108 protein-coding genes and 4 tRNA genes are annotated in these 115343 nt (G+C 31.1%); 64 read left to right on the top strand and 48 right to left on the bottom strand.

Features of this window, described 5'->3' with window-relative positions; all coding sequences use genetic code 11:
* Positions 1 to 16 precede the first annotated feature (16 nt).
* Positions 17 to 1321 (bottom strand): TolC family protein, encoded by a 1305-nt coding sequence (locus Q4586_RS06945; RefSeq protein ID WP_303527729.1) that lies wholly within the window; start codon positions 1319 to 1321, stop codon positions 17 to 19.
* Between the two features lie 210 nt (positions 1322 to 1531).
* Between Q4586_RS06945 and Q4586_RS06940 the strand changes: the two genes are divergently transcribed.
* Complete coding sequence (locus Q4586_RS06940; RefSeq protein ID WP_303527726.1) at positions 1532 to 2530, top strand: metal-dependent hydrolase; 999 nt, start codon at positions 1532 to 1534, stop codon at positions 2528 to 2530.
* A gap of 20 nt (positions 2531 to 2550) precedes the next feature.
* Here the strand turns inward: Q4586_RS06940 and Q4586_RS06935 are convergent, their stop codons facing one another.
* From Q4586_RS06935 to Q4586_RS06925, 3 genes are all read right to left on the bottom strand, one after another.
* Entirely contained in the window at positions 2551 to 3138 is a 588-nt protein-coding gene (locus Q4586_RS06935; protein WP_303527723.1) for a methyltransferase domain-containing protein, read from the bottom strand.
* A gap of 78 nt (positions 3139 to 3216) precedes the next feature.
* Complete coding sequence (odhB, locus tag Q4586_RS06930) at positions 3217 to 4431, bottom strand: 2-oxoglutarate dehydrogenase complex dihydrolipoyllysine-residue succinyltransferase (RefSeq protein WP_303527721.1); 1215 nt, start codon at positions 4429 to 4431, stop codon at positions 3217 to 3219.
* 184 nt (positions 4432 to 4615) lie between these two features.
* Positions 4616 to 7342 (bottom strand): 2-oxoglutarate dehydrogenase E1 component, encoded by a 2727-nt coding sequence (locus tag Q4586_RS06925; protein WP_303527719.1) that lies wholly within the window; start codon positions 7340 to 7342, stop codon positions 4616 to 4618.
* Positions 7343 to 7611: 269 nt separating this feature from the next.
* On the opposite strand from Q4586_RS06925, the gene Q4586_RS06920 reads away from it, so the two are divergent.
* From Q4586_RS06920 to bioA, 6 genes are all read left to right on the top strand, one after another.
* A tRNA-Asn gene (locus tag Q4586_RS06920) sits at positions 7612 to 7685 on the top strand.
* 68 nt (positions 7686 to 7753) lie between these two features.
* Positions 7754 to 7827 (top strand) — tRNA-Asn (locus tag Q4586_RS06915).
* Positions 7828 to 7872: 45 nt separating this feature from the next.
* Complete coding sequence (locus tag Q4586_RS06910; RefSeq protein WP_303527716.1) at positions 7873 to 9003, top strand: aminotransferase class I/II-fold pyridoxal phosphate-dependent enzyme; 1131 nt, start codon at positions 7873 to 7875, stop codon at positions 9001 to 9003.
* 7 nt (positions 9004 to 9010) lie between these two features.
* Complete coding sequence (locus Q4586_RS06905; RefSeq protein WP_303527713.1) at positions 9011 to 9388, top strand: putative signal transducing protein; 378 nt, start codon at positions 9011 to 9013, stop codon at positions 9386 to 9388.
* Positions 9389 to 10006 carry a dethiobiotin synthase gene (gene bioD, locus Q4586_RS06900; RefSeq protein ID WP_303527710.1) on the top strand — a complete coding sequence of 206 codons (618 nt, stop codon included), beginning with the start codon at positions 9389 to 9391 and terminating at the stop codon, positions 10004 to 10006. It abuts the gene before it with no gap.
* A 45-nt stretch (positions 10007 to 10051) separates the two neighbouring features.
* Complete coding sequence (bioA, locus tag Q4586_RS06895) at positions 10052 to 11317, top strand: adenosylmethionine--8-amino-7-oxononanoate transaminase (RefSeq protein WP_303527707.1); 1266 nt, start codon at positions 10052 to 10054, stop codon at positions 11315 to 11317.
* Here the strand turns inward: bioA and Q4586_RS06890 are convergent.
* A complete protein-coding gene (locus Q4586_RS06890; protein WP_068702556.1) occupies positions 11303 to 11755 on the bottom strand; it encodes a cytochrome c oxidase assembly factor Coa1 family protein in 453 nt (150 codons plus the stop codon). The genes bioA and Q4586_RS06890 overlap by 15 nt on opposite strands.
* A gap of 131 nt (positions 11756 to 11886) precedes the next feature.
* Between Q4586_RS06890 and Q4586_RS06885 the strand changes: the two genes are divergently transcribed.
* The 5 genes from Q4586_RS06885 to Q4586_RS06865 all read left to right on the top strand — a co-directional run bounded on the left by Q4586_RS06885 (position 11887) and on the right by Q4586_RS06865 (position 17692).
* Positions 11887 to 13029, top strand: coding sequence for a beta-ketoacyl synthase N-terminal-like domain-containing protein (locus Q4586_RS06885; protein WP_068702554.1), 1143 nt, complete (start codon positions 11887 to 11889; stop codon positions 13027 to 13029).
* Between the two features lie 54 nt (positions 13030 to 13083).
* Positions 13084 to 13656, top strand: coding sequence for a hypothetical protein (locus tag Q4586_RS06880; protein WP_068702552.1), 573 nt, complete (start codon positions 13084 to 13086; stop codon positions 13654 to 13656).
* A gap of 9 nt (positions 13657 to 13665) precedes the next feature.
* Positions 13666 to 15075 (top strand): flotillin family protein, encoded by a 1410-nt coding sequence (locus tag Q4586_RS06875; protein ID WP_303527704.1) that lies wholly within the window; start codon positions 13666 to 13668, stop codon positions 15073 to 15075.
* A gap of 528 nt (positions 15076 to 15603) precedes the next feature.
* A complete protein-coding gene (gene bioB, locus Q4586_RS06870; RefSeq protein WP_303527701.1) occupies positions 15604 to 16704 on the top strand; it encodes a biotin synthase BioB in 1101 nt (366 codons plus the stop codon).
* 118 nt (positions 16705 to 16822) lie between these two features.
* Positions 16823 to 17692 (top strand): cupin-like domain-containing protein, encoded by an 870-nt coding sequence (locus tag Q4586_RS06865; protein WP_068702549.1) that lies wholly within the window; start codon positions 16823 to 16825, stop codon positions 17690 to 17692.
* A 49-nt stretch (positions 17693 to 17741) separates the two neighbouring features.
* Here Q4586_RS06865 and Q4586_RS06860 read toward each other — a convergent pair whose 3' ends face one another.
* From Q4586_RS06860 to panB, 5 genes are read right to left on the bottom strand one after another with little or no spacing between them, the layout of a single operon-like run.
* Positions 17742 to 18023: a TM2 domain-containing protein gene (locus Q4586_RS06860; RefSeq protein ID WP_068702548.1), complete on the bottom strand. Its 282-nt coding sequence runs from the start codon at positions 18021 to 18023 to the stop codon at positions 17742 to 17744.
* Positions 18024 to 18056: 33 nt separating this feature from the next.
* On the bottom strand, positions 18057 to 18446 hold the full coding sequence (locus tag Q4586_RS06855; protein ID WP_303527694.1) for a VOC family protein: 390 nt from the start codon (positions 18444 to 18446) through the stop codon (positions 18057 to 18059).
* Entirely contained in the window at positions 18446 to 18904 is a 459-nt protein-coding gene (locus Q4586_RS06850) for a DUF1801 domain-containing protein (RefSeq protein WP_303527692.1), read from the bottom strand. Before Q4586_RS06850 ends, Q4586_RS06855 begins: the two co-directional genes overlap by 1 nt.
* A 36-nt stretch (positions 18905 to 18940) precedes the next feature.
* Positions 18941 to 19879 (bottom strand): 2-hydroxyacid dehydrogenase, encoded by a 939-nt coding sequence (locus Q4586_RS06845; protein WP_303527690.1) that lies wholly within the window; start codon positions 19877 to 19879, stop codon positions 18941 to 18943.
* A 45-nt stretch (positions 19880 to 19924) separates the two neighbouring features.
* Complete coding sequence (panB, locus tag Q4586_RS06840) at positions 19925 to 20743, bottom strand: 3-methyl-2-oxobutanoate hydroxymethyltransferase (RefSeq protein ID WP_068702542.1); 819 nt, start codon at positions 20741 to 20743, stop codon at positions 19925 to 19927.
* Positions 20744 to 20911: 168 nt separating this feature from the next.
* Here panB and Q4586_RS06835 point away from each other — a divergent pair, with 168 nt between their 5' ends.
* The 5 genes from Q4586_RS06835 to Q4586_RS06815 all read left to right on the top strand — a co-directional run bounded on the left by Q4586_RS06835 (position 20912) and on the right by Q4586_RS06815 (position 23914).
* A complete protein-coding gene (locus tag Q4586_RS06835) occupies positions 20912 to 21385 on the top strand; it encodes a nuclear transport factor 2 family protein (RefSeq protein WP_303527688.1) in 474 nt (157 codons plus the stop codon).
* A 4-nt stretch (positions 21386 to 21389) separates the two neighbouring features.
* Positions 21390 to 22307, top strand: coding sequence for a TolB family protein (locus Q4586_RS06830; RefSeq protein ID WP_303527686.1), 918 nt, complete (start codon positions 21390 to 21392; stop codon positions 22305 to 22307).
* Positions 22308 to 22329: 22 nt separating this feature from the next.
* A complete protein-coding gene (locus tag Q4586_RS06825; protein ID WP_303527684.1) occupies positions 22330 to 22902 on the top strand; it encodes a sigma-70 family RNA polymerase sigma factor in 573 nt (190 codons plus the stop codon).
* A gap of 4 nt (positions 22903 to 22906) precedes the next feature.
* A complete protein-coding gene (locus tag Q4586_RS06820) occupies positions 22907 to 23167 on the top strand; it encodes a hypothetical protein (RefSeq protein WP_068702534.1) in 261 nt (86 codons plus the stop codon).
* A gap of 105 nt (positions 23168 to 23272) precedes the next feature.
* The gene (locus tag Q4586_RS06815) at positions 23273 to 23914 is read left to right on the top strand and encodes an O-methyltransferase (protein WP_303527682.1); all 642 of its coding nucleotides are present in this window, start codon (positions 23273 to 23275) and stop codon (positions 23912 to 23914) included.
* A 3-nt stretch (positions 23915 to 23917) separates the two neighbouring features.
* Here Q4586_RS06815 and Q4586_RS06810 read toward each other — a convergent pair whose 3' ends face one another.
* The 6 genes from Q4586_RS06810 to Q4586_RS06785 all read right to left on the bottom strand — a co-directional run bounded on the left by Q4586_RS06810 (position 23918) and on the right by Q4586_RS06785 (position 32171).
* On the bottom strand, positions 23918 to 24199 hold the full coding sequence (locus Q4586_RS06810; protein ID WP_068702530.1) for a Sec-independent protein translocase subunit TatA/TatB: 282 nt from the start codon (positions 24197 to 24199) through the stop codon (positions 23918 to 23920).
* Positions 24200 to 24297: 98 nt separating this feature from the next.
* Entirely contained in the window at positions 24298 to 24591 is a 294-nt protein-coding gene (locus Q4586_RS06805; RefSeq protein WP_068702528.1) for a FoF1 ATP synthase subunit delta/epsilon, read from the bottom strand.
* Positions 24592 to 24630: 39 nt separating this feature from the next.
* A complete protein-coding gene (gene atpD / locus Q4586_RS06800) occupies positions 24631 to 26142 on the bottom strand; it encodes a F0F1 ATP synthase subunit beta (RefSeq protein ID WP_303527677.1) in 1512 nt (503 codons plus the stop codon).
* A gap of 184 nt (positions 26143 to 26326) precedes the next feature.
* Complete coding sequence (locus Q4586_RS06795; RefSeq protein WP_303527674.1) at positions 26327 to 27685, bottom strand: OmpA family protein; 1359 nt, start codon at positions 27683 to 27685, stop codon at positions 26327 to 26329.
* A gap of 119 nt (positions 27686 to 27804) precedes the next feature.
* Complete coding sequence (kbl, locus tag Q4586_RS06790) at positions 27805 to 28998, bottom strand: glycine C-acetyltransferase (RefSeq protein WP_303527672.1); 1194 nt, start codon at positions 28996 to 28998, stop codon at positions 27805 to 27807.
* 47 nt (positions 28999 to 29045) lie between these two features.
* A complete protein-coding gene (locus Q4586_RS06785; protein WP_303527670.1) occupies positions 29046 to 32171 on the bottom strand; it encodes a UvrD-helicase domain-containing protein in 3126 nt (1041 codons plus the stop codon).
* Positions 32172 to 32493: 322 nt separating this feature from the next.
* Between Q4586_RS06785 and Q4586_RS06780 the strand changes: the two genes are divergently transcribed.
* Genes Q4586_RS06780 through Q4586_RS06765 form a run of 4 tightly spaced genes read left to right on the top strand, consistent with a single transcriptional unit; the run spans position 32494 to position 39864 of the window.
* Positions 32494 to 35643, top strand: coding sequence for a SusC/RagA family TonB-linked outer membrane protein (locus Q4586_RS06780; protein ID WP_303527667.1), 3150 nt, complete (start codon positions 32494 to 32496; stop codon positions 35641 to 35643).
* A gap of 16 nt (positions 35644 to 35659) precedes the next feature.
* Complete coding sequence (locus tag Q4586_RS06775; RefSeq protein ID WP_303527663.1) at positions 35660 to 37141, top strand: SusD/RagB family nutrient-binding outer membrane lipoprotein; 1482 nt, start codon at positions 35660 to 35662, stop codon at positions 37139 to 37141.
* A 60-nt stretch (positions 37142 to 37201) separates the two neighbouring features.
* Complete coding sequence (locus tag Q4586_RS06770) at positions 37202 to 38770, top strand: purple acid phosphatase family protein (RefSeq protein WP_303527660.1); 1569 nt, start codon at positions 37202 to 37204, stop codon at positions 38768 to 38770.
* Positions 38771 to 38772: 2 nt separating this feature from the next.
* Positions 38773 to 39864: an alkaline phosphatase family protein gene (locus Q4586_RS06765; protein ID WP_303527657.1), complete on the top strand. Its 1092-nt coding sequence runs from the start codon at positions 38773 to 38775 to the stop codon at positions 39862 to 39864.
* A 68-nt stretch (positions 39865 to 39932) separates the two neighbouring features.
* On the opposite strand, the gene Q4586_RS06760 is transcribed toward Q4586_RS06765, so the two are convergent.
* The 6 genes from Q4586_RS06760 to Q4586_RS06735 are packed head-to-tail and all read right to left on the bottom strand — an operon-like array spanning position 39933 to position 44961.
* Positions 39933 to 41093 carry a metal ABC transporter permease gene (locus Q4586_RS06760; protein WP_303527654.1) on the bottom strand — a complete coding sequence of 387 codons (1161 nt, stop codon included), beginning with the start codon at positions 41091 to 41093 and terminating at the stop codon, positions 39933 to 39935.
* Entirely contained in the window at positions 41086 to 42210 is a 1125-nt protein-coding gene (locus tag Q4586_RS06755) for a metal ABC transporter permease (RefSeq protein ID WP_303528207.1), read from the bottom strand. The genes Q4586_RS06760 and Q4586_RS06755 overlap by 8 nt, the downstream gene beginning before the upstream one ends.
* Before the next feature lie 12 nt (positions 42211 to 42222).
* The gene (locus tag Q4586_RS06750; RefSeq protein ID WP_303527651.1) at positions 42223 to 42600 is read right to left on the bottom strand and encodes a four helix bundle protein; all 378 of its coding nucleotides are present in this window, start codon (positions 42598 to 42600) and stop codon (positions 42223 to 42225) included.
* Positions 42601 to 42652: 52 nt separating this feature from the next.
* On the bottom strand, positions 42653 to 43390 hold the full coding sequence (locus Q4586_RS06745; protein ID WP_303527648.1) for a metal ABC transporter ATP-binding protein: 738 nt from the start codon (positions 43388 to 43390) through the stop codon (positions 42653 to 42655).
* Between the two features lies 1 nt (position 43391).
* Positions 43392 to 44303: a metal ABC transporter solute-binding protein, Zn/Mn family gene (locus Q4586_RS06740; protein WP_303527645.1), complete on the bottom strand. Its 912-nt coding sequence runs from the start codon at positions 44301 to 44303 to the stop codon at positions 43392 to 43394.
* Position 44304: 1 nt separating this feature from the next.
* Positions 44305 to 44961, bottom strand: coding sequence for a metal-dependent transcriptional regulator (locus Q4586_RS06735; protein WP_303527642.1), 657 nt, complete (start codon positions 44959 to 44961; stop codon positions 44305 to 44307).
* 107 nt (positions 44962 to 45068) lie between these two features.
* Between Q4586_RS06735 and Q4586_RS06730 the strand changes: the two genes are divergently transcribed.
* The 7 genes from Q4586_RS06730 to Q4586_RS06700 all read left to right on the top strand — a co-directional run bounded on the left by Q4586_RS06730 (position 45069) and on the right by Q4586_RS06700 (position 56022).
* Positions 45069 to 47393 carry a TonB-dependent receptor gene (locus tag Q4586_RS06730; RefSeq protein WP_303527640.1) on the top strand — a complete coding sequence of 775 codons (2325 nt, stop codon included), beginning with the start codon at positions 45069 to 45071 and terminating at the stop codon, positions 47391 to 47393.
* A gap of 142 nt (positions 47394 to 47535) precedes the next feature.
* Positions 47536 to 50283, top strand: a complete 2748-nt coding sequence (locus tag Q4586_RS06725) for a TonB-dependent receptor (RefSeq protein ID WP_303527638.1) — start codon at positions 47536 to 47538, stop codon at positions 50281 to 50283.
* 122 nt (positions 50284 to 50405) lie between these two features.
* On the top strand, positions 50406 to 52358 hold the full coding sequence (locus Q4586_RS06720; RefSeq protein ID WP_303527635.1) for a beta-helix domain-containing protein: 1953 nt from the start codon (positions 50406 to 50408) through the stop codon (positions 52356 to 52358).
* A 112-nt stretch (positions 52359 to 52470) separates the two neighbouring features.
* Entirely contained in the window at positions 52471 to 53592 is a 1122-nt protein-coding gene (gene chrA, locus Q4586_RS06715) for a chromate efflux transporter (protein ID WP_303527631.1), read from the top strand.
* An 80-nt stretch (positions 53593 to 53672) separates the two neighbouring features.
* Positions 53673 to 54905 carry a DEAD/DEAH box helicase gene (locus Q4586_RS06710; protein ID WP_303527628.1) on the top strand — a complete coding sequence of 411 codons (1233 nt, stop codon included), beginning with the start codon at positions 53673 to 53675 and terminating at the stop codon, positions 54903 to 54905.
* A gap of 270 nt (positions 54906 to 55175) precedes the next feature.
* Entirely contained in the window at positions 55176 to 55505 is a 330-nt protein-coding gene (locus tag Q4586_RS06705; RefSeq protein ID WP_068702495.1) for an ArsR/SmtB family transcription factor, read from the top strand.
* A gap of 49 nt (positions 55506 to 55554) precedes the next feature.
* Positions 55555 to 56022 carry a DUF6428 family protein gene (locus tag Q4586_RS06700; protein ID WP_303527624.1) on the top strand — a complete coding sequence of 156 codons (468 nt, stop codon included), beginning with the start codon at positions 55555 to 55557 and terminating at the stop codon, positions 56020 to 56022.
* 86 nt (positions 56023 to 56108) lie between these two features.
* On the opposite strand, the gene rsmG is transcribed toward Q4586_RS06700, so the two are convergent.
* Entirely contained in the window at positions 56109 to 56738 is a 630-nt protein-coding gene (rsmG, locus tag Q4586_RS06695) for a 16S rRNA (guanine(527)-N(7))-methyltransferase RsmG (protein WP_271406386.1), read from the bottom strand.
* 146 nt (positions 56739 to 56884) lie between these two features.
* Here rsmG and Q4586_RS06690 point away from each other — a divergent pair, with 146 nt between their 5' ends.
* From Q4586_RS06690 to Q4586_RS06680, 3 genes are all read left to right on the top strand, one after another.
* A complete protein-coding gene (locus Q4586_RS06690; RefSeq protein WP_303527619.1) occupies positions 56885 to 57976 on the top strand; it encodes a fatty acid desaturase family protein in 1092 nt (363 codons plus the stop codon).
* A 23-nt stretch (positions 57977 to 57999) separates the two neighbouring features.
* Positions 58000 to 59187, top strand: a complete 1188-nt coding sequence (locus Q4586_RS06685) for a pyridoxal phosphate-dependent aminotransferase (RefSeq protein WP_176714948.1) — start codon at positions 58000 to 58002, stop codon at positions 59185 to 59187.
* Between the two features lie 132 nt (positions 59188 to 59319).
* A complete protein-coding gene (locus Q4586_RS06680) occupies positions 59320 to 60171 on the top strand; it encodes a hypothetical protein (protein ID WP_068702488.1) in 852 nt (283 codons plus the stop codon).
* 16 nt (positions 60172 to 60187) lie between these two features.
* On the opposite strand, the gene Q4586_RS06675 is transcribed toward Q4586_RS06680, so the two are convergent.
* Entirely contained in the window at positions 60188 to 60670 is a 483-nt protein-coding gene (locus tag Q4586_RS06675) for a retropepsin-like aspartic protease (RefSeq protein WP_303527616.1), read from the bottom strand.
* 36 nt (positions 60671 to 60706) lie between these two features.
* Between Q4586_RS06675 and Q4586_RS06670 the strand changes: the two genes are divergently transcribed.
* Genes Q4586_RS06670 through Q4586_RS06660 form a run of 3 tightly spaced genes read left to right on the top strand, consistent with a single transcriptional unit; the run spans position 60707 to position 62381 of the window.
* Positions 60707 to 61471 (top strand): TatD family hydrolase, encoded by a 765-nt coding sequence (locus tag Q4586_RS06670; protein WP_303527614.1) that lies wholly within the window; start codon positions 60707 to 60709, stop codon positions 61469 to 61471.
* Between the two features lie 4 nt (positions 61472 to 61475).
* The gene (locus Q4586_RS06665) at positions 61476 to 61874 is read left to right on the top strand and encodes an NUDIX hydrolase (RefSeq protein ID WP_068702481.1); all 399 of its coding nucleotides are present in this window, start codon (positions 61476 to 61478) and stop codon (positions 61872 to 61874) included.
* 9 nt (positions 61875 to 61883) lie between these two features.
* Positions 61884 to 62381, top strand: coding sequence for a methylated-DNA--[protein]-cysteine S-methyltransferase (locus tag Q4586_RS06660; protein ID WP_068702479.1), 498 nt, complete (start codon positions 61884 to 61886; stop codon positions 62379 to 62381).
* A gap of 138 nt (positions 62382 to 62519) precedes the next feature.
* Here the strand turns inward: Q4586_RS06660 and Q4586_RS06655 are convergent, their stop codons facing one another.
* On the bottom strand, positions 62520 to 62972 hold the full coding sequence (locus tag Q4586_RS06655) for a nucleoside deaminase (protein WP_068702477.1): 453 nt from the start codon (positions 62970 to 62972) through the stop codon (positions 62520 to 62522).
* Between the two features lie 62 nt (positions 62973 to 63034).
* On the opposite strand from Q4586_RS06655, the gene Q4586_RS06650 reads away from it, so the two are divergent.
* Positions 63035 to 63802 (top strand): UDP-2,3-diacylglucosamine diphosphatase, encoded by a 768-nt coding sequence (locus tag Q4586_RS06650; protein ID WP_068702475.1) that lies wholly within the window; start codon positions 63035 to 63037, stop codon positions 63800 to 63802.
* Between the two features lie 47 nt (positions 63803 to 63849).
* Here the strand turns inward: Q4586_RS06650 and Q4586_RS06645 are convergent, their stop codons facing one another.
* A complete protein-coding gene (locus Q4586_RS06645; RefSeq protein WP_303527606.1) occupies positions 63850 to 66480 on the bottom strand; it encodes a TonB-dependent receptor in 2631 nt (876 codons plus the stop codon).
* Between the two features lie 194 nt (positions 66481 to 66674).
* Between Q4586_RS06645 and Q4586_RS06640 the strand changes: the two genes are divergently transcribed.
* From Q4586_RS06640 to Q4586_RS06575, 14 genes are all read left to right on the top strand, one after another.
* Positions 66675 to 67664, top strand: a complete 990-nt coding sequence (locus Q4586_RS06640; RefSeq protein WP_068702470.1) for an AAA family ATPase — start codon at positions 66675 to 66677, stop codon at positions 67662 to 67664.
* A 76-nt stretch (positions 67665 to 67740) separates the two neighbouring features.
* Positions 67741 to 68604, top strand: coding sequence for a DUF58 domain-containing protein (locus Q4586_RS06635; protein ID WP_068702468.1), 864 nt, complete (start codon positions 67741 to 67743; stop codon positions 68602 to 68604).
* A 31-nt stretch (positions 68605 to 68635) separates the two neighbouring features.
* Positions 68636 to 69553: a hypothetical protein gene (locus Q4586_RS06630; RefSeq protein ID WP_068702464.1), complete on the top strand. Its 918-nt coding sequence runs from the start codon at positions 68636 to 68638 to the stop codon at positions 69551 to 69553.
* A complete protein-coding gene (locus Q4586_RS06625) occupies positions 69540 to 70547 on the top strand; it encodes a vWA domain-containing protein (protein WP_068702462.1) in 1008 nt (335 codons plus the stop codon). The genes Q4586_RS06630 and Q4586_RS06625 overlap by 14 nt, the downstream gene beginning before the upstream one ends.
* Before the next feature lie 3 nt (positions 70548 to 70550).
* On the top strand, positions 70551 to 71591 hold the full coding sequence (locus Q4586_RS06620) for a VWA domain-containing protein (protein WP_303527600.1): 1041 nt from the start codon (positions 70551 to 70553) through the stop codon (positions 71589 to 71591).
* 17 nt (positions 71592 to 71608) lie between these two features.
* Positions 71609 to 72418: a tetratricopeptide repeat protein gene (locus Q4586_RS06615; protein WP_303527598.1), complete on the top strand. Its 810-nt coding sequence runs from the start codon at positions 71609 to 71611 to the stop codon at positions 72416 to 72418.
* A 51-nt stretch (positions 72419 to 72469) separates the two neighbouring features.
* Positions 72470 to 74233, top strand: coding sequence for a BatD family protein (locus tag Q4586_RS06610; protein WP_303527595.1), 1764 nt, complete (start codon positions 72470 to 72472; stop codon positions 74231 to 74233).
* Complete coding sequence (locus tag Q4586_RS06605) at positions 74233 to 74985, top strand: SH3 domain-containing protein (protein WP_068702454.1); 753 nt, start codon at positions 74233 to 74235, stop codon at positions 74983 to 74985. Before Q4586_RS06610 ends, Q4586_RS06605 begins: the two co-directional genes overlap by 1 nt.
* A 56-nt stretch (positions 74986 to 75041) precedes the next feature.
* Positions 75042 to 75341: a hypothetical protein gene (locus Q4586_RS06600; protein WP_068702452.1), complete on the top strand. Its 300-nt coding sequence runs from the start codon at positions 75042 to 75044 to the stop codon at positions 75339 to 75341.
* A gap of 106 nt (positions 75342 to 75447) precedes the next feature.
* Positions 75448 to 77310: a SulP family inorganic anion transporter gene (locus Q4586_RS06595; protein ID WP_303527587.1), complete on the top strand. Its 1863-nt coding sequence runs from the start codon at positions 75448 to 75450 to the stop codon at positions 77308 to 77310.
* A 4-nt stretch (positions 77311 to 77314) separates the two neighbouring features.
* The gene (locus tag Q4586_RS06590; protein WP_303527584.1) at positions 77315 to 77944 is read left to right on the top strand and encodes a carbonic anhydrase family protein; all 630 of its coding nucleotides are present in this window, start codon (positions 77315 to 77317) and stop codon (positions 77942 to 77944) included.
* A gap of 412 nt (positions 77945 to 78356) precedes the next feature.
* On the top strand, positions 78357 to 78659 hold the full coding sequence (locus tag Q4586_RS06585; protein WP_303527581.1) for a hypothetical protein: 303 nt from the start codon (positions 78357 to 78359) through the stop codon (positions 78657 to 78659).
* Between the two features lie 76 nt (positions 78660 to 78735).
* The gene (locus tag Q4586_RS06580) at positions 78736 to 79497 is read left to right on the top strand and encodes a GLPGLI family protein (RefSeq protein ID WP_303527578.1); all 762 of its coding nucleotides are present in this window, start codon (positions 78736 to 78738) and stop codon (positions 79495 to 79497) included.
* On the top strand, positions 79476 to 82160 hold the full coding sequence (locus Q4586_RS06575; RefSeq protein WP_303527575.1) for a carboxypeptidase-like regulatory domain-containing protein: 2685 nt from the start codon (positions 79476 to 79478) through the stop codon (positions 82158 to 82160). The genes Q4586_RS06580 and Q4586_RS06575 overlap by 22 nt, the downstream gene beginning before the upstream one ends.
* Positions 82161 to 82194: 34 nt before the next feature.
* Here the strand turns inward: Q4586_RS06575 and Q4586_RS06570 are convergent, their stop codons facing one another.
* On the bottom strand, positions 82195 to 82728 hold the full coding sequence (locus Q4586_RS06570) for a CvpA family protein (protein ID WP_068702446.1): 534 nt from the start codon (positions 82726 to 82728) through the stop codon (positions 82195 to 82197).
* A 114-nt stretch (positions 82729 to 82842) separates the two neighbouring features.
* On the opposite strand from Q4586_RS06570, the gene Q4586_RS06565 reads away from it, so the two are divergent.
* Positions 82843 to 83199, top strand: coding sequence for a hypothetical protein (locus Q4586_RS06565; RefSeq protein ID WP_271406412.1), 357 nt, complete (start codon positions 82843 to 82845; stop codon positions 83197 to 83199).
* Positions 83200 to 83291: 92 nt separating this feature from the next.
* Here Q4586_RS06565 and Q4586_RS06560 read toward each other — a convergent pair whose 3' ends face one another.
* Entirely contained in the window at positions 83292 to 84086 is a 795-nt protein-coding gene (locus Q4586_RS06560) for an SDR family oxidoreductase (protein ID WP_303527567.1), read from the bottom strand.
* Positions 84087 to 84208: 122 nt separating this feature from the next.
* Here Q4586_RS06560 and Q4586_RS06555 point away from each other — a divergent pair, with 122 nt between their 5' ends.
* Positions 84209 to 85585 carry a TlpA family protein disulfide reductase gene (locus Q4586_RS06555; RefSeq protein WP_303527565.1) on the top strand — a complete coding sequence of 459 codons (1377 nt, stop codon included), beginning with the start codon at positions 84209 to 84211 and terminating at the stop codon, positions 85583 to 85585.
* Between the two features lie 53 nt (positions 85586 to 85638).
* Here the strand turns inward: Q4586_RS06555 and Q4586_RS06550 are convergent, their stop codons facing one another.
* Both Q4586_RS06550 and Q4586_RS06545 read right to left on the bottom strand, forming a co-directional pair.
* Positions 85639 to 85998, bottom strand: a complete 360-nt coding sequence (locus Q4586_RS06550; protein WP_303527563.1) for a YraN family protein — start codon at positions 85996 to 85998, stop codon at positions 85639 to 85641.
* On the bottom strand, positions 85998 to 86909 hold the full coding sequence (locus tag Q4586_RS06545; RefSeq protein ID WP_303527560.1) for a S66 peptidase family protein: 912 nt from the start codon (positions 86907 to 86909) through the stop codon (positions 85998 to 86000). Before Q4586_RS06545 ends, Q4586_RS06550 begins: the two co-directional genes overlap by 1 nt.
* 185 nt (positions 86910 to 87094) lie before the next feature.
* Between Q4586_RS06545 and metG the strand changes: the two genes are divergently transcribed.
* From metG to Q4586_RS06525, 4 genes are all read left to right on the top strand, one after another.
* Positions 87095 to 89149 (top strand): methionine--tRNA ligase, encoded by a 2055-nt coding sequence (metG, locus tag Q4586_RS06540; RefSeq protein WP_303527557.1) that lies wholly within the window; start codon positions 87095 to 87097, stop codon positions 89147 to 89149.
* A 220-nt stretch (positions 89150 to 89369) separates the two neighbouring features.
* Positions 89370 to 92105 (top strand): TonB-dependent receptor, encoded by a 2736-nt coding sequence (locus tag Q4586_RS06535; protein WP_303527554.1) that lies wholly within the window; start codon positions 89370 to 89372, stop codon positions 92103 to 92105.
* 3 nt (positions 92106 to 92108) lie between these two features.
* Entirely contained in the window at positions 92109 to 93173 is a 1065-nt protein-coding gene (locus Q4586_RS06530; protein ID WP_068702433.1) for a phytase, read from the top strand.
* A 67-nt stretch (positions 93174 to 93240) separates the two neighbouring features.
* Positions 93241 to 95367, top strand: a complete 2127-nt coding sequence (locus tag Q4586_RS06525) for a Tex family protein (protein WP_303527549.1) — start codon at positions 93241 to 93243, stop codon at positions 95365 to 95367.
* Here the strand turns inward: Q4586_RS06525 and Q4586_RS06520 are convergent.
* Together Q4586_RS06520 and Q4586_RS06515 are read right to left on the bottom strand one after the other, a co-directional pair.
* Positions 95364 to 96224, bottom strand: coding sequence for a YitT family protein (locus Q4586_RS06520; RefSeq protein WP_303527546.1), 861 nt, complete (start codon positions 96222 to 96224; stop codon positions 95364 to 95366). The two genes, Q4586_RS06525 and Q4586_RS06520, sit on opposite strands and share 4 nt — an antisense overlap.
* 140 nt (positions 96225 to 96364) lie before the next feature.
* The gene (locus Q4586_RS06515) at positions 96365 to 96700 is read right to left on the bottom strand and encodes a single-stranded DNA-binding protein (RefSeq protein WP_068702427.1); all 336 of its coding nucleotides are present in this window, start codon (positions 96698 to 96700) and stop codon (positions 96365 to 96367) included.
* Between the two features lie 160 nt (positions 96701 to 96860).
* Here Q4586_RS06515 and Q4586_RS06510 point away from each other — a divergent pair, with 160 nt between their 5' ends.
* From Q4586_RS06510 to Q4586_RS06500, 3 genes are read left to right on the top strand one after another with little or no spacing between them, the layout of a single operon-like run.
* Complete coding sequence (locus Q4586_RS06510) at positions 96861 to 97403, top strand: GNAT family N-acetyltransferase (RefSeq protein ID WP_068702425.1); 543 nt, start codon at positions 96861 to 96863, stop codon at positions 97401 to 97403.
* Positions 97393 to 97743, top strand: a complete 351-nt coding sequence (locus Q4586_RS06505) for a hypothetical protein (protein WP_068702423.1) — start codon at positions 97393 to 97395, stop codon at positions 97741 to 97743. Before Q4586_RS06510 ends, Q4586_RS06505 begins: the two co-directional genes overlap by 11 nt.
* A 33-nt stretch (positions 97744 to 97776) precedes the next feature.
* Positions 97777 to 100077 (top strand): M20/M25/M40 family metallo-hydrolase, encoded by a 2301-nt coding sequence (locus tag Q4586_RS06500; RefSeq protein WP_068702421.1) that lies wholly within the window; start codon positions 97777 to 97779, stop codon positions 100075 to 100077.
* A 57-nt stretch (positions 100078 to 100134) separates the two neighbouring features.
* Here the strand turns inward: Q4586_RS06500 and pyk are convergent, their stop codons facing one another.
* The 5 genes from pyk to Q4586_RS06475 all read right to left on the bottom strand — a co-directional run bounded on the left by pyk (position 100135) and on the right by Q4586_RS06475 (position 104359).
* Positions 100135 to 101562 carry a pyruvate kinase gene (pyk, locus tag Q4586_RS06495; RefSeq protein WP_068702419.1) on the bottom strand — a complete coding sequence of 476 codons (1428 nt, stop codon included), beginning with the start codon at positions 101560 to 101562 and terminating at the stop codon, positions 100135 to 100137.
* 3 nt (positions 101563 to 101565) lie between these two features.
* On the bottom strand, positions 101566 to 102036 hold the full coding sequence (locus tag Q4586_RS06490; protein ID WP_068702412.1) for an IPExxxVDY family protein: 471 nt from the start codon (positions 102034 to 102036) through the stop codon (positions 101566 to 101568).
* 84 nt (positions 102037 to 102120) lie between these two features.
* Positions 102121 to 102858, bottom strand: a complete 738-nt coding sequence (gene rnc, locus Q4586_RS06485) for a ribonuclease III (RefSeq protein WP_068702410.1) — start codon at positions 102856 to 102858, stop codon at positions 102121 to 102123.
* Positions 102859 to 102864: 6 nt separating this feature from the next.
* On the bottom strand, positions 102865 to 104115 hold the full coding sequence (gene fabF, locus Q4586_RS06480) for a beta-ketoacyl-ACP synthase II (protein WP_068702408.1): 1251 nt from the start codon (positions 104113 to 104115) through the stop codon (positions 102865 to 102867).
* Positions 104116 to 104122: 7 nt separating this feature from the next.
* The gene (locus Q4586_RS06475) at positions 104123 to 104359 is read right to left on the bottom strand and encodes an acyl carrier protein (RefSeq protein WP_068702406.1); all 237 of its coding nucleotides are present in this window, start codon (positions 104357 to 104359) and stop codon (positions 104123 to 104125) included.
* Between the two features lie 180 nt (positions 104360 to 104539).
* On the opposite strand from Q4586_RS06475, the gene purN reads away from it, so the two are divergent.
* Both purN and Q4586_RS06465 read left to right on the top strand, forming a co-directional pair.
* Positions 104540 to 105109 (top strand): phosphoribosylglycinamide formyltransferase, encoded by a 570-nt coding sequence (gene purN / locus Q4586_RS06470; RefSeq protein ID WP_068703900.1) that lies wholly within the window; start codon positions 104540 to 104542, stop codon positions 105107 to 105109.
* Positions 105102 to 105740 (top strand): ribonuclease H1 domain-containing protein, encoded by a 639-nt coding sequence (locus Q4586_RS06465; protein ID WP_068702404.1) that lies wholly within the window; start codon positions 105102 to 105104, stop codon positions 105738 to 105740. The genes purN and Q4586_RS06465 overlap by 8 nt, the downstream gene beginning before the upstream one ends.
* A 53-nt stretch (positions 105741 to 105793) precedes the next feature.
* On the opposite strand, the gene Q4586_RS06460 is transcribed toward Q4586_RS06465, so the two are convergent.
* Complete coding sequence (locus Q4586_RS06460; protein ID WP_068702402.1) at positions 105794 to 106141, bottom strand: toxin-antitoxin system YwqK family antitoxin; 348 nt, start codon at positions 106139 to 106141, stop codon at positions 105794 to 105796.
* A gap of 154 nt (positions 106142 to 106295) precedes the next feature.
* On the opposite strand from Q4586_RS06460, the gene Q4586_RS06455 reads away from it, so the two are divergent.
* Together Q4586_RS06455 and Q4586_RS06450 are read left to right on the top strand one after the other, a co-directional pair.
* A complete protein-coding gene (locus Q4586_RS06455; RefSeq protein ID WP_068702400.1) occupies positions 106296 to 106667 on the top strand; it encodes a DUF1304 domain-containing protein in 372 nt (123 codons plus the stop codon).
* A gap of 2 nt (positions 106668 to 106669) precedes the next feature.
* Entirely contained in the window at positions 106670 to 107482 is an 813-nt protein-coding gene (locus Q4586_RS06450) for a mechanosensitive ion channel family protein (protein ID WP_068702398.1), read from the top strand.
* Here the strand turns inward: Q4586_RS06450 and tsaB are convergent.
* From tsaB to cyoE, 10 genes are all read right to left on the bottom strand, one after another.
* The gene (tsaB, locus tag Q4586_RS06445; RefSeq protein WP_068702396.1) at positions 107479 to 108156 is read right to left on the bottom strand and encodes a tRNA (adenosine(37)-N6)-threonylcarbamoyltransferase complex dimerization subunit type 1 TsaB; all 678 of its coding nucleotides are present in this window, start codon (positions 108154 to 108156) and stop codon (positions 107479 to 107481) included. The genes Q4586_RS06450 and tsaB overlap by 4 nt on opposite strands.
* A gap of 95 nt (positions 108157 to 108251) precedes the next feature.
* A complete protein-coding gene (locus Q4586_RS06440) occupies positions 108252 to 109583 on the bottom strand; it encodes a TolC family protein (protein ID WP_303527503.1) in 1332 nt (443 codons plus the stop codon).
* 218 nt (positions 109584 to 109801) lie between these two features.
* Positions 109802 to 110014: a hypothetical protein gene (locus tag Q4586_RS06435; protein WP_068702390.1), complete on the bottom strand. Its 213-nt coding sequence runs from the start codon at positions 110012 to 110014 to the stop codon at positions 109802 to 109804.
* Complete coding sequence (locus tag Q4586_RS06430) at positions 110007 to 110528, bottom strand: DUF420 domain-containing protein (RefSeq protein WP_068702388.1); 522 nt, start codon at positions 110526 to 110528, stop codon at positions 110007 to 110009. The genes Q4586_RS06435 and Q4586_RS06430 overlap by 8 nt, the downstream gene beginning before the upstream one ends.
* Before the next feature lies 1 nt (position 110529).
* Positions 110530 to 111177 carry an SCO family protein gene (locus Q4586_RS06425; RefSeq protein WP_068702386.1) on the bottom strand — a complete coding sequence of 216 codons (648 nt, stop codon included), beginning with the start codon at positions 111175 to 111177 and terminating at the stop codon, positions 110530 to 110532.
* On the bottom strand, positions 111164 to 111844 hold the full coding sequence (locus tag Q4586_RS06420) for a hypothetical protein (protein ID WP_068702384.1): 681 nt from the start codon (positions 111842 to 111844) through the stop codon (positions 111164 to 111166). The genes Q4586_RS06425 and Q4586_RS06420 overlap by 14 nt, the downstream gene beginning before the upstream one ends.
* Positions 111845 to 111905: 61 nt before the next feature.
* Positions 111906 to 112244 carry a cytochrome C oxidase subunit IV family protein gene (locus Q4586_RS06415; protein ID WP_068702382.1) on the bottom strand — a complete coding sequence of 113 codons (339 nt, stop codon included), beginning with the start codon at positions 112242 to 112244 and terminating at the stop codon, positions 111906 to 111908.
* 19 nt (positions 112245 to 112263) lie between these two features.
* Positions 112264 to 113277: a cytochrome c oxidase subunit 3 gene (locus tag Q4586_RS06410; RefSeq protein ID WP_068702380.1), complete on the bottom strand. Its 1014-nt coding sequence runs from the start codon at positions 113275 to 113277 to the stop codon at positions 112264 to 112266.
* A gap of 56 nt (positions 113278 to 113333) precedes the next feature.
* Positions 113334 to 113918, bottom strand: coding sequence for a cytochrome c oxidase subunit 3 (locus Q4586_RS06405; RefSeq protein WP_068702377.1), 585 nt, complete (start codon positions 113916 to 113918; stop codon positions 113334 to 113336).
* Positions 113918 to 114775 carry a heme o synthase gene (cyoE, locus tag Q4586_RS06400; protein ID WP_068703898.1) on the bottom strand — a complete coding sequence of 286 codons (858 nt, stop codon included), beginning with the start codon at positions 114773 to 114775 and terminating at the stop codon, positions 113918 to 113920. The genes Q4586_RS06405 and cyoE overlap by 1 nt, the downstream gene beginning before the upstream one ends.
* A 217-nt stretch (positions 114776 to 114992) precedes the next feature.
* Between cyoE and Q4586_RS06395 the strand changes: the two genes are divergently transcribed.
* Positions 114993 to 115064, top strand: a tRNA-Gly gene (locus tag Q4586_RS06395).
* A gap of 50 nt (positions 115065 to 115114) precedes the next feature.
* Positions 115115 to 115200, top strand: a tRNA-Leu gene (locus tag Q4586_RS06390).
* Positions 115201 to 115343: the final 143 nt, after the last annotated feature.

The following is a 115343-nucleotide window of genomic DNA, read 5'->3' as shown; positions in this document are numbered from 1 at the left end:
TTACTGTCAACTATTTTCATTCTTTAGTTAAAAATTCTAAATACACTTGTGTAAAATTGTATTCGAAAACAGTTTGATTATACGCTAATTCTTTTTGCAAAAACTGAGTTTCTGCTAGTAACAAATCAGCTGTTTTTTCTAAACCTTCTTTAAACCTGTTTTTTCTAATTCTTAAAGACTCTTTAGACTGCTCAACTGCTAAAGCTGTTAATGTTAATTTATTTTTAGCATCTACTAATTGACGTTTTACTTTATTTAGTTCTAAGTTACTTTTAGACACATATTGATTGTACGCTAACTTAGATTTCTCTAATTCAGCTTTACTCTTTTGTATTTTTCCAAAACGTTTTGCCCCTTTAAAAATATCCCAGCTTAATTGTGCTCCAACCAGATAACCATTTGCACTACCTTTAAACACCTTATCATCGTACATTTCATAACTTCCAAAAGCATTTAAGCGTGGTAAAAAAGCCATTTTATCAGCCTTATTCATTTCCTCGTATCCTTTTAAAGCTAGCTGCATCGCTTTTATGTCTGCCCTATTTTCTGAAATGACTCTTTCATCAATATTAAAACTAGCAACTAATAAATTCTCAGTAGGTTTATATACAACATAACTCTTATCGTTCATTAAAAACGAGATGTAGTTTGATGCATTTTGCACATTACTTTTTGCCACTTGCAACTGGTTTTTAACCTCTGTAACTCGTACTTCTATATTTAAAACATCTGTACGTTGTAAAAAACCTTGTTCATAACGATTATCAGCCATTTTTTTATTAGTCATTGTAGTTTTTAAAGCTTTCTCTAACACACTAACTGCTTTATATGCGAGTTGTAATTGCATGTAAGATTTCTCTACCTCTAATAACAAATAATCTTTCGTGCGCTCAGTTTTTAAAGACATTGCTTCCATTTTAGATTTTGCAGCTTTTCTTTGATAAAGACCATCTAAATTTATTAATGGTTGTTGAATTTCTAATTTTGTTGCAAAATTTTGAGTTCTTTCAGGATCATTTAACAAAGCTGGATTAAAATCATTTTGTGTTAAAATTTCTTGATTCAATTTAGAGCCAAATGCCATTAATGGGTTTGTAGTTGAAATACCTGTATGACTTGCTGTAATATTTGGTAAAAAAACCGCATTTGTTTGGTTAAAATCTGCTTTTGCTGCTAAAAAATCTTGTTGGGACATTTTTATAGCGTCGTTATTTTCTTTTACTTTAGATATAACATCTTCTTTAGTAATAACTATTACCTCTTGTGCTTTTGCAAAAAGAGTAAATAATATAAAAAACAGTATTAATACTTTATTATTCATGCTACAGTTCAATTAAGTTACTGCAAACTTAGCTGCATAATAAATAATTGTTAGTAACATTTGTTACCATCTGATTTGCTTTCTATAAAGATTATTTGAGTAAAATTTTATAATTAAAAAGTAAAAATCTCTATTTTCATAAAGTTTAACAAAAAACTTAGCTGAACTTCTATACACTATTTAACCTGCTTCGTTTATTTTTGTGAACCTATGGATTCATTAACTCAAATTGTATTAGGAGCTGCCGTTGGCGAAGCTGTTTTAGGTAAAAAAATTGGAAACAAAGCAATGTTATATGGGGCTATTGCTGGTACTATTCCCGATTTAGATGTCTTTGCTTCATTTTTCACAGACAAAGTAACGGCACTTTATATACATAGAGGATTTACTCATTCTATTGTGTTTTCAGTACTTTTTGCACCCATTTTAGCTTGGATTGTTTCACGTTACGAAAAGTATAAAGATTTTAAAAATTGGACATTACTATTTTTCTTATCATTTGTAACACATCCTATTTTAGATGCCCATACCACTTGGGGAACGCAATTATTTTGGCCTTTTGATATCCGATTGGCTTTTAAAAACATATTTGTAATTGACCCTCTTTATACATTGCCTTTTTTAGTGTTTTTAATTTTTGCAATGACACAAAAACGCACTTCTGAAAAACGTCGTTTTTATAATAAAATGGGATTAATAGTTAGTTCTTCTTACTTAGTGCTTACATTACTATTAAAATGGATAGCCTTTAATCAATTTGAAACAGCTTTAAAAAATCAAAATATTGCTTACTCAGAAATTGATACGAGACCTTCACCTTTAAATACTATACTTTGGAGTGCTAACGTGCAGACTGAAGATTCTTTTTTATTGGGTAATTATTCATTTTTTGATACGCAGCCTATTACTTTTACAAAATATCCAAAGAATCATAATTTATTAGAAAGTCTTACTGAAGACAAAAATGTTAAGCGTATGATCTCAATTTCCGAAGGTTGGTTTACCATCAATAAAAAGGACGATCAACTTTATTTTAACGATTTACGATTTGGTCTTTTAAGTCTTAAACCAAAAGCCGAAAATTTCGTTTTTAAATATAAAATAACAGTTGATGATTCAGGAGATGTACTATTCACTGAAGAACCAAAAGATAGACGTGATGGTAAAAAATTAATATCTGACTTATGGGTACGCTTAAAAGGTAATTAAACATTCTCCCTAATAAATAATTAAACTTTACATTTTATAAACTTTATAAATAGTTCCATTTCTTGCCTGTTATGGCATGAATTATAACATTTTTCAAAAACATTAAAAGTAAAATACGGTTTAAAATATGTTATATACGCTGCTTTATCCCCACCAAAAGGAGGATGATCTTCATTTAATTTAGCATTAAAAAGAAGTCCCACTAATTTTCCGTTTTCTTTTAATATCGCATTCATTTTTTCAGCATACTTACTTCTCAAATTGGGATTTAATGCACAAAAAAAAGTTTGCTCAACTACCAAGTCAAACGTCATATCTAAATCAAAAAAATCTCCAAGAATTAATTGGTTATCAGGGAAATAAGGAACTCTATTTTGTATATTCCCTAAAGCTGTCTCAGATAAATCTACAATAAAAACATTCTTAAATCCCTTATTAAAAAGATACTCTGCTTCATAAGAATTACCGCCTCCTGGAATTAATATTTTTAATTCCTTATCTTCTAACTGATCAAAATAAGCTTTTAAAGGCGGTGAAACTTCTCCTAAGTCCCAACCCGTTTTATTAGCCTTATACTTATTCTCCCAAAAATCTTTAGACAGATTCATTTTTCTTTATTTTTTTTAATAAAAAAGCCTACACAAAAAATGCGTAGGCTTTCCAATTTATACTTTATTAATAGAAAACTACATTTCTAATGCTTTTTTAGGATTGTTGTCCATTAACAATTCCATCGGGTTCTCTAAAGCTTCTTTTACAGCCACTAAAAATCCAACAGACTCACGACCATCAATAATACGATGATCATAAGATAAGGCAACATACATAATTGGCTGAATAACGACTTCTCCATTTACTGCCATCGGACGATTAACAATATTATGCATTCCTAAAATTCCACTTTGTGGAGGGTTAATAATCGGTGTAGATAACATTGATCCAAATACACCACCGTTCGTAATAGTAAACGTACCTCCAGTCATTTCATCAACTGTAATTTGACCATCACGAGCACGTAAAGCCAAACGTTTTACTTCACTTTCAACACCTCTAAACGATAAATTTTCGGCATTTCTAATTACAGGTACCATTAATCCTTTAGGACCAGAAACTGCGATAGATATATCTTGAAAATCGTGTTTTATTTGAAAATCTCCATCAATCATAGAGTTTACATCAGGATACATTTTTAACGCTCTAACAACAGCTAAAGTAAAGAAAGACATAAATCCTAACCCAACACCGTGCTTCGCTTTAAAATCTTCTTTATACTCCTTACGTAAATCAAAAATTGGCTGCATGTTTACTTCGTTAAACGTAGTTAACATAGCTGTTTCGCTTTTTACAGCAACTAAACGTTGTGCTACCTTACGACGTAACATTGACATTTTTTTACGCTCCGTACCACGCGAACCATTTGCAGGTTGCGTTCCCATAGAAGGTATCGCTTTTACAGCATCTTCTTTAGTAACACGCCCATCTTTTCCTGTTCCTTTCACGCTTGCAGCATCCATTCCTTTTTCAGCTAAAACTTTCTTAGCTGCAGGTGATGCTGTTCCGGTTGCATACGTTGCAGGTTTAGCTTCTTCTTTTTTAGGAGCTTCAGCTTTTGGAGCTTCTGCTTTTTTTGTTTCAGCTGATGCGCCACCTTCAGGTTTTGCTGCGCTCATATCAATCAAACAAACTACAGCGCCCACCTCAACAGCATCGCCTTCCTCAGCCTTTAAAGTGATAATTCCGCTTTCTTCCGCAGGCAATTCTAACGTTGCTTTGTCAGAATCTACTTCGGCAATTGGCTGATCTTTTTCAACATAATCACCATCTTCCACTAACCAAGTTGCTATTTCTACTTCTGTAATCGATTCTCCCGGAGAAGGAACTTTCATTTCTAAAACACTCATGTTTCTTTTTTTTTATTCTGAAATATTTTATTTCTTTTATTTGGGCGTTCGGGCGGGCTTTTCACTATATCTTTTTTGCTGCATTCTCGATACAAATTTGTTCATTCTTCACAAATTCACTCGAATTGGCTGCAAAAAAGGATGCCGTTTCAATCCCTAACGCATGCACTTACTTTTTATCGTATTAATCAAAGACCTTGTCTAATACTTGCTGATGTCTTTGCTTATATCTTGTACTTGAACCAGCTGCTGGTGCCGATTTATAATCTCTCGACGCACATTCTAACTTTGCCAATTCAAAACGCTCTAACATATAACTCCAAGACCCCATATTTTTAGGCTCTTCTTGTGCCCAAACATAGCGTGCTACATTTGGATATAGATCCATTACTTCCTTAATTTTATCTAAATGTAATGGAAATAATTGTTCTATTCTAATTAAAGCAACATCTTCTCTTCCTAGTTTTTCACGTTCTTCTAACATATCGTAGTAAAACTTACCAGTACAAAAAACCATTTTTTTAACTTTAGAAGCATCAACAGTATCGTTTATAACTTCTTGGAAAGATCCGTTTGCTAAATCTTCAATCGGATTTACCGCTTTTGGTAAACGCAATAAACTTTTTGGTGTAAAAACCACTAAAGGTTTTCTAAAATCACGTTTCATCTGACGACGTAATATGTGATACATATTTGCAGGTGTAGAACAATTTGCTATCGTCCAGTTATCAACTGCTGACGACTGTAAAAAACGCTCTATCCTTCCTGATGAATGCTCAGGCCCTTGCCCTTCATATCCATGAGGCAATAACATTACCAATCCATTTTGCAATTTCCATTTAGCTTCTGCCGATGAAATGTATTGATCAAATACAATTTGTGCTCCGTTGGCAAAATCACCAAACTGTGCTTCCCAAATAGTTAACGTATTTGGTGCAGCCATGGCATACCCATAATCAAATCCTAAAACTCCATATTCAGATAAGTGTGAATTGAAAATAGTCATTTCACCTTTATTTTTCGGGTTGGTGTTTAATAAATTTACACGCTCTAAGGTTTCCTCATCCCGCATAATTGCATGACGGTGCGAGAAAGTTCCTCTTTCTACATCTTCACCTGAAATACGTACATTAAAACCTTCTTCTAACAAGGTACCGTATGCTAAATTTTCGGCAGTTCCCCAATCTAAAGAGTTCTGATCAAAAACCATTTTTTTACGTCCTTGTAAAATACGTTCTGCTTTACGTACAAATTTGTATCCTTCAGGGGTTGTTGAAATTACTTTTGCTATATCTTTTAACGCTTCAACCGAGTATGTTGTATCTACTGGTTGCAGCATGTCTTGTAATTGCTTTCTTATAAACCCATCCCAAACTTCTGGCATGAATTCTTGAATTTTAGAAGTCGTTTTCTTTTTAGATTCTGTAAATTCAGCTTCTAAATGCGCTTTAAACTCTGCGGTAATTTCCGTTACATAATCTGCTGAAATGCTTCCCTCTTCAATTAATTTAGCAGCATATAATTCTTTCGCATTTTTATGCTTAGAAATTGCTTTATATAATTTAGGTTGCGTAAAACGAGGCTCATCACCTTCGTTATGCCCGTATTTACGATATCCTAATAAATCAATATAAATGTCTTTTTTAAATTTCATTCGATACTCAACAGCCATTTCCATTGCATGACAAACCGCTTCTGCATCATCTGCATTTACGTGTAATACTGGCGACAATGTTACTTTAGCTACATCAGTACAATAAGTACTTGAACGTGCATCTAAGTAATTGGTTGTAAAACCAACTTGGTTATTTACTACCACATGAATGGTTCCTCCTGTTTTATATCCGTTTAAGGTCATCATTTGTGCCATTTCATACACAATTCCCTGACCAGCAATAGCCGCATCACCATGCACTAAAATAGGCATTATTTTTGCGTTATCGCCCTTATAATCTAAATCTACCTTTGCACGAACAATACCTTCAGCAACTGCATCTACAGTTTCTAAATGTGATGGATTTGGCACCAAATTCATCTTCATTTTTTGTCCGCCTTTATAGGCTTTACTTAATGTTAACCCTAAGTGATATTTTACATCTCCATCAATATCTTGATCTTCAAAATCTTTTCCTTCAAACTCGCTAAATAAATCGCGAACAGGTTTTTTAAAGATATTTACCAAAGTGTTTAAACGACCACGGTGTGCCATTCCTAACACACATTCTTCCACGCCATATTTTTCGGCAGCATCACGAAGTGCAACACTCATTCCTGGAATTAGCGTTTCTCCTCCTTCAACTGAAAATCGTTTTTGACCTACGTATTTTGTTTGTAAAAAACTTTCGAAAGTTGATGCTTGGTTTAACTTGGTAAGAATATATTTTTTAGCTTCAACATCATATTTTGGTTGATTTCCATTTTTATTCAAACGGTTTTGCCACCATTTTAATTCTTCTGGGCTACGCAAATACATATATTCAACACCAATACTATCACAAAAAATAGCTTTTAAGTGCTTAATTATTTCGGCTAATGTTTTTGCACCGATTCCTAAAACTTCACCTGCGTTAAAAACGGTTGTTAAATCTGATTTTGTTAACCCAAAATTTTCAACCTCTAATGAAGGCGTATATTTTCTACGCTCACGAACTGGATTTGTTTCTGTAAAAAGGTGTCCTCTTGTACGGTAACCATTTATTAAATCAATTACTAAAAATTCTTTACGTACTTCTTCAGGTATTTCAACAGAAGTTTCTTCATCAGTCAACGAATAATTTTCGTTTGCTAAATCATATCCCTGAAAAAAACTTCTCCAACTTGGTTCTACTGCATCAGGATTTTTTTGATACTGTTCGTATAAATCACCTATAAAACTGGTATGTACTGCGTTTAAGAACGAAAACTTGTCCATATATCTTGTTATGCTTTTCTATCAATAAGAATAATAGATACAAAAATACAACTTTTACCAAAAATAAAACTTTTTTTCATGCTTATTTTAAAGCATCAAGTTAGGATATTAATAGGTATAACTTTTTTTATTTTTATTTTTTCATCACAATAAAGCTTTATAAATCAGCAGAAAACGTTTTTAATTTAATTTTTTATCAAAAAAAATTTGCAGATACAAAAAAAGCCCTTAAATTTGCACTCGCATTTTAAAACAATTACGTTTTAAATTCCTCCTTAGCTCAGTTGGTTAGAGCATCTGACTGTTAATCAGAGGGTCCTTGGTTCGAGTCCAAGAGGAGGAGCTAAAATGCTAAAGGCAACGTAGCAGCCGATAATTGCTACATTTTACATATTTGTTCTATATGAACATTCCTCTTTAGCTCAGTTGGTTAGAGCATCTGACTGTTAATCAGAGGGTCCAAGGTTCGAGTCCTTGAAGAGGAGCAAAAAAGACTTACATTCATGTAGGTCTTTTTGTATTTTTACACTATGCAATTTCCCAAAAAACTTACTCAAAAAATAATAGCGCGTAAAAAAAATCAAGCACTGCGTTTACTTGGTAAAGAAAACAATGTAATTGATTTTTCTTCGAATGATTATTTAGGGTTTTCAAAAAGTAAAATACTATTTAACAAAACACATCAACTTTTAATTGACAATAACTTAACAATTAATGGAGCAACTGGATCAAGATTACTTTCCGGGAATAGTCAATTATATAATACTCTTGAGGTAGATATAGCAACTTTTCATCAAACAGAAAAAGCATTAATTTTTAATTCTGGTTACGATGCTAATATTGGTTTTTTTTCAGCTGTACCACAACGTGGCGATATCATTTTGTATGATGAATTTATTCATGCCTCTATTCGCGACGGTATAAAATTATCAAATGCAAAAGCCTATAAATTTAAACATAATGATTTAACTCATTTAAAGGAAATTCTAAAAAGAGTTCAACAAAATGATGCGCATATTTACGTAGTTACAGAATCGGTTTTTTCAATGGATGGTGATTCTCCTGACTTAATTAATTTAGTAGCGATTTGTAAAAAAAACAATGCCTATTTAATTGTTGATGAAGCACATGCTTTAGGAGTTTTTAACTTCGGATTGATTCAAGAATTAAATTTACAAACGGATGTTTTTGCAAGAATAGTAACCTTTGGTAAAGCCTTTGGATGCCATGGTGCTGCAATTTTAGGAAGCAAAGAACTACAACAGTATTTAATAAATTTTGCCCGTAGTTTTATATATACCACAGGATTATCTCCACACGCATTAGCCACTATAAAGTGTGTTTATACAGAATTTAGAGGTTCAACGGGTATTGAAAAATTTAAAAAACTACAACAAAACATACTGCATTTTACATCAGAAGTAAAAAGACTAAACCTAAATTTTATTATCAGTAATTCTGCTATTCATTGCTGCATTATTTCTGGTAATAAAAACGTAAAATTAATCGCAAAGCAGCTTTCAGAAAAAGGATTTAATGTAAAACCAATTTTATCGCCAACCGTTAAAAAAGGAGAAGAACGATTACGTTTTTGTTTACACTCATACAATTCTAGACAAGAAATTACCAATATTTTAGAACATCTTGCTATTTTTGTTTAAAAATACAATGCGCGATAATTACACTATTTTAACCGTTTTTGAATATTCTACCGAAGCTCATCTTGTTAAGTCTAGACTAGATTCTGATGATATCAGAACTTTATTGATGGATGAAAAAACAATTGATTCTGACCCTTTAATAAGTCAAGCAATTGGAGGTGTAAAACTATTAGTACATAATGATGATTTAGAAAAAGCGTTGACTATTTACAATGAAATTAGAACTTATGAAAAAAATGAAAACGGAGAAGCTATTCACTGTAAAAACTGCAATTCTTCTAAAACGTTAGTTGCCCCAACACAACGAAAAAGTTTTTTTTACATCTTGTTTCCTTTTTTTGAAAGCAGAAAATTAATTTGTAACGATTGCAAAACAATCTTTTAAATGAAAAAATATTTTATTACTGGAATTTCTACTGAGGTAGGAAAAACTGTCGCTTCAGCAATTGTAACCGAAGCTTTACAAGCCGATTACTGGAAACCTATACAGGCTGGTGAATTAGAGGATTCCGATTCTCATAAAATTAAAAAGTTTATTTCTAATAAAAAAACAGTAATTCATCCAAACTCCTATGCTTTAAAAACACCTATGAGTCCGCATGCTGCTGCAGAAATAGATGGAGTTACAGTTGAATTATCAAAAATTAACGAACCAAAAACTAACAACAATTTAGTTATAGAAGGCGCCGGCGGATTACTGGTTCCGTTAAATAATTCCGATACAATTTTAGACATTATCAAACTCAACTATAAAGTAATTGTTGTTTCTCGTCATTATTTAGGCAGCATTAATCATACTTTGTTAACCGTAAAATTATTACAAGAAAAAGGCTTTGATGTTGCTATTATTTTCTCTGGAGATGAACATAAAACCACAGAAGAAATCATCAAAAAAATGACTAACGTTACTGTAATTGGTCGTATTGATGAAGAACCTTACTTTGATAAAAATGTAGTAAAAGAATATGCTGAACTTTTTAAAGAAAAGCTACTAAATTTATAAACGCCTAACTGAACTTTTTATCAGTAAAACGAAAAAAATAAAAGTATGACACTTCAAGAAAGAGATAAAAAACATTTATGGCATCCGTTAAAACAACACCAAACGCATCCTGATAGTTTAGGAATTGTAAAAGCTAAAGGATGTATTTTAACCGATGAAAATGGCAATGAGTATATCGATGCTATTTCATCTTGGTACACCTGTATGTTTGGGCACTGCAATGATTTTATTACCAATCGTGTTTACCAACAAATGCAAACATTAGATCAAATAATGTTTAGCGATTTTACACACGAACCAGCTGTAAAATTATCCGAAGAATTAATTAAAATTCTTCCAGAAAATCAAAACCGAATCTTTTTTAACGATAATGGTTCAACTGCTGTTGAAGCAGCTATTAAAATGGCTTTGCAATACTATTTTAATAAAGGCGAAAAACGAACTACTTTTATAGCTTTTGAAGATGGTTTTCATGGTGATACTTTCGGCGCGATGTCGGTTTCTGGCTTATCAGCTTACAACGGGCCTTTTGAAGATTTTTTAATGAAAATTGAGCGTATTCCTGTCCCGAACGGGAAAAATAATCAACAAATTTTAAATCAGTTAGAAAAAATCGTTGCAGAAAATGATATTGCAGGTTTTATTTACGAACCGTTAGTGCAAGGAGCAGCCGGAATGAAAATTCATGAAGCAGCAGATTTAAACGAGATTTTAAAGTTTTGCAAAGAGAATAATATTTTAATGATTGCTGATGAAGTAATGACAGGTTTCGGTAAAACAGGTAATCATTTTGCATCAGATGAAGTTACTACAAAACCAGATATTATCTGCTTAAGTAAAGCTTTAACTGCTGGTTTAGTTCCGATGGCAATTACTTCTTGTACCGAAGAAATTTACAATACTTTTTTAAGCAATGATATTGCAAAAGGTTTTTTTCATTGCCATACCTACTCTGCTAATCCTATTGCCTGTAGCGCTGCTTTGGCAAGTATCGAATTACTACAAACTACAGAAATTCAAGAAAGTATTAAAACTATTATAACTTCTCATAAAACATTTGAAAAGCGTATTAAAAAACATCCAAAAGTAACCACAACAAGGAGTAAAGGTGTAATTTTAGCAATCGATTTAAAAAGTAACTCTGGTCGTTACGGTACTTTACGCGATCAATTATTAAAACATTTTATGAATGATGGTGTGTTTTTAAGACCATTAGGAAATACCATTTATATTCAACCACCTTATGTAATTACAAAAGAGCAGTTACAAAAAGTATACACAACAATCGAAAAGGTTTTAGATATCTTCTAAAACCTTTTCTTGTGCTAATAAATTAATTTCTTCGTGTGTTTCTTTAATTCGCACGTATAAATCTTCATAAATCCACTCGCCATTAGTTCTTATACCACGAACAATTAATGTTCCTTTTCCGTTTGGTCCCGAAATCGGAATGGAAAAATCAACATCTCCATCATTATTATTTATTGATATATTTCCTGATGGGATTCCATATTTTTCAATTGGCTCCCCTAAAAAACTACGTACTTTCTTGTTTTTTTCAGCTTGTTTAATAGCATGCTCTACCGGTGTGGCATTTGTAATTATTTCAGATATACCAAAAAACGCAGCACCAATACCAAAAACAAATAATAAAATAAGCCCAATACATCCGCAGCCACAACCACCAACAGGCACTACCCATCCCCAATTTCTACCAAACCAACTTTTTTGTTTTTGTTCACGCATCATTTAAAAATTTTAATGACAATATAATTATTTTATTTTCTTCGTAATCGTTGATTTAACTATTATTTTTGCTGAGATATTATCAATCATTTTAAGATGATGCTAAAATAAGTTTAGCATAACATAGCTCAATTATGAAAGAACCAATTTCTATAACCTCTTTTGCTTCGGTTTCAGCCTTAGGGAGTTCTCCTGAGCAAATTTGGGAAAACTATTTAAACTCAAAACATTTTTTAACACTAAAAGATAATGTTTGGATTGGGCAATTAACCAATGAAGATAAACTTATTATTGAGAAAATAAGAAGTTCGGATAACAAGTATAAAAACTTAGATGATTCGGTAATATACACTTTGTTTGCTGCAAGAAAAGCTATTGAAAAAACTAATTGGAAACAGGAAGATAACTTCGGTATTAATATTGGTTCATCAAGAGGAGCGACTTCTTTGTTTGAAAAATATCACAAAGAATTTTTAGAAACTGGAAAATCATCAACCTTAAGTTCTCCAACCACTACTTTAGGTAATATATCATCATGGATTGCCCACGATTTACAAAGTAACGGGCCTGAAATTTCGCATTCTATTACTTGTTCAACAGGATTACATTCTTTGTTAAACGGCGTTGCTTGGTTACAATCTGGTATGGCTGATAAGTTTATGATTGGCGCTAGTGAAGCCTCTTTAACTGATTTTACGATTGCCCAAATGCAAGCGTTAAAAGTATACTCGAAAGAAACCGATGAATATCCGTGTAAAGCTTTTGATTTAGAAAAAAACAAAAATACCATGGTTTTAGGAGAAGCTGCCTCAGTTTTTTGTTTAGAAAAAGGAGTTCAAGAAAATGCTATTGCCACTATTAATGGGGTTGGATATGCTACTGAAGTTTTAAAACACAATACTTCAGTAAGTACCAATGCCGATTGTTTTCAAAAATCTATGAAAATGGCTTTGGGTGGTATTTCTCCTGATGAGATTGATGTTATAGTAATGCATGCTCCTGGAACTATTAAAGGAGACCAATCTGAAATTAATGCAATACAAAAGATTTTTTGTAACAAAACTCCTTTTTTAACTACTAATAAGTGGAAAGTCGGGCATACTTTCGGAACTTCAGGGTTGCTTAGTTTAGAATTAGGCGTATTTATATTACAACATCAAAAAGCAATCGAAGTTCCGTTTGCTACGCAACAAAATCATCCAAAAAAAATAAATAAAATACTTATAAATGCCGTTGGTTTTGGTGGAAATGCCGTTTCTGTTTTATTGACGAAATAATATTGCTATTTCAGTCAATTTAGCTATTTTTAGTAACTAAAAAACAATTGCTTTATGATGGAATGGTTTAATGAATTATCTTCTTTTCAAAAAATGTATTGGGTTGTTACAATTGCTGCAACCTTACTATTTATTTTTGTTCTTATAACAACTTTTATTGGCGCTGACACTGATGATGTAGGTGATGTTGATGCAGAAATAGATGCCGATACTGGTGCTGGATTTCAGTTTTTCACCTTTAAAAACATGGTGGCTTTTTTTACCATTTTTGGATGGAGTGGAATTGCAAGCATCGATGCTGGAAATTCAAAAATTGTTACCTTATTTATTTCTATCTTCTGTGGATTATTAATGATGACAGTAATGGCAGCATTATTTTACTACATCAGTAAATTAACTGATAGCGGAACTTTAAAGATGGAAAATGCACTTAATGCCATTGGCGAAGTATATTTAACCGTAGGAGCCAACAAATCTAAAATAGGAAAAGTACACGTTAAAGTACAAAACTCACTACGAGAATTAGAAGCACTAACAAATTACGATACCGATTTACCGCAAGGAACGGTAATAAAAGTAATTGAAGTAACACCAAACGGATTATTAATTATTGAACCTCAAAAATAAAAATTGACTATGTTAAAATTAACACTATTACAAATTGAAGGCTTTGCCGGGCCTATCGGAATGATTATTGCTATTCTATTTATTTTCATCTTATTTATCACCTTAATTAAACGCTATAAAAGATGTCCTTCAGACAGAATTTTAGTAGTTTATGGTAAAGTTGGCGGCGGACAATCAGCAAAATGTATTCATGGTGGAGCCGCATTTATTTTTCCGGTAATTCAAGATTATGAGTTTTTAGATTTAACACCTATTTCGATAGAAGTAAATTTAGTAAACGCACTTTCTAAACAAAATATTCGTGTAAACGTACCAAGTAGATTTACTATTGGAGTTTCTACTGAGCCAGGAATTATGCAAAATGCTGCTGAAAGATTGTTAGGATTAAATCAAGACAATATTCAAGAATTAGCACAAGAAATTATTTTTGGTCAGTTACGTTTAGTAGTTGCCTCTATGGATATAGAAGAAATAAATAATGATAGAGATAAGTTTTTAACTAATATTTCACAAAGTGTAGAATCTGAATTAAAAAAAGTAGGTTTAAAGTTAATCAACGTAAATATTACCGATATTGTTGATGAATCAGGCTATATAGAAGCTTTAGGTAAAGAAGCTGCTGCACATGCAATTAACGCTGCTCGTAAATCGGTTGCCGAAAAAACTAGAGATGGTTCTATTGGTGAAGCAAATGCTGTACAAGATGAAAGAACACAAGTTGCTGCTGCAAACGCACAAGCCGTAGAAGGAGAAAATACCGCAAAAATTGCTGTTGCAAATTCAGATTCTTTAAGAAGACAACGTGAGGCAGAAGCAGAACGTACTGCAATTGCATCAGAAAAAGTACAAAGTGCAAACGCTTTAAAAGAATCGTATGCAGCCGAACAAGAAGCCGAACTTGCCAGAGCTGAAAGAGAGCGTTCATCTCAATTAGCAGATATTATTGTACCTGCTGAAATTGATAAAAGAAAAGTTGAAATTGATGCCGAAGCAAAGGCCGAAAATATTAGACGAATTGCAAAAGGTGAAGCAGATGCAATTTTCTTAAAAGCGCAAGCCGAAGCTAAAGGTTTATATGAAGTATTAACAAAACAAGCGGCTGGTTTAGACGAAATTGTAAAAGCTGCAGGTAACGACTCACAAAATGCGGCATTATTATTAATTGCTGATAAATTACCAGAATTGGTAAAAACGCAAGCCGAAGCTATTAAGAATATTAAAATTGATAAAGTTACTGTTTGGGAAAATGGTGGCGGAAAAGATGGAAAGTCATCGACCTCTAACTTTATTTCGGGCATGTACAAATCGGTACCGCCATTACAAGAAATGTTTAATATGGCTGGTATGCAATTGCCTGAATATTTGAAAGGTAAAGATATTCCGGCTGAAATTATGGAAGAAACCAAAGAAGATAATTAACCTTCTTTAAATTAATAATTCTAAAATTCCGCTTTCATAGCGGAATTTTTGTTTTCAGTTATTCTTTACTTTCTACTGATAAAAACAATCAATAAATAAACTGTGCCGATATCAAACACTATACAAGTGCGGCATTCTGAATTTATTTCAGAATCACATTTTTATACCAATAAGTGTTCGCTCTTGATGAGAACCTGAAAAAAAATCAGGTTGACGGAACGCTTAGTATTTATTTGACTAAAATTGAGTAATTTAAAATATTACAACAATATCGATGCTTCTTTATTTGATAAAGAAAAATAAAACGCTGCTGTTAAACGGTATTTTTGCAAATAGGTTTAGCCCTGATTGAACGGCTTGTTTGAGCTCTTTTTTTCTGTCTGATCGAGTGAATTTTGAAGGATGAAAAATTTGTATCGAGAACAGTTGAAAAAAAAGCGAGTAGTGAAAGCAGGAAATAGCTTCAAAAAAAGAAATAAAAACTCAATTAGTTTTTTTATTTTTGACAGCTACAAACAACTTGAATTTATGAGTGAAGTAAGACATAACTGGACGAAAGAAGAAATTCTTGAAATATATAATAAGCCGTTAATGGAGCTTTTATACGAGGCTGCAACGATTCATAGAAAAAGTCACGACCCGAATGTAGTACAGGTTTCGACCTTATTATCTATAAAAACTGGTGGATGCTCGGAAGATTGTGGATATTGCCCACAAGCGGCTCGTTACCACACCAATGTTGATGGAAATGATTTAATGAGTGTACAACAAGTAAAAGCACAGGCTTTACGAGCAAAATCGGGCGGAAGTTCGCGTGTTTGTATGGGTGCTGCTTGGCGTAATGTAAAAGACGGGCCAGAATTTGACCAAGTATTAGAAATGGTGAGAACTATTAACAAACTTGATATGGAGGTTTGCTGTACTTTAGGAATGGTTACCGAAAACCAAGCGCAACGTTTGGCTGAAGCTGGTTTGTATGCCTATAATCATAATTTAGATTCGTCGGAAGAATATTATAAAGAAGTAATTTCTACACGTGGCTATCAAGATCGTTTAGATACGATTGATAATGTGCGTAAAACAAACGTTACAGTATGTTCGGGTGGAATTATTGGAATGGGTGAAAATGCTGAAGATAGAGCTGGAATGTTAGTGGCTTTATCTACTTTAGATCCGCAACCAGAATCAACACCAATTAACGCTTTGGTTGCTGTTGAAGGTACACCTTTAGAAGATGAAAAACCTGTTGAAATTTGGGATATGATTCGTATGGTTGCTACTACTCGTATTGTATTACCTGAAACTCAGGTTCGTTTATCGGCTGGTAGAACTCAGATGAGTCGAGAAGGACAAGCAATGTGTTTCTTTGCCGGAGCAAACTCTATTTTTGCTGGAGACAAGCTACTTACAACCCCGAACCCTGATGTTAATGAAGACATGAAAATGTTTGAAATGCTAGGAATGAATCCTCAAAAACCATTTACTAAAAAAGTACAACCACAATCGGTTGAAGCTGCTGATTCTAAGTTTGAAAACTTAGGAGAAAAGCCAAAATGGTCTCGTCCTGAGCACAAAATTGAGCGTAATGAAGAGAAAAAGCAAGAGGCTTTAGCTTTTAGAAAAAAATAATTTTTTTTTAAAAACAGTAAAAAGCACTCATTATTTAATGTGAGTGCTTTTTTGTTGCCGTTATATAAACAAATAGACCTAACAATTTATTAACTTTGCTATTAGAAAAATTCAATGCATGGGATTACAGTTACAACAAATAGACCGAGTTAAAACCATAACCAAGGAAGATTTTATTAAAAACTACTTCAAACCTCAAAAACCTGTGGTTATTGAGCGTTTTATTGAAGATTGGCCTGCGTACTCTAAATGGTCTTTAGACTATATGAAAGAAGTTGCTGGTGATAAAACGGTACCTTTGTATGATGATAGACCGGTAGATTATAAAGATGGTTTTAACGAGCCGCATGCTACTATGAAAATGAGCGAATATGTAGATTTATTAAAACGAGAACCTACTAAGTTTCGAATTTTTTTATGGAATATCTTAAAAGAGGTTCCTATGCTTCAAAAAGATTTTAAATTTCCTGATTTTGGTTTGCGTTTAATGAAAGGAATGCCAATGTTATTTTTTGGTGGTACAAATTCGTATACTTTTATGCATTATGATATTGATTTGGCAAATATTTTTCATTTTCATTTTGAAGGAAAAAAAGAAGTGATTTTATTTGACCAACAGCAAAACAAGTATTTATATAAAATTCCGCACTCATTAATTACTCGTGAAGATATTAATTTTGCAGACCCTGATTTTGAAAAATGGCCTGCTTTAAAAAATGCTAAAGGACATATTACAAATTTAGAACACGGAAATGTATTATATATGCCTGAAGGATATTGGCATTATATGCGTTATTTAACGCCTGGTTTTTCGATGAGCTTACGTGCAATTGCTCGTAATCCTGCTCGTTTAGGAAAAGCATTATTTAATGTTTTTGTAATGCGTAACTACGATAATTTAATGCGTAGAATTAAAGGTCAAAAATGGATTGATTGGAAAAATAAACAAGCTATCATTAGAACTAACAAAGCAAATAATATTATATAAAAAAAGCGCCAATTATGGCGCTTTATATTTTTTAAAAAAGTTGTTTTATTTAAAACCAACCTTTTTGGTTTACTTGATATGTTTGCACAAATTCTTCATCTGATTTTGTTAAATACATAATTCCTTCAATTAAACCTATAATGCTAAAAATAGGAGCTGCAAACCCACAAGTAAGAATACTACCTAATAACATTATTAATCCTTCTTTTGTATAACCTAACACGAATTTATGCACACCTAAGGGACCTAGAATTATACCTAGTATACCTGCTAATACTCTTTTACTTTCTTGATTTGGAACTGCTTTTCCATTTTCATCAATTACATCCATTTTTTTGTTTTTAATAATTAGTTGGTGCTAAATTTATAAAAAAGCTGCGTCATTTGGCTCCCAAAGTTCAATTTTATTTCCATCTAAATCAATAATCCATCCAAATTTACCATAATCATACTCTTCTACTTTGTCTAAAACAGTAACTCCTTTTTGTTTTAGCTCTTCTAATAGTTCTTTTAAATTTTCTACACGGTAGTTAAACATAAAGTCTTTCTTTGAAGGTTCAAAATATTTAGTATCGTTTGCAAAAGGACTCCATTGTGTTGATGCTTTTTTTCCATCATTATCTTTCCACCAAAAAGTAGTTCCCCAATCGTCTGTAGTAAAACCTAAGTTTTCTTTATACCAGTCTTTTGTTTTAGCGGTGTCTTCAGTTTTAAAAAAAACACCTCCTATACCTAATACTTTTCCCTTTTTCATTATTTTGTTTTTATCGCAGATTCATAAATAGTTATCCATTCTTCAACTGTCATTTTTGTACAAAGTTCCGCTATTAAGTCGTACGGAATATCATCCATTTTTTTAAGTCGAATACAGCTTTTTCCCATGTCTAACTTTCGTTTACAATGTTTTGGATATTCAGCTACAAACCAATCTAACAATTCTTTTTTAGCATAAATTCCGCTATGGTATAAATTAATCGAGTTTTTTTGTGAAGCTATATTCATAAAAGGTAATGGTAAACTTGTATCGCAATGATAACCATCTGGATAAATTGAATGAGGCACATAATATCCTATCATCTTATAATTAATCCCTTCTTCAAATCCTGTGGGTAAATTATCTTTTATAATTACACGTAAATTTTGCATGATTTCCTGACGTTCTTCAGGAATTTGTGCTAGGTATTCTTCAGGTGAATTTGCTTCGTATTGCATGTTATTATTTTTTAACACTGTTTTAAAGCATACAAGTTAGCAAAATTTTGCTTTGATTTTATCTACAATTGTTTGCGCTAACTTTTCTTTACTTTCTACTGTCCAACCTGCAACATGCGGCGATAATAATACATTTTCTGATTTAATTAAATATTGAAATGCTGCTGGCATTTCTTTATTTACAAATAAATTTTCGAATGATTTTTTTTCATATTCTAGCACATCTAATCCTGCTCCTAAAATTTTATCTATTTTTAAAGCATTTACTAAATCAGAGGTTACAACCGATGTTCCTCTTGCTGTGTTTAACAACCAAAAAGGCTTTGTAAAAGCATTGATAAAATTCGTATTTATCATTTGTTTTGTTTCTGCAGTTTGTGGTGTATGTAAACTTAAAACATCCGTTTTTTCTTGTAGTTCTTTTAAAGAAACTTGAGTACAGTTTTTATCACCAACATTAGGTTTAATATCATAACAGATAACTTTTACATCAAAACCGCGTAGTTTTTTCGCAAAGGCTTTCCCCATGTTTCCGTAACCTATCAAACCAATCGTTTTACCGTCGAGTTCAATTCCTCGGTTATCTTCACGTAACCATTTTCCGTTTCTAACTTCTTTATCAGCCTTATTTAATTTATTAAACAGTGATAATAACATTCCTAAAGTATGCTCACCAACTGCATTCCTATTTCCTTCGGGGGCTGAGATTAGATGAACTCCGTTTTCTTTAGCATAATCAACATCTATATTTTCTACTCCTGCACCTACTCTCCCTATAAATTTAAGATTAATTGCTTTATCTAAAAACTGTTTATCGATGGTAAATCGGCTTCTAATAATTAATCCATCATATGCATCAATTTTTGTTTCTATTTCATCTTTTGACGAATTAAAATCCGTTTCGTTTATAAACCCCACTTTATTTAATTGTTTTAAAAGTAATGGGTGATTTGAATCTAAGTGTAATATTTTCATAATACTTAAAATAAAAAAATCTTCTTTTCAGAAGATTTTTTGGGTTTAATATTGTTCTTTTTCGTTAGGAAAATCTTTCGATTTTACGTCTGCAATATAATTTTCAAAAGCGTTGGTCATTTCTGAATATAAATCTAAATATCTACGTAAAAAACGTGGGTTAAATTCATGTGTCATTCCAATCATATCGTGTGTTACCAATACTTGTCCATCAACTCCAGCTCCTGCTCCGATACCTATTACTGGAATGGTTAGACTTTCGGCTACTTTTTTAGCTAAAGCTGCTGGCACTTTTTCTAACACCAAAGCAAAACATCCTAATTGCTCTAATAATTTAGCGTCCTCTATTAATTTATCGGCTTCTTCTTCTTCTTTAGCTCTAACCGTATATGTACCAAATTTATAGATTGATTGTGGCGTTAGCCCTAAATGCCCCATTACAGGAATCCCAGCGGTTAATATTCTCGATACAGATTCTCCTATTTCACTTCCGCCTTCTAGCTTTACAGCATGTCCACCCGACTCCTTCATTACTTTTATTGCAGAGTCTAAAGCACTTTTAGAATTACCTTGATAAGCTCCAAATGGTAAATCAACTACCACCAAGCAACGCTCTACCGCTCTAACAACTGAACTTGCATGGTATATCATTTGATCAAGAGTAATTGGTAAAGTAGTTTCATGACCCGCCATTACGTTTGACGCTGAATCACCAACTAAAATGACATCTATTCCTGCTCCATCTACAATTTTTGCCATTGTATAATCATAAGCAGTAAGCATTGAAATTTTTTCTCCATTAGCTTTCATTTCAACTAATGATTTCGTGGTAATTCTTTTATATTGTTTTTTAGCTACAGACATTATTTTAAGTTTTCTATTTTGTAAAAATACACAATTATTCTGTTGATTTATCCCTTATAAAAAAGTTCCAAATTCATTTTTACTTTTTATTATAGTTGTTAATTTTATCTTAATTATAAGATGATCATCTACTTTTTTTATAGCTTCACACTTTTAAAACAAACTATTATGCCTAAAGTAATTACGATTCTTATTCTTTTTATTTTTTCAAGTGTAGTAAATGCACAAAAAAATACAGCAGAAATAGCCATCAAAAAAACTATTGAAACTTTTTTTGATGGATTACATAAGGGAGACAGTACAGTTGTTAGTAAAACATTACATACAACGGTTAAAATACAAACTACTTTCACCAATAAACACAGTGTTAAAACTTTAATTACTGATGATAAAAATAAACTACTTGTTGCTATTAATAGTAAGAGACCAGAACACACGTATTTAGAGAAATTATTATCCTGGACTATTAATGTTGATGGTAATTTAGCTTCTGTTTGGACGCCTTATGAATTTTATTTGAATGGAAATTTAAGTCATTGTGGAGCCAATTCATTTCAATTATTTAACAACAATGGAAAATGGGAAATCATTTATTTAATTGATATGAGACGTAAAAATAACTGTAAAACTTTAAAAATTTAATTCGATGAAAAAATACTGTCTTCTTTTTATGTTTATAACCAGTACTTCATTTAGTCAGGGTTCTAAAATGTTTAATCCGAATTTATTTAAAGGATTACCAAACGTAAGAGATTTTTCACTAAACAAGAAAGGTGATGAATTTTATTTCACTGTAGAAAGCTTTGCTAAAGAATATTCATTTATTGCTTTTTCAAAAAAAATAAATGGCACTTGGACTAATCCTGAAACTGTAAGTTTTTCTGGACAACATAAGGATTTAGAACCTTTTTTATCTCCAGATGGTTTAAAATTATTTTTTGTTTCAAATAGAATAGATAACGCTTCATCTGAAATTAAAAATGATATGGATATATGGTATGTTACAAGAAAATCATTGACCGATATCTGGTCTGCACCAAAAAACATTGGTAATATTATAAATTCATCTGCTGATGAGTTTTACCCCTCTGTAACAAGTAAAGGTGATTTGTATTTTACAGCTTCTTATGATAATTCGAAAGGTAAAGAGGATATATATGTAAGTCGATTTATTAATAACACTTATACAAAACCAACTTCTTTAAGTAGTAATATAAATTCAGAAAAATATGAATTTAATGCCTTTGTTGCTCCTGATGAAAGTTTTATAATATTTACTTCTTACGGAAGAAAAGATGGTTTAGGTGGAGGTGATTTGTATATCAGTAAAAAGGATAAAGATAATAATTGGCTACCAGCTAAGCTTCTAAAAAATGGTATTAACTCTAAAAAGTTAGATTATTGCCCATTTGTAGATATAGAAAATGAAACAATGTATTTTACCACAAATAAAAGTAGTATACCAAGAGGTTTTAAAAAGAAAAAAAAATTAACTGAAATTATCAATTATATAAATATTACCCCTAATGGGCTAAGTCGAATATATCAGGCAGATTTTAAATAAAAAATAGTTTATATTTGAAGCGATGAACCAAACTGATAAATCCAACGCTTTATCTCCAAATAAATGGGTTGATAATTATGCTGATTATTTATTTAATTATGCTGTAGCTCGTGTAAATGATTCTAACATTGCTAAAGACTTGGTACAAGAAACTTTTTTTGCTGGTCTTAAATCTGCTAAAAATTTTCAAGGAAAGTCTACTGAAAGAACTTGGCTAGTATCAATATTAAAACGAAAAGTTATAGATCATTATCGAAAAATAAACTCAAACAAAGGTCAGGCAGAGGTTCGAATGAGTTTTTATGATAAAGGAGATAATGAAGGTAATTGGATTGAAGAACGAGTGCCTCAATCATGGGAGAATGAATCTGAAAAAAATATTGAAAATGAGGAGTTGAAATCTCAATTAGACATTTGCATTGATAATCTTCCTGAAAAATACGCCATGGTGTTTAGAATGAAAACAATTCAGGAATTTGAAACAGAAGAAATTTGTAAGGAATTAAATATCACTCCGTCAAACTTATGGGTAATTATTCACAGAGCAAGAACCCAGCTAAGAAATTGTATGGAAAAGAACTGGTTTAATAAGTAAGAAGATGTTTAAAAGATTTAAAATAACATGTGATGAAGCAACTTCAATTTGTGACAAAGCACAATACAATGAAGCTTCATTTTACGAAAAAATAAAACTTAATTGGCACTTATTAACTTGTAAAATATGTGCTTTGTACTCAAAGCAAAATCGAAAAATGTCTGATATTTTTAAGATGAAAGCTAATAATTGCAAAAATGAAACGAAGTGTTTATCAAACAAAGAAAAAGAAGCTTTAAAGGAACAATTAAGTCAATTTAATTAATCGTTTAGTTTATATATATCAATTTTTATTTTTTGTTAGATTGAAACGGAACTTATTATAAAATAAGTTCCGTTTTTTTATACCTTTGAGCTAAAATTGAAAAGTATGTATTTTCTTCCTGAAAAAATAGATGATTACGCTGTTAATCACTCACAACAAGAGCCTAAAATATTACAAGAACTAACTAAAGAAACTTGGCAAAAAGTGTTAAACCCAAGAATGTTAAGTGGTGCTTTTCAAGGAAGGGTTTTATCAATGATTTCTAAGCTAGTACAACCTAAATCAATTTTAGAAATTGGCACGTATACCGGTTATTCTGCCCTATGTTTAGCCGAAGGTTTATCTGAAGATGGAAAACTTTATACTATTGATAAAAATGAAGAATTAGAGGAGTTACAGGCTACTTATTTTCAAAAATCAGCTTATAAAAATCAAATTAAGCAATACATTGGAAATGCAATTGATATTATTCCGACAATAGACACCAAATTTGACTTAGTTTTTATAGATGCCGATAAATCCAATTATCTAAACTATTTTGATTTAATTATAGAGAAAATGAACACTGGTGGAGTAATATTATCTGACAACGTGCTTTGGAGTGGTAAAGTGGTAGAAGAGTTAAATCCTAAAGATATAGACACAAAAATTCTTTTAGAATATAATCAGAAGCTTAACGAAGATGATCGCCTAGAAACTGTTTTACTACCAATAAGAGATGGATTAACAATTAGTCGTGTAATATAATATTTAAAACTGTCGTTTTATTGGTCCTGTAAAGTCATCAATATCATCTTTAACTTTATTTACTTCTTTATTAATATCTTTTACAAAATTAGTATCGATACCTTGATTTTTAGCACTATCATTAATTTCTTTCTTTATATCATTGGTTGCATCTTTGATTTGACGCATTCCTTTTCCTAATCCCCTTGCTATTTCAGGAATTTTATCTGCACCAAATAACATAACAACAATTAATATGATTACAAAAATCTCTGGCCCTCCTATAAATAAAAATACTACATTCATTACTACAAAGATACTTAAAATCAATAGTAAAATCTTTATAAAATAAAAAAAGCCAAACTTTACGTTTGACTTTTTTTTATTTATTAGTTATAAGGGAATTAATCTGCTAGAATAATAACCTTATTATCTTTCATTTCAATGGTTCCTGATTTAATATTTAAAGTTAAAACTTTATCATCTGCAGGTAATCTTTCAATGCTTCCATTTAAATCTTCAAAAACTAAATGAGTTTGAGTATGCACATGTATTTTAACTCTTCCTTTTTTTAAGATAGACACTATTGGTGCGTGATTATTTAAAATCTGAAACTCACCATTAATACCAGGTACATTTACAGAATCTACTTCTGATGAAAATAGAATAGCTTCTGGCGTTACAATTTCTAAAAACATAATTTCAATAGAATTAATTATTGTTAATTGTTAATTGAATTATGCTTCAGCTAACATTTTTTCACCTGCATCAATAGCCTCTTGAATAGAACCTCTTAAGTTAAATGCTGCTTCAGGGTATTTATCTAACTCTCCGTCCATAATCATATTAAATCCTTTAATAGTATCTTTAATATCAACTAAACATCCTGGAATACCAGTAAACTGCTCAGCTACGTGGAATGGTTGAGATAAGAAACGCTGTACACGACGTGCTCTGTGAACTACTAATTTATCTTCTTCAGATAATTCTTCCATACCTAAAATTGCGATAATATCTTGTAATTCTTTATAACGTTGTAAAATTTCTTTTACTCTTTGTGCTGTATTATAATGCTCATCACCTAATACTTCAGCAGATAAAATTCTTGAAGTAGAATCTAAAGGATCTACCGCTGGATAAATACCTAATTCTGCAATTTTACGAGACAATACTGTTGTTGCATCTAAATGGGCAAACGTTGTTGCTGGTGCTGGATCTGTTAAATCATCTGCAGGTACATAAACCGCTTGTACAGATGTAATAGAACCTTTTTTAGTAGAAGTAATACGCTCTTGCATTGCTCCCATCTCTGTTGCTAATGTTGGCTGGTAACCTACTGCCGATGGCATACGACCTAATAATGCTGACACCTCAGAACCTGCTTGTGTAAAACGGAAGATATTATCAACGAAGAAAAGAACGTCTTTTCCTTGTGCTTCTCCTGCTCCATCACGGAAATACTCTGCAATTGTTAAACCAGATAATGCAACACGTGCTCTTGCTCCAGGTGGTTCGTTCATTTGTCCGAATACGAAAGTAGCTTTAGAGTCTCTCATTCCAGGCTTATCTACTTTAGATAAATCCCATCCTCCTTCTTCCATAGAGTGCATAAAATCATCACCATATTTGATAATTCCAGACTCTAACATCTCTCTTAATAAATCGTTTCCTTCACGAGTTCTTTCTCCTACACCAGCAAATACAGATAAACCTCCGTGTCCTTTTGCGATGTTGTTAATTAACTCTTGAATTAATACGGTTTTACCAACTCCTGCTCCACCAAATAATCCAATTTTACCTCCTTTTGCATACGGCTCAATTAAATCGATTACTTTAATTCCTGTAAATAAAACTTCTGTTGATACAGATAAGTCTTCGAATTTAGGTGCTTGACGGTGAATAGATAAACCTGCATCTCCTGTTTTAGGTAAATCCCCTAAACCATCGATAGCCTCACCTGTTACGTTAAATAAACGACCATAAATATCATTCCCTATTGGCATTTGAATTGGACTACCAGTAGCGATCACTTCTGTACCTCTACTTAATCCATCAGTTGCATCCATAGATATTGTACGCACTGTATCTTCACCAACATGTTGTTGAACTTCTAATACTAAAACTGAACCATCAGCTTTTTTAATTTCTAATGAATCGTAAATTTTTGGTAGTTCAGCACTTTTTGTATCAAACTCAACATCGATAACTGGACCAATAATTTGAGAAACTTTACCTGTTATTGTAGACATTACTATATATGTAATTAAAGTTATTTAATTTGCTATGTGAGCTTTAGCTCTTTTTTTCAAAGTGCAAAGGTAATTTTTTTAGTGGAATTTAAAAAGGGTTTCGTAGTATTTTTGCTAAAAAAATAAGCAAAAAAAAAAGGCTTCACATATGTGAAGCCTTTAATATTATTTATGTTTAGTTAAATTATTTAGCTAATTTAATTTCAACACGTCTGTTTTGAGCTCTACCAGCTCTTGTTTTGTTATCAGCGATTGGATAGTCTTCTCCAAATCCTGCAGATGATAATCTTGAAGCAGCAACACCAGCTTTAGAAACTAAATAGTCTAAAACAGCTTTTGCTCTTTTTTCAGATAATCTTTTGTTAGTAGAAGCTCTACCTTGACTATCTGTATGACCTTGAATACTAAAGTTTGCTTTAGAGTATTCTTTCATAATCGCAGCAATTAAATCTAATTTACCAGAAACTCCAGGTCTGAAAGAAGTTCTTCCTGAGTTAAAGTAAATAGCTCTAGCAAAATCATTTAATTTCTTTTCTGCCTCTTTAGTAATTAATACTTCAGGACATCCGTTGTTAGAAACAACACCTGCAACAGTAGGACATTTATCGTCTTTATCTAAAACGCTATCTCCATCAGTATCTGGCCAAGGACAACCTGCGTTTGCAACAGGACCTGCCACAGAAGGACATTTATCTTTACCATCAACTACACCATCTCCGTCAGTATCAGGACATCCGTTGTTAGCTTTAGTTCCTTTTTCAGTAGGACATGCATCATCTTTATCAGCAATACCATCTTCATCAGTATCAGGACATCCATTTAAAGCAGCTAAACCAGCAACTTCTGGACATGCATCATCAGCATCTTTTATCCCGTCACCATCAGTATCAGGACAACCATTAAACTCTTCTAAACCTGCAACCTCTGGACATGCATCGTGCTTATCAAAAACACCATCACCATCTGTATCAGTTCCTCCGAATTTAAATACTAAACCAACAGAATGTTGAAAATGATCTTGTACTTTATCTCCAAATTCTTTCTTTCCTCCTGACTGGAAGTTTAAACCTAAATTATCATTAAACCAAGTGTTGAATCCTAAACCTGCGTTTAACATTCCTTCTCCTTGATCAGCTAATGAAGTATAACCACCACCTAAATATACATAAGGATCAAACCAAGAAGTTTCTCCAAATAAATTATTTAAATCATATTTTACATTTGCATCAATAGCCCAATATAGTTCATCCATATCGTTTTCAGTAGCAAAAGTTTTAATCTTATTTAAAGACCCTGCTAATTGTAATGTAAAACCATCGTTTAAATACTTCTCTACAGATATTCTTGAAATTGATGGCAAAACATTCCAGTCACTAGTACCGATATAATCTTTTGCATAATCTCCAAATTCAGTTGGAATTCTAACGTCTACAGCGTTAACTCCAAACCCAACCACCCACGGGTTGTCTGAATCCTGTGCGTTTGCCGTTCCTACAGTTGCGAACGTAAACAAAGCTATCACAGCTAATTTGATTTGTTTCATTATAAAAAATTTAAATTAAAAGTTCGTTTATATATTAAGCAAATGTAAGTTGTTAAAACTTATTTACAAAAATAATTCTACAAAAAATTACAAGAAAGTAAGTTTTTGTATAGTTATTTTTAAAGCACTGCTAGCTCTTTACCCACTTTTACAAAGGCATTAATTGCTTTATCTAGATGCTCTTTTTCATGTGCTGCTGACAACTGCACACGTATCCTAGCCTGATCTTTTGGCACTACTGGAAAGAAAAATCCAATAACATAAATACCTTCCTCCAATAACTTATCTGCCATATCTTGAGAAAGTTTTGCATCGTACAACATTACCGGCACAATTGCAGCATCGGCTCCTACTAGGTCAAAACCTGCCTTTTCCATTTCTGTTCTAAAGTAATTGGTGTTCCATTCTAACTTATCTCTTAAAGATGTATCATTAGAAATAATATCAAAAACTTTTAACGCACCTCCTACTAAAGATGGCGCTAATGAATTTGAAAATAAATATGGACGTGAACGTTGACGCAGTATTTCAATTACTTCTTTTTTACCTGTTGTATAACCTCCCATTGCTCCACCGAGTGCTTTACCTAAAGTACCTGTTACAATATCAACACGATCCATTACATTTTTAAGTTCAACTGTACCACGACCTGTTTTACCAATAAACCCGGTTGCGTGACATTCATCAACCATTACCATGGCATCATATTTATCAGCTAAATCACAAATTTCATCAAGCTTTGCAACAATTCCATCCATGGAGAAAACCCCATCAGTAACAATAATTTTAAAACGATGACCTTGTTTATTCGCTTCTATTAATTGTTCTTCTAGAGAACTCATGTCATTATTATTATAACGATAACGAGCTGCCTTACATAAACGAACACCATCTATAATAGACGCATGATTTAAACTATCTGAAATAATAGCGTCTTCTTTTGTTAATAGTGGTTCAAAAACACCTCCATTGGCATCAAAAGCTGCTGCGTATAATATTGTATCTTCTGTTGTGTAGAAATCAGCAATTTTTTGTTCTAACTTCTTATGAATATCTTGTGTTCCACAAATAAAACGTACAGATGACATTCCAAAACCATGTGTATCCATAGTGTCTTTTGCTGCTTGAATTACTTCTGGATTATTTGACAACCCTAAATAATTATTTGCACAAAAATTAACTACCTCTTCACCTGTTGATACTTTAATTACTGCATCTTGTGATGATGTAATGATACGTTCTGACTTGTATAGTCCAGCATCTTTAATATCCTGAATTTCTTTTTGTAATTGTTCTTTTATTTTTCCGTACATAATTTTATGTTTGAAAGTGTTTGTTTTTAAAAAGTCAAAGTTAGTTGTTAAACTTCTTCAACCAAAATTTCTTCATTAATATATATGAGTAGTTTTTTTGCTACCTTAAAATTCATCGATTTTAAAACTCGTTCATAGCGCAATAATTGTTGATGATAACTTTTAGATGGCTTACCTGTTTTATAATCAATTATTGTTACATTATTATCTGCATCAAAAACCAATCTATCTGGAATTAAAATTTGATTATCAACATCTACAATTTCACGCTCATTATATATAGTTACATCGTTAACATAATATTTTTTTAATGTTGGATGATTTACAATCTTATCAATATCAATTTGAATCGATTTTGCTTGTTGTGCATCAACAACTCCTTGCTGCTTGTATTGACCTACAACTTTTATAACATCATTACCAGTTATAATCTTTGCCATCATTTCATGAATTAAATTTCCGAACTCAATAGCTTCTCCTTGCAAAGTATCCCAAAGTTTTGAAGCACTTGCTAACATATGAATATTTTGTGCTTGCCAAGAAGTGGATATAAATTCTTGTTGATTTTCTGCCAATGAAACTTGTTTTTCTTTTTTACTAACTCGATTAGCATCACCAAAAAAATACGTTAATTCACCATCATTCCAAATATTATTCTCTTTTAAATAATTGATGAAAATTCCCGAATAAAAATTGGTATTTTCTTCACCTTTTGCTGTTATTTTATATTCGGTAATTATATGCAACTGCTCTACAGCTCTTGTTAACGCAACATATAAAAGATTAAAATTATCTAATTCTAATTCTTCACGTTGTTGATTAAATATTTCTAAACCACGATCATTAACTAACTTTAAATCTTTATTAAATGGCACTAATAATTCTTTAAAGTTCTCAAAATCTTCTGGCAATTTATCTAACCATACTTTTGGATTTATTTGTCGGTAAACATCTAAATCGTACGGAAAAACAACCACAGGAAACTCTAACCCTTTCGATTTATGAATTGTCATTACCTGAACTGCATTGCCGCTTTCGGGAGCCACAATACTTAAATTACCTTTTTTTTCTTCCCAAAAATCTAAAAACTCTTGAATACTTGTTCCTTTTCGTTGTTGTTCTAAAACCACATCTAAAAAAAACTGCACATACGCATCTGAAGAATTTATCAATTTAAAACTTCTTATTATTTCTTCTATCTTTTCATAAAATGGCATTTGATGAAAAGCCTTTAAATTAAAAGGCACCTGATAGTTTGTTAGCTGATTAAAAATAACCTCATTCGATTCATGAATTAGTGCTGATATAAACGAATGTTTTTCGGTTATTATTTGTAAATGATCATGTAAAAAATATAAAAATTCTAATGCCGTTTCTTTATCATTAGGGTGTTGAATTAACTGCAATACATCAATAATAAAATTAACTTTTGAGCTATTTTGCAGCAACAATGTTTCAGATGATATAATATCAATTCCGTTTTCAGATAAATAATTTGCAACGGCAATTCCGTCTTTTTTCTTGCGGACTAATACACAAATTTCATTTAAAGAAAAGGTAGTTTCTAAGCTTTTTATTTTTCCTAAAATTTTCTTCGGATATTTTAAAACCTCATCTTCTTTTTCTTCTTCCTTTTCTAAAAAGGATAAAGATACAAACCCTCCTTTTTTAGCAGTTGTTAATTGCTTATTTCCTTCAATAAATAATTTTTTATACTCTTCTTTTTGAAAAAAATTAGCCGTATGTTGAAAAAACTGATTGTTAAAATCAATTACCTCGGTAAAACTTCTATAATTGGTTTCTAATGTTTTTATTTCTTTCGGAACATGAAACGGGTTTTCAATGTCAGACCCTAATGCAATAAATTGCTCTGCTTTTCCACCTCGCCAACGATAAATGGCTTGCTTACCATCGCCAACCAACAATAAATTACTGTTTTCTTGCGCCAATGCATTATCTATTAACGGAATTATATTTTGCCATTGTAATACCGATGTATCTTGCATTTCATCAATAAAATAATGCATAAATCGTTGTCCAATACGCTCGTAAATAAATGGTGCTGGCTGGTCTTTTATATTATCAGAAATTAATTGATTAAACTCTGCATTTAATCGAATATTATTTTCTTCCTTTATATGTGTTAGTTCAAAATTAACGTAATTTAAAACAGCTAATGGAATGATACTTTTTAGTGCCAATTTGTTCATTAAAAATTGCTGATACAATTCTTCTGATTGACTGTATAAGTTCAACAATTCTGGCAAAACACCTTCAATGGCATTTTTTACATCGTCTGATTTTGATTTTGCATAAAAATTATTTTCTTCAACGCGTTCACGAAGTTTAGATTCTTCAAAAAACTTTGCTTTTTCTGGATTTTGAAACAAAGCCAAAAAATGATTTGGTAACATCGATCTATAAAAATCTTTATGTGCTATTTCAGCAGATGCTATAATTTGTAACCCTTTGTTTCCAAGTTTTACAAACTTGTTTTTAATTTCCTTTTGATGTTTAGCTAATTTGTTTTTAAGATTGGTAAAATCTGCCAATTTCTTATCAGTTAGTTTTCTAAAATGTTTGGTATCATCTTCATTTAATAAAATTCTTGAAAACTCATTTAGCTCCAACGAAATATCCCATGATTTATCATCATCAGCCTTATCTAAAGAAAAATCTATCAGTAACTTTGTTAAATCTTTATCAGTTCCTATTTTAGATATCAATACATCCACCGCTTCATTTAATAAAGAAACTGCATCCATTTCTACCTCAAAATTTAAAGGCAACCCTAAATCATAGGCAAAACTTTTAATTATTTTATGCGTAAAACTATCAATTGTAGTGATTGAAAAAGCAGAGTAATTTTGTAAAACAGCATCTAGAACTCGCTGACTTCTTTCTTTTATTATTGCTTTGTCAATAGTTATTTCACTTGCAATAATTTTAAATAAATCATTCTCCTTTCCATCAGAAAATTCTTGTAAATTTTCTAACACTCGTTCCTTCATTTCACCGGCAGCTTTATTAGTAAACGTAATTGCCAAAATTTTTTGAAACTTAAAAATATCATCAGAATTCAGTAATACTTTTAGATACTCCTTTACTAAGGTAAACGTTTTTCCACTTCCAGCAGATGCGTTATAAACTTGAAAACTAGATGAATTTTGCACAGAATTATTTTATTGCAAAATAATCATAATTATCCCAATTAACTTTGAATAATTTCATCTGTTTTATTTTTTAATTGTTACATCTAACTTAAGTAATATTTAAATTAACAAACTTATTAAGAAGTTATGGTTTTGATAAAATTTAGCGAAGACAAAACAAACTGTAAGTGTAAAAAAGCATTAACACCAAAATAAATTCATACTAAGTTAACATTGATGAATTAAAATAACATTTTATTTCGTTTTTGTTAACAAGAAGAAATCGTCTTAATAACATTCAAAGTCAATTTTTGCTTATCAAAAAAACTAATTAAATATTAAGATGAAAAAAAGTTACAAAACAAGACTATTACTAATTTACTCATTGTTATTTTGCTCATTAATTTTTTCACAAACTCATATTAAAGGAAAAATTGTTGATCAAAATAACATACCATTACCAAACGCTTCAATTATAGAAAAAGGTACTACAAATGGCACATTAACAAATTTTGATGGTGATTTTTCTTTTAAGGTAAAAAATAACGCTACAATAGTGGTTTCTTATCTAGGTTTCAACACCCAAGAGATAAAAGTATCTGAAAAAAAAAATATCACAATTGTTTTAAAAGAAGATGAAACCACATTAAACGAAGTTGTCATCACTGCATTAGGTATTAAACAACAACAAAAAAAATTGGGGTACGCTACACAAAAAATGAAAACAAATACAATTGAAGACGTTCCTGTTCCTAACACAGCAAATTTATTTACAGGACAAGTAGCTGGGTTAACAGTTAGTAATCCAACAGGATTGTTTCAAAAGGCTAATATTAAATTAAGAGGAGGTAGCCCAATAATAGTAATTGATGGAATTATTGTAGATACCGACTTTTATGATTTATCTCCTAATAATATTGCAGGTATTAATGTTCTAAAAGGACAAACAGCTGCTGCTTTATATGGGTCTAAAGGTAAGGATGGTGCTATTTTAATTACTACTAAAAATGTAAAAAAAGAAGGCATAGAAATTAGTTTTAGTCATAATAATATGATCTCAGCAGGTTTTACCATTTTTCCAGAAACCCAAACCGAATACGGTAATGGATCTAATGGAAAATATGAATTTTGGGATGGTAAAGATGGTGGTATCTCAGATGGAGATATGATTTGGGGACCTAAATTTGAACCAGGAGTATTAATAAAACAATGGAATAGCCCTATTTTAGATAACGTAACAGGAAAAGAAATACCTTGGTGGGGTGATGTTACTGGTACAGAATATGATGATAAATCTAGATACTCAAGAGTTGCCACTCCTTGGAAATACCATAATAACTTAAAAGATTTTATGGGTACTGCTTTTATTTCAAACACTAATTTTTCAATATCTCAAAAAGGAGAAAATGGATCGCTAAAGTTAACAGCAAATTATAAGAGTCATGATGATAGAGTTCCAAACGCAAGTCTTAAAACTGGTGGTTTAACATTTAAATCATCAACTATTTTATCAAAAAAATTAGCCTTAGATACAAAGCTAGCTTACAACAAAGTATATTCTCCTAATTACCCAAGACATGGTTATGGCCCAAAAAATCATATGTATACCATACTCATATGGATGGGAGACGACGTTAATGGAAAAGACTTAAAAAATCACATGTATATTACAGGCCAAGAGGGCTATAGACAGGCAAATTATAATTATGCTTGGTATAATAATCCATATTTCGCGGCGCAAGAATTAAAGCAACAATATGATGCCAATTTGATTAATGCTCAAATGAGTTTAAAATATACCCCAACAGATAATTTTGATATTCAGTTTAGAGGATCTGGCGTTATAAAAGATGTTTTTGAAGACAGAAAAAGCCCTAAAACATATTTAAATTATGGAGATCCAAGAGCTGGAGATTATAAAACATGGAATAAAAGAACACAAACATACAATTTTGATCTATTAGCACATTACAAAAAAGATTTATCTAAAAATCTCACACTTGATTTAAATATCGGTGCATCAAGTTTTTATAAAAAACACCAACAAGAGTACAATGCAACAGATGGGCTAATTATACCTTTTAATTATAATTTAAATAACACAAAAGGAAATGTTAAAGCTAATACCTACCTCAGTAAAGAAGCTTCAAACAGTGTGTACGCTACTTTAGGTATCGATTTGTACAATACTGTTTTTTTTAATGTTACCGGAAGAAATGACTGGTCATCTACACTACCAAAAGAAAATAGCTCTTACTTTTATCCCTCAGCTTCAATAAGCACATTAGTTTCTAATTTATTTACAATGCCTGAAGCTGTTGACTATTTAAAAGTTAAAGCTTCTTGGGCTAAAGTTTCTGGAGCCTTAGACCCTTATCAGATTTCTTCTTACTATGATAAAAATGGAGATTTTGATGGTAAAACAAAACTTAATTACCCTAATTTATTAGTTAACCCAAATATTAAACCCGAATCTAAATCGACTTTTGAAGTAGGACTAACAACAAGTCTCTTATCTAACAAGTTAGGTTTAGACTTTACATATTATAAAGAATTATCTACAAATCAAATTATTGAACTTCCTGTTTCTTTAGCTTCAGGCTTTGAAAACAGGTTTGTTAATGGCAATGAATATACAAGAAAAGGGTACGAAGTTGTAGTAAATGTATCTCCCATTAAAACAGATAAACTTTCTTGGGACATGCTAGTCAATTGGAGTACTAGTGAAAAAAGAATAACTTCTATTTACGATAACAAACCAAATTTTGGATATTTAAAACTAAACGACAGGGTAGATAGTCATATTACAAAAACCTGGCAAAAATCAGCAAACAATGAATTAATTATCAATTCAAAAGGTCTTCCAGTTAGAAACAGCTTTGAAAGCAACATTGGTCATAAAGATCCTAAATGGAGACTTGGGTTTCAAAATAATTTCAAAATCAATAAATTCACTATTGGTGTAGGTATTGATGGAGCATGGGGGGGCTTAATTAGATCTAGAACTGTAGAGAAAATGTGGTGGGGAGGTAAACACCCAAATTCAACAGAGTATAGAGATAAAGAATATGCTGCAGGAAAGGCAGTATATGTACCAAACGGAGTAAATGTAATCAATGGTTCTGTGACACATGATGTATTTGGAAATATAACTTCTGACACTAGGGTATATCAAAAAAATACAACTGCTGTAAATTGGCAAAGTTGGTCACAAACATACCCATATAGAGCAGCAATTTTAGATACCGATAACAAAAAATTCGCTAATGTATTTGATCGTAGTTTTTTCAAATTAAGATCCCTTTCTATTAAATATGATTTTACAGAAATGTTTGATATAAAAAAAGTAAAAAATATTAGTGCTACACTTAGTGGTTATAATTTATTAGCATGGAAAAAAGCAGATATCATTGATCCTGATTTTGGAAATGATGAAAACCTTCAAGACCCTTCAACAAGATATATTGGTTTTGGAATAAACGTTAAATTTTAATCAAAAACAAAATAACATGAAAAACCTTAAATTAATATTTACAACGTTAATAACTATAATAATTTCTTCTTGTAGTGAATTTGAAGAAATAAATACAAACCCTAATAATGTAAAAGAAACACATCCTCAATTATTGTTGACTAACATTGAGGTTGAGGCATTTCAGGTAAATGGTACATCTTCTTTATATGCATCAAGAATGTTAGTTTCATCAGACAGCGAAAATAATGAACAATATTACAATTGGGACAGCGCTAGTTTTGATAAATATAGTGCTTTAGGAGAAATTACTAAAATGATTCAAGAAGCAACTAGAATTAAAGCTCCTGAATATATCGCATTAGGTAAATTTTTTAGAGCTTATTATTTTTATAACTTGGCATTAACTTTTGGAGACATCCCTTATAGCGAAGCACTACAAGGAGAATTCAATAAAGTTTATTTCCCAACTTATAGTACACAAAAAGAAGTTTTTAAAGGTATTTTAATCGAATTAGCTGAGGCCAACAATATATTAAAAACAAATAATAATATTATCGATGGAGATATTATTTTTAAAGGAAATACTTATAAGTGGAGAAAGTTAATTAATTCTTTTAGGTTAAAGATATTACTTTCTTTATCCAAACAAGAAGAAACTTCTGAGCTAAACATAAAATCCTCTTTTGCAAATATATTTGCAAACGAACCTATTATTTCCTCAAGTGATGAAAATGCACAAATAGTTTTTATAGACACTGACGGAGCAAGGTATACTGAATTTAACTCTAGTGGTTACGGGTCAGGTATGTACATGGCAAAAACCTTTGTAAATTTATTAAAAGAAAGAAATGATCCAAGATTATTTATTTTTTGCACACAAACAAAAAATGCAAAAGAAAATGGTTTAGCTATAAATGATTTTAATGCATATAATGGGGCTGATGCATTAAAACCATATGGAGAAATAAACACTCTTGCTGCAGCAGGAGAATTATCTAAGGTAAATTTAAGATATAGTACAGATCCAACAACCGAGGCTCATAATATACTTGGTTATTGGGAGATGGAATTTATTTTAGCAGAGGCCGCTATTAGACGCTGGATTATAACTGATGCAAAAGAACATTACAACAATGGTATTAGAGCTTCTTTTAATTTTTATAACAAACAAGCTAAAGGGTTAGAAAACTACGTAAACGCTAATGCCGCAAACAATTACATACAAGGAATAAAAGTTAATTTCGATTCAGCTACTACAGTAGAACAACAGTTAGAATTTATTTTAACTCAAAAATATTTTACTTCTTTTTTACAAACTGGATGGAGAATGTATTTTGATTTTTTAAGAACAGGCTACCCAAAATTACCTTTTGATGCATCAGCAACTCCTCCTACAAGATGGATGTATCCAAACTCTGAATACACCGAAAATTCAAAAAACACTAAAGCTGCTGTTATAAACCAATTTGGTGAAGGGAATGACAAAACAAGAGAGTTAACTTGGTGGTTAAAATAATTTTAATTTTTAAGGTCATAGGCAACTTATCTATGACCTTACCTTAAAAAATATACTCATATGAAAAATTCGATAATTATATGTTTTCTTTTTCAATTACAAGTCTTTAGTCAAAAAACAATAATTGAAGTACAACCCTTTTTACAGGATGCAACTCCAAATTCGATTATCATAAAATGGCAAACAAACTCTAACAAAAAAAGTTTTGTAGAATGGGGACTTTCTAGAAAATTAGGAAATAAAAATAGAGCAAAATCAGAGGACATTAACTTTACTGCCAAACGAATTCACAAGGTTAAATTATCTGACTTAAAAAGATTCACAACTTACTATTACAGGGTTAAAACAGGAAAAACAATTTCAGATATTTTTCAATTTAAAACACCCCCATTTGCAAGAGATGAAAAAAGCTTTAAGATAGTTGCAATGAGCGATATGCAATATGACCACAATCAACCAGATAAATATAAAGAAATAGTAAATGAAGGGGTAATTTCATATCTAAAAAACGAACTTAAAGGCAAATTATCTGATAACCTTGCCTTAGTAATGATCCCTGGAGATTTAGTAGAAAATGGAACAAAACTTAAACAATGGGAAAATCATTTTTTTAAACCTTCAAAAAAAATATTTTCAAGAGTTCCTGTATATCCTGTATTAGGAAATCATGAAAAAAATTCACAATATTATTTTAAATATTTTAGCTTACCTAAAAATGGAAGCCCAGAATACGCAGAACATTGGTGGTACAAAGATTATGGAAATACTCGAATTTTGGGATTAGATTCTAATAATGGTTATAGAGATAGTAAAAACCAATATCTATGGTTAAAAACTACTTTAGAAAAAACAGCAAAAGATGACAATATTGATTTCGTTTTTGCACAATTACATCACCCACACAAATCAGAATTATGGATTCCAGGAGAAGAAGATTTTAGCCGAAAAGTTGTTAAATTACTAGAATCATTTACAACAAAAACAGGAAAACCAAGTGTACATTTTTTTGGTCACACACATGGATACTCAAGGGGACAATCAAAAAACCATAAACACTTATGGGTAAATGTAGCTTCTGCAGGGGGTGCAATAGATAATTGGGGTGAATTTAAAGGAAGAGATTATGAGGAATTTACTGTAACTCAAGATGAATATGGTTTTGTTGTTGTAGAGGTTGATGGAAATAGAAAAAACCCAAAATTTACTCTTAAAAGAATAAGTAGGGGTAACAAGGATAATTTCAGAAACAATGAACTTAGAGATAGTATTGTTATTTATAAAAAAAGACGAAAACCACATTTTCCAAAGGGACTTATTACAAAAAACACTACAATTAAAGGAGCCATTTTAAAAGCAGGAGCTTTTAAAAGCGACTTTAATAATGCATTTCACGCTGCTTCAAATTGGCAGGTTTCAACTAAAAAAGATTTTTCAGAGTTAATTTTAGATAGTTGGAAACAACACGAGAATTGGTATTATAAAGAAAATAGGCAAAAAAATGACGACTTAACTGATGAAAAAACAAATCGTCTAAAAGCTAACACAACATACTATTGGAGAGTCAGATACAGAGATCAAAGCTTAAACTGGAGCGACTGGTCTAACACTACATCTTTTAAAACAAAATAAAAATGAAAACAAATTTTAATATATTATTAATATTATTATTACTTAGCAGCACAATTAATTCTCAACAAAAAAAGGTAACACAAAAAGTTATTCTAATAACACTAGATGGTCTTCGATGGCAGGAACTTTTTTCAGGAGCTGATGAAAAATTAATTACTAACAAAAAATATGTTTCTAACATTAAAGAATTAAAAAATAAATTTTGGAAAGAAACTGAAAAGGAACGAAGAGAAAAACTATTTCCTTTTCTATGGAGTACTATTAGTCAAATAGGTCAAATTCATGGAAATAGAACTCTAGGAAGTAAAATGAACTTAACTAATAAACATTGGTTTTCTTACCCTGGATATAATGAAATATTAACAGGATCCTCTGATGATGCTAAAATTAAAAGTAACGATAAAATACCAAACCCTAACATTACTATTTTAGAAAAAGCTAACAAAAACAAAGCTTATAAAAATAAAGTTTTGGCAGTTGGTAGCTGGGATGTTTTTCCTTTTATAATTAACGAAAATAGAAGTGGTATTTCTGTTAATGCAGGATATAGACCTGCCAAGGGAGGTAATTTGACAGAAAGAGAAAAACTATTAAATAGTATGCAGAAATCTATTCCTAAAGAATGGAAAAATGTTCGCTTTGATGCTTTTACTCATTATTATGCTTTAGAAAAAATAAAAAAGGATCACCCTAATTTCATATTCATATCTTATGGTGAAACAGATGATTATGCGCACGATGGGGATTATGAAAAATATTTAAAATCTGCAAATAATACTGATACCATGATAAAAGAATTATGGACTCTCATTAATAACGATAACTTTTACAAAGGAAATACAACTTTTATTATTACAACAGATCATGGGCGAGGTACATTTCCTCTAGACAATTGGAAAAGTCACGGAAAAAATATTGAAGGATCAGATGAAGTTTGGTTAATCGCTTTTGGAAATAAAATTACTCCAACAGGTGAATTTTCTAAAAAAGAACAACTTTACACGAATCAAATTGCTGCAACAATTGCTAAGATATTAAAGTTACCTATTGACAATAAAAGAATTGGCAAACCATTATTACTTACAAAAAATTAGAAAGCGTCCTCCTATATTAATTATAGGAGGCTCTTTTTATTATTAATAAATATAATATTTAAATTATTTTACCCTCTAAATAAGAAAAAATCTTTTTTCATCGATTCAATTTTAGAATCATCGTTTGTTATTATGTAATCTATTGCTTTTTCTGTAAAAGCTTTTCCTTTTTGGGTAAGTGATATAATTTGGTTTTCAATAAGAATCATATTATTTTTCTCTGCTAAATCTACTACCGATTTTGCTTTAATTTTATGCCAATTTATATGTTCATTTAAATGATTAATATGTCTTTCTCTTTTTTCGGTATGATTATTTAAATGCAACAAAAAAGTAAGCAATTGTACTTCTTTTTGTTGTTGCCTATTTCGGTAAATCACAGAAATCAACCCTCTTTTTGGTGCTAATAAATACACAAAAAAGAAAATCAAACCAAGCATACTTATCATCGATCCTGATATAGAAGCATCTAACCAATGCGCTACCCAATAACCCAAAATGGCCGAAAACACACCAAATAGGCCTGAAAAAACTAACATTTTCTTTAAATCATTCGTTAATAAATAAGCGGTGGCCGCTGGCGCAATCATTAGAGCGACAACTAATATTGCTCCGACTGCATCAAAAGCTCCAACAGTTGTTACCGAAGCCACACTCATTAACCCGTAGTGAATTACAATTGGCGAAAAACCTAAAGCGGTTGCTAAACCTGCATCGAATGTACTTACTTTTAACTCTTTAAAAAAAGTAATTAAAAGACTTAAGGTAATTGCTAATATTGTTCCTATAACCCATAATGATTTAGGCCCAATATCTGTTCCGTTAATCATCAATCTATCAAACGGCGCGAAAGCTAATTCACCCAATAAAACAGCATCAACATCCAAATGAACGTCGTTTGCATTTTTAGATATCAAAAGTACACCAATACTAAACAATGCCGGAAATACTAAACCAATGGCTGTATCTTCTTTTACTAATTTTGTTTTTTGAATATATTCTACCAAAACAACGGTTAAAATTCCTGATAAAGCTCCCATTAAAATTAATAAAGGAGAATTTAAATCATGTGTAATAAAAAAACCTATTACCAATCCTGGCAAAATCGAATGGCTAATAGCATCACTAATTAAGGCCATTTTTCGCAATACCAAAAAAACACCAGGTATTGCACAAGCAATTGCAACTAAACTTGCTATTAATTGTATTTCTATCTGAGCACTACTCATTTTTTATATGTTGATTATATAAATTACCTGCAAACTGATATCCTTCTTCCGTCATCGACCACATTTTACCTTGCACTTTTATATATTTTTTTTCTTCTAATTCTTTTAAAGTTCCTCTGGTATACCCTTGAAAGTTGTTTAATATTTTCACCGCATGCGGATGCGATTTATCTTCGTGTGTTTTTACCAAATCAAACATAAAAGACAGGGTTTTATGCAATTGTAAATCACGTCTGTTCTTTAAAAAACGAATCTGACGAAAAAGCAATCCTCTAGAGGGTGAAAACACAAACGAAAACACTACAAATACTGCGGCAACTAACACAATTACAGGTCCTGTAGATAAATTAGATTCACTTGCACTAATTCCCGTACCAATAACTCCAGCAAGCAAACCAAAAATAGCCGCTAAAACAACCATAGTACTTAAACTATTTGTCCATTGACGTGCTGCTGCTGCTGGTGCTAACAACATGGCACTCATTAAAACAACCCCTACAGTTTGCAACCCTAAAACAATTGCTAATACAATAAAACTTGTAATTAATGTATCAATAAATTTTGTATTAAAACCTAAGGTTTTTGCATAATCTGCATCAAATAACAAGAGTTTAAATTCTTTCCAGAAAAGCAATAACACCAATAAACAAACAGCTGTAACTATTGCCATAAACCACACGTCTTTAATCAAAAGTGTTGCTGCCTGACCAAATAAAAACTTATCTAAACCTGATTGATTTGCATTTGGTAATTTTTGAATAAATGTTAACAACAACATTCCAAATCCGAAGAAAACAGAAAGAATCAATCCTAAAGCAGTATCTGTTTTTAAATGTGTGTTTTTTACAATTCCGCGTATCCAAAAAGCGCCGATTAATCCACTTATCAATGCGCCCAATAATAAAACATTGGTGTCTTTTGTACCTGTAATCAGAAACGCAATGGCAATTCCCGGAAGTGATGCGTGTGAAATTGCATCCCCTAATAAACTTTGTTTTCTTAACACTGCAAAACTACCTAGCATACCACAAATTGCACCTAAAATTGCAGTACCAATAGTAATTGTTCGAAGTGTATAATCTGTAAAAACGAGTTTAAAATATTCAGTAAAGTCGATAGTCGTTAGTTTTTAAAGGTTAGTATTTTTGTTACGTAAATCTTTTTGCAAACCTATAATCATCTTTGAAAGTTCTTCTAGTTTTTCACGAATCTCATTTTCAGACTTTTCAGAAATAAATTTTTGCCTTTTTGCAACCGAAATACAAACTACACATTCATTTGTAGAACCTAGTGCTATTTGTAAAAATCTATTAAACTGTTTGTCTGTATCTGCAGAACCTTCAGCAATGTTTAATGCAATAGAAACAGCAGCTCTATTGAATTGAGACTTCAATCCAAAACGCTCTATATCTGGAAAATTATTTGATATTTCATAAGAAAAGTCGACAAATTCAAGTGCCTTTTGATACACTTTCAAATCTTCAAACTTGAATTTTATTTTTCCCATTTTTATTGATTTTTTTCTTTTCTAACCACTACTCACTAAAATCTAAAAAAACTTACTGCTGTACACTTACTTTATAGTTAATTCCGTAAGTTTTGGTTAAATTATCATCATTAAAAATTTCTTTCACAGGACCCGTTGCAATCTTTTTTACATTTAAAAAAGTTACCCAATCGAAATATTCAGGAACTGTTTGCAAATCGTGATGTACTACAACTACTGTTTTTCCTGCTTTTCGTAATTCTTTTAAAATATTGATGATAGTAATTTCTGTAGTTGCATCAACTCCCTGAAACGGTTCGTCCATAAAATAAATAGCCGCATCTTGTGCTAATGCTCTGGCTAAAAAAACACGTTGTTGTTGCCCACCTGAAAGCTGCGATATTTGTCGATTTTTAAAAGCCAACATCCCTACTTTTTCAAGCGCTTCTAAAGCTATTTTTTTTTGTGATTTCCCTGGACGTTTTATCCAACCCAAACGACCGTATGTTCCCATCATAACAACATCTAAGGCTGTGGTAGGAAAATCCCAATCTACACTTCCTTTTTGAGGAACATAAGCAACTAATTTTCGCTGTTTATCGTATTGTTTTCCATAGATAGAAACACTTCCTGCAATGGGTTTTATAATTCCTAAAATAGATTTTATTAAAGTCGATTTACCAGCTCCATTTGGACCAACAATAGCCATTAAAACCCCTTCAGGAATGGCTAAGTCAATATCCCAAAGTACAGGTTTATAGTTATAAGCAACTGTTAAATCATCAACCGTTACTGCGTATTTTGTTTCCATATTATTTTAATGCGTTAACAATCGTATTCACATTTGCTTTGTACATACCTATATAAGTTCCTTCTTCTGTTCCTGCATTTCCTAAAGCATCAGAATATAATGTTCCACCAATTACCACTTCTTGGTTTTTAGATTTTACAGCTTCTTGTAAAGCTTCAATAGTTCGTTTTGGGACTGAACTTTCTACAAAAATTGCTTTTACGTTATTACCTATAATAAACTTGGCTAACTTTTGAACATCTTGAACACCAGCTTCTGTTGCTGTTGACAATCCTTGCAAACCGACCACCTTAAATTGATGTTGGTTTCCAAAATAATTAAACGCATCGTGTGCGGTTACCAAAATTCTTTTCTCTATTGGCAATTCGTTTATTTTGCTTTCAACCTCTTTATTTAAAGCTACTAGTTTTTCTAAATATTCTTTCGCGTTTTGCTGATAAAAAGCAGCATTTTTAGTATCTATTTCTGCTAATTTTTCTGCGACGTATAATGTTATCTTCCTCCAGTTATTAATATCAAACCAAATATGAGGATCGTAATTTGACGCAAATAATTCAGAACTTATTAAATCATTTTTATTAATTACATCAGAAACAATAATCGTTTTTTTATTTTGATGTTGCATCTTTTCAAAAACTTCTTCTAATTTTCCTTCTAAATGTAATCCGTTATAGATAACAACATCAGCATTAAATAATTTTGAAACATCACCTTCGCTAGCTTTATACAAATGCGGATCTACTCCTGCACCCATTAAACCTTTAACCTCTAATTTGTCACCTCCAATATTTTTCACTAAATCGGTAATCATCGTAGTGGTTGTAACTACTTTTAATTTACCGTTTTTGTTTTTTGCTTTTTTACCACAACTTACTACTAATAAGATTACCAATACTAATGCTACTTTCTTCATCTTAATTTTTTTGTATATAAATATTGTTTGCCACTTTATTTGAAATCGTCATTTCTTTTCCATTGATTTTCACTAGAAAAGAATCATCAAAAGGTTCTTTGTATATAATTGTTATTTGCTGCCCTAAAGCAATACCTTGTTTGTCTAAAAAACGTAAAAACTCAGAGGAAGAATCATTTACCCCAACTAAAACTCCTGTTTCATCTTTTATTAAAACTGATAGTAAACTTTTTTCAATAATTTGTAGATTTCCTTCTTTATCAGGAATTGGATCACCATGTGGATCATGTGTAGGAAAATCTAATAAAGCATCTAATTCATCTATTAATTTAGGTGATTTTATATGTTCTAATTGTTCAGCAACTTCATGCACTTCATCCCAAGAAAAATTAAGTTTTTCTACTAAAAAAACTTCCCACAAACGATGTTTTCGAATAATATTCGCTGCCGTTTTTTTTCCGAGATCAGTTAACGTAACTCCTTGATATTTCTTATAAACAACAACTTCTTTGTCAGATAATTTTTTAATCATATCTGTTACCGAAGATGCCTTTGTTTTTAAACTTTTAGCAATAGCGTTTGTACTAATTCCTTTATCAGACATTACTGCTAAATGATAAATGGTTTTTATATAATTTTCTTCTGACTGGCTAAACATTGTATTTTTTTGACTTTACAAATATATAATTTTTCATTTACATAAAATAATTTTTAGCCTTGTCTAAAAATTTATTTACATTTGCGTAAAAATTAAAACAATCAGCAATGAAAAATTCTATTCTTCTAATCATTTTATTTACAACAACCTTTGTAAAAGCACAAATAATCACAGGAAAAACAACCAACGCCAAAGGAGAAACAATTCCTTTTGCTAATATTCTTATAAGAGGAACAAACATTGGCACAACTACTGATAAAAATGGAAATTACACACTTGAAACATCAAAAAATAAATTTGTTTTAGTTGCTTCTTCTTTAGGGTATTTATCAGAACGAAAAAACATCAATTTAAAATCATCCGAAGAAAAAAAAGTTAATTTTATACTAAAAGAAACTGCTGAAATTTTAGACCAAGTAACTATAACAGGAACAAGAACTGATAAACGACAAACCAACAGTCCGGTAATTGTAAATGTAATTAATAGCGAAACTTTAGCTGACGTTCAAGCATGTAATTTATCTGAAGGGTTAAAATTCCAAACAGGTTTACGAGTAGAAACCGATTGCCAAACATGTAACTATACACAACTTCGTATGAACGGATTAACCGGGGGATATTCGCAAATATTAATTAATGGACGCCCAATTTTTAGTCCACTAACAGGCTTGTATGGTTTAGAACAAATTCCTACAAATATGATAAATCGTATCGAAGTGGTTCGCGGTGGAGGCTCTGCACTTTATGGTTCTAGCGCTATTGGTGGTACTGTAAACGTTATCACCAATATTCCTAAAAAAAATGAGTACAGCATTGGTTACACATACCAAAATATTAAAGGAACTTCTGATCATATTATTACGGGTAACGCTACTGTTGTAAATGATGAAAAAAACGCAGGGATTTCATTTTTTATAAACAATAGAGCTCGAGAAATTTATGATCATAATGGTGATAATTATTCTGAGCTTCCACAATTAAAAAACAACTCATTTGGTACTAATTTATTTTTTTTACCTACCGAAAATCAGAAGATAGAAATTAACTTTAGTAAAATGAACGAATATCGTTATGGTGGCGAAATGATTAAAACAGCTCCGCATTTTGCATTGCAATCTGAAGAAAGAACACATGATGTGTATGCTGGTAATATTGATTATCAAATTAATTTTAACGATGATAATAGTTCAATTATCACCTATTTTTCTTCTCAGTATACCGATAGAGATCATTATACTGGAGTGCGCCCAGAAGCAGGAACAACTGAAGACACTGCACATTTAGCAAATCCACCTTATGGTAATTCTGAAACTACTACTTTTCAAGGAGGATTACAGTTTAACCATAAATTAGATGATTTTTTAAAAGGGAATAATATATTAACTATCGGAACGGAGTTTGTACAAGATGATGTGTTTGATGAAATTGATGCGTATCAATATAAAGTAGATCAGGTTACCCAAAATTACGGGTTCTTTTTTCAGAGTGATTGGGAAATAAACGAAAAGTGGAATTTACTTGTAGGGGTTCGTTATGATCACCATAAATTAAATGCCTTGAAAAAAGATGGCACAAAAAAAACACTTATTAACAATGTAGCAAGCCCACGAGTTTCTTTATTATTTAAACCTTTTGAAAAAGGGCAGTTAAGAGCAACTTGGGGTACAGGTTTTAGAGCACCACAAGCTTTTGACACCGATTTACACATTGCTTTTGCCGGCGGAGGAATATCAAGAGTGCAACTTGCTGATGATTTAAAAAGAGAACGTTCAAATAGCTACACTGTTTCTTTTAATTACGATCAACCAACCGAACATTATATTTACGGATTTACTGTTGAAAGTTTTTATACCAATTTACAAGATGCTTTCTTTTTAGAAGCTATAGGAGAGGATGCTTTTGGAGAGGTTTTTGAAAAAAGGAATGGTGATGGCGCTGTTGTAAAAGGAATTACACTAGAAACACGTTTAAACTACGATGGTATCTTTCAGTTTGATGCTGGTTTTACTTATCAGTCGAGCAAATACAATACGGCAGTAACCAATTCTAATGTATTAGAAACAAAAAGAGAATTTTTACGTACACCAAATACTTATGGTTACGCAACTGCAACCTATACCCCTAATCAAAAGTTTAAAACAGCTTTAAATTTAGTATATACCGGCAAGATGAATGTTTTGCATTTAGCATCTAATCAAAACTTAATACAGGATGAATATTTTACTTCTCCATCATTTTTTAATGTAGGTATTAATTCAAGCTATAAATTCGAATTAGAAAAACTACAAACAAATATTGAGTTTACAGTAGGGGTTAAAAACATTTTTGATAGTTATCAATCAAAATTTGATATAGGAAACGAGCGAGACAGCAACTTTATATACGGGCCTGCAACTCCTAGAACCTACACTTTAGGAATTAAAATATTTTAACCGTTAACAATATGGTAACAATTACCCTTACCTCATAACACTAAACAAACATTCTGATAATGCAACATTAATTTCTAGTTAACATTACTTTTACTTCTTAGATTGAATTTTGCCCTTAAATAATATAGAATTCAATTTAGTAATGAAAAAAATACTATTCGTAGCTTTTTTAAGCTTATGTAATTTAGCCTTTTCTCAAAGCAAAGGTACTGTTTCTGGTGTGGTTACAGACAAAGAAATGAACAATGAAGCACTACCTTTTGCAAATGTTTTTATCAAAGGAACCTCAATAGGAGCAACTACAGATATAGATGGTAAATATAGCCTTAGCGCACCTGAAGGAAATCAAACGATTGTTTTCAGTTTTGTTGGTTATCAGACCATAGAAAAAAATATTGTTATTAAGGCAAACCAAGGAGTAATTGTTAATCAAGCAATTGGCGCAAACGAAGGTGTTGCATTAGATGAAGTTCAAATTAACGCAACAGTTAGTAAAGAAAAATCAAGTGCTTTATTATTAGAGCAAAAGAAAGCTGTTATAATTAAAGAAAGTATTGGTGCTCAAGAATTAGCTAAAAAAGGTGTTTCAGATGCAGCAACAGCAACTACAAAAATTGCTGGAGTTAATAAAAGTGAAGGTTCAGGTAATATATATATTCGTGGTTTAGGCGATAGATATTTATCTACAACAATGAACGGACTCCCTATTCCTTCTGATGATGTAAGTAACAAAAATGTTGATTTAGGTTTATTTAACACCAATGTTATACAAAATGTTGGTATTAGTAAAACGTATGCTACTTCTAGTTATTCAGACCAAGCATCAGGTAATGTAGATGTTTCATCAAAAGAATATACTAAAGATATTTTCTCGATTAGCATTAGCGGTGGAGGAAACTCAAACGCTTTAGATGTTGACAATTTTAAACAAAGTACTATTAGTGATGATGTAACTTTTGGATTTCATAAAAAAAAGTATGCTTTACAAAACTTAATGACATTACAAGGATGGGACACTAAAAACGTAGCAACTCCTATCAATTATGGAATTTCATTATCAGGCGCTAAGAAATTCAACTTTCTTAACAAACAATGGAAAGTTTTAACATCTATTTCACACTCAAAATCTGCTGAATACAGAAGTGGATTATTTAAATCATACAGATCAAATGTATTAAACAACTCATTTACTGATGTTGAAAATTTTATCTCAAAAACAAATAGTACGGGGTACATAAGAGCAGATGTTAAGTTAAATGACAACAATAAAATAAAGTACAACACCTTATTTGTAAACAAAGGAGAAGATGGTTTGTATGAACAAGGTAGAAACGGCGAAGGCTATGTGTTTGACCAAGACCCGCAAGAAGATGGAGCTTTTGTAAGAGATCAAAACTTTAAACAAACCACCATGTTTATAAACCAATTAATGGGGGAACATAAGTGGAATAAAAACAACCAATTAAATTGGGCTACTGGTTATAATTACGTTTTAGCCGAAGAACCTAATCGTATCAGAAATGAAGTAAATATTTTAAACCCAACCACAAGCCCATTAATTCAATTTGCTCACGTAGGAGATTATCAGCAAAGAAAATCTTCTCAAAAAATTGAAGATATTGAATACAACGCTTACATTGAAAACCAATGGTCTTTAGGGCAAGTAGCTGACGAATATGATGCCAAACCTTATAAATTAAACTACGGTTTAAATTTTCGTAAAAAAGAAAGAAGTTTTAACTCATTGTTTTTAGGTTTTAGAGCAAAAGGCTTTACCGCCCCTTCTATCGATCAAATCTCAGAAGTTTTACAATTAGGAACAAATTCAGGATTAACTTTAAGAGAACAGCAACCTGACTTTTACCAAGGTGAATTATTAGTTTTAGCTGCATATACTAATTTTGATTTTAAATTTGACAACAAACTATCTGGTAACATTGGTTTACGTTTTGAAAGAGATGAAATAGATATGTCTTGGGATGTATCAAATCGTCCTGGGAGATACGGAACAACTAACAAAGTATACGAAAGTTTATACCCAAGTGTTAACTTAAAATACGAATTAAACGACAGAAACTTTATTCGTTTTGCTTCAAGTGTAACACAAACATTACCAGAATTTAAAGAATTATCTCCTTTCGAATATGTATCTCCAACAGGTCGTGTTATTGGAGGTAATGAAAACTTAGAAAAATCAGACGTATATAATCTTGATTTAAAATGGGAGTTTTTTCCTAGCAGAAGCGAATTACTTTCAGCTACTGCCTTTTACAAGCAAATCAACAATCCGATTAACCTAACTCAAGATCAAGGTTCATCAGGTTACTTTAAATTTTTTAATACCGGAGATCAAGCAGATATTATAGGTTTAGAGCTTGAAGGTAGATTTGATTTATTAAAAAACGATGAAGACGAAACTGTTTTAAACGCTACTGCTAACTTAACAAAAATGTGGTTCAATCAAGATTTAGATGCTAAATACCAATTTAAAGGTAAAAGCGAATCTGAGTTACAAGGCGCTTCTGACTTTATTGTTAACGGTTCTATCGGATACTCAAATAATAAAGAAAATGAATTTTCTGCTACACTAACAGGTAACTATTCATCTGATAAAATTTACGCATTAGGAGCTCCTGAAGATTTTACTAACAGCGCTACTCTTTATAATGATGAAATTATTGAAAAAGGGTTTGTAACTCTTGATTTAGTTATAAGTAAACAATTATTTAAAGGATTTACAGCTAAACTTGTAGGTAAAAACCTATTAAACCCAGCTATCAAACAAACACAACTAGTTCGTAATTTAAATACTTTAATTGAAACAAACGAAACTGTGTTGTCTTATAAAAAAGGGAGACAGCTTTCATTAAGCTTAAACTACAATTTCTAACAAACACAAAACCTTAATTTAACATTTAACTTTTTATATAACAATCAGTTAATATTTAGTTAAAAGAAACAAAAAACGAAGGCTTTTAATTTGCATAACGAAATTAAACAAAACAAATAAAAATGAAAAGACCATTTAAATTATTAAGTATTGCTGCTTTATCAATCGCTGCTTTAACATTTACAAATTGTAGTAGTGATGATCCAGCAATTTTACCTCCAGATACTTCTAATGTTGTAGAAAAATTAAAGAGTGGTATTATGAGTGGTGAACTTACCGAAGATTACACATTAACTAGCCCATCATACGCATTAACAAGTGCTTTTATTATTAAAGAAGGTGCTACTTTAACAATACCTGCTGGTACAAGTATTGTTGCTGATGCTAGCGGAACTGACATCTACTTAGCAGTATTACAAGGTGGTAAAATCAACATTAACGGAACCAATAACAACCCGGTTGTTATGAGTTCTGCTGAAGGTAAACCTGGAGATTGGGGTGGTTTAACCATATGCGGTAAAGCAACTACCACTGCAGGAACAGATGTTACTGCTGAAGTTGGTGGATTTATTTATGGTGGTAATGATGACGCTGATAATTCTGGAGTTATAAAAAATCTAGTAATTAAAGGTACAGGAGCACAAATAACTATAGATGCTCAATACAATGGAGTTTCTTTTTACTCAGTAGGTTCAGGTACAACTGTTGAAAATATTGCTGTTTTTGATGGTGCTGATGATGGTGTAGAGTTTTTTGGAGGTACGGTTTCTGCTAAGAACATCTACTTAGAAAATTTAGAAGACGATGCTATTGATTGGACAGAAGGATGGAATGGTACTATTGAAAACTCTTATGTTGTTAATACTAAAATTGATTTCTCAACAGTTGTAGAGGCTGACAAAGATAACGGAAACCCTAAATTAGTTAACCTTACAGCTAAATCGATCGTAGGAGGTACAGCTTTACAATTTAAAAAGAATTCTGGTGCTACAATTACAAATTTACATATAGATGGATATGATAAAAACATCGATATGAAAGATGACGGTGCTTTATCTAATGTTATTATTGACGGTAGTGCAGCTCAAACTGATAAAGACTATATGGATGGTACTAAAGTAGACATCTCTAGCTGGTCATTCATTAACGGAGAAATTGTTGAAATCACTCCTTTGGTAGGTGAAGTTACCGGAAACATCACATTAACAGCTGATAAAACATACAATTTAACAGGTTCTTACATCGTTAAAGATGGAGGTATTTTAAATATTGAAGCAGGAACAAAAATCATTGTTGATGCTAAAGGAACGGATGTATACATAGCAGTTTTACAAGGTGGTAAAATTAACATTAACGGTACTGCTGATGCTCCTGTTGTAATGAGTTCTGCTAACGGTCAACCTGGAGATTGGGGTGGATTAACCATCTGTGGTAAAGCAACTACCTCTGCAGGAACTGATGTTACTGCTGAAGTTGGTGGATTCAACTATGGAGGTAATGACGATGCAGACAACTCTGGATCTGTTAAATATTTAGTTATTAAAGGAACTGGTGCTCAAATTAATATTAATTCTCAATACAACGGAGTTTCTTTTTACTCAGTAGGTTCTGGTACAACTGTTGAAAACATTGCTGTTATTAACGGTGCTGATGATGGTGTTGAATTTTTTGGAGGAACAGTTTCTGCTAAAAATTTATACTTAGTAAATAACGAAGATGACTCAGTAGATTGGACTGAAGGATGGAACGGTAAAGTAACTAACACTTACATTTCTCATACTATTGATAATTTTTCAACTGCTTTTGAAGGAGATAAAGTAAATGGTAATCCTCAATTTGAAAACTTAACTGCTATTTCAACTACCGGTGGTACAGGATTACAGTTTAAAAAACAATCAGGTGCAACTATTACTAATATCTGGTTAGAAGGGTATGATACAAACATCGACATGAAAGATGATGGTGATTTATCAAATATTAAAATAGATGGAGCTGACGCTTCTACAACTGCTGACTATAAAACAGGTACAAAAGTAGATGTTTCTACTTGGCCTTGGAAATCAGCTGGATTATAATATAACTCATTACAATAATGAAAAACCGAGCCTCACAGCTCGGTTTTTTTTTGCTTTAAAGAGAACTCTAGCTACTTTTTAATAAATTCGCTATTACTAACAACAAAGGTTGATGTCTCAAAAAAACGACTTAAAAGAAATTGCCAAACTATTTTTTAAACTAGGAAGCATCGCTTTTGGTGGGCCTGCAGCTCATATTGCAATGATGGAAGATGAAGTAGTAAAGAAAAGAAAATGGATGACGCAAGATCATTTTTTAGACCTTATCGGAGCTACCAATTTAATTCCCGGTCCAAACTCAACCGAAATGACGATGCATTGCGGTCATGAAAAAGCAGGTTGGAAAGGCTTAATTGTTGCAGGATTTTCATTTGTTTTTCCTGCTGTTATTATTACTTCAATTTTTGCATGGTTATATCAAGAATATGGACAACTACCAAAAGTTGAGCCTTTTATTTATGGCATAAAACCAGCTGTAATTGCCGTAATCATTATGGCAGCTTACCGACTAGGTAAAAAAGCTATTAAAAATGTGCAATTAGCAATTCTAGGTTTAATCGCGCTAATTTTATGTTTATCAGGCATCAACGAAATCATCACGCTATTAAGTTGTGGTTTATTTGGGTTTGTTTTTTATCTTTTTCAACAAAAAAAGAATACGCTACACAGCTTTATTCCATTTTTACTATTTCAATCTAATGAACAGTTAAACTTAAGCAACTTAAAAATTGGACTTACTTTTTTAAAAATAGGAACCATTTTATATGGTAGTGGCTATGTTTTATTTGCTTTTTTAGATACCGAACTCGTTGCAAACGGTTGGTTAACCAGGCAAGCATTGATTGATGCCGTTGCAGTCGGACAAATTACGCCTGGCCCCGTTTTATCAACCGCTACTTTTATCGGGTGGCAGCTAAACGGAATAACAGGAGCATTAGTTGCTACAATCGGAATCTTTTTACCTTCTTTTATTTTCGTTTTAATTCTAAATCCTTTAATGCCAAAAATTAGAAAATCTAATATCATCCGTGCAGTTTTAGATGCCGTTAACGTGGCTGCCGTGGCATTGATTATTGCAGTTTGCCTTAACATGGCTAAAGATACGCTAACCGACTGGCGAACCATTGTTATTGCCATTATTAGTTTAATTACTGTATTTGGATTTAAAAAACTAAACAGTGCTTTTATTGTTTTAGGAGGATCTATTTTTGGTTTCATATTAACTTATATATAGATTTTTACCACCCTGTAAAGTATATTTTAAACAACCTATATCGTTTCATTTACAGTATCTTTGCAAAAAATAAAGAAGCAATGCAATTTTCAGATTTACATCTTAACAAAGCTATTTTAAAAGCATTAAACGAAGAAAGGTATCACAAAGCTACATTAGTGCAGCAAAAAGTAATTCCACTTGCGTTAAGTGGAAAAGATGTAATTGTTGGTTCGCAAACCGGCTCAGGAAAAACCGCCGCTTTTGCTTTGCCTATTATAAACGAATTATCTAAAGAACAAGACTCAGAAAAGGGCGAAAAGAAAATAAAAGCTTTAATCATAAGTCCTACGAGAGAATTAGCCATACAAATTCAGGAGAATTTCATCATCTATAGCAAGTATACTAATTTACGAACAACTGCTGTGTATGGAGGTATTTCAACAAAACCTCAAAAAGATGTTTTAGCAAAAGGCGTTGATATTTTAATTGCAACACCAGGGCGTTTTATTGATTTACACAAACAAGGAAGCATTGATTTACGCTTATTAAAAACTTTTGTTTTAGATGAAGCCGATTTAATGTTAGACATGGGTTTTATTCAAGATGTAAGAAAAATTGAAGAGCTTTGTCCTCGTAAAAAACAAACACTCCTATTTTCGGCTACCATGCCCGAAAAAGTAAACGATTTAGCAAAATCGATGCTTTACAAACCAGAAACTGTTAATGTTATTCCTACCGACAATTCGGTTAATAAAATTGGGCAATTATTATATTACACTCCCAAAAAAAACAAAGTAGATTTATGTTTACACTTACTACGTAATACTATTCAAGGACGCATAATTATTTTTAGGCGTACCAAATTTGGCGTTGATAAATTAGAGCAAACACTTATAAAAAATGGCTATAAAGTAACCAGTGTACACGGTGATAAAACACAAATTTTACGCAACCAAGCCATTGAAGATTTTAAAAACAACAAAGCAAACATTTTAATTGCTACCGATGTTGCTGCACGCGGTATAGACATTCATAAAATTGATGCCGTTATTAATGTAGACATCCCCAATGTACCCGAAACCTATGTACATAGAATTGGTAGAACAGGTAGAGCAGGAAAATCTGGAATTGCCTTTTCACTTTGTAGTGCCGATGAAACTAGCTACATAAAAGCAATTCAAGAATTTTTAAAGAGACCAATAAAAATCATTGAAGATCATCCGTTTCTTTTAGTAAAACCAAAACATAAAAAGCAACCAAATACCATTAGTAAAAACAAAAAAGGGCGAAAATCTGAAGCTTCAAAAAAGAAGAAAAAACGCTGGTATTAAAAAGTAAAACTCTCAAAACCTCTTCAAATCTACCGAAGGGGTTTTTAAATTTTTAACTAAAATAAGTTGAAGCTATTACCCGCTTTACGCACTCGCTCTCTGCGAGGAGCTCAAACAAATGCTGCAATCGGGGCTAAGCTAACTTACAAAGTTTTTGCAAATCGATAAACAACGCTCACAAATCTTTTAAGCAATAAAAACCCTTCTAAAAACGGTATATTTTGCTAAATCAAATATTAATCGTAATATTGCAATATAATAATTATCTTAATGGGGCTTACCAAATCAGAAATATTTACACCACAACAAAATGACCTTGCTAAAATAGCAAAAGTACTAGGGCATCCAGCACGTATTGCTATTTTACAATACCTATTTAAAATAAATTCGTGTGTATGTGGCGATTTAGTGAATGAAATAGGCTTGGCGCAACCAACAATATCCCAACACTTAAAAGAATTAAAAAATCTGAATCTTATCAAAGGAAACATTGAAGGAACCAGTGTTTGTTATTGTATAGATCAAGAAAATTGGACAAACATAAAAACCTTATTAAATAGTTTTTTAAACCTTGACAGCAACCCAAATACTTGCTGTTAAAAAAATTTACAATCATTAATCGCAATATTGCAATTAAAATAAAAAAGACATGAAATTATCAGAAATTAAAAATCATCTAGCTTCTTTAAAAACCATCGCTTTTCAATTACCAAATGGTCAATTAGTACCCAACCATTTTCATGTATCGGAAGTTGGAAAAATCACCAAAAACTTTATTGATTGTGGCGGAACCGTAAGAAACGAAGAAGTAGTAAACTTTCAATTATGGGAAGCTGATGATTACGATCACAGGTTACACCCAGAAAAGTTAACACATATTATTGAACTTTCAGAAAAAGTATTAAATATTCCTGATTTAAATATCGAAGTAGAATACCAGGGAAATACTATTGGTAAATATGGATTAGATTTTGACGGTACAAATTTCTTACTAACCTCTACAAAAACAGATTGTTTAGCAAAGGATAATTGTGGAATTCCTCAAGAAAAACCAAAATTAAAATTTTCAGAATTACAACAACAAAATGCTTGTGCCCCAAACTCAGGATGCTGCTAAAAAATAAAAACTGTCTAAAATTGAATCATTAAGTATACAAGATTCGGTTTTAGGCAGTTTTTAAATCATCGTTTAAAATATGGTAGTTAGGCTTTAAACTTCATCCCTAAATGCACCACTTTTTTAGTTTCAAAAAAATCTTCTTCAAAAAAATCAGGTAAATTATAAATGGTTGCTGATGTATATTTTTCTAGCTCTACCGATAAATCACCACCTTTTAAGTATAAAATTCCGTTTTTTAAATCATGGTTTTGCTTTTTTGATATTTTCCCTTTTGTCCAACCAACAAAAGTTTCCATTTGTGCAACAGCTCTACTAACAATAAAATCGTATGTATCTTTAACCTCTTCAACACGTCCGTTAGTTGTTTTTACATTTTGTAGCCCCAAACCTTCAGCAACCTCGTTTACAACTTTTATTTTTTTCCCGATTGAATCAACCAAATGAAATTGAGTTTCTGGAAATAAAATAGCCAATGGAATTCCTGGAAAACCGCCACCAGTACCAACATCCATTACTTTAGACCCCGGTTTAAACTGCATTACTTTTGCTATTCCTAGAGAATGCAATACGTGACGTAAATACAATTCATCAATATCTTTACGAGAAACAACATTAATTTTTAAATTCCAATCTTCATATAACTCTTGTAATTTAGAAAACTGGTCTAACTGTGTTTCAGTTAAATTACTGAAGTATTTTTTTATAAGTTCCATTAAATAATTTTTTCGCTGCAAAAATAAAAAACTAATTCCGTAATCGTTATTTATCTAACAAAAGATATATTTCTTGTTAAAAAATTAATTTACACAATAACCATCTAGTAAAAACGTTTATTTTTGCGGTTTGTAATACACAATACATGAAGACAATAAACTTCTCAAGAACGAATAATGCAAAGTTCTTTCGAACTCTAAACAAACGAGTTAATTCTTATTTTAAAGAAAACAATATAAAACGTACTGGTAACTGGAAACTATACTCCAAGGCTATTGTTATGTTTGCTGCTTTTTTAGTGCCATTTATATTAATATTAACAGTAAACATGCCGCAATGGTTAATGGCGCTACTTATTGTAATTACTGGTGTTGGTATGGCTGGCGTGGGCATGAATGTAATGCATGATGCTAATCATGAATCTTTTTCAAGCAAAAATTGGCTAAATAAATTAATGGGGAGCAGTATTTATATTTTGGCTGGTAATGTGTATAATTGGAAAGTACAACATAATGTTTTGCATCATACGTTTACCAATATAAAAGGGCATGATGAAGATATTGATGCAGGTAGAATTATTCGTTTTTCTAAACACTCAAAATGGTTACCAATACATAAATTTCAAAAGTTTTACTCAATATTTTTATACGGACTATTAACCATTAACTGGGCTATAACAACCGATTTTAAGCAAATGAGTAATTATTTAAAACGTAAATTATCCTACGGTAAATTTCCAAACCCTAAAATAGAATGGACAAAATTAGTAATCTCTAAAGTTATCTATTATTCTTTATGGATTTTATTACCATTACTTGTTTTAAACATTGCTTGGTGGAAAGTTTTAGTAGGCTTTTTTATTATGCATTATACCGCTGGTATGATTTTAAGTGTAGTGTTTCAATTAGCACATGTAGTGCCAAATACTAAAATGCCTTTACCAGATAAAGAAGGTAATTTAGAACATACATGGGCGGTACATCAACTATACACCACTTCTAACTTTGCGCCTAAAAACTGGTTAATTAATTTTTATACTGGTGGATTAAATCATCAAGTAGAACACCATATTTTTCCTAACATCTCGCACATTCATTATAATAAATTAGCAAAAATAGTGCGTGAAACTGCTGAGGAGTTTAATTTACCTTACAACGAATACAAAACAATGACAAGAGCACTTATTGAGCACTTTAAACAACTAGGCTCTTTAGGAAAAGAACCTCAATTAGCATAAATAACACACAACTAAACAATACAATGTCAAATCCATTATCAAACAGAATTAACAGTTTACCTGTATCGCAAACCTTAGCAATGGCTGCTAAAGCAAGAGAATTAAAAGCCGCTGGTAAAGATATTATTAGCTTAAGTTTAGGAGAGCCTGATTTTAACACTCCTGATTTTATTAAAGATGCTGCTATCGAAGCAATTAATCAAGATTATAATTCATACACTCCTGTTGATGGATATGTAGAATTAAAAGAAGCTATTTGCGAAAAATTTAAACGTGATAATGATTTAACTTATACACCAAATCAAATTGTTGTATCAACAGGGGCAAAACAATCAATTGCAAACATTGCACAAGTTTTATTAAACCCTGGTGACGAAGTTTTATTACCTGCACCTTATTGGGTAAGTTATTCTGCAATTGCAACTTTATGCGAAGCTAAATTTGTTGAAATTCCATCATCTATCGATAGTGATTTTAAAATTACTCCAGCACAATTAGAAGCAGCGATTACGCCAAAAACAAAGATGATTTTCTTTAACTCTCCCAACAATCCAAGCGGAACAATTTATTCGGAGAGTGAATACAGAGCATTGGCTAAAGTATTAGAAAAACATCCGCAGATATACATACTATCAGACGAAATTTACGAGCATATTAATTACGGAACAAAACCGTTTAGTTTTGCTGCTATCGAAAACATGTTCGATCGTACTATTACCGTAAACGGATTAGCTAAAGCATTTGCTATGACTGGTTGGAGAATAGGTTTCATTGGCGCTCCCCAATGGATTGCTAAAGCTTGTACTAAAATGCAAGGGCAAATAACATCGGGTACAAACTGTATTGCACAGCGCGCTGCAATTACTGCTGTTTTAGCCGAACCAACTAAAGTACAATACATGGTTGATGAATTTAAAACGCGTAGAAATATGGTTTTAGAGCTATTAGGTGAAATAGACGGATTTAAACTAAACGTACCTGAAGGTGCTTTTTATGTTTTCCCTGATATTTCTGCTTTCTTCGGAAAAACCTTTAAAGGCAAAGAAATTAAAAATGCAAGCGATTTTTCTATGTTATTGTTAGAAGAAGCCAACGTAGCAACCGTTACAGGTGAAGCCTTTGGTGCTCCTGATTGTATTCGTATGTCTTACGCGGCGTCAGAATTACAATTACGTGAAGCTATTAAGAGAATTAAAGAAGTATTAAGTTAATCTTTATACGTTTTATATATAAAAAGGGTAGTAATTTTAAAATTACTACCCTTTTTTATTTCTTTTAAGATATTTTTACAAGACTCTAACTTAGAGAAGACCAAACATTCAAAAGTTTTTATTGAACATCAAATGAACATATTACTTGCTATTACTAATATACTTTTTAACCCTTTTTCTTTTTTAATTTTTATATCATTTTCATTTAAAAAAGATTCGTATTTCTTTACTAAAGAGGGTACAAATGTTATGAAACTGAAATTAGTACCCTATTTACTCTTCTACTCAATTTATCTAACCACTATACTCTGTGTAACCTATCTTTTTAGTTTTTACAATGATTTTAATTTCTGGGAAGTTTTTATTCCTAAAAATTTATATATTTCATCAATTACTTGGCTAATAACAGCTATTACTTTACGCGCTTATTTAAAAGGAATGGAAGGTAATATTATGGGCTTTATATTTTTCCCCTTACTTATACTATCAATATTAACCTTAACCATATTTAGCTTTTTTGATATATTATCTTACCCAAAATTACTAACATCAAACCTACCTATACTAAAAATAAATTTCTGGCTTAGACTACTTATACATTCCTTTTGCCCTTTTTACATTATAGTTTTTCTTAATTCTAAAGAACATGAGAAAAGAGAAAAAGATGATTTTATTACACCTCTTTTAAGCAGTCTAATACTACAGTTTATGTTTTTTAGTATTAATTGGGTTATTACTTATTTATTTGGCACCCCACTTACCTTTTCACTATTTTTTGGAGAAGGACAAACCATTGTGTACTATATACCAATGATTGGAGGTTTCTTCCTTTTTGTACTATTCTTTTTATCTAAAATAATACCTACAGAAAAAAGTAAACGATACAAACTAGAAACCATATCCTACTATGTAACCTTTATTAACTTTGGTCTTATAATTTTAGAACTTATAAATTACCTCAACTTAATAAGTGCTTCTTTTTAATAAAAAAGTCTTAGAATTAAAACGGAACTTTTACCAACTTTTTACGTTTTCTCTTTTTTAATTTTTTCAAATACAATACTTTTTTATCGTAATCTATAAATGCTTTTCCGCTCTCTAAAACATCAGCACCAATAATTCCATTTACTTTATCAGCCTTATGCTGTGTTAAAGCCGTATTTACATGACTCAAGTCAAACAACACTAAATTACATTGATTGGTTTGCCATTTACCAATTTTTAACCAATTATTTTCTGATTTTTTCGTTTCCATATCCGTAGCTCCAGCTCCAGCAGCCTTCACCTCACTCTCTTCAGATATTAATTTAAAATGTTCTATTAAATCTAATCCAACACATGAATTTGAAGCACCTGTATCCAAAATAAACGTCCCTTTAACACCATTAATTTCAGCTTTTAACTCTAAATGATTGGTAACAATTTTTTTGAGTTTAATTTTTATATACTTCTTTTTCTTTAATACTTTTTTCAAACTTGCCATTTCTCGTACTTTTGTCCTGTAAATATACAGCAATAAATGATTACCGATACACACACCCATTTATACTCAGACCAGTTTGATGATGATAGAAATGAAATAATGCAGCGTGCAAAAGATGCAGGAGTTTCACGTTTCTTTATTCCAGCAATAGACAGTTCTTACACTGAAAGAATGTTTGATTTAGAAAAAAATTATCCGAATGATGTTTTTTTAATGATGGGACTACACCCTACATCTGTTAAAGAAAATTACAAAGAAGAACTGGCACATGTAAGAGAGTGGATTGATAAACGTAACTTTTATGCAATTGGCGAAATTGGAATTGATTTATATTGGGACAAAACATTTTTACCTCAACAACAAGAAGCTTTTAAAACACAGATTCAATGGGCAAAAGAAAAAAAACTACCCATCGTAATTCACTGTCGCGATGCCTTTGATGAAATTTTTGAAGTGTTAGAAAGTGAAAAAGGAGATGATTTATTCGGTATTTTTCATTGTTTTACAGGAACATTAGAACAAGCAAAAAAAGCAATTTCATATAACATGAAATTAGGTATTGGAGGCGTTGCTACTTTTAAAAACGGAAAAATAGATAAATTTTTAAATCAGATCAATCTTAAACACATTGTTTTAGAAACCGATTCGCCGTATTTAGCACCAACACCATACAGAGGTAAACGTAATGAAACCGCATATATTACCAACGTGGTAGATAAATTAGTAGATATTTACGGTGTTTCTTTTGATGAAATTGCAAAAATCACTACCCAAAACTCTAAAGACATTTTTAAAGTGTAAGCGAATGAAAGAGATTGACAAAATTGCTTTAATTAAAATTACAAACGGAAAAATACTAAGTACACGCTCTAAAGGAAAAAAGAAATTTTACATTCCTGGAGGAAAAAGAGAAAGCTACGAAACCGACCAAGAAACCTTAATTCGAGAAATTAAAGAGGAGTTACAGGTAGATATTGCCCCTAAATCAATTACTTATTTCGGCACCTTTATAGCACAATCTGACGGAGACAAAACAGGTGTTCTTGTAAAAATGACTTGCTATAAAGCTACGTATATAGGAACCCCCAAGCCAAGCAATGAAATAGCAGAAATAAAATGGTTAAATTTTAACGATTTAAATAATATTTCAGAAGTTGATAAAAAAATATTCAAGGTTTTAAAAGAAAAAGAAGAGCTAACTTAAAATGATGTTTTGAAAACAGAAACAACTTATTACAAAACACCAATTGGCACAGCAAAAATTGTTGGAAATGAAAACGGAATTCAATCAGTTTCTGTGTTAGATGATGATTTCTCTACTCCGCTCGAAATGACAAAAAACAAAAATATTCCACCTTCTTTGCTAAAATGTATTACACAATTAGACGAATATTTTGCAGGCACACGAACAACCTTTCATTTAAAATTAAATCCACAAGGCACTAAATTTCAACAATCCGTTTGGAACGAATTACAAAACATTCCTTTTAATAAAACCCGAAGTTATTTACAACAAGCCAAGCAATTAGGCGACCCAAAGGCAATTAGAGCCGTAGCATCTGCCAACGGTAAAAACCCTATTTGGATAATTATTCCCTGCCACCGAATTATAGGTTCAAATGGCTCACTTACAGGATATGCAGGCGGTATTTGGCGAAAAAAATGGCTATTAGAACACGAAAGTGGTTGTAAACAACAAACATTGTTTTAAATATTAATACTTGAAGCTATTTCCCGCTTTTCGCACTCGCTCTCTGCGAGGAGCTCAAACAAATGCTACAATCGGGGCTAAGCTTAATTACCAAAAATAAAGTTCATCCCACAATTTAGTTATACTTTTAAAAAACAACTAATTCAAATTACGTTTTTCAGCAAAGAATTTCTTTAATAAAAAACTACACTCTTCAGCCAAAACTCCCGACACTATTTTTGTTTTCGGATGTAACTTTGTTCCTAAAACAGAAAAACCTAATTTAGGTTCACTTGCACCATATACTATTTTACCTACCTGTGTCCAATAACTTGCCCCTGCACACATTTGGCAAGGCTCAAGTGTAACATATAACACACAATCTTTTAAATACTTTCCGCCTAAAAAATCAGCAGCAGCAGTAAAAGCTTGCATCTCGGCATGCGCAGTAACATCGTTTAACATTTCTGTTAAATTATGCGCTCTAGCAATTATTTTATCTTTAAAAACAATTACAGCACCCACAGGAACCTCACCTTTATCAAAAGCCATTTCTGCCTCTTGCAACGCTTTTTTCATAAAATAAGTATCGTCAAACGGGTTTATTTCCATGGTATTCTTAGTGTTTTTAACAAAAGTAGCTCAAATTAGTTATTTTTACCAAAAATTACAATTTGATTTCCATTACCACTTCCGAAAATAAAAAAGTATATTTTGCTTCCGATCAACATTTAGGAGCGCCAACTTTAGAAGCTAGTTACCCGCGAGAACAAAAATTTGTTGCTTGGTTAAACGAAGTTAAAAAAGATGCTGAAGCTATATTTTTACTTGGAGATTTGTTTGATTTTTGGTTTGAATATAAAACCGTTGTCCCTAGAGGATTTGTACGTGTTTTAGGTAAATTAGCCGAAATTAAAGATAGCGGAATCCCAATTTATTTTTTTGTTGGAAACCATGATTTATGGATGCATGATTATTTTGAAAAAGAGCTAAATATTCCTGTTTTTCATAAACCACAAGAGTTTACCATAAACGGAAAAACTTTGTTAATTGGGCACGGAGATGGTTTAGGACCTCACGACAAAGGTTACAAACGCATGAAAAAGGTATTTACTTTTAAGCCTTTTAAATGGCTATTCCGTTGGTTACACCCCGACTTAGGAGTTCGTTTAGGACAATACATGTCTGTTAAAAACAAAATGATTTCTGGCGATGAAGACGCTAAGTTTTTAGGCGAAGAAAATGAATGGCTAGTACAATATTGCAAACGAAAACTAGAAACAAAACAGTATGATTATTTTGTTTTTGGACATCGTCATCTTCCTTTAGAAATTAAACTTAATCAAAATAGCGAGTACATAAACACTGGTGATTGGGTTCAATATTTTACCTACGGAGTTTTTGAAGATAAAAAACTATCTTTAAAAAAATATAATTCATAAAAAAAGCACCTTTTCAGGTGCTTTCTATATAAAATAAATGTTTCTTTTTAAAATTTAAATGTAAACCCTGCTTTAAACATTGTTCCACTAAATCCAAATTGATTTACTTCCCAAGGATATTTAAAACGTCCTCCTAAATCAGTAGTAACATCTCCTTTTGCTTCAACCTCATCTGGGTAAATATCAAATAAATTATTTACCTGCGCTGTAAAAGAAACTACCTCAGAAAATTCATATCCGAAAGATAAATCCGTAATTACTTTACCACTAAAAGTTTGATCTTTATTTGGATCAGTTGCATGTTGCCATGTTACTTCACCAAAATAGGTGTTATTTAAACCAGCACTAAACTTATTGATTTTATAATCTGCTCCGAATAAAAACTTACTACTCGGTCTAGCACTAATAATTCTTGATTGTTCTTTTCTATTAAAAATTGCATTCTTATAACCCGATAATTTTGAAGGTGTTTTCACCTCTCCTTCTAATTTTGTACGGTTAAGGTTTAAAGCTAAATTTATTCCTAATTTTCCTGATGCGAAATCAATATTTTTATAACGCATTGTATAATCAATACCTTCTGTCTTAGTATCTGCTGCATTTATAAAAAACTTAATACTTGTAACCTTATTATCATCTAAAATTTGTTGCACTGCTGCATTAGGATTTCCGTTATCATCAGTTCCAGTAATTTCACCAGAAAATAAAACTCTATCCTCAATTCTTACATTATAATAATCTAATGAAATCGTAAAATTATTAGATGCCTTTACTGTTAAACCTGCCGAAATACTTTTAGAAGTTTCTGCAAATAATGATTCCACACCTAAATCTTTAATTACTGGACTTACGTTATTAAATGTACCTTGGTTAGAAATTGTACCACCAGAAAGTAATGTTTGTACATTGCTTAAATATACTTGATGTAATGAAGGAGCTCTAAAACCAGTACCGTATGATGCACGTAATACTCCAGCTTCACCTAATTTATATCTTGAATTTAATTTCCAAGAAGTGTTTCCTCCAAAATCAGAATAATTTTCATAACGAACTGCACCTCCAATTAAAAATTTTTCAGACACATCCCAATCCAATGTTGCGTATCCTCCGATGTTTGTTCTTGTTTCGTTTAAAGCGTTTCCTGGTTGTAATCCTGGAAAAGACTGTGCCCCTCCATCAATATAAGACTCTTCTTGCCCAGCGGTAACATCAAATTTTTCTTGACGCCCCTCAAAACCTAATCCAACACTCACTTCTCCAAAAGAACGACTCACATCAAAATTACCTATAATGTTACTAAAAGCATATGCTCCTGCATCAAAAGATGTAGGGCTACTAGCTCCTAAGCTTGGATTTAATGTGTTACCAATCGTATACCCTACAGAGTTCCTACCATAACTTGCACTCGCATCTGCATCAAATTCGCCTAACTTAAACTTTGTTCCTGCTGTAAATAAGAAGTCTTTAATATCTGTTTCAAAGGTCGGTTGAAAACCTTGGTATTCTGTTCCTGCATCGTGTAATAAATTATGAGGATCTTGAACCCAATACGGAGTTCTATAAAGAGCAAAACTTTTTCCCTGTCTAATATTAAACCCTCCAAAAGCATATACTTTTGTATTATCATTTAAAGGATATTCAGCATTTACAAATAAATCTCCTTTTTTCATTTCTGGCTGCCCAATATTCATTCCTAAATCCGGGTTATCTCTTGTCCACTGATTATCAACCCCAAACAATCCGTCTTTACCAGGCTCTCCTGCTCGGTTTGTTTTATCTTGATAACTCATACCAAGCGTAGCATTTACATACCCACCATCACCAAACGTAAAAGTATGGTTAACATCAGCTTCGGCATTAAATCCATCACCTTCTTTGGTAACTCCTGCATTAACATTTACCTGTGTAAAGTCAATATTTTTCTTTAAAATAATATTGATAACTCCAGCAACCGCATCAGATCCATATTGTGCAGAGGCACCATCACGTAAAACTTCAATTCTTTCAATTGCTGCTGTAGGAATACTTTTCATATCTACTCCAACCTCTCCTTTACCTGGAGTATCGTTTACATACACTAAAGCACTTTGATTTTTACGTTTTCCATTTACCAACACAAGTGTTCTGCTTGGCCCTAAACCTCTTAAATCAGCTGGATCAAAGTGAGCTGTACCATCAGAAATTGATTGACTTGTTGAATTGTAAGAAGGAATTGCATAAGTTAACATTTTAGCTATATCAGTTTGTCCGGTAGCCTGCAATTCTTTTAAACTCACATTGTCAATAGGAACTGCCGAATCTAAAATTGTTCTAGGCTTCGAACGGTTACCTGTTAATACCACCTCATTTAAAACATTCCCCTCTTTTAAGACAACGTTTACATAGTAATTTTCAAAAACAGTTTGTTCTATTGATGTAAACCCAACTGATGAAAACACTAAGGTCACAGGTAATTTTTTTACATCAAGAGAAAACTCTCCGTTTTCGTTGGTACTAACTCCACTTACCGTGTTTTTTTTCAAAACATTCACAAAAGGAAGCGGCTCTCCGCTCTCATCAATTACCTTTCCTTTAATTGTTTGACCAAACATTGTTGTAAAAGACAATAATAAGGCACTAATAAAAAGAAAGGTCTTTTGCTTTACAGCATGACTTTTAATTTTAATTGTTTTATCCATATTGAAATAGTTAATTTTCTATAAACATACTAATATTTAGATAACACAACAAACAAAATGTTAAAATAATCACAAAATAAAAACACATACAATAATTAAAATGATGTGCTTTTTAGCTTTAACCATACTTTAACATCAGTTATTTTCTTATTATTGTAGCTTTGTTTCATAAAATAAAACAGATTTTAATTACTATGGATGTAGATGTAAGAGCCATTAATGAGAAAATTGAAAGAGAAAGTGCTTTTGTTGATTTATTAACAAACGAAATGAATAAAGTTATTGTTGGTCAAAAATATATGATCGAACGATTACTTATCGGACTTCTTGGTAACGGACATATTTTATTAGAAGGTGTACCTGGACTAGCAAAAACTCTAGCCATTAATACCTTATCTAAAGCAGTACAAGGTAGTTTTAGTCGTGTGCAGTTTACACCTGATTTATTACCTGCCGATATTGTTGGTACCATGATTTATAACATGAAAGAAAATGATTTCATGATTAAAAAAGGGCCAATTTTTGCAAACTTTGTTTTAGCAGATGAAATTAACCGTGCCCCTGCAAAAGTACAATCGGCTCTATTAGAAGCAATGCAAGAACGTCAAATTACTATTGGCGATGAAACTTTTAAGTTACAAGAACCTTTCTTGGTGATGGCAACTCAAAATCCGGTTGAGCAAGAAGGAACCTACCCTTTACCTGAAGCGCAGGTTGACCGTTTTATGTTAAAAACTGTTATCGATTATCCGAAGTTAGAAGACGAGCAAACAATTATGCGTGCTAATTTAAACGGAAGTTTTGGTAAAGTAAATCCTGTAGTTTCTATTGATCAAATTATAAACGCTCGTAAAGCTGTTAACGAAGTATATATGGATGAGAAGATTGAAAAATATATTCTTGACATTATTTTCGCAACCCGTTACCCTGAAAGATATAATTTAGAAAAATTACAACCTTTAATTAATTTTGGAGCCTCGCCTCGTGGAAGTATCAACTTAGCAAAAGCAGCTAAATGTTATGCTTTTATTAAAAGAAGAGGGTATGTAATACCAGAAGATGTTCGAGCTGTGGTAAACGATGTATTACGTCACAGAATCGGAATTACTTATGAAGCTGAAGCAGAAAACATTACTTCTTTAGATATTATAAACTCAATAATTAACGAAGTACAAGTACCGTAAATCAATTATCAAAAAAACAAGTATCAGTATAAAAATTAAGCTGATTTAAAAACTGTTAACTGACAATTGAAGAACAATGGATACAAAAGAGTTACTAAAAAAAGTTCGTAAAATAGAAATTAAGACACGTCGTTTGTCTAATCATATTTTTGGAGGAGAATACCACTCAACCTTTAAAGGGCGCGGTATGACTTTTTCTGAAGTTCGTCAATACCAATATGGAGATGACATAAGAGCTATTGATTGGAATGTAACTGCACGCTATAACGAACCTTATATAAAAGTTTTTGAAGAAGAACGCGAGCTTACGATGATGCTTGTGGTAGATATTTCTGGTTCTGAATCGTTTGGTACGTCAAATCAATTTAAAAAAGATACGGTTACTGAAATTGCAGCAACATTAGCGTTTTCTGCCATTCAAAATAATGATAAAGTTGGTTTAATTTTATTTTCTGATCAAGTAGAACTTTTTATTCCTCCTAAAAAAGGAAAAAGTCATGTACTACGAATTATTAGAGAGTTAATTGAATTTCAACCAAAAAGTAAGCAAACAAATATTAGTGAAGCCTTAAAGTTTTTATCTAATATCATAAAAAAGAAAGCCATTGTTTTTATGCTTTCTGATTTTATGGATGACAATTACGAGCGTACACTAAAACTTGTAGGTAATAAACATGATGTTACCGGTATTAGAGTGTATGATAAACACGATGAGGAAATTCCGAATTTAGGAATGGTACCTATGACCGATGCTGAAACAGGCGAAACACATTTGGTAAACACCAGTGCTTCATCTGTAAGAAAACAATACAAAACAAGTGCTTTGCGATTGGTTGATTATTTTGAAACTACTTTTAAGAAAAGCGGTGCAGGAACCATCAATACACGCGTTGATGAAAGCTATGTGAAAAAATTATTAGGTTATTTTAAACGAAAGTAATAACGATATATTTTAATTGACTGAATAACAAATGAAAGCTAAATTATTCTATCTATTCTTACTAATTTATAACGTTGGATTTTCGCAATCTGACAAAATAAAAATTGAAGTTGACACCACTAATATTCGTATTGGTGAGCAATTTCAATATAAAATTTCGGTAAATGAAACCGAAAATGTTATTCTGCCAAAACTAGAAAACTTACAAGGTTTAGAAGTTGTAGACACTTTAAAAGTTGATACCCTTAAAAATAAATTAATCCAAAAATATGTTTTAACTGGTTTTGATAGCGGTGCGTTTTACATTCCACAACAACAAGTCTTTATAAAAAATCAAGCCTATTTAACAGATAGTTTGCTAATTAACGTAGCAACTGTTGCCATTGATACTTCAAAGATCAAAAAATTTCCTATTAAAGGCATTAAAGGAGAACCCTATCAATTTGACGATTTTAAAAATTACTTTTGGTGGGCATTAGCTATACTTATCATAATTGGTTTACTATTGTATTTCTTTGTTTTCAAAAAGAAAGAAGAAACTGTCGAAAAAGTTATTGTTCCGTTATTACCACCTTATGAAGAAGCTATTGAAAAACTACAAGAATTAGATAAAAAATTATTGTGGCAAAACAATAAAATTAAAAAGTATTACAGTGAGTTAACTGAAATTGTAAGAGCCTATATTGAAAGAGAATTAAACATTCCAGCTTTAGAGGTTACTACTGATGAGTTAGTTGATATTTTGAATGATTTTAACGAAGTAAAATCGATTGAAACTGATAAAGAAACCATTTATAAATTACGAAAATTATTACAAGAGTCTGACTTAGTAAAGTTTGCAAAATCGAAACCAATGGCGCATCAAATTGAAGCTGATCGTAAAGATGCCAAACTTATAATTGATAATTTAAAACCTAAAAAAGAAGCAATAGAAGATGAAGTGGAATAATTTTGAGTTTCATAGTCCGGAGTTTTTATGGTTACTGATATTAATTCCGTTATTAGCATGCTGGAATTTCTATTCTCGAAAAAAAGACAGCGCACATTTAACCATTTCTAGTGTTAAAGGTTTTAAAGTACAAGGTAATATTTTATCAAAACTAAAACCGTTACTCTACTTTTTACGCTTAGCAGCTTTAACTTGTTTAATTATAGCCTTGGCTAGACCAAGAAATGTTGCTGTAAGTAAAAAAACAAAATCTAACCGAGGTATTGATATTGTAATGGCAATTGATGTATCAGCAAGTATGTTAGCTAAAGATTTAAAGCCAAACAGACTAGAAGCCTTAAAAAGAGTTGCAGGCGATTTTGTAAATCGTCGACCAAACGATCGAATTGGAATTGTAGTTTATGCTGGTGAAAGTTTTACACAAACACCTATTACTAGCGATAAATCGATTGTAAAAAGAACCATTTCAGAAATTAAATGGGGCCAGTTAGAAGGCGGTACTGCTATTGGTATGGGATTGGGATCGGCAGTAAACAGGCTAAAAGAAAGTAAGGCTAAAAGTAAAGTTATTATTTTACTTACCGACGGTGTAAATAATGCAGGGTTTGTAGATCCAAAAACAGCGACCGATTTAGCCAAAGGAAACAACATAAAGGTATATACTATCGGGATTGGAACGAACGGAATGGCTCCTTTTCCTTGGGCAAAAGACCCGCGTACTGGTAAAATATCTTTTAAAAATCAGCAAGTAGAAATTGATGAAGAATTGTTAAAATTTATCGCTAATGAAACAGCCGGAAAATACTTTAGAGCTACTGATAACTCTAAATTAAAAGCTATTTATGATGAAATTGACAAGCTTGAAAAAACAAAAATAGAAGAATTTAAATACTATAATTATACCGAAAAATATAGACTGTTAGTCTTTTTAGCAGGTATCTTTTTATTATTAGAATTCACATTAAAAAACACCTTATTTAAAAGTTTTATATAAAAAATGTACAGAATAGAAGAACCAACATATTTTATATTATTTGCAATTATTCCTGTATTAGTTGTTATATTTTTACTGACTTTATGGTGGAAAAAACGTACCCAGAAAAAATTTGCAAACGCAGTATTATTAGCAAAAATTGCGCCGAATGCATCAACTTTTAAAGCAGTTTTAAAAATGATTTTCTTTTTAATCGGAATATCATTTTTAATCATTTCATTGGTAAACCCTAAAATGGGAACCAAACTAAAAACAGTAAAACGCGAAGGTGTTGATGTAGTTTTTGCCTTGGATGTTTCTAAAAGTATGTTAGCCGAAGATATTGCACCAAATCGATTGGAAAAATCAAAACAAATCATTTCTAAAATAATCGATAAACTTGGTAGTGACAGAGTCGGAATTATAATTTACGCAGGTAACGCATATCCATTGTTACCAATTACCACCGATCATGCAGCGGCTAAAATGTTTTTGCAAAATGCTAATCCAGATATGGTTTCGAGCCAAGGAACCGCTATTAATGAAGCCTTAAACTTAGCTAAAACCTATTATAATAATGATGAACAAACCAATCGTTTTTTAATTATTATTTCTGATGGTGAAGATCATCAAGAAGAAACCAAACAAATTGCGCAAAATATAGCAAACGAAGGTGTAAAAGTGTATACCGTTGGTGTGGGTTCTGAAAAAGGAGGACCAATTCCGATTAAATTAAATGGCGCGCTTATTGGTTATAAAAAAGATAGAAAAGGTGAAACTGTAATTACCAAAAGAATGTCTCCTGTTTTACAAGATATTGCAGAAGCATCAAATGGTAAATATATGGATGGTAACAAAACAGACAATCCTGTAGAAACAATTCAGAATATTATTGCAAATGCACAAAAAAGTGAATTTGAAACCAAGCAATTCTCTGATTACAAAGATCAATTTCAATGGTTTTTAGGTATTGGATTATTATTTTTAATTATCGATTTATTTTTCTTTGAAAAGAAAACAAAATGGGTTAAAAAAGCTGATTTATTTAACGAAAAAGATTCGTAGATTTTATTTTATAAAGAATGAAACAATTACAAAATATACTGTGCTTATTTTTAATGCTAATTACCATAACGGTATCGGCACAGTTAGACACGTTAAAACTACAACGTGAAGCAAGAAGTTTATTACGCGAAGGAAATAAATTATATAACAAACAGAAATTTGGCGATGCCGCAATTGCTTACAGAAAAGCATTAGGAAAAGACAGTCAATATGAAAAGGCTAGTTATAATTTTGGGAATACATTATATCAAGAAAAAAAATATAAAGAAGCCGTTGCGCAGTTTGAAGTAACTGCAAAAACAGCAAAAAATAAAATTGAAAAAGCAGAAGCATACCATAATATTGGTAATGCAATGATGGAACAAAAACAATATCAACCTGCTGTTGACGCCTTTAAAAATGCCTTACGAAACAATCCTAACGACGATGAAACGCGTTACAACTTAGCGGCTGCTCAAAAAGATTTAAAAAAGCAGCAAGAAAAAGACAAAAAGGATAAAAACAAGGACAAGAATAAAGATAAAAAAGACAAGGATAAGAAAGATCAGAAGGACAAAAAGGATCAGAAAAACGATAAAAATAAAGACAAAAAAGGCGACGACAAAGATAAAAAGGACGACAAGAAAAATCAGGAGAAAAAAGATCAAAACAAACCTAATAAAAAGGATAAGAAAGACAAAAAGCCTCAACCTAAACAAGCTAAAATGTCTCCTGAGCAAATGAAGCAGTTGTTAGAAAGTTTAAACAACGAAGAGAAGAAGACACAAAAGAAAATGAATGTTAAAAAATCGAAAGGAAGAAAAGTAAAACAAGAAAAAGATTGGTAATTTTTCAATTATTAAAATCTTAATTATTTTTACATTTTTCGAAAAACTAATATGAAATTTAAAACATACATCTCATTACTAATCTGTTTTATAACACTAACAATTAATGCGCAAGAATCTGCATTAAAAACAAGCGTTAGTAAAAACAAGCTAGGCGTTAACCAGCGTTTGCGTGTTGAGTTTTCTATTAACAAACAAGGTGCTGATAACTTTACACCCCCAAACTTTAAAAACTTTAAAGTTGTTGGTGGGCCAAGCCAATCGGTAAGTCAATCTTGGATAAACGGTAAGGCTACTTTTAGTCAATCCTATACTTACATTATACAACCTAAACGAAAAGGTGAATTTACAATTCCTTCAGCAAGTATTGATATTGATGGAGAAACAATAAAATCGAATTCTGTAAAAATTATTGTTTTAAATGCTGTTGAAATTCCTAAAGACCCAAATGACCCTAATTATATTGCACAACAAAATATTCATTTAGTTGCAGAGCTTTCTAAATCGCAACCTTATGTAGGCGAAGGTATTTATGTTGAATATCGATTATATTTTAGTGAAAACGTAGGTATTTATGATAATGCTATCACAGAAGCACCACAGTATAATGGCTTTTGGAATCAAGAGATTAAAAGAAATGGAACTCCTGTAAAAACAGGTATGTACAATGGAGAACGCTACCGTTATGCTGTTTTACACAAAGCACTTTTAATACCTACAAAGGATGGACGTTTGACGATAGATCCAATGAAAATGGACATTATTGTTGCTGTACCTACTGGACGTGCTGATTTTTTTGGAAACGTAATCACAAAACAGGTTCGAAAAGAATTTTCTTCTGCTAAAAAAATAGTGCGCGCAAAAGCGTTACCAACTGAAAATAAACCTGTTAATTTTACAGGTGCAGTAGGGCAATTTTCTTTTGATGTTGCATTAAGTAAAAATACTTTAAAAGCTAATGAATCATCAACAATAAGTATAGCTGTAAAAGGTAATGGTAATTTAAAATTATTTGAACTTCCTACTATTGAAACACCAAAAGAACTAGAAGTTTATCAACCTGAAAGAAAAGAAAAAGTAAGTGTTACCGCTAACGGATTAAGAGGATCTGTTACTGACAATTATACTGTGGTACCCGAATTTAAAGGAAAATATAAGATCCCTAAAACTAGCTTTTCGTATTTTAATCCAAAAGAAAAAGTATACCAAACCATTACAACTGAAGATTTATACGTTGATGTTTTAGAAGGTAAAGAATTACCAATTACTACGCAACAAAATTCAAATGTAAAACAAGCTGTAAAAATTACGGGAGATGATTTTAGATACATTCAAACCTCAACTTCTTTAAATTCTGTAAGCACTTCAAACTTTTTTAAATCCACCTTTTTTTACTTGCTATTATTTTTGCCAATAATTACAATTCCTGTTGTAATTTTTATCAACAAGAAAAAAGAAGAACGTGATGGCGATATCGCTGGTAATAAACAAAGAAAAGCTGATAGACTTGCCAAAAAATATTTATCAGAAGCACAGAAAGAATTAGGAAATAAAGAAGCTTTTTATGAGGCTTTAGAAAGAGCATTACATAATTATTTAAGAGCAAAATTAGGCGTAGAAACAGCAGAGATAAGTAGTGAAAAAATCACGGAATTATTGCAAAAAAAACAGGTTGACAACACAAGTACTACAAATTTTATTGCTGTTTTAAATGATTGTGATTTTGCCAGATATACGCCTATTACCGATGTACAAATGAAAGAAGAGTACGAAAAAGCTAAACAAGTTATAACTCAATTAGATAAACAATTATAATGAAACAAGTTATTGCACTATTATTGTTTTTTATATCAAGCATTATTGTAGCACAAGCTACTGATGAATTATTTGTTAATGCAAATTCATTATACAAAGATGGCAAATATGTTGATGCTGTTAAATTGTATGAAGAAATTATAACCACAAAAAATGTTTCTTCTGAATTATATTACAACTTAGCAAACACCTATTATAAGTTAAACAAAGTCGCACCGGCTATTTATAATTATGAAAAAGCACTCCAATTAAACCCTTTAAATGAAGATGCTCAAAACAACCTAATCATTGCAAAACGCTTAACTTTAGACAGAATAGAAGAGCTTCCAAAAACTGTTTTACAAAAAATAAATGAAAATTTTTTACAAAAATTAACCTATAACACATGGGCTATTATTGTAATATTACTTTCTTTTTTAGCTTCTTTTTTATTTTTAGCTTACTATTTTTCATATGCACCAGGTAAAAAAAGATTATTTTTCACTACAAGTATTTTATCTTTTTTATTAGTAATAATTAGCCTTATAATCACTTATTCACAATACAATCAATCAATAAAAAACATTGAAGCTATTATTTTTTCTGAAGAAATAGAAATTAAAAACGCACCTACAAATGATGCTGATGAAATTTTCACATTACATGAAGGTACCAAAGTTAATATACTAGACACTGTTGATGATTGGAATAAAATAAAGCTAGTAGATGGAAAAACAGGGTGGATGTTATCTAAAAATTTAAAGCCATTATAACATTTAAAGTCTGTAAAATTAATTATTTTTGTTTTTCTTTAAAAACTGATTTCCATTTGAAACCTAAAATAGCTCTTTTTTTCACTATTTTATTTGTAGGTATAATTATTACCCCTACAGTAGTGTCTTTGATTGATAAAAATCAAGATATTACTATTTTTTTTGAGTTGAATGAAGAAGAAGAGAATAAAGGACAAAAGGCAATAAAAATTTTTGCTCTAAAAACACAAGTTAACGAATACAATACTTCTATATTTTTTAAAAATATTCAAAAAAAGAAAAATGTACGTTTTAAATCCAAAAACTACATATCTGAATTCTCAAAAATATTAACTCCACCTCCCGAGTTACTTTAGCATAATACACTTTTTATTACTCGTAATTTATTTATATAAAATTGCAAAACACATTTCATAACCTTTTCATTACAGGAAGGTTAAAATTTATTATTACATTTAATTTATGAAAAAATTATTCTCAAATTTCAAAGGAGATTTATTTGGTGGTATCACTGCCGGTATTGTTGCACTTCCCTTAGCCTTAGCTTTTGGGGTATCTTCAGGGTTAGGACCAAGTGCTGGTTTGTATGGTGCAATTTTTATTGCTTTCTTCGCTGCTCTTTTTGGAGGTACAGATACACAAATATCTGGACCGACAGCTCCAATGACAGCCGTAAGTATGGTTGTCGTTGCAGGAATACTTGCTACCAACGATGGTGATATTAATAAAGCTTTACCAGCTATTTTAACCGTATTTTTACTAGCAGGATTATTTCAAATTTTACTAGGTATTTTAGGCTTAGGAAAATACATCCGATACATTCCTTACCCTGTAGTATCAGGGTTTATGACTGCCATTGGTTTAATAATTCTTATAACTCAAATCTTACCATCGGTAGGTTATTATGCCAAAGAAGATGTTGAATTTGTACAACAATTTAAACCGCAAGCGGAAGAATTAATTTTAGAAAACATCTTAAAAGAAGAAGCTGGTGAAGGTATTTTAGTTCTAGAAGATTTTAGAGAAACTATTAAAAGATCTGAAGCTACTACACAAGCTGATATTTTAAAGGAAAGTAAAACGTTAGCTGGCAAGGAAGCTTCAGGCGCTTTAGGTGCCTTAAAAGTTTTACCTAGGGCTTTATCAAATATTAATTGGTTAGAATTATTATTAGCACTTGGAACTATTATAATTATTTACGGCTTTAAACGAATTACAACAGCTGTACCAAGTACCCTTGTTGCTTTAGTTGTAATGACAGGAGTTGCTTTAGGCTTCGGCTTAAACTATCGTCCTATTGAAGAAATCCCTGGAGGATTCCCTATACCAAATATGCGTATTTTCACAAATTTTAGCTTATCTGGTATTACACCATATATTTTTACAGCATTAACTTTATCGTTATTAGGTGCCATTGATTCGTTATTAACATCAGTAGTTGCTGATAATATGACCAAAACAAAGCACAAACCTAATAAAGAACTTGTTGGACAAGGAATAGGAAATAGTATCGCTGCTATTTTTGGAGGTATTCCTGGTGCTGGTGCTACTATTCGTACTGTGGTAAATATAAACTCTGGTGGTAAAACCAAATTATCAGGTATGGTTGCTGGAGTTATGTTATTGGTAATTTTATTAGGCTTAGGCCCTATTGCTTCTAAAATTCCTGCTGCCGTATTAGCCGGTATTTTAATTACCGTGGGTATTGGAGTAATGGATTACAAAGGCTTAAAAGCAATACCTAACTTACCTCGTGATGCTAAAATTGGACCTTTTAAAGTAAGTTCTGAAGTGATTATTATGATCGTGGTGTTATTATTATCAACTTTTTGGAATTTAGTATACGCCGTAGGTATTGGTTTAGTAATTGCCTCGTTAATGTTTATGAAAAAAATCGGTGATTTAACTGCCGAACGTTCTGATGTAAAATCATTAAATGAAGAAGCTTGGGCTGATGAAAAAGACTTTCCGAAAGAATTAAAAGAAGAAGTTTTTATCAAACATGTTAAAGGACCTTTATTTTTTGGATCAACAAGTGATTTTCAAGCATTAGCAAAACAAATTCCTGCCACGGCATCAAACGTAATTATTCGAATGGGAAGAATGCAGTATATAGATCAGTCGGGTTTATATGCTTTAGAGGATATGTTAGTTGATTTAGAAAAAAGTGGCGTAACCGTTTTATTAGTAGATGTATTAAAACAACCTCGTTATATGATGGAACGTATTGATATTATTCCTGACCTAATTTCTGAAGAACATATCTTCGGCACCTTTGACGATTGCCTTTCATGGGTAAAATTAAATGTATCAAATAAAAATTAAAAAAATGAGAAATACAGCAATAACAAAAGAAGTACAAAACACATTAACTCCAAACGGAGTATTACAAGATTTATTAGAAGGTAACAATCGCTATGTAGCTAATAATTTAACAGCATCAAATGTTACTGAATTAGTAAAACAAACTACTGACGGACAAAATCCTAAAGCAGTAATTTTATCTTGTATCGATTCTCGTGTACCAGTAGAATTAGCTTTCGACCAAACTATTGGTGATGTTTTCGTAGCTCGTGTAGCGGGTAACTTTGAAAACGTTGATATTTTAGGGTCGATGGAATATTCTTGTGCAGTTGCAGGAAGTAAATTAGTTTTTGTTTTAGGTCACGAAAGTTGTGGAGCCGTAAAAGCTGCTTGCGATGGTGTAGAGCTTGGTAATATCACTGCTATGTTAGATAATATTGTACCTGCTGCCAAATTATCTTCAGAACAAATTGATGGTGAAGCAAACTCATCAAACAGTGCGTTTGTAGCAAAAACCGTTGAAAATAATGTAAAAATGACCATTGAGCGTATCCGTGAAAAAAGTAAAATTTTACAAGAAATGGAAGACAATGGTGAAATTAAAATAGTTGGTGGAGTATATTCTTTACAAACTGGTAAAGTTACCATGTTATAATATTTTCTACTTTATAAAACCAAAAATCCGAAGTTAATAACTTCGGATTTTTTTATACCTCAACTTAATGTTAATAGGTATGATCAAATATAAACGTTAAAGAAACGTTAACAAAAATAGGGTTAACCCTATTTGAATTAGGGATAACCCTAACAAACAATTAGGGGTATTGGGTATTGTGAATTATAAGTTTGATTTATAAGTTTGATTTATAAGTTTGATTTATAAGTTTGATTTATAAGTTTGTAACAGTAATAATCATAAACAATTAATAGCATTAAAAATTTTTATTTTTTATCAACAATACTAGTTAGTGATTAATCTAAAAGTTAAAATGCTAAAAAATTAGGTTATTACTTGGTTGCAAACGAATCACTCTAGACCATAATGGAGTATTAATTTTTTAAATATTATGAAAAAAGTAATTTTTATTTTAGCTTTTATACTAATAGGAACGTATGCAAATGCTTCCACAGAAAACCCAATTATTGACAACACAAAAACTGAATTTGTTAAAAGTTATGTTTTTAATGGTTTAAGCGCAATTACAAAAACGGTTATTGAAGCAGATATTTGTACTATAACAGTTACTTATACAACATCTGATGGAGTAAGACATAGCGCTACCGCATCAAACAATAGAGGTGATTGTGGTAAAGCTCAACATCTTGCAGATGCAGTAGCACTGAAAATGGCAGAAGATTGGATTAAATAATTAATAAAATAAACAGTTCCACAATGTGGCACTGTTCTTCTGAAACACTTAAACAATATTTTTTGATATAAAAAGAATGAAAAAAACAATTCTACACCTATTTTTATTTTTAATAACAGCAACTGTTATGGGGCAAAACTCATTAGAAGTACAATATGATGCTATTACAAATATTAGTCAATTATATAAAACTACTGGAGTTTTAAAAATAAGTAATAATAAATCGCATTATATAGTATTAAAATCAAAAAATGGATTAAAAACAAAGACTGAAAAATGGATAAATGGAAACCTGCATATTACCCTACCTGAATCTGATAAAAGACCACAAGTATTTACTGATATTAATAAGAATTTATTATTATCTGGACGTAATAAAATGAAGATGCTTAAAGAACAATTACCTAAAATTAATTGGAAAATAACAGATGAGTTTAAAGATATAGGTGAATATAAATGCCAAAAAGCAACTGGCTACTTTAGAGGCAGAACATACAACTGTTGGTTTACACAACAAATACCAATACCTTTTGGACCTTGGAAACTACAAGGATTACCAGGTTTAATAATTGAAGTAAAAGATGCTAAAAAAGAAATATATTTTAGAGTTACTAAAGTAACTTTTAAAGATACTATAACTATTAACAACTTTCCTGATGAAGAAAAGGCAATACCTTTAAAAAAGTATATTGAGGTTATTCTTCCTAATAGAATGAAAGAATTAACTTCAAAAATGAATGCACAAAACAGTGATAGAAACACCACTGTAATAACATCGTCTACAGATAGAAATTCTCAAAAAGAGATAATATACGAATGGGAAGAAAAACAAAAGTAAATACCTTATTTTTTAGTTTGTTTTTTTTCTTAATATGTACTTATAGTTTTTCGCAAACTATAATTTCAGGTACTTTAAAAGATAATAAAAATAACATAATAACAGGAAATGTAATTTTAAAAGACAGTTTACTTAAAAATTATATTTCTTACACCTATGCAAACAAAAAAGGGTATTACCAACTTAAAACAAATAAAACAGGAAACTTTAATTTAGTATTTTCTTCATTAGGTTTTAAACCTAAAACAACACCAATAGTAGTTCATAAAAACCAAGCTGAAATTACTGTTAATGTAGTTTTACAAGAAGATGCTATAAGTTTAGATGAAGTTGTTATTAAAGCAGAAAAATCGGTTTTTACAGAAAAAGATACCATTCGTTTTAGAACAAAAGCATTTACCAACGGTACCGAACAAACGGTGGAAGATTTACTAAAAAAAATACCTGGTTTAAATATTGATAGCGAAGGGAGAATAAAAGTAGGTAACCAAGAAATAGAAAAATTAATGATTGATGGCGATGATTTTTTTGAAAAGGGCTATAAAGTATTATCTAAAAACATGCCTGCACACCCAATTGAAGAGGTAGAAGTGTTAAAAAAATACTCAAACAACCATCTTTTAAAAGGTATCGAAAATAGTGATAAAGTAGCTTTAAATTTAAAGCTCAACGAAAAATCGAAACGTATTTGGTTTGGTAACATCAGTTTAGGATATGGCTTGTTTTCTGAAAACAGGTATGAAACAAAAGCTAACTTAATGAATTTCGGAAAAAAGAATAAATACTTTTTTTTAACCAGCCTTAACAATACTGGTATAGATGTTACGGGTAGTATAAATCAATTAATAAACCCTACTAGTTATAACGAACCTGGAAGCATTGGAGATAATAAATCTACCAGAAATTTATTAAACTTAGCTATCTATAATTCATTTTTTGATAAGGAAAGAACCAATTTTAACAATACCGAATTAACTTCTTTAAATGCCATTTTTAATCCATCAAAAAAACTAAAAATAAAAGCCTTAAGTTTTTTAAATTGGGATGAAAATAGTGACGCCAAAACAAGTATTGATAATATAAATACTGGCAATACCAATTTTTCAAATACTGAAAACTCTGAATTAAATAATGATAAAAAGATTGCTTTTGGTAAAGTTGATATAATTTATAACATCGACAAAAATAAAATGCTGGCAGCGACTACCAAATATAAATATGGCAACTTTAACGACTCCTCTAATTTAACTTTTAATGGTAATAGTACTACCGAAAATTTAAAACATCAAAATAATATTTTCGATCAAAAGATAATTTTTACAAATCGCCTCAATAATAAGAAAGTCTATGTAACAACAGGGCGTTTTATCAATGAAAAATCGCCTCAAAACTATCAAACAAATCAATTTTTATTTCAAGATTTATTTCCAAACTCTGCCAATGCGAATAATATAAAACAATTAAGCAATAACGAAATGACATTTGCTGGTTTTAATACGCATTTACTGACCAAAAAAGAAAATGGTGATTTATTAGAGTTGCAATTAGGAAATGAATATAGAGCCGATAAATTAAACACACAACTTACTTTATTAGAAAACAACACTATTATAAACTCGCCAACTGATTATAAAAATACAACTGAGTACAAAGTTAATGATGCGTATTTAAAAACTAAATATCATTTAAAAATAAAAGATTTGCGTCTTATTGGTAAGTTAAACTTTCATAACCTTACTAACAATTTAAATGACAATACTCTTAATAAAAGTGAAAACTATTTTTATATAAATCCAAGTATTGGTATTGATTGGAAAATAAATGATAAAAATAAAATAACCTCATCTGTTTCATACAATACTACAAACGCTAAAATAGTAGATGTTTATAACAATTTTGCATTAACAAGTTTCCGGTCTTTTACTAAAGGTACCGGTAATTTTAATCAACTAAACGCATCAACTGCAAATTTAAACTACTCTTTAGGTAATTATAGCGATCGATTTTTTGCTTATTTTAGTTTAATGTATACTAAAAATTACGATTTCTTTTCGAGCAATAGTTTAATACAACAAAACTATAATCAAGCTGAAAAAATTATAATTAAAGATAGAGAATATGTAAGCATAAACTCTAAAATAGATTATTATTTTAAATCGATATCTTCTAACCTTAAATTAGATGTAGGCTATACTAAAAGTGAGTTTAAAAATAGTGTAAATAATACTGGTTTAAGAAAAGTAACTTCTAACAATTATAATTATGGTGTAAACCTACGATCTGGATTTAGAGGTTTTTTTAATTATCACTTTGGTACAAAATGGAACACTTCTAAAATACAACAATCAAGTTTTAAGAATTCATTTACAAATAATAAAAGTTTCTTAGATTTATCTTTTGTTTTTAGCAAGAAATTCAATGCTGATATACAATCTGAACGTTATTATTTCGGAAATTTAGAAAAAGATGCTACTTATAATTTTGTAGATGTTAGCGTTACCTACAACCTTATAGATAATAAATTAACACTTTTCCTAACGGGTAAAAACTTATTAAATACTAAAACATTTAAAAGTTTTTCAATTAGTGATATCGGAACATCAACTACAGAATACAGGCTTTTACCAAGGTTTGCGTTACTAAAATTAAAATACAGATTTTAAACAAAAAATCCGAAGTTAATAACTTCGGATTTTTTTATACCTCTTTTTTTAAATTCTCTTCAATCTCAGGAATTGTTACTTCACCATCATCTTTAATTATTGATGGAAAAATTGTTGGCGCTATCTTTTTAACCGGAGCATATAAAATAGATTCCTCTAAGTTTTCTTTGTTTACAAACGGAATCGTATCATTCATTTTTCCGAAGAAAATAAAAATAACACTTAAAATTAATCCGATTTTTAAAGCGCCAAAAACACCTCCTAATATTTTATTTAAAGCGCCTAATGAGGCAAAATCAGCTATTTTTGTCAATGCTTTACCTAGTAAAGAAATTGTAATTATTATTACAACAAATGTTCCCGCAAATGCCGCTAATGAAATATACTTTTCATCCCAAGTAACACTATCCTTTAACCAATCGGCAATAAAATACGAAAAATGTATTGCGCCATAAACTCCAGCTACCAAAGCTACCAAAGAAGCAACCTCAACAAACAAACCTTTCATCAATCCTCTTATAAAACCAAAAAGAAGTAAAGCTGCTATAATAATATCAAATGTATTCATAAATGTAAAATAATGGCATTTTAATTAAAATATACGCACTAAATAATTATGTGTGCAGATTCTGCATCAAATATACACAACTCATTTGTATCTTTGCTAACTCAAAAAACACAGATGGAGAAAGAAGTTAACTTAAAGGAAAAATGGGATTTTTTGGTAAAAAATTTATCAGATCAATTTGCCGATGGTGATGAGTTAAATGTTGATGCCGTTATTTATTTAATTGGCGTGCAAGAGTTAGGACAAGGGCAACGTAAATTTAAAAAGGACGAAAAAGTAAATCTTATGCATATTGCTATTTGTAAACTTTTAGAACCTTACGGATATTACGAATTTGATTTTTTTGATAATGATGGTTGGCCTCATTATAAAACCTTAACAGAATTACCAAACTTAAAACCTGGTGAACAATCTGTTTTAATAAAAGAAGCAATTATCAATTACTTTGAATTGATTAATTTTTTTAAATAGTTTTTATAAGCTATTCATTACGAGGAAGAATAACGAAATAATCTTTCTCTGAATTGAAAAGATTGGTTTATTTTCTTGGCAGTATCTTATATTTAAGTAACACTTAATTTTCGAATCATTTTTGATAAAAACTTAGGAAAAAAACGTTTTGCATATACGCCTAACTTTTCTTTTACACCAGCAATATACACTTCCTCTCGTTTATTTTTTATTGCCTTTAGCATAAGTTTAGCAAAACGGCCTGGGTTAATTCCATTTGCCGTAGCACTATCCATTTTATTTTGTGGAGAACCATCACCCGTTAAAGCGTTTTTAGAAACATTGGTAGTTACAAAACCCGGGCAAACTAAAGTTACCGAAATATTATCGTTGTAATGTTCGGCGCGCAAACTATCAAAAAAACCATGTAATGCATGTTTCGTGGCTGCATAAGATGACCGTAGTGGAGTACCAATTTTACCCACAATACTAGTAGTTACCACTAAATGACCAGATTTATTTTTAATAAAATGAGGCAACAACGCCTTGGTCAATGCTACCGTGCCTAAATAATTTATATCCATCAAACGTTTATCTACCGAAATATCAGTGTCTTTTATTAATGAGCGTTGACTAACACCTCCATTATTTACCAAAACATCAATCTTTCCAAAACACAACAATGCAGCTTCAACTTTAGATTTCATGTTTTCATAGTTTTCTAAATCAAGTGGAACAATTTTTACTTTTGAAGGATTTTTACACACATTTCCAACTTCGTCTAAAGTATTTTTATTTCTTGATGATAAAATTAAGTTTACCTCATACTTTGACAGTTCAATTGCCAATGATTTACCGATACCAGAGGAAGCTCCAGTAATCCAAAACACTTTATTTTTCAAACTCATTTCTTTATTTTATTTGTAAAACTTCTCTAAAATAAGCAAGAAAAAATAAAAACGGTACACTTCTTGGATAGAAGTTAACAAATGACTAGTTTTAAAACTTATTAATAACCCTTTAAAATATAATGATGAAAAAATTACTGGCACTATTAATATTCGCCACTTCAATAGTTAACGCTCAATATACCGTTAAAGGAACGATGACCCCTCCTGAAAAAACCGATTGGGTTATTCTGTATAAAATAGAAGGGGCAAAGCAAAAATTTGTTCTAAATTCTACCATAAAATTTGACACCATTCTTGTTGGTGGAGAACAACAAGTATTAGGTAAATTTCAACTTGACTTGCCTAAAGATACTAAACCAGGAGCTTACAGAGCTACCTACAGAAACAAAGGCGCTGGGTTTGTAGATTTTTATTTTAATAAAGAAAATGTAGAGTTTATTTTTAATCCTAAATACCCAGATGAATCTGTTGTATTTACATCGTCAAGAGAAAATAAATTATATAATGAATATTTAGAGGCTTATATAAAAATACAAAATAAAATTGATAAAAGTCAAGGTACTTATATTACAGAAGAAGATAAAGAAGCGAAAAAAACATACAAAAAAGCAATAAAAGAGCTTGAAGATGTGCAAGACATGTATGAAAACAAATCGGAAGGAATGTTGGTAAACCACTTTATCAAAGCTACCCAACGTTACAACCCTTCTAGTCCTATCGACAATATGGAAGATTATATGGAGTCAACGATAGATAACTTTTTTAAATATATCGATTTTGATAGTGATGTATTGTACAATTCATCTTTTTTAATGGACCGTATTAACGATTACGTTTTTTACTTAAACTCTTCAGAAGACAAACAGGTTCAGCAAAAGCTTCTTAGAAAAGCTATCGTTACAGTAATGAAACAAATTCCCAAAGGAAAACTTAAAAAAACTACTTTAGAATTTTTAATTACTTCTTTGGCAGATAAGCGTAATGGTGAAGCTGTAGATTGGGTATTAGCTGAATACTATGACAAATTACCTTCAGATCAATTTGATGCTGAATTTAAAGAAGAAAAATTAACATTATTAAGAGCTACTATTGGTAGAACTGCACCTGATTTTTCATGGCAAGAAAATGGAGAAGAATTAAAACTATCTACATTAAACGATGGTGAAAAATATTTACTAATATTTTGGAGTACTGGTTGCCCTCACTGTGTTAAAGAAATACCTGTTTTACATGAATCTATGAAAAACCGTAACGATGTTTCTATTATTTCATTTGGTATTGAAAATGATAATGTAAAATGGACAGAGTTTGTTAAAACCTTACCTAATTGGCACAACGCTATAGGAACACACCCAACATGGAAATGGGATAATGAAACCGTAAAAATGTATCAATTATTAGCAACGCCTTCTTATTTTGTACTTGACAGTAATAAGAAAATTATTGCGATGCCTGACCATATGGAAGATGTTCAAAAGTTTTTTGAAAACAATTAAATAACATTTTTTAATAAAACAAGAAACCCTACAAATTTGTAGGGTTTCTTGTTTTAAAAATATAAAAAAGCATCTTTAATATGCTGTATCGTATAACTCTCTTTGTTATTCAATACGGCAATTATATCAAATCGAATTTCTACATCTAAATCCTTTTCTATTACATAATTATCAATTGCCATAACAAGTAATTTTATTTTCTTCGGATTCACAAAATCTTGCGGGTTTCCAAAATAGTTAGAAGATCGCGTTTTAACCTCTATCACTACTAAAACAGCTTCTTTTCGCGCAATAATATCAACCTCAGCTTTTTTGTATCGGTAATTCTTCTCTACTATTAAATATCCTTTTTTTTCTAAATATTCAATAGCTAATTCCTCCCCTTTCCTACCAAGATCATTATGTTCTGCCACTATTTAAAACTTACTGTTGTTGTTTCTTTAATATTTAATTCAATATTTCTTCCCATAATTAAAGCTCTGTTATCAGGCTCATGACCCGCAGGAAAATTAAATAGAATCGGAACATTTTTAGGAATAACCTCTAAAATTAGTTGCTCTATCGAGCTTCCCCATGGTGTTGTGTTTTTTTTAACCTTAGTCATATCACCAACAATTACTGCTTTTACTTTGGTAAAATATCCGGCGCGCTTTAAACTTTGCAGCATACGATCTATCGAATATTTATACTCTCCAATTTCTTCAATAAATAAAATTTTACCTTCAGTAGAAATCTGACTATCAGAACCTAACATCGATGCTAAAATAGCGATATTTCCTCCTACTAATTCTCCAGAAACCATTCCTTTTCTACTCCTTTTAGAAGATGAAATTTCATAACGCAACGTTTCTCCAAACAATGCCTTTCGCAAAGTTTCAATCGTTTCAGGAATATCTTGTGGGTTGTCTTGCATGCTTGTTCCCATCATTCCATGAATCGTTTCTACTCCTAAATTATGAATATGGTTATGAAACGCGGTAATATCTGAATAACCGATTACCCATTTCGGACTTTCTTTAAACTTCGTAAAATCTAGTTTATCTAAAATTCTAACCGAACCATAACCACCACGAGCCGCCCAAATTGCTTTTATATTCGGATTATCTAAAGCTTGTTGAAAATCCTCACAACGTTCATCATCAGTTCCTGCAAAATGATTGTTTTGAGAAAACATGTATTTTCCATAAACTACTTTCAACCCCCAAGTTTCAGCTAACTTCTTTGCTTTATCAATGATATATTTCCTGTTTTTTAAAATTCCTGCCGGAGCAACTATTGCAATCGTATCTCCTTTTTGTAAATAAGCTGGCGTTTTTAATTTCATAAGGGCTGTTTGTGAAAAAACTGATGAAAATATCAGTGTGAAAAACAATGAAAATATTACTTTTCTCATAACTAAATATTACTTTTTACTTTTTAAATCATAGAATCTATCAAATGTACCCATTTTATAACAGTTTAAAAAATTGCTTTTTCGTACTTTTGCGCTTTAATTTTTAGGATAAAAAAATGAGTACACCAAAAAGATATACAATTACAGCAGCATTACCTTATACAAACGGACCAATTCATATTGGGCATTTAGCGGGTGTGTATGTTCCTGGAGATATTTACGCACGTTTTCTTCGTCAAAAGGGAAAAGACGTGGCTTACATTTGTGGTTCAGATGAACACGGTGTTGCCATACCAATGCGAGCAAAAAAAGAAGGTGTTACTCCACAAGATATTATTGATAAGTATCACGGAATTATAAAAAAATCTTTTGTTGATTTCGGAATTTCATTTGACAATTATTCACGTACCTCATCTGAAATCCATCATAAAACAGCTTCTGATTTTTTTACAAAATTATACAACGATGGTGAGTTTATTGAAGAGGTTACCGAACAGTTATACGATGCCGAAGCAAACCAATATTTAGCCGATCGTTTTGTAATTGGTACTTGCCCTAAATGTGGAAATGAGGAAAGCTACGGAGACCAATGTGAAAAATGTGGTACCAGTCATAATGCTACCGATTTAATCAATCCAAAATCGGCAATTACTGGAAATGTTCCTACTTTAAAAGAAACAAAACACTGGTTTTTACCATTAGATAAACATGAAGCTTTTTTACGTGAATGGATTGTAGAAGGACACAAAGATGATTGGAAACCAAATGTTTTAGGACAATGTAAATCGTGGATTGATGACGGTTTACGACCAAGAGCAGTAACGCGTGATTTAGATTGGGGAATTCCGGTACCTATTGAAGGAGCTGACGGAAAAGTATTATATGTTTGGTTTGATGCACCTATCGGATATATTTCTGCAACTAAAGAATGGGCTGCTCGCGAAGGTAAGAACTGGGAAGATTATTGGAAAAAAGACGATACTAAATTAGTACACTTTATTGGTAAAGATAATATTGTATTTCACTGTCTAATTTTTCCATCAATGTTAAAAGCACATGGCGATTTTATTTTACCAGAAAATGTACCTGCAAACGAGTTTTTAAATTTAGAGGGTAATAAATTATCAACTTCTAAAAACTGGGCAGTTTGGTTACACGAATATTTAGAAGATTTTCCAAATCAGCAAGATGTGTTACGTTATACCTTAACAGCAAACGCACCAGAAAGTAAAGACAATGATTTTACTTGGAAAGATTTTCAGGCAAAAAACAACAATGAGTTAGTGGCTATATTCGGTAACTTTATAAACCGTGTGGTAGTTTTAACTAATAAATACTACGATGGGCAAGTTCCTGCGGCTAATGAATTATCAGAAATTGATGAAGATACTTTAGCTGCTTTAAAAGAATTTCCGAATATCATTGCAAAATCTATTGAACGTTACCGCTTTAGAGAAGCATCACAAGAATTAATGAATTTAGCGCGTTTAGGTAATAAATACTTAGCTGATGAAGAGCCTTGGAAAATGATTAAGGTTGATGAAGAACGTACTAAAACAATTATGAATGTTGCTTTACAAATTGCTGCAGGATTAGCTATTTTATCAGAACCTTTTTTACCGTTTACTTCTACTAAATTGAAATCAATTTTAAATATTGATGCTAATTTATCTTGGGAAAACGTTGCTGAAAAAAATATTTTAATTGCTGATAATCATCAAATAAATAAAGCCGAATTATTATTCGCTAAAATTGAAGATGCTGAAATTCAGGCGCAGTTAGATAAATTAGAAGCTACCAAAAAAGCAAACGAGGCTGAAAACAGAGTTTTAGAGCCTCAAAAAGAAACCATCGAATTTGATGATTTTACAAAAATTGATATCCGCATCGGTACAATTATCGAAGCTGAAAAAGTAGCCAAAACTAAAAAGCTTTTAAAACTTACCGTTGATGTTGGTTTAGATAAAAGAACTATTGTTTCTGGTATTGCCGAAAGCTTTAAACCTGCCGATATTATTGGGCAACAAGTAAGTGTAGTTTGTAATTTAGCACCACGTAAATTAAAAGGTATCGAAAGCCAAGGTATGATTTTAATGACTGATACTCCTGATGGCAAACTAGCCTTCGTTCAGCCTTCTGAAAAGGTAACTAACGGAGAGTTTATTTCTTAAATAAAAACAACATTTAACATAAAAAACCACGTATTTAATACGTGGTTTTTTATGTTAAAAACTAATACTTTTTCATAAATTTAAATTCTCATTACTTACTCATAACCTTCTTAACATTACTATAAGGTTTAAAAAACACATTTGTAACTTTTTACTAACCTTAATAAAACTTTACTCACGGTAAATGAAAATAATTTTGTCGACAACAAAAATTTACCCAATGAATAAAATTCTACTATTATTTACAATATTGACTACTTCCCTTATTTTCTCTCAAAAAAAAACAGGAATAAAAGGTAGAGTCTTAGATGAAAACAACATGCCTTTAACAGGTGCAACTATTATTGTTAACTCTGGAAACCATGGAAACTATGCGGATTTTAATGGTTATTACGAAATTTTAAACTTAACAAAAGGTACTTATAACCTTAAGGTTTCGTTTATCGGATATCAAACCTTAAATAAAACAATTACAATAACTAATACGATACATTTAGAAAACTTTTTTTTAAAACCAAAAACAAACAACTTAGAAGAAGTTATTATTAAAGGAAGTATTACTCGTGGCCAAGCGAAAGCTTTAAATCAACAAAAAAGTAAAGACAATATCACTAACATTATTGCAGCTGATCAAATTGGAAAATTTCCAGACGCAAATATAGGTGATGCTTTAAAAAGAGTTCCTGGTATTACAATGCAAAATGATCAAGGAGAAGCTCGTGACATAATTATTAGAGGTTTAGCCCCACAATTAAACTCAGTTACATTAAATGGTGATAAAATTCCTTCTGCTGAAGGTGATAATCGTCGTGTACAAATGGATTTAATTCCAACCGAAATGATTCAGTTAATAGAAGTAAACAAAGCTATTACTGCTGATATGGAAGGAGATGCAATTGGAGGTTCGGTAAATCTTGTTACACGTTCTGCTCCTCAAAACTTTAGAGCATACCTAACTGGTGCTTACGGACAAAACCCTATTCGAAACACTCCTAACTATAATTTTTCTGCTTTAGTTGCTAATAGAGTTGCTAACAAAAAATTGGGGTACGTAATTAATACCACTTATAATTCTAACGAATATGGGTCAGATAATGTTGAGTTTGAATGGGATTCTCCTACTGAAATAAAAGAACATGATATTCGACGTTACGATGTTAAACGTAATCGAATGAGTGTAGCTGCAAATTTAGATTATTCAATAAACCCAAATAACACCTTATATCTTAAATCAATCTATACCAAACGAAATGATTATGAAAATCGATATCGTTTGCGCTACAAAAATAAAGGTGATGAATATAAGATTTCAAGGCAAACTAAAGGGGGTATTAATAATAGCGAAAATGACAATACTCGTTTAGAAAAACAAAGTGTTTATAAATTTTCTTTAGGTGGAGCCCATATTATATTTGATAATATAAAATTAAAATGGAAAACTGGCTTATCAAAAGCAAAAGAAGAAAGACCAAATGAACGCTATATAACCTATGAGGCTAAACAAAAAGATTCAGATATTGATATTTCTCAAGAAGGATTAAATACCCGTTTTCCTTATTTTACTTCTGCTTCTGGGTTTGATAACAACCCTGATGAATTTGAAATAGATGAGATTTCTGAAGAAAACAAATACACCGAAGAAAAAAAATATAGTTCAAACATTGATATAAAAATACCTTTTAACAACTCAAGCGACTATAAAAACTCTTTGAAATTTGGTGCAAAAAATAAATACAAAGAAAAATTAAGAGACAATATTTTTTATGAGTTTGATACTGATAACTTCAGCTCATACCAAACACTAGCAACCACACCAAATGCAGATTATACTTTAAAAGGGTTTTTACCAGGAAATCAGTATAAATCAGGCATATTTGCCAGCAGAGAGTTTTTAGGAAATTTAAATTTAAAAGATGGAGAAATAGTTTTAGAAGAATTTGTACCAGAAAACTATAATGCAAATGAAAATATTTTTGCTGCTTATGCTTTGTGGAAACAACGCTTAGGTAATAAATTAAGAATATCAGCAGGTTTACGTGTAGAAAAAACAAGTACAGAATACACAGGATATGCTATTGATGTTGAAACAGCATCTAACTTAAATGATGTAACAACTATAACACAAACTAAAGATTACAGTAATTGGCTGCCTAACCTACAAGTAAAATACAACTTTACAGACAATACTATTGCAAGAGTAGCATGGACAAATAGCATAGCACGACCTAATTATTTTGATTTAGTGCCTTATCGTAATTTAAATAGTGACGATCAAGAAGCAGAGTTTGGTAACCCAGATTTAAAACCTACCGAGTCTATGAATTTTGATTTAATGTTTGAACATTACTTTGCAAATGTTGGTATCTTTTCTATTGGAGCTTTTTATAAAGATTTAGACAATTTCATTTATAAAATTACTAAAGATGAAGATTTAACAATTAGTGGCGCTACCGATACCTACGAAGTAACCCGTCCTTTAAATGGTGGTGTTGCCCAAATATATGGGTTTGAAGCATCAATACAACGTAAATTAAACTTTTTACCTAGCTTTTTAAGAAATATAACAATTTACGGAAACTATACTTTTACAAATTCAGAAACTACCGGAATTCAAGAAAGAGAAGATGGTTTAGCATTAGCTGGTGCTGTAAAAAATATGATTAATGGCTCTTTAGCTTATGAAACAAATAAGTTCACTTTACGAGCATCTTTAAATTATGCAGGAGACTATATAGACGAATATGGAGATGAAGCTTTTAAAGATCGCTTTTATGATTCTCAATTTTTTGTTGATTTAAATACTAGCTACGCTATTACCAAAAATTTACGTGTTTTTGCTGAAGCTAAAAACTTAACAAATCAAGAATTACGTTTTTATCAAGGAACCAAAAATCAAACTATGCAATCAGAATTCTATAATTTTAACTGGAATGCTGGTATAAAATATAATTTCTAAATCATGAGAAAAATTTTAACCCTTAGTATAGCATGTATTATTTTAGGCAGCTGTAAAGTAAAAAAAATACTACATAACACGCCACACTTAAAGCCAGTGGTGGCAATAACTGCCGATGCAGAAACTACACCTGTTACTTCTTTTGATGATGCTGCTGATGACCCTTGTATTTGGGTAAACCCAAATAACGTAATGCAATCAATAATTATAGGAACCAATAAAAAAGAAGGTTTAGAAACCTATAATTTAGATGGTAAACGTTTAGCAACCTACAAAATAGGACGCATTAATAATGTTGATATTCGTAATGGTTTTATTTTAAACGGAAAAACTGTTTCTGTAGTTACTGGAAGTAATAGAACTTATAATACACTTTCTATTTTAATAGTAAAAGAGAATGGAGAATTACAAGATATTGCCGCACGTACTATTAAATCAACACTGAAAGAAGTATATGGTTTAGGTATGTATAAAAGCACTAAAACAAACACCTTTTATGTTTTTATTGTTGGTAAACGAGGAGGAGTAGAACAATGGGAACTCTTTGAAAAGAACGGAAAAATAGATGCTAAAATTGTTAGAAATATCATTTTAGGCGGACAAGGAGAAGGAATTGTTGCTGATGATTTTCATGGAAAAGTTTATATCGGTCAAGAAGACAAAGCGTTATGGAGGTATGAGGCAGAACCAAATTTATCAAACACCAAAGTTAAAATTATAGGAACAAGAGACTTAAATATGAAAGCCGATTTTGAAGGAGTAACCTTATATGACTCTGGAAAAGGAAAGGGATATATTTTATTATCATCACAAGGAAATAATAGTTATGCAGTTTTTGATAGAGTAAGTAATCAATATTTAGGAAGTTTTTCATTAAAAGATGGTATTGTTGATGGTACTAATGATACCGATGGCATTGATGTTACTAGCGTTTCATTCGGAGATAAATACCCTAAAGGTTTCTTTTTAGCACAAGACGGAACTAATAACACAGCCAAGGATAGTTTAGCTCAAAATTTTAAAATAGTCGATTGGGAAAAAATAGAAAGAGCATTAAATCTTAAATAAAAAAACAACATTTGTTATATTTGAACCTCGCTTTTAACGCGAGGTTTTTTATTTTAAAATTTACTGTATGCAACTCCTCAATTATATAACTTCTCGAACTCAAATATCTCAAAAATCAATTCAAAACACTGTTGAATTATTAAATGAAGATTGTACCGTTCCGTTTATTGCGCGTTATCGAAAAGAAATAACAGGAAACTTAGATGAAGTTGAAATTGGTAAAATAGTGCAGTTAAAAGAACAGTTTGATACTATTGAAAAGAGAAAATCAACCATTCTTAAAGCATTAGAAGAACAAGCTTGTTTAACAGATGATTTAAAGACTAAAATTAACAAAACCTACGACCTTACCGTTCTAGAAGATATTTATCTTCCATATAAAAAGAAACGAAAAACAAAAGCTGAGACTGCTCGTAAAAATGGACTGGAGCCTTTAGCTAAAATGATTATGAGTCAGCGAATAAATGATTTAGAGTTTACAGCTGCTAAATACATAAATGATGCCGTTGATACAGATGAGAAGGTTTTAGAAGGAGCACGACATATTATTGCTGAATGGGTAAATGAACGTACTGATGTTCGTAATAACATTCGTCATCAATTAGCGCGTTATGCTCGTATTGCAACCAAAGTTATAAAAACAAAAAAAGAAGACGAAAGTGCTCAAAAATTTAAAGATTATTTTGATTGGGAAGAGAACTTAAGCCGTATTCCTTCACACCGATTATTAGCCATTCTTCGTGCCGAAAAAGAAGGTTTTATTCGTGTAAAAATTGAAATTGATAATGAGCGTACGCTTCAAAAAATAGAAAACAGAATTATTAATTCTCAAAATGAATGTGCACATCAAATTGAACTAGCAATTGCTGACTCTTATAAACGATTATTACTTCCTTCATTAACAAACGAAGCTGTATCAATTGCTAAAGACAAAGCCGATGAAGGTGCCATAACTGTATTTGCTAAAAATTTACAGCAACTTTTATTAGGAGCGCCATTAGGTGAAAAACGAATTTTAGCTATTGACCCTGGCTTTAGATCGGGTTGTAAAGTGGTTTGTTTAAATGAACAAGGTGATTTATTACACAACGAAAATATTTATCCGCATGCACCTCAACATCAATCATCAGAAGCTAAAAATAAAATTAATTCATTAGTTAATAAGCATCAAATAGAAGCAATTGCAATTGGTAACGGAACTGCATCAAGAGAAACCGAACAATTAATAAAACGTATTCCGTTTAAAAATAATGTTAAAATATTTGTGATAAGTGAAGCTGGTGCCTCTATTTATTCAGCTTCAAAAATTGCAAGAGATGAATTTCCTGATCATGATGTTACTGTTCGTGGGGCAATTTCTATCGGGCGAAGATTAGCTGATCCACTTGCAGAATTGGTTAAAATTGATGCTAAATCAATTGGTGTAGGACAATATCAGCATGATGTAGAACAATCAAAACTAAATAAATCATTAGATACCGTTGTTGAACATTGCGTTAATAAGGTAGGTGTTAATATTAATACCGCAAGTGCTTCTTTGTTAAGTTATGTTTCTGGTATTGGACCCAAATTAGCTGAGAAAATTGTGAATTACCGAAATGAAAACGGTGCCTTTATTAATAGAACTGCTATAAAAAAAGTACCTCGATTAGGAGGAAAGGCTTTTGAACAATCTGCTGGTTTTTTACGTATTAAAAACGGTAATAATCCACTAGATGATTCTGCTGTTCACCCAGAGCGTTATACTTTAGTCAAACAAATGGCGAAAGATTCTGGTAGTAAAATAATTGATTTAATAGGAAATACTGCTGTTTTAAAACAATTAAAATTGCAACAATATGTTACTGATTCTTTCGGATTACCTACATTACAAGATATTGTAAAGGAATTAGAAAAACCAGGATTAGACCCTCGTGAAAAAGCCAAAGCCTTTAGTTTTAATGAGCATATTAAAACAATTGATGATATAAGAACAGGCATGATACTTCCAGGAATCGTAAATAACATTACCAATTTTGGCTGCTTTGTTGATATTGGTGTTAAAGAAAGTGGTTTAGTGCATGTTTCTAACCTGTCAAATACTTTTGTTAAGGATGTTGCTGAGCATGTAAATTTACATCAGCAAGTTCAGGTTAAAGTATTAGAAGTTGATATAACCAGAAAACGTATTCAGCTTTCTATGAATTATAATTAAGTTATAACTCTTCTTGAAGAGCCTAACAATTCTGTTGCCTCTAAAACAATCATATACGCTTTCGAATCATGTTTTTCAACAAGATTCTTAAGCGCTACTATTCTGTTTTTATTTATTGATAAAAATATAATATTTCGTTGGTTTGTTTTGGATAAATCATTCCCTTCAATTAAAGTTCCAGAAACACCCATTTTTGTAGCAATTATATCTTTAAGCGTGTGCAAATCTTCTGAAGCTATATGAACTATTTTATTCTGCTTTCGCCCAGTAAGCACCAAATCAATAAATTTACTTGCTACAAAAATACTTAGCATTGCCCATAAAGCAAGTTCTAAATTTTTAAAAACAATTGCCGATAAAAGCACAACGAAAACATCTAACGTTAAAATTACGGTACCAGGTTTAATATCGTACTTATCTTTTATAATACGGGCAATAATAGCCCCGCCACCTGCAGAGGCATCTCCTTTAAAAATAATTCCGATACCTAACCCTACACATAACCCGCCGTAAATTGTTGAAAGTAACGTATTATCACTTAAAACAGGAAAGTGTATTACTTCTCTAAATAAATCGATAAGTAAGGCTAGTGAAACAATTGAAATTGTGGTTCTAAACGCAAATCGTTTTCCTATATATTTTACACTTATTAGAAGTAATGGAATGTTTATAAATAACAACAACATTCCTATCGGAATGTTAGATATATAATTTAATATAATTGATAATCCAGAGGTACCACCCGTTGCTATTTTGTTAGGTGCTAAAAATCCAACAATTCCTATTGCTAAAATTAAACTTCCACAAAGAATAAATAAATAATTTTTAATTTCAACTTTCAATCTTCCTTCTTTCATTAGTTACAATTTTATGTTGCAAAAATACTTTTAAATTTAAAAACTCTTGATTGCTTGTTTTGTTTTTAATTATAATAAAACTCAGAATTTTGTATAATTCTGAGTTTTTTAAAAATTGTAAAAAATCAATTATTTTTATCTTATTTACTTCCTAACATTAATAATTCATTACAAATTACTTCAGTTATATATTTTTTTTCCCCCTCAGCCGTTTCATACGAACGTGAGGTTAATTTCCCTTCAATAGCAATTTCATTTCCTTTTTTAAGGTATTTTTCTATTATTTCAGCTGTTTTATTCCAAGCAACTACATTATGCCATTGTGTATCGGTAATTTTTTCGCCTTGTGCGTTTTTATAACTTTCGTTAGTAGCTATTGATAATTTTGCTAATTTTTTACCACTTTCTAACGTAATAATTTCTGGATCGTTTCCTAAGTTTCCTATTAGCTGTACTTTGTTTCTTAACGTACTCATAAGATAAGTTTTAAATGATTATTATTTGCCAATTCGTTTTGACACTGCAAAGATGAAATACAATACAAATTAAAATCGGTTCGTAATCATTTGTTTTCGTTTGTAAATGAATGTAAATGTTTAATTAAATTTAATATATTTGTTTTCAATCACTTACACCATGAAGTTTTATTTAGAGACTAACCGATTAATTTTAAGAGAAATACAAACAACGGATGTTAACGGAATTTTCGAGTTAGATTCTAATGAAAAAGTACATCAATATTTAGGTAAAAATCCGATAAAGACAAAACAACAAGCATTAGAAAACATTCAATTTATTCAACAACAATATAAAAAACTTGGTATTGGTCGTTTTGCGTGTATTGAAAAAGATACCGATAAATTTATTGGTTGGGCTGGATTAAAATTAAACACTGGCGAAAAAGAAAAATTAAACAATCATCAAAATTTTATAGATATCGGTTATCGATTGATTCCTGAGTTTTGGGACAAAGGTTATGCTTCAGAAGCCGCTTTTACTTGTTTAGAATTTGGATTTAAAGAAATGAAATACGATACTATTTACGGAGCCGCTGATATAGAAAATATAGGTTCTAATAAAATTTTACAAAAAATAGGTTTGCAGTTTGTAAATGAATTTAATTACAAAGATGTAAAAGTAAATTGGTACGAACTTAAAAAATCGACTTATGATAGGTAAGAAATGTTTAGAATGTGGAGATAAAGTTATAGGACGAATTGATAAAAAATTCTGTTCAGATTATTGTCGAAATTCTTATAATAACAAAGTAAATAAAGACAGTAAAAACCTTATTAGAAATACCAATAACCGCTTACGAAAAAACTATAAAATTCTTACCGATTTAAATATTACCGGAAAAACGAAGGTTAGCAGGCGTAAATTATTCGACAAAGGTTTCGATTTTAAATTTATTACTTCAATATACATAACAAAAACAAGAAATACATATTACTATGTGTATGATCAAGGATATTTAGAGCTAGAAAACGAACTTTTTCTGTTAGTTAAACAAGATTAATTTACCTACTTTTATAATATTATAAAATTCAATATGAAATCATTAAATAATTTCTTAGCTGTTATCATCATAATTTTAACAGTTTATTGGGCTTCTAGCGATATAACTCCTACACTGCCAAAAGCAAACAAAGAGGCTAAAATAACCGATTTTTCTATCAGTAATGCCTTATTTCATTTAAGAAATATCTCAAAAAGAGCACACCATACAGGTTCAGCAGAACATAAAGTTGTACAAGATTATCTTGTTAACGAATTAAAAGAATTAGGTTTAAATCCTGAAATACAGCAACAAACAGTCATCAATAAAAAATGGAGGGCCAGTACCTCGACTCAAAATATTATTGCAAAAATTAAAGGTAGTGGAAACGGAAAATCACTATTACTTTTAACGCATTACGATTCAAATCCACACTCTTCATTAGGTGCCAGTGATGCAGGATCGGGTGTTGTTACCATTTTAGAAGGGCTACGTGCATTTTTAGCTAAAAAGCAACAACCTAAAAATGATATTATTATTCTTTTTTCAGATGCTGAAGAGTTAGGATTGCTTGGTGCACAGGCTTTTGTTGAAAATCATCCTTTTGCAAAAAACATTGGATTGGTATTAAATTTTGAAGCTAGAGGTAGCGGTGGCGCTAGTTATATGTTGATGGAAACCAACGCGAAAAATAAAAAAATATTGACCGAATTTTTAAATTCTAATCCTAATTATCCCGCTGCAAATTCATTAATGTACAGCATCTATAAAAAATTACCCAACGATACCGATTTAACTGTTTTTAGAGAAAAAGGCAATATTAACGGATTCAACTTTGCTTTTATTGATGATCATTTTGATTATCATACCGCCCAAGATTCTTTTGAAAGATTAAATAGAGAAACATTGCAACATCAAGCAGAATACTTTACTACTTCTATTAATTATTTTTCAAATTCTGATTTAACAAATACTCATAGTGAGGTTGATTATATTTATGTCAATTTTCCGTTTATGAAGCTTTTAAACTACCCTTTTTCGTGGGTTTTACCAATGTTCATAATAGCTTTATTTATTTTCATCACACTTGTTTTTTTCGGATTAAGAAAAGGAAAAATAGCTGTTCACTCAGTATTAAAAGGGTTTGTACCATTCCTAGCAGCGTTGGTTATTTGTACCGGTGTATCCTATATTTTATGGCAAATAATTTTGTTAGTACATCCTGAATACACCGATATACTACATGGGTTTACCTATAATGGATATCAATATATCATCGCATTCATCTTATTAAATTGTTGGATTTTATTTAAAATTTACAATAAATTTAATGCTGAAAAAACCACCGATCTTTTTATTGCGCCAATTTTTGTCGGACTTGTTTTAAACTTTTTAATTACTCAATATTTACCTGGTGCTGGCTTTTTTATCATCCCTATTTATGCTTCTTTATTCATTTTAGCTATTTTGATATTTATGAATGTTAAAGCAACCTCAAAAGCTACGTTATTTGCTATAATTTCTATTCCAACAATTTACATCATTGTTCCTATGATACGATTGTTTCCTGTAGCGTTAGGGTTAAAAATATTATTTGTTTCTGCTTTCTTATTAGTTTTGGTTTTCGGATTCATATTACCTATTTTTCATCAACAACAAAAGAAAAACAAATGGCAAACTATTACTGGTTTAGCTACCATTTTCTTCTTCGGATTTGCTACCTTTAATAGCGGATTTTCAATCGATAAGAAAAAACCTAATAGTATTGTTTTTATCCAAAATTCAGATACTAACACCTCATATTGGGCAACCTATAATAAAACCTTCGATGGTTTTACCAAACAAGTTTTTGAAGACGATTATGTTAATGGAAGCATTCCGTATACTGAAGGGAAAAGTAAATACAATACTACGTTTAGTTATCATAAAAAAGCTGAAAATAGAAATTTTAGCACTTCAAACATCATCATAAATAAAGATACCATTATTAATAATGAAAGGCTCTTAAATTTAACCATTATACCAACACGAAAAATAGAGAGGTATGAATTTAACAACAATGAAAAACTGAAGTTAAAAAACTTAAACGTAAACGGTGCTTTTTATGATAATGGAAAAGAATTTACTGCTGATATCGGAACACTATTAATTTACCAAATGGCAAATTCTGACAAAAAACTTACTTTATCATTTACGATCGATAAAAACATAAAACCAAATATTACCTTAAATGAAATATCATACGATTTGTTATCCAACAAAAAGTTTGCTTTAAAACCACGAAGTGAAATTATGATGCCAATGCCTTTTGTCGTAAACGATGCTATTATTTGTTCAAGAAAAATTAAATTATAAAAAAAAGCGTTTTAACTAGTTACTAGTTAAAACGCTTTTTTTACTCTAAAAACAATACTAATCTATATGTGAAACACGCAAGGTATTTACCATTCCTTTTGCTTTTACAGGCATTGATGATAAATTAATCATAAAATCTCCTGTTTTTACAAATCCTTTTTCTTTACAAATTTCATTAATATCTTCTAATGTATCATCAGTACTCAAATCGCGATCATAATAATACGCCCTAACTCCCCATAAAAGATTCAATTTACCTAATATTCTTTTTTCTGATGAAAAGGCTAATACGTGTGATTTTGGTCTCCAAGCAGAAACTTGAAAAGCAGTATAACCACTATTTGTTAAAGTAGTAATAGCTGCCGCATTAATATCATCTGCCATTAAAGCTGCATGATGACAAACCGATTTTGTAATGAAACGATTGGTACGAATATGAGGCGCTTCTTGAGGTACTTTTATCAAATCAGAAAACTCAACACTTCCAATAATTTCTGTCATCTTTTTAATAACACGTATGGGGTGTTTTCCTACAGATGTTTCTCCAGAAAGCATCACAGCATCTGCACCGTCCATAATTGAATTTGCAACATCATTTACTTCTGCTCTTGTTGGCACGGCATTTTCAATCATAGTTTCCATCATCTGCGTAGCAATAATTACAGGAATTCTTGCTTGTTTAGCTCTTCTTACCAACATTTTTTGAATTAACGGAACGTCTTGCATAGGTACTTCAACACCTAAATCTCCACGTGCTACCATTAATCCGTCACAATATGGAATTAAAGCATCAATATTTTCAACCGCTTCTGGCTTTTCTATTTTAGCTATTACCGGAACTCTATATCTTGATTTTTGTTTGATTAAATCACGTAGCATTCTTAAATCCTCAGGATTTCTAACAAATGATAATGCAATCCAATCCACCTCTTGTTCTAACGCAAAAATGGCATCTTTTTTGTCTTTTTCTGTTAATGCAGGTAGTGATATATTGGTGTTTGGTAAATTAACCCCCTTTTTAGATTTTAAAGGACCACCTACGATTACTTTTGTTATTACTTCTTCGTTTTTATCTGTTGAAACGACTTCAAATAATAATTTACCGTCGTCTACTAAAATTTGCTCACCAGCTTTTACATCTTTCGGAAAACGTTGATAGGTCATAAAGGCTTTTTCTTTTGTTCCTTTACATTCTTCTGTCGTAAAGGTAAAAGTATCACCTGCTTTTAACTCAACACCTTCGCTCATTACACCAACCCTAAGTTTAGGCCCTTGTAAGTCTGCTAAAATTGCTACGTTATATCCTTTTTCTTGATTAATTTCTCGTATTTGCTGCACACGTTCTTTTACATCATTATAATCCGCATGTGAAAAATTAATTCTAAAAACGTTTACTCCATTAGCTGCCATTTCAGCTAAAACTTCCTTTGTATTTGTTGCAGGTCCTAAAGTGGCTACAATTTTTGTTTTTTTGTTGTGTGGCATAATTTAAAATATTAAAAAATCTTTTGACTTTAAAGATTCTACCTCTACTTGATAAGAGGTAATTATTTCAGGAATTTTATTAATTTTTTCAATCGTTTTTACAACTTGTTCAAAATCAAAATCTCCTGTTATTTTTAAAAAATAATCAACTTTCTTTTTTTCTGGAACAAGTCGCGTTACTGAAGCACTCTCATTAAAAAGACTCGTTGAATTTGTTTTACTTGTTGACTTGTATACATTGTTTATTAAAAACCATTCATAATCTAAAGTTGTATTACTATATTCAAATACCGAATAAAAAGATTGATTATTTTTATTGGTAAAATCTAAGCTATAGTTTGCTTTACAAAATTTTGTATGTAAGTACTTATTTAATAAATACGCTATTTTATATTCATTAAGCGTTGTATGAATACCTATTAATACGTAATCATTCGTAGAAAATTCATTAATATTCAACGTATAAGTAGCCATAAAAACAATTATTTGCTTTTAGCTAAATTACTGAATGTATCTAAAATATAATGTGAAATTTACGAAAAGCTTTTCGCGACAATGTTAAGAGTTTTCCATTTGACTTTGCATTGCAAAATACACTCTTTTTGCAGCAATTTCTTCTGCTTTTTTCTTTGAAGTAGCTCTTCCTTTACCAATAACATTTCCATCGATACTAACACGTACGCTAAAATGTTTTTTAGATTGATTTCCAGAATCTTCGTAAGACTCGAACTTATATTTCCGTTTGTTTTTTTGGCACCATTCTATCACAAACCCCTTATAACTAGATATTTTACCTTCTAACCTTTCAATATCAACATAGGGTAACACTACTTGTTCGTATATAAATTGATGGCAATAATTATAACCTCTGTCTAAATAAATAGCTCCTATTAAAGCTTCAAAAATATTACCATAAATATTATTACTAATATGCTCTTGAGAAATATTACTTTTTACAAATCTAATTAGCTCTAGGTCTTTACCTAATGTATTTAAATGCTCCCTACTTACTACTTTCGATCGCATTTGAGTTAAATAACCTTCGTCTCCTTCTGGAACTTTTTTATACAAATAAGAAGCCATTACAGATCCTAATATTGCATCACCCAAAAACTCTAGTCGTTCGTAATTAATTGGATTACCTTTTTCATCTACTAATTTTAAAGACCTGTGGGTAAAAGCTTTCTTATAATGTGAAAGTTTTATAGGTTTAAAATTAAGCAGTTCTTTTAATTCGTAGTAAAAATTTTCGTCCTCTTTATTTTGGGGCTTAACTATTCTACGAAGAAAATTCATAAAAAATTAATCTAATTTTCTAAATACTACACAAGCATTATGACCTCCAAAACCAAACGTATTACTCATGGCAACTTTAACCTCTCTTTTTTGAGGTTTGTTTAACGTTAAATTTAATTCTGGATTAATGTTTTCATCAACATTTACATGGTTAATCGTTGGAGGAATAATTCCGTGCTCCATTGCCAATATAGAGGCAATAGATTCTACAGCTCCTGCAGCCCCAAGTAAATGACCTGTCATAGATTTTGTTGAATTAATATTGATATTTTTAGCATGTGCTCCAAAAACTTCAGAAATCGCTTTTAACTCAGCAACATCACCTAATGGTGTAGAAGTACCGTGGGTATTAATATGATCAACCTCTTCAGGTTTTAACCCTGCATTTTCAAGGCAATTTTTCATTACAGCAATAACACCGATTCCGTCAGGATGTGGTGCTGTCATGTGGTGCGCGTCAGATGACATACCTCCACCAATAACTTCTGCATAAATTTTTGCTCCACGCGCCTTCGCGTGTTCATATTCTTCTAAAACAATTGCTCCAGCTCCTTCTCCTAAAACAAAACCATCACGTTCACCATCAAAAGGCCTTGATGCTGACTTATGGTTTTCATTATTTGTAGACAGTGCATGCATTGCATTAAAACCACCAACTCCTGCGTACGTAATTGCGGCTTCACTACCACCGGTTACAATAACATCGCAATGACCTAGTCGTATGTAATTTAACGCATCTATCATCGCGTTAGCTGATGATGCACATGCAGATACCGTTGTGTAATTAGGTCCCATAAATCCATTTTTAATAGATATATGACCTGGTGCGATATCAGCAATCATTTTAGGAATAAAAAATGGGTTAAATCTAGGAGTACCATCTCCGGCTCCAAAATTCATAGCTTCATTTTGAAAAGTTTCTAAACCTCCAATACCAGCTCCCCAAATTACTCCTACTCTTAATTTGTTAATTTCATCAAGATTTAATTTCGAATCTGCAATTGCTTCATCAGAAGCTACCATTGCGTATTGAGTAAATCTATCCATTTTACGCGCATCTTTTCTATTAATAAAATCTGTCGCGTTGAAATTTTTTAATTCACATGCAAAACGAGTCTTGAACTTGGCAGCATCGAAATACGTTATAGGCGCAGCTCCGCTAACTCCGTTAACCAAGCTTTCCCAATATTCTTCTTTATTGTTTCCTATTGGCGTTAATGCGCCAAGTCCAGTTACTACAACTCGTTTTAATTGCATATAAGTATTATTTTTTTGCTTCTTCGATATAGCTTACTGCCTGTCCTACTGTACCAATATTTTCTGCTTGATCATCTGGAATTTGGATATCAAATTCTTTTTCGAATTCCATAATTAATTCTACTGTATCTAAAGAATCTGCTCCTAAATCGTTTGTGAAGCTTGCTTCGTTAGTTACTTCGTTATCGTCTACTCCTAATTTGTCTACGATAATTGCTTTTACTCTTGATGCTATGTCTGACATAATTTGTTTGTTTTAAAATTTAAAATCGAGGCAAAAATACAAATCTTAACTATTAATTCTAACTTTTGCTCAAAAATGTGTGGTTTAAATATAAAAAAAATATTGAATCTTTTGCTACAAACACCACCGTTGTTAATAATTATTCTTTTTTTTGTAGTAACAAAAATAACACATTTTACTATGAAACGTATCATAATTTTAGCTTCTGGCTCTGGTAGTAATGCTGAAAACATCATTAAATACTTTCAATCAAGCAAAATAGCTACCGTTACTCACGTGCTTTCTAACAACGAACGTGCCAAAGTTTTTGACAGGTGTGAGCTTTTAAACATTGATGCATCATTGTTTGATAAAGAGAGTTTTATAAAAGACGATACAGTCTTAAATTTTTTACATGCTGAGGCTGATCTAATTATACTTGCTGGTTTTTTATGGCGTATTCCTGCTAAAATAGTAGCTGCTTTTCCAAACAAGATTATAAATATTCATCCTGCTTTACTTCCAAAATATGGAGGAAAAGGGATGTATGGTATGAATGTTCACAAAGCGGTAAAAGAAAATAACGAGTCAGAAACTGGTATTACCATCCATTATGTAAATGAAAACTATGATGAAGGGGCTATTATTTTTCAAGCGAAAACCGAAATATCCTCTTCAGATTCTCCCGAAGATATTGCAACAAAAATTCATGTATTAGAACAAGAACATTTTCCTAAAGTTATTGAAGATGTAATAGTAAAAAATGGCTAAAAAGAAAAAATATTACGTTGTTTGGAAAGGTAAAAAAACTGGAGTTTTCACTTCGTGGGATGTTTGTAAAAAACAAATTACTGGCTTTGATGGGGCACAATACAAAGCTTTTATAGATAAAAAAGCAGCTGAAATTGCTTTTACAAAAAACTACAACGACTATATTGGTAAAGATACTAAAAGGGTTATTTTATCTGCCAAAGAAAAGGCAACCTATGGAACACCTAATTTAGAATCCATTGCTGTTGATGCTGCTTGTGCAGGAAACCCTGGGTTGATGGAGTATCGCGGTGTTTTAACAAAAAACAAAAAAGAAATATTTAAAATGGGACCTTATAAAAAAGGCACCAATAATATTGGTGAATTTTTAGCTTTAGTTCATGGAATTGCACTTTTAAAAAATAAAAACATGGATACTTACCCGATATATTCAGATTCTAAAATTGCCATGAGTTGGGTGAAAAAGAAACAGTGTAGAACTAATGTTACTTTTGATAATAGTAATAAAGAAATTTTAGATTTGATAAAACGTGCCGAAAAATGGCTAAAAGAAAACTCGTTTAAAAATCCAATATTAAAATGGGAAACAAAAGCTTGGGGAGAAATTCCTGCTGATTTTGGTAGAAAATAAAAAAACCAAGTAAAAATACTTGGTTTTTCATACTAATAACTTAATAAAACTCTTTATTTAGCTGCCATTTTTGTTTCTTCTGTCCAAGTTTGAACACTAGCGACAACATTATTTGTGTAATCTATTTCTTTCAACCCATCTTCTTTCCACATAAACCACTTTCCTACTTTTTTACCTTCTTTATAATGTGCTATTGTTTTTTTATTTCCTTTAGCATCAAAAGAAGTCCAAGTTCCTGATAATTTTTTATTTTTAAAAAAACCTTGTTCTTTTACTTTTCCGTCTTTATAAAAGTAAGTTGCTTTTACTAAATCTCCTGATTTTTCAAATTTGGGTGCTATATCTTGAGCTTGTAACAATGATATTGATAAAACACAAACTACTATTATTAATTTTTTCATGTCTAAAATTTTTATATTTAACTCTTACATTACAAATATATATATAATTTTACAAATACGAAACATTTACATAACATTAATTTAACATTGGAAGGCTTTTTTATAAAATTCGCTGAAAAACCATATATTTATCCTTCAACTTACTATTTCAATTATGACAACTATACAATACATATTAATAAGCATTGTTGCTTTAATTCACATATATATTATGTTTTTAGAAATGGTTTTATGGACAAAACCAAAAGGAATAAAAATGTTTGGTTTAAAAAGTAAAGATTTTGCTGAAAAAACAAAAGTCTTAGCGGCAAACCAAGGTTTATATAACGGTTTTTTAGCTGCAGGGTTAATATGGTCGTTAATTGACAGTAGTTACAGAAACAATATTGCACTATTTTTTCTAACCTGTGTGACTTTAGCAGGTTTTTATGGGTCTTATTCAACAAAGAAGATAAGTATACTTTATGTTCAGGCTATACCCGCAATTATAGCTTTAATTTTAACCCTATTAAAAACTTACAATTAAAAATGGATTCTAAACAAATTATTAACAGTATTACCACATATGCTACAGAATATGGATTAAAAATATTATCAGCTATTCTTATATGGATTATTGGTTCTTGGATTATAAAGAAAGTTATGAAAGTAACAAGTACCATTATGATGAAGGGAAAGTATGATGAGAGTTTGCAAAAATTTTTATTGAATCTTATCAACTGGACTCTTAAAATATTATTAATTATTGTTCTTTTATCTAAACTAGGTGTAGAAACAACATCGTTTGCTGCAATTATAGCTGCTGCAGGTCTTGCTATTGGTATGGCTTTGCAAGGATCTTTAGCTAACTTTGCTGGAGGTGTATTAATAATGATATTTAAACCTATAAAAATTGGCGACTTAATTAAAGCACAAGGTGAAATTGGAGTTGTTAAAGAAATTGAAATTTTTACAACTAAATTAACGTCACCAGACAATAAGTTGGTAATTATACCTAATGGCACCCTATCAAACGGTAATATCACTAATTATACTGCAGAGGGTAAATTAAGGGTAGATTTAACTTTTGGAGTAGGTTATGATGCTGACATAAAACAGACGAAAGAAGTTTTATTAAAAGTTTTAACTGATAACAAAAAAGTATTACAAGATCCTGCTCCTACTGTAAACGTATCTGAATTAGCTGACAGTTCAGTTAACTTTACTGTTAGGCCATGGGCGAATACAGCTGATTATTGGGATGTGTATTTTGAAACTACCGAAAATGTAAAACTAGCACTTGATAAAGCAGGAATTGAAATACCGTATCCTCATCAAGTTGAAATTCAAAAACAAGGTTAAACTTTCTTTTTTTCAGGAATTACGACAAAATCTTTTAAATAAAAAGGTTCAAAATAAGCGACATCTTCGATGTCGTTTTTTTTGTATTTATTATAACTTAAAAGTGCCATTTCTTTAGTTGACGGAAACTTATCTTCTATAAAAGTTGCATTTTCATGCGTAATTACTTCTTTACACTTATTAGCTCCATCACCTAAAAAATAAACTTTCCCTCTTGATAACTCCTCGTAAAAAGAATTTTCATTAATTATTTCTGCTTTTATTTCTCTTATTTTTTTGTGCTGTGAATCATATACTGCTGAATATACTTCCATTCTACGTGCATCTAACATTGGTACAATTAATCCATCATCATTAAATATACCATGCGCTAACGACTCTAATGTTTCAATAGCAATCAAAGGTTTATCAATAGCAAAACAAATTCCTTTTGCTGCCGAAACCCCAATACGAAGTCCTGTATAAGAACCTGGCCCTTTGCTTACCGCTACTGCATCAATAGCTCTAGATGATAAATTTAATTCTATTAATAGCTCTTGAATAAAGGGATGTAATTTTTCTGCATGAGAATAATTACCATCGTTTAATTCTCTAATTCCTATAACCTCACCATTTTCTGCTAAACATACCGAACAGTTTTTTGTTGCGGTTTCTATATTAAGTATTAGTGCCAAATTGAATTTATTTTTTTTGCAAAGATACATGATAAAGAAAAAACCTCGTTAAGTTTTTACTTAACGAGGTTTTAAATTATAATATTCTTATTATTTTAGTCTAAAATCGACTCTCCGTAATAAAACTTTAATACTTTGGTGGTAAACACATAATTATATTTTGCTCTTATCATGGTTGCTTCTGAGTTTACTAATCGATTACGTACTTGATCATAATCAAATTGTGTCATTGAGCCATAATCATAGCTAACTTGTGCATTTTTAAAAGCTTCTTTTTGTGATTTTAAAGATATTTCAGCTGCTTCAAATGATTTCGCCGCTGCTTTTGCATCTTGAAAAGCTTGTTCAATTGTTTGTTGTAGCTGTAATTTTTCGTTTTCTAATCTAGTTTCAGTAATTAACTTGCTAATTTTTGAGCGTTCTACGCTTGCATCAGTTTTAAAACCGTTAAAAATTGGAATACTTACATTGAATCCTACTCCATATCCTAAGTTATTATCTAACTGTGTAAAAAAATCAGTATTAGAAAAACCAGGAGGTAAATCTAAATTATATCCATAATTGGTACTAACACTTCCTGAAGCTGTTACGGATGGTTTGTATGCTGACCTAGCAATCGCAATAGATAAGTCGGCGTTTTTAATGTTCAATTTTGCTCTAGCAATTTCTGGTCTGTTTGTTAATGCTTTCTTATATACTTCTTCTGAAGTACTATAAAGCATTGCTGCTGATGGTGAATCAATTTCAATTTTGGCTACATCAAAACCATTAAATGGTACTTGTATTAATTGAGATATATTAAGTAAAGCTAAACTTAATGCATTTTCTTGCGTAACTACATTCTGTGCGTCGTTTGATGCTGTAGATTGTGCATTTAATAAATCGCTTTTAGGAACAGCACCTGCATCAAACTGTGCTTTTACGCGTTCTATTTGCTTTTTACTAATAGCTGCTTGCGTAGTTGCTACTAATAAGTTTTCTTTTGCAAATAGTGCGTTTAAATACGAGTTAACAACACGTAAAGCAATATCATTTTCAATTACCTCTAAATCTAGTTTGCTACCTTCAACACCTAATTTTGCTTGCTTGTAACTGTTTAAAACTCTATAACCATTAAAAACAGTTATTCCGGTAGATAAACCAAAAGAACCTCCGTAGTTACTGGTTGAAACTCTATCGTTACTAACAGGGTCAAAACCTGAACCAAATCTTAAACTACCTCCTGTTGATCCGTTTAAAGTGGGTAATTTATTTCCTTTAGCGTTTTTTAAATCTGTTTCGGCAATATCAATATTTAATTTATTTTGCTTAATAGTTATGTTATTTTCTAAAGCATGATCAACACATTCTTTAAGTGTCCATTGTTTTTGAGAAAAACTAGCTAACGAAATAAGTAAAGTTGCTGCTACTATAAATTTTGTTTTCAAGACTAATATTTTTTTGTTCATTATAACTTGGTCAATTAATATTCCAATAAATTAAGAAATAGTATTTTACTGTTAAACAACAAATTACCAAATTTAATTTTTTATTAAGTGTTTGATTTTGAACAATTAATGTTCTAATATCGAACAACTATTTTTTAGTTTTTTATATGACGACTAAAAACTATATATGTTACAAAAAATATATTTTTATTTAAAACTTAATTTTTAGACGCTTTCTTATGGCGGTAAATAAAATAAAATAAAACACCAACCAATATATAAGGAAACACCATTAAATAAGTAATTCCATTATTAACACCTTCAGCTATCGTTTCATTTCCGCCTTCAACAACTGCCTTACACATAGCACATTGTGCCGATGCGTTTACACTAAGCATTGCTAAAATAATTATTAATCCTTTTTTATACATAATATGGAGATATCATTAAATATACAACTACACCTGTTATAGCAACATATAACCATAATGGGAAGGTAATTTTTGCTATTCTTTTGTGATCAGAAAAATTTCCTAAACGCGCTCTCATAAAAGTTATCAAAACAAAAGGTATTACTACAATTGATAGTATTATATGTGTTATTAATATAAATAAATACACATATTTTATCACACCCTCTCCTCCAAATTTTGTAGAATCTGAAGTCATATGGTAGGCAACATACATTACTAAAAATAATGCTGAACAAACAATAGCCGTTGTATTTAATTGCTCGTGTAATTTTTTATTCCCTTTTTTTATTGCAACTACCGACGCTATTAATAACACTGCTGTTAATCCATTAATACTTGCATATATTGGTGGTAGAAATGACAATGGTTCAACATTCGGAATTTTAATTCCAAACAATGCTGCTACTGCCAACGGAATAACAATAGAAACAATTGTTATTAGTTTTTTATATTTTTTTTCTTCAGTACTCATATTATTCTTTCAAAAGTAACTTAATATCTTGTTTTAGTTCGGTAATCTGATTTCCAAAACCATGTTCATCCAATGCTCTGTAATACATTATTGGATTTCCGTGTTCATCATAACGTGAACGGATGTATCCATCTTTATCAACTAAGGCAAATAAACCAGAATGTTCAAATCCCCCATGAGATACTTCACCTTTTCCTGCAAACAATTTAAATCCTTCGTTTGATAAATTATACACAACATCTTCAGATTTACCCGATAGTAAATGCCAATTTTTGTGATTGATTCCATTTTTAAGAGCGTATGCCTTTAATTGTTGTGGCGTGTCTATATCAGGTGTAATAGAGAAGGATGCAATTCCGAAATTAGGATTTCCCATAAACTCGTTTTGAATGGTGATCATTTCGGCATTCATTAAAGGACAAATAGTCGGACAGGTAGCAAAGAAAAATTCTACAACGTATACTTTGTCTTTAAAATCACTATTATTAATGCTTTTTCCATCTTGATTTATAAATTCAAAAGCTGGTACTTTATTAAATCTATGTAAATCAGCAGTTTGAAACTGCTTTATAATTTTTGGTACGGCATAAATACCAAATAATAAAATTATAAATGAAATACCAACGTATGAATAATTACTTTTTTTCATTTGATAGTGTATTTGTTCTTCTGTCTTCGCTTCTATTATTTTTCTTCAATGCCATTTTATATTCAACCAAAACAACACTAATATCATCAATCATATCATTTTTAAGTTCAGCCACAGAACTCATTGAATAGCCAAATAGTTTTTGATCTGAAAGCCCATTAATGGTTGACTTACCTCTTCTTAAATTAAGTTCTTTATCAATAATATATGCTTTTGGCGAATGTATATTTTCATCTAAAGGCTTTGATGTCTTAAAACTTTCATGCAATGCTTTTATTTCATCTGCTGAAGCGAAAATAAAATCCCATCTTGCCAAATCTGCATTAACACTTAGCATTTTTTTTAAGTCTTCTACCGTTTCCTTCTGACTCTCGTCAACAAGAGAAATCATCTGAAAACTTACATAATTAGAAAATTTGGTGTAAATTTTTTCTTTTAAATTATACACTTCACCTTTTACCAAGTTAATATCATTTCCTAAAAAAGTAACTACGGTAACTCTTTTATCAAATGTAAATTTTTTATCAATTAAAGAAACATCGATAACATTTTTAGATATTATTGGTAGTTTTCCGAAATTGTGCGTACCTAGTTGTAATAATATGTAAAATAACAACGGTACAATAAAAAGTGCAAACAGTACAATAAATTTTTTCGCTTTCCCCATTTTTAGTTATAATTAAAGAAAAAAAAAGGTGGTTAAGACCACCTTTTAAATTTTTATTTGATTACCATTTTACCAATGGTGCTAATGTATCGTATAAATAATCTCCTTCTATTAAAATGATAAATAAAAGATAAGATATCAAGAAAACTGCAGTCCAAACTATCGAACGTCTAAACCATGTTTTTTCACCTTCTAAGTGCATAAATGCCCAAGCAATATAATATGCTTTTGCTATTGTTAGGATAATGAAAATCCAGTTTAACCAACTAGTTCCTAATCCATGTAAGTGTAATGAATCTGGTTTAACAATACCTAAACCTACTTCAACAGTTGTTATAATTGTTAAGATTGCTAAAACAATCCAAATTCTTTTTTTATTTGATTCGTGTGCGTGACCCATTTTTAATATCGTTTTTTAATTATACTAAGTAGAAAAAGGTAAATACAAATACCCAAACTAAATCTACAAAGTGCCAATATAAACCTACTTTTTCAACCATTTCATAGTGCCCTCTACGTTCGTATGTACCTAATACAACGTTAAAGAAAACTATAATATTAATAATGATTCCTGAAAATACGTGAAACCCGTGAAATCCAGTAATAAAGAAAAAGAAATCTGCAAATATTGGATTCCCATATTCGTTAACATGTAAGTTAGCTCCTTCAACCACTTGATTTGCTAACGCTAATTGTGCTAAACTTTCCTTTCTTGATAAAACTATTTTTTGTTTTGTTTCAGGATTCAACTTTTCAGTTCGAATCAACAAAGTAGGATCCGCTTTAAAAGCTTCTTGAATTTGTGCTACTGAATATTCAGATATAGTTTCTTCTTTCTCAAACCATAATCCGTTTTCGCGATTATGTTGAATTCTTTCATCCTTTCTATCAACGTGAACAAAATCAGCTAATGCTATTTGATGATATACAGGCTTACCTTCATCATCTACACCATCTGCTTTTGCAAATTGTAAAATGTGGTTATTCTCCGTTTTAACTGCTCCATAAGAACCGTTAATAAAGTTTTTCCACTCCCATGCCTGTGAACCAACGAAAATAATTCCGAAAATAATCGTAGCAAACATATACCAAGCTACTTTATTTTTTTTCTTTTGATGGCCAGCATCAACAGCCAACACCATTGTTACTGACGATATAATTAAAATAAAGGTCATTAACGCCACATAGTACATTGGTGCGTGTACACCGTGTAACCCCGGAAAGTGAGTAAAAACTTCATCGGCAATTGGCCAAGAGTCAATAAATTTAAAACGTGTTAAACCATACGCTGCTAAAAAACCCGAAAAGGTTAATGCATCAGATACGATGAAAAACCACATCATCATTTTACCATAACTAGCGCCAAATGGTTTTGCACCACCTCCGCCCCAGGCTTCTTTCTTATCAGAATTTACAGCATTATTTGCTTCCATAAATCTCTTTTTGTTAATTTTTGTTAAAACAGTGCGCCAAAATTACGCATTTTTCATCATCTTATGAAATAGAAAAAGAAAAATAGATAAATCCATAAAACATCTACGAAATGCCAAAAGATTCCACCTAACTCAAACCCAAGCATATCCGTTGCTGAATATTTCTTTTTAAAATGATTATAAATTACTACCAATAATACAATTACACCTGCTAACAAGTGTAAAACATGCATAAATGTTATTCCTATTATAAAAGATGTAGATACGGTACTTTCGGGTCCTGTAAAATATAATCCAACTGATTTTAGTTCGTTAAAACCTACATATTGGTACCAAACAAAGCCTAATCCTAAGACTAAAGTTGCTAATAAAAGCGCTAAAGATGCTTTTAAATTGTCTTTCCTTAAAAATTTTTGAGATAGTATTAAGGTAATACTACTTAAAATAATTAAAACTGTACTAATATAAAACGACTGTGGTAAATCGAAACTAACCCAATCATCACGTTTCATACTAACTACATAAGCACTTGTTAGCCCTGCAAAAAACATTACCATACTAATCATCGCCACCCATAACATTGGTTTTGCTGATTTTCTTTTACCTGCTTTTAATTCTTCTTGTAAAGTTTGTTCACTCATTAATGTAAAAATTTATCTACCACATAAATTATGGGTACGATTGTAATATAAAAAACACTTGCCAGCATTAATTTACGAGCATCCGTATTTTCTTCTGATTTATATAATTGAAAAGCGTAATACAACATTAGCAAACCTAATAACAAAACAATAACTGCTGTTAAAGGATATATATAAAAGTTTCCTGTTACTTTTAAAACCGGTGCCAATGACATTAATATCATAATACAGGTGTAAAAAATTATTTGCACAATAGCTCCTTTATCTTTTTTATCCATAGGAAGCATGTGTAAACCTGCTTTATTATATTCTTCAAACTGTAACCAACCAATAGCCCAAAAATGTGGGAATTGCCAAAAAAACTGGATCATAAATAAAAAACCTGCTTCTATTCCAAACTGCCCAGTTGCAGCAACCCATCCTAACATAAAAGGAATTGCCCCTGGTATAGCTCCGACAAAAACTGCTAAAGGAGTTACAGCCTTTAAAGGTGTATATGCACTTGTGTATAAAAAAATAGATATTGCGCCAAATAAAGCACACTTCGGATTTATTGCGTATAAAATTCCGATACCAGCAATAGTAAAAATTGTTGCAATAATTAAAGCCGTACTTACCTGCATTCTTTTGGCAGGCAAAGGGCGATTTTTAGTACGCTGCATTAACGCATCTATATCTTTTTCAATAACCTGGTTAAAAGCATTTGATGCACCCACCATTAGATAACCTCCTACTGCCAGTAATAATACCGTTGTATAATTAATTGTTTCAGCGCCTAATAAGTATCCCGTAACAGAAGTAAAAACTACACTTATAGATAATCCTACCTTTGTTAATTGTTTAAAATCATTAAACATTGACTTTAAAGATGTTTTAGTATATAAAGGCGAGATAGAATCCACTTCTAATTTTATTTTTTTGCAAAGATATTTCTTTCTTACTTAATGGCAATAAAAAATAATAGTAATCGAAATAGAAAAAAAATTAAAAACTATTTTGTAATTTAAAAAAAGGTGTTATATTTGCACCCGCATTCGCAGCAATACAACGTTCATTAAAATAATTTTTGACTACGCGAAAGTAGCTCAGGGGTAGAGCATCACCTTGCCAAGGTGGGGGTCGCGGGTTCAAATCCCGTCTTTCGCTCTGAGACTTTCTTAAAAATATACCAATTTGATTGTTATAAACAATCAAAAGCTGAAGTGGTGGAATTGGTAGACACGTTGGACTTAAAATCCAATGGACTGTAATGTCCGTGCGGGTTCAAGTCCCGCCTTCAGTACTAAGCCTCGTTTTTATTAACGAGGCTTATTTTAAGAAATAGTCAAAAAAATATTATACATACACCAGCTGAAGTGGTGGAATTGGTAGACACGTTGGACTTAAAATCCAATGGACTGTAATGTCCGTGCGGGTTCAAGTCCC

The sequence above is a fragment of the Tenacibaculum soleae genome (assembly GCF_030549005.1).
GTDB lineage: Bacteria > Bacteroidota > Bacteroidia > Flavobacteriales > Flavobacteriaceae > Polaribacter > Polaribacter soleae.
The sequence above is the reverse complement of the archived record's forward strand: the minus strand, read 5'-3'. Positions and strand labels throughout refer to the sequence as shown.

Coding starts and splice junctions, on each gene's coding strand:
- Q4586_RS06945 (WP_303527729.1), bottom strand. CDS start 1,321: ATGAATAATAAAGTATTAATACTGTTTTTTATATTATTTACTCTTTTT.
- Q4586_RS06940 (WP_303527726.1), top strand. CDS start 1,532: ATGGATTCATTAACTCAAATTGTATTAGGAGCTGCCGTTGGCGAAGCT.
- Q4586_RS06935 (WP_303527723.1), bottom strand. CDS start 3,138: ATGAATCTGTCTAAAGATTTTTGGGAGAATAAGTATAAGGCTAATAAA.
- odhB (WP_303527721.1), bottom strand. CDS start 4,431: ATGAGTGTTTTAGAAATGAAAGTTCCTTCTCCGGGAGAATCGATTACA.
- Q4586_RS06925 (WP_303527719.1), bottom strand. CDS start 7,342: ATGGACAAGTTTTCGTTCTTAAACGCAGTACATACCAGTTTTATAGGT.
- Q4586_RS06910 (WP_303527716.1), top strand. CDS start 7,873: ATGCAATTTCCCAAAAAACTTACTCAAAAAATAATAGCGCGTAAAAAA.
- Q4586_RS06905 (WP_303527713.1), top strand. CDS start 9,011: ATGCGCGATAATTACACTATTTTAACCGTTTTTGAATATTCTACCGAA.
- bioD (WP_303527710.1), top strand. CDS start 9,389: ATGAAAAAATATTTTATTACTGGAATTTCTACTGAGGTAGGAAAAACT.
- bioA (WP_303527707.1), top strand. CDS start 10,052: ATGACACTTCAAGAAAGAGATAAAAAACATTTATGGCATCCGTTAAAA.
- Q4586_RS06890 (WP_068702556.1), bottom strand. CDS start 11,755: ATGATGCGTGAACAAAAACAAAAAAGTTGGTTTGGTAGAAATTGGGGA.
- Q4586_RS06885 (WP_068702554.1), top strand. CDS start 11,887: ATGAAAGAACCAATTTCTATAACCTCTTTTGCTTCGGTTTCAGCCTTA.
- Q4586_RS06880 (WP_068702552.1), top strand. CDS start 13,084: ATGATGGAATGGTTTAATGAATTATCTTCTTTTCAAAAAATGTATTGG.
- Q4586_RS06875 (WP_303527704.1), top strand. CDS start 13,666: ATGTTAAAATTAACACTATTACAAATTGAAGGCTTTGCCGGGCCTATC.
- bioB (WP_303527701.1), top strand. CDS start 15,604: ATGAGTGAAGTAAGACATAACTGGACGAAAGAAGAAATTCTTGAAATA.
- Q4586_RS06865 (WP_068702549.1), top strand. CDS start 16,823: ATGGGATTACAGTTACAACAAATAGACCGAGTTAAAACCATAACCAAG.
- Q4586_RS06860 (WP_068702548.1), bottom strand. CDS start 18,023: ATGGATGTAATTGATGAAAATGGAAAAGCAGTTCCAAATCAAGAAAGT.
- Q4586_RS06855 (WP_303527694.1), bottom strand. CDS start 18,446: ATGAAAAAGGGAAAAGTATTAGGTATAGGAGGTGTTTTTTTTAAAACT.
- Q4586_RS06850 (WP_303527692.1), bottom strand. CDS start 18,904: ATGCAATACGAAGCAAATTCACCTGAAGAATACCTAGCACAAATTCCT.
- Q4586_RS06845 (WP_303527690.1), bottom strand. CDS start 19,879: ATGAAAATATTACACTTAGATTCAAATCACCCATTACTTTTAAAACAA.
- panB (WP_068702542.1), bottom strand. CDS start 20,743: ATGTCTGTAGCTAAAAAACAATATAAAAGAATTACCACGAAATCATTA.
- Q4586_RS06835 (WP_303527688.1), top strand. CDS start 20,912: ATGCCTAAAGTAATTACGATTCTTATTCTTTTTATTTTTTCAAGTGTA.
- Q4586_RS06830 (WP_303527686.1), top strand. CDS start 21,390: ATGAAAAAATACTGTCTTCTTTTTATGTTTATAACCAGTACTTCATTT.
- Q4586_RS06825 (WP_303527684.1), top strand. CDS start 22,330: ATGAACCAAACTGATAAATCCAACGCTTTATCTCCAAATAAATGGGTT.
- Q4586_RS06820 (WP_068702534.1), top strand. CDS start 22,907: ATGTTTAAAAGATTTAAAATAACATGTGATGAAGCAACTTCAATTTGT.
- Q4586_RS06815 (WP_303527682.1), top strand. CDS start 23,273: ATGTATTTTCTTCCTGAAAAAATAGATGATTACGCTGTTAATCACTCA.
- Q4586_RS06810 (WP_068702530.1), bottom strand. CDS start 24,199: ATGAATGTAGTATTTTTATTTATAGGAGGGCCAGAGATTTTTGTAATC.
- Q4586_RS06805 (WP_068702528.1), bottom strand. CDS start 24,591: ATGTTTTTAGAAATTGTAACGCCAGAAGCTATTCTATTTTCATCAGAA.
- atpD (WP_303527677.1), bottom strand. CDS start 26,142: ATGTCTACAATAACAGGTAAAGTTTCTCAAATTATTGGTCCAGTTATC.
- Q4586_RS06795 (WP_303527674.1), bottom strand. CDS start 27,685: ATGAAACAAATCAAATTAGCTGTGATAGCTTTGTTTACGTTCGCAACT.
- kbl (WP_303527672.1), bottom strand. CDS start 28,998: ATGTACGGAAAAATAAAAGAACAATTACAAAAAGAAATTCAGGATATT.
- Q4586_RS06780 (WP_303527667.1), top strand. CDS start 32,494: ATGAAAAAAAGTTACAAAACAAGACTATTACTAATTTACTCATTGTTA.
- Q4586_RS06775 (WP_303527663.1), top strand. CDS start 35,660: ATGAAAAACCTTAAATTAATATTTACAACGTTAATAACTATAATAATT.
- Q4586_RS06770 (WP_303527660.1), top strand. CDS start 37,202: ATGAAAAATTCGATAATTATATGTTTTCTTTTTCAATTACAAGTCTTT.
- Q4586_RS06765 (WP_303527657.1), top strand. CDS start 38,773: ATGAAAACAAATTTTAATATATTATTAATATTATTATTACTTAGCAGC.
- Q4586_RS06760 (WP_303527654.1), bottom strand. CDS start 41,093: ATGAGTAGTGCTCAGATAGAAATACAATTAATAGCAAGTTTAGTTGCA.
- Q4586_RS06750 (WP_303527651.1), bottom strand. CDS start 42,600: ATGGGAAAAATAAAATTCAAGTTTGAAGATTTGAAAGTGTATCAAAAG.
- Q4586_RS06745 (WP_303527648.1), bottom strand. CDS start 43,390: ATGGAAACAAAATACGCAGTAACGGTTGATGATTTAACAGTTGCTTAT.
- Q4586_RS06740 (WP_303527645.1), bottom strand. CDS start 44,303: ATGAAGAAAGTAGCATTAGTATTGGTAATCTTATTAGTAGTAAGTTGT.
- Q4586_RS06735 (WP_303527642.1), bottom strand. CDS start 44,961: ATGTTTAGCCAGTCAGAAGAAAATTATATAAAAACCATTTATCATTTA.
- Q4586_RS06730 (WP_303527640.1), top strand. CDS start 45,069: ATGAAAAATTCTATTCTTCTAATCATTTTATTTACAACAACCTTTGTA.
- Q4586_RS06725 (WP_303527638.1), top strand. CDS start 47,536: ATGAAAAAAATACTATTCGTAGCTTTTTTAAGCTTATGTAATTTAGCC.
- Q4586_RS06720 (WP_303527635.1), top strand. CDS start 50,406: ATGAAAAGACCATTTAAATTATTAAGTATTGCTGCTTTATCAATCGCT.
- chrA (WP_303527631.1), top strand. CDS start 52,471: ATGTCTCAAAAAAACGACTTAAAAGAAATTGCCAAACTATTTTTTAAA.
- Q4586_RS06710 (WP_303527628.1), top strand. CDS start 53,673: ATGCAATTTTCAGATTTACATCTTAACAAAGCTATTTTAAAAGCATTA.
- Q4586_RS06705 (WP_068702495.1), top strand. CDS start 55,176: ATGGGGCTTACCAAATCAGAAATATTTACACCACAACAAAATGACCTT.
- Q4586_RS06700 (WP_303527624.1), top strand. CDS start 55,555: ATGAAATTATCAGAAATTAAAAATCATCTAGCTTCTTTAAAAACCATC.
- rsmG (WP_271406386.1), bottom strand. CDS start 56,738: ATGGAACTTATAAAAAAATACTTCAGTAATTTAACTGAAACACAGTTA.
- Q4586_RS06690 (WP_303527619.1), top strand. CDS start 56,885: ATGAAGACAATAAACTTCTCAAGAACGAATAATGCAAAGTTCTTTCGA.
- Q4586_RS06685 (WP_176714948.1), top strand. CDS start 58,000: ATGTCAAATCCATTATCAAACAGAATTAACAGTTTACCTGTATCGCAA.
- Q4586_RS06680 (WP_068702488.1), top strand. CDS start 59,320: ATGAACATATTACTTGCTATTACTAATATACTTTTTAACCCTTTTTCT.
- Q4586_RS06675 (WP_303527616.1), bottom strand. CDS start 60,670: ATGGCAAGTTTGAAAAAAGTATTAAAGAAAAAGAAGTATATAAAAATT.
- Q4586_RS06670 (WP_303527614.1), top strand. CDS start 60,707: ATGATTACCGATACACACACCCATTTATACTCAGACCAGTTTGATGAT.
- Q4586_RS06665 (WP_068702481.1), top strand. CDS start 61,476: ATGAAAGAGATTGACAAAATTGCTTTAATTAAAATTACAAACGGAAAA.
- Q4586_RS06655 (WP_068702477.1), bottom strand. CDS start 62,972: ATGGAAATAAACCCGTTTGACGATACTTATTTTATGAAAAAAGCGTTG.
- Q4586_RS06645 (WP_303527606.1), bottom strand. CDS start 66,480: ATGGATAAAACAATTAAAATTAAAAGTCATGCTGTAAAGCAAAAGACC.
- Q4586_RS06640 (WP_068702470.1), top strand. CDS start 66,675: ATGGATGTAGATGTAAGAGCCATTAATGAGAAAATTGAAAGAGAAAGT.
- Q4586_RS06635 (WP_068702468.1), top strand. CDS start 67,741: ATGGATACAAAAGAGTTACTAAAAAAAGTTCGTAAAATAGAAATTAAG.
- Q4586_RS06630 (WP_068702464.1), top strand. CDS start 68,636: ATGAAAGCTAAATTATTCTATCTATTCTTACTAATTTATAACGTTGGA.
- Q4586_RS06625 (WP_068702462.1), top strand. CDS start 69,540: ATGAAGTGGAATAATTTTGAGTTTCATAGTCCGGAGTTTTTATGGTTA.
- Q4586_RS06620 (WP_303527600.1), top strand. CDS start 70,551: ATGTACAGAATAGAAGAACCAACATATTTTATATTATTTGCAATTATT.
- Q4586_RS06615 (WP_303527598.1), top strand. CDS start 71,609: ATGAAACAATTACAAAATATACTGTGCTTATTTTTAATGCTAATTACC.
- Q4586_RS06610 (WP_303527595.1), top strand. CDS start 72,470: ATGAAATTTAAAACATACATCTCATTACTAATCTGTTTTATAACACTA.
- Q4586_RS06605 (WP_068702454.1), top strand. CDS start 74,233: ATGAAACAAGTTATTGCACTATTATTGTTTTTTATATCAAGCATTATT.
- Q4586_RS06595 (WP_303527587.1), top strand. CDS start 75,448: ATGAAAAAATTATTCTCAAATTTCAAAGGAGATTTATTTGGTGGTATC.
- Q4586_RS06590 (WP_303527584.1), top strand. CDS start 77,315: ATGAGAAATACAGCAATAACAAAAGAAGTACAAAACACATTAACTCCA.
- Q4586_RS06585 (WP_303527581.1), top strand. CDS start 78,357: ATGAAAAAAGTAATTTTTATTTTAGCTTTTATACTAATAGGAACGTAT.
- Q4586_RS06580 (WP_303527578.1), top strand. CDS start 78,736: ATGAAAAAAACAATTCTACACCTATTTTTATTTTTAATAACAGCAACT.
- Q4586_RS06575 (WP_303527575.1), top strand. CDS start 79,476: ATGGGAAGAAAAACAAAAGTAAATACCTTATTTTTTAGTTTGTTTTTT.
- Q4586_RS06570 (WP_068702446.1), bottom strand. CDS start 82,728: ATGAATACATTTGATATTATTATAGCAGCTTTACTTCTTTTTGGTTTT.
- Q4586_RS06565 (WP_271406412.1), top strand. CDS start 82,843: ATGGAGAAAGAAGTTAACTTAAAGGAAAAATGGGATTTTTTGGTAAAA.
- Q4586_RS06560 (WP_303527567.1), bottom strand. CDS start 84,086: ATGAGTTTGAAAAATAAAGTGTTTTGGATTACTGGAGCTTCCTCTGGT.
- Q4586_RS06555 (WP_303527565.1), top strand. CDS start 84,209: ATGATGAAAAAATTACTGGCACTATTAATATTCGCCACTTCAATAGTT.
- Q4586_RS06545 (WP_303527560.1), bottom strand. CDS start 86,909: ATGAAATTAAAAACGCCAGCTTATTTACAAAAAGGAGATACGATTGCA.
- metG (WP_303527557.1), top strand. CDS start 87,095: ATGAGTACACCAAAAAGATATACAATTACAGCAGCATTACCTTATACA.
- Q4586_RS06535 (WP_303527554.1), top strand. CDS start 89,370: ATGAATAAAATTCTACTATTATTTACAATATTGACTACTTCCCTTATT.
- Q4586_RS06530 (WP_068702433.1), top strand. CDS start 92,109: ATGAGAAAAATTTTAACCCTTAGTATAGCATGTATTATTTTAGGCAGC.
- Q4586_RS06525 (WP_303527549.1), top strand. CDS start 93,241: ATGCAACTCCTCAATTATATAACTTCTCGAACTCAAATATCTCAAAAA.
- Q4586_RS06520 (WP_303527546.1), bottom strand. CDS start 96,224: ATGAAAGAAGGAAGATTGAAAGTTGAAATTAAAAATTATTTATTTATT.
- Q4586_RS06515 (WP_068702427.1), bottom strand. CDS start 96,700: ATGAGTACGTTAAGAAACAAAGTACAGCTAATAGGAAACTTAGGAAAC.
- Q4586_RS06510 (WP_068702425.1), top strand. CDS start 96,861: ATGAAGTTTTATTTAGAGACTAACCGATTAATTTTAAGAGAAATACAA.
- Q4586_RS06505 (WP_068702423.1), top strand. CDS start 97,393: ATGATAGGTAAGAAATGTTTAGAATGTGGAGATAAAGTTATAGGACGA.
- Q4586_RS06500 (WP_068702421.1), top strand. CDS start 97,777: ATGAAATCATTAAATAATTTCTTAGCTGTTATCATCATAATTTTAACA.
- pyk (WP_068702419.1), bottom strand. CDS start 101,562: ATGCCACACAACAAAAAAACAAAAATTGTAGCCACTTTAGGACCTGCA.
- Q4586_RS06490 (WP_068702412.1), bottom strand. CDS start 102,036: ATGGCTACTTATACGTTGAATATTAATGAATTTTCTACGAATGATTAC.
- rnc (WP_068702410.1), bottom strand. CDS start 102,858: ATGAATTTTCTTCGTAGAATAGTTAAGCCCCAAAATAAAGAGGACGAA.
- fabF (WP_068702408.1), bottom strand. CDS start 104,115: ATGCAATTAAAACGAGTTGTAGTAACTGGACTTGGCGCATTAACGCCA.
- Q4586_RS06475 (WP_068702406.1), bottom strand. CDS start 104,359: ATGTCAGACATAGCATCAAGAGTAAAAGCAATTATCGTAGACAAATTA.
- purN (WP_068703900.1), top strand. CDS start 104,540: ATGAAACGTATCATAATTTTAGCTTCTGGCTCTGGTAGTAATGCTGAA.
- Q4586_RS06465 (WP_068702404.1), top strand. CDS start 105,102: ATGGCTAAAAAGAAAAAATATTACGTTGTTTGGAAAGGTAAAAAAACT.
- Q4586_RS06460 (WP_068702402.1), bottom strand. CDS start 106,141: ATGAAAAAATTAATAATAGTAGTTTGTGTTTTATCAATATCATTGTTA.
- Q4586_RS06455 (WP_068702400.1), top strand. CDS start 106,296: ATGACAACTATACAATACATATTAATAAGCATTGTTGCTTTAATTCAC.
- Q4586_RS06450 (WP_068702398.1), top strand. CDS start 106,670: ATGGATTCTAAACAAATTATTAACAGTATTACCACATATGCTACAGAA.
- Q4586_RS06435 (WP_068702390.1), bottom strand. CDS start 110,014: ATGTATAAAAAAGGATTAATAATTATTTTAGCAATGCTTAGTGTAAAC.
- Q4586_RS06430 (WP_068702388.1), bottom strand. CDS start 110,528: ATGAGTACTGAAGAAAAAAAATATAAAAAACTAATAACAATTGTTTCT.
- Q4586_RS06425 (WP_068702386.1), bottom strand. CDS start 111,177: ATGAAAAAAAGTAATTATTCATACGTTGGTATTTCATTTATAATTTTA.
- Q4586_RS06420 (WP_068702384.1), bottom strand. CDS start 111,844: ATGGGGAAAGCGAAAAAATTTATTGTACTGTTTGCACTTTTTATTGTA.
- Q4586_RS06415 (WP_068702382.1), bottom strand. CDS start 112,244: ATGGGTCACGCACACGAATCAAATAAAAAAAGAATTTGGATTGTTTTA.
- Q4586_RS06410 (WP_068702380.1), bottom strand. CDS start 113,277: ATGGAAGCAAATAATGCTGTAAATTCTGATAAGAAAGAAGCCTGGGGC.
- Q4586_RS06405 (WP_068702377.1), bottom strand. CDS start 113,918: ATGAGTGAACAAACTTTACAAGAAGAATTAAAAGCAGGTAAAAGAAAA.
- cyoE (WP_068703898.1), bottom strand. CDS start 114,775: ATGTTTAATGATTTTAAACAATTAACAAAGGTAGGATTATCTATAAGT.